Source organism: Methylomonas sp. MED-D, from assembly GCF_050276835.1.
In the GTDB taxonomy this organism is placed as follows: Bacteria; Pseudomonadota; Gammaproteobacteria; order Methylococcales; family Methylomonadaceae; genus Methylomonas; species Methylomonas koyamae_A.
Map to the genome: position 1 here is coordinate 2,063,600 of NZ_CP189965.1, position 115,343 is coordinate 2,178,942.

The 115,343-nt window shown below is 54.6% G+C and carries 99 protein-coding genes (2 of these 99 running past the window's edge); 58 read left to right on the plus strand and 41 right to left on the minus strand.

Annotation, left to right across the window (positions count from 1 at the left end; genetic code table 11):
* The 13 genes from rlmD to ACQE3E_RS09225 all read left to right on the plus strand — a co-directional run.
* On the plus strand, positions 1-1,022 hold the 3' portion of the coding sequence (rlmD, locus tag ACQE3E_RS09165) for a 23S rRNA (uracil(1939)-C(5))-methyltransferase RlmD (RefSeq protein WP_313728286.1). It extends 304 nt beyond the left edge of the window; 1,022 of the gene's 1,326 nt are visible here — the last part of the coding sequence; the start codon falls outside the window, past its left edge; the stop codon is at positions 1,020-1,022.
* Positions 1,019-1,507, plus strand: coding sequence for a L,D-transpeptidase (locus ACQE3E_RS09170; RefSeq protein ID WP_064027115.1), 489 nt, complete (start codon positions 1,019-1,021; stop codon positions 1,505-1,507). The genes rlmD and ACQE3E_RS09170 overlap by 4 nt, the downstream gene beginning before the upstream one ends.
* 10 nt (positions 1,508-1,517) lie before the next feature.
* The gene (gene truA / locus ACQE3E_RS09175; protein ID WP_313728285.1) at positions 1,518-2,321 is read left to right on the plus strand and encodes a tRNA pseudouridine(38-40) synthase TruA; all 804 of its coding nucleotides are present in this window, start codon (positions 1,518-1,520) and stop codon (positions 2,319-2,321) included.
* Positions 2,322-2,911: 590 nt separating this feature from the next.
* A complete protein-coding gene (locus ACQE3E_RS09180) occupies positions 2,912-3,580 on the plus strand; it encodes a hypothetical protein (RefSeq protein WP_313728284.1) in 669 nt (222 codons plus the stop codon).
* A gap of 40 nt (positions 3,581-3,620) precedes the next feature.
* Positions 3,621-4,352, plus strand: coding sequence for a hypothetical protein (locus ACQE3E_RS09185; protein WP_313728282.1), 732 nt, complete (start codon positions 3,621-3,623; stop codon positions 4,350-4,352).
* A 707-nt stretch (positions 4,353-5,059) separates the two neighbouring features.
* Entirely contained in the window at positions 5,060-6,532 is a 1,473-nt protein-coding gene (locus tag ACQE3E_RS09190; RefSeq protein WP_313728281.1) for an amino acid permease, read from the plus strand.
* Positions 6,533-6,635: 103 nt separating this feature from the next.
* Positions 6,636-8,300 (plus strand): energy-dependent translational throttle protein EttA, encoded by a 1,665-nt coding sequence (gene ettA, locus ACQE3E_RS09195; RefSeq protein ID WP_064027107.1) that lies wholly within the window; start codon positions 6,636-6,638, stop codon positions 8,298-8,300.
* A 193-nt stretch (positions 8,301-8,493) separates the two neighbouring features.
* Positions 8,494-8,736, plus strand: a complete 243-nt coding sequence (gene hfq / locus ACQE3E_RS09200) for an RNA chaperone Hfq (protein WP_064027105.1) — start codon at positions 8,494-8,496, stop codon at positions 8,734-8,736.
* A gap of 11 nt (positions 8,737-8,747) precedes the next feature.
* Positions 8,748-10,022, plus strand: a complete 1,275-nt coding sequence (gene hflX / locus ACQE3E_RS09205; RefSeq protein WP_313728280.1) for a ribosome rescue GTPase HflX — start codon at positions 8,748-8,750, stop codon at positions 10,020-10,022.
* Positions 10,023-10,214: 192 nt separating this feature from the next.
* The gene (hflK, locus tag ACQE3E_RS09210) at positions 10,215-11,429 is read left to right on the plus strand and encodes an FtsH protease activity modulator HflK (RefSeq protein ID WP_064027102.1); all 1,215 of its coding nucleotides are present in this window, start codon (positions 10,215-10,217) and stop codon (positions 11,427-11,429) included.
* A complete protein-coding gene (hflC, locus tag ACQE3E_RS09215) occupies positions 11,419-12,273 on the plus strand; it encodes a protease modulator HflC (RefSeq protein WP_071159690.1) in 855 nt (284 codons plus the stop codon). Before hflK ends, hflC begins: the two co-directional genes overlap by 11 nt.
* Positions 12,274-12,343: 70 nt before the next feature.
* On the plus strand, positions 12,344-13,537 hold the full coding sequence (locus ACQE3E_RS09220; RefSeq protein WP_313728279.1) for an ATP phosphoribosyltransferase regulatory subunit: 1,194 nt from the start codon (positions 12,344-12,346) through the stop codon (positions 13,535-13,537).
* Between the two features lie 14 nt (positions 13,538-13,551).
* Positions 13,552-14,847 carry an adenylosuccinate synthase gene (locus ACQE3E_RS09225; RefSeq protein ID WP_281022948.1) on the plus strand — a complete coding sequence of 432 codons (1,296 nt, stop codon included), beginning with the start codon at positions 13,552-13,554 and terminating at the stop codon, positions 14,845-14,847.
* 445 nt (positions 14,848-15,292) lie between these two features.
* Here the strand turns inward: ACQE3E_RS09225 and ACQE3E_RS09230 are convergent, their stop codons facing one another.
* From ACQE3E_RS09230 to ACQE3E_RS09240, 3 genes are read right to left on the minus strand one after another with little or no spacing between them, the layout of a single operon-like run.
* Positions 15,293-16,732 carry a TolC family protein gene (locus tag ACQE3E_RS09230; protein WP_427501540.1) on the minus strand — a complete coding sequence of 480 codons (1,440 nt, stop codon included), beginning with the start codon at positions 16,730-16,732 and terminating at the stop codon, positions 15,293-15,295.
* Entirely contained in the window at positions 16,719-19,895 is a 3,177-nt protein-coding gene (locus ACQE3E_RS09235; RefSeq protein WP_427501541.1) for an efflux RND transporter permease subunit, read from the minus strand. Before ACQE3E_RS09235 ends, ACQE3E_RS09230 begins: the two co-directional genes overlap by 14 nt.
* 21 nt (positions 19,896-19,916) lie before the next feature.
* A complete protein-coding gene (locus ACQE3E_RS09240) occupies positions 19,917-21,002 on the minus strand; it encodes an efflux RND transporter periplasmic adaptor subunit (protein WP_313728275.1) in 1,086 nt (361 codons plus the stop codon).
* 559 nt (positions 21,003-21,561) lie between these two features.
* On the opposite strand from ACQE3E_RS09240, the gene ACQE3E_RS09245 reads away from it, so the two are divergent.
* Positions 21,562-21,741, plus strand: coding sequence for a hypothetical protein (locus ACQE3E_RS09245; protein ID WP_281022960.1), 180 nt, complete (start codon positions 21,562-21,564; stop codon positions 21,739-21,741).
* Positions 21,742-22,022: 281 nt separating this feature from the next.
* Here ACQE3E_RS09245 and ACQE3E_RS09250 read toward each other — a convergent pair whose 3' ends face one another.
* Complete coding sequence (locus ACQE3E_RS09250; protein ID WP_313728273.1) at positions 22,023-22,388, minus strand: hypothetical protein; 366 nt, start codon at positions 22,386-22,388, stop codon at positions 22,023-22,025.
* A gap of 506 nt (positions 22,389-22,894) precedes the next feature.
* On the opposite strand from ACQE3E_RS09250, the gene ACQE3E_RS09255 reads away from it, so the two are divergent.
* Positions 22,895-24,322, plus strand: a complete 1,428-nt coding sequence (locus ACQE3E_RS09255; RefSeq protein ID WP_281022962.1) for a sigma-54-dependent transcriptional regulator — start codon at positions 22,895-22,897, stop codon at positions 24,320-24,322.
* A 16-nt stretch (positions 24,323-24,338) separates the two neighbouring features.
* On the opposite strand, the gene ACQE3E_RS09260 is transcribed toward ACQE3E_RS09255, so the two are convergent.
* The 7 genes from ACQE3E_RS09260 to ACQE3E_RS09290 all read right to left on the minus strand — a co-directional run bounded on the left by ACQE3E_RS09260 (position 24,339) and on the right by ACQE3E_RS09290 (position 32,297).
* Positions 24,339-24,818, minus strand: coding sequence for a cupin domain-containing protein (locus tag ACQE3E_RS09260; protein WP_313728272.1), 480 nt, complete (start codon positions 24,816-24,818; stop codon positions 24,339-24,341).
* A 179-nt stretch (positions 24,819-24,997) separates the two neighbouring features.
* Positions 24,998-26,875 (minus strand): potassium transporter Kup, encoded by a 1,878-nt coding sequence (locus ACQE3E_RS09265; protein WP_071159649.1) that lies wholly within the window; start codon positions 26,873-26,875, stop codon positions 24,998-25,000.
* 193 nt (positions 26,876-27,068) lie between these two features.
* Positions 27,069-27,776, minus strand: coding sequence for a response regulator (locus ACQE3E_RS09270; RefSeq protein ID WP_064031345.1), 708 nt, complete (start codon positions 27,774-27,776; stop codon positions 27,069-27,071).
* Entirely contained in the window at positions 27,773-29,272 is a 1,500-nt protein-coding gene (locus ACQE3E_RS09275) for a DUF4118 domain-containing protein (protein ID WP_313728271.1), read from the minus strand. Before ACQE3E_RS09275 ends, ACQE3E_RS09270 begins: the two co-directional genes overlap by 4 nt.
* Before the next feature lie 51 nt (positions 29,273-29,323).
* Positions 29,324-30,811 (minus strand): sodium:proton antiporter NhaD, encoded by a 1,488-nt coding sequence (nhaD, locus tag ACQE3E_RS09280; protein WP_409521088.1) that lies wholly within the window; start codon positions 30,809-30,811, stop codon positions 29,324-29,326.
* A gap of 223 nt (positions 30,812-31,034) precedes the next feature.
* Positions 31,035-31,715, minus strand: a complete 681-nt coding sequence (locus ACQE3E_RS09285; RefSeq protein WP_313728269.1) for a laminin B domain-containing protein — start codon at positions 31,713-31,715, stop codon at positions 31,035-31,037.
* A 51-nt stretch (positions 31,716-31,766) separates the two neighbouring features.
* Positions 31,767-32,297, minus strand: a complete 531-nt coding sequence (locus tag ACQE3E_RS09290; protein WP_313728268.1) for a hypothetical protein — start codon at positions 32,295-32,297, stop codon at positions 31,767-31,769.
* Positions 32,298-32,698: 401 nt separating this feature from the next.
* Between ACQE3E_RS09290 and cysT the strand changes: the two genes are divergently transcribed.
* The 8 genes from cysT to ACQE3E_RS09330 all read left to right on the plus strand — a co-directional run bounded on the left by cysT (position 32,699) and on the right by ACQE3E_RS09330 (position 38,758).
* Positions 32,699-33,526: a sulfate ABC transporter permease subunit CysT gene (gene cysT / locus ACQE3E_RS09295; RefSeq protein ID WP_168031409.1), complete on the plus strand. Its 828-nt coding sequence runs from the start codon at positions 32,699-32,701 to the stop codon at positions 33,524-33,526.
* 9 nt (positions 33,527-33,535) lie between these two features.
* On the plus strand, positions 33,536-34,399 hold the full coding sequence (cysW, locus tag ACQE3E_RS09300; protein ID WP_313728267.1) for a sulfate ABC transporter permease subunit CysW: 864 nt from the start codon (positions 33,536-33,538) through the stop codon (positions 34,397-34,399).
* 58 nt (positions 34,400-34,457) lie between these two features.
* Positions 34,458-35,501: a sulfate/molybdate ABC transporter ATP-binding protein gene (locus tag ACQE3E_RS09305; protein WP_313728265.1), complete on the plus strand. Its 1,044-nt coding sequence runs from the start codon at positions 34,458-34,460 to the stop codon at positions 35,499-35,501.
* A 53-nt stretch (positions 35,502-35,554) separates the two neighbouring features.
* On the plus strand, positions 35,555-36,460 hold the full coding sequence (locus tag ACQE3E_RS09310) for a LysR substrate-binding domain-containing protein (protein WP_313728263.1): 906 nt from the start codon (positions 35,555-35,557) through the stop codon (positions 36,458-36,460).
* Between the two features lie 166 nt (positions 36,461-36,626).
* Positions 36,627-37,052, plus strand: coding sequence for a YeeE/YedE family protein (locus ACQE3E_RS09315; RefSeq protein ID WP_064031354.1), 426 nt, complete (start codon positions 36,627-36,629; stop codon positions 37,050-37,052).
* Positions 37,049-37,471 (plus strand): DUF6691 family protein, encoded by a 423-nt coding sequence (locus ACQE3E_RS09320; protein ID WP_064031355.1) that lies wholly within the window; start codon positions 37,049-37,051, stop codon positions 37,469-37,471. Before ACQE3E_RS09315 ends, ACQE3E_RS09320 begins: the two co-directional genes overlap by 4 nt.
* 37 nt (positions 37,472-37,508) lie before the next feature.
* Positions 37,509-38,165, plus strand: a complete 657-nt coding sequence (locus ACQE3E_RS09325) for a thiopurine S-methyltransferase (RefSeq protein ID WP_313728262.1) — start codon at positions 37,509-37,511, stop codon at positions 38,163-38,165.
* Positions 38,166-38,362: 197 nt separating this feature from the next.
* A complete protein-coding gene (locus ACQE3E_RS09330) occupies positions 38,363-38,758 on the plus strand; it encodes a CBS domain-containing protein (protein ID WP_313728261.1) in 396 nt (131 codons plus the stop codon).
* Positions 38,759-38,802: 44 nt separating this feature from the next.
* Here ACQE3E_RS09330 and ACQE3E_RS09335 read toward each other — a convergent pair whose 3' ends face one another.
* The gene (locus ACQE3E_RS09335; protein ID WP_313728260.1) at positions 38,803-39,375 is read right to left on the minus strand and encodes a hypothetical protein; all 573 of its coding nucleotides are present in this window, start codon (positions 39,373-39,375) and stop codon (positions 38,803-38,805) included.
* 255 nt (positions 39,376-39,630) lie between these two features.
* On the opposite strand from ACQE3E_RS09335, the gene ACQE3E_RS09340 reads away from it, so the two are divergent.
* Both ACQE3E_RS09340 and ACQE3E_RS09345 read left to right on the plus strand, forming a co-directional pair.
* A complete protein-coding gene (locus tag ACQE3E_RS09340) occupies positions 39,631-41,016 on the plus strand; it encodes an L-lactate MFS transporter (RefSeq protein WP_313728259.1) in 1,386 nt (461 codons plus the stop codon).
* Positions 41,017-41,035: 19 nt separating this feature from the next.
* Positions 41,036-41,164 (plus strand): MFS transporter small subunit, encoded by a 129-nt coding sequence (locus ACQE3E_RS09345; protein ID WP_269454756.1) that lies wholly within the window; start codon positions 41,036-41,038, stop codon positions 41,162-41,164.
* Positions 41,165-41,277: 113 nt separating this feature from the next.
* Here the strand turns inward: ACQE3E_RS09345 and ACQE3E_RS09350 are convergent, their stop codons facing one another.
* Entirely contained in the window at positions 41,278-42,603 is a 1,326-nt protein-coding gene (locus ACQE3E_RS09350; protein ID WP_313728258.1) for a TolC family outer membrane protein, read from the minus strand.
* 135 nt (positions 42,604-42,738) lie between these two features.
* Here ACQE3E_RS09350 and galU point away from each other — a divergent pair, with 135 nt between their 5' ends.
* Positions 42,739-43,620, plus strand: a complete 882-nt coding sequence (galU, locus tag ACQE3E_RS09355) for a UTP--glucose-1-phosphate uridylyltransferase GalU (RefSeq protein ID WP_313728257.1) — start codon at positions 42,739-42,741, stop codon at positions 43,618-43,620.
* Positions 43,621-43,695: 75 nt separating this feature from the next.
* Here galU and ACQE3E_RS09360 read toward each other — a convergent pair whose 3' ends face one another.
* From ACQE3E_RS09360 to ACQE3E_RS09375, 4 genes are all read right to left on the minus strand, one after another.
* Entirely contained in the window at positions 43,696-44,097 is a 402-nt protein-coding gene (locus ACQE3E_RS09360) for a tetratricopeptide repeat protein (protein WP_168031420.1), read from the minus strand.
* Positions 44,098-44,386: 289 nt separating this feature from the next.
* Positions 44,387-45,625 carry a glycosyltransferase family 4 protein gene (locus tag ACQE3E_RS09365; RefSeq protein WP_313728256.1) on the minus strand — a complete coding sequence of 413 codons (1,239 nt, stop codon included), beginning with the start codon at positions 45,623-45,625 and terminating at the stop codon, positions 44,387-44,389.
* Between the two features lie 27 nt (positions 45,626-45,652).
* Positions 45,653-46,606: a glycosyltransferase family 2 protein gene (locus ACQE3E_RS09370; protein ID WP_313728255.1), complete on the minus strand. Its 954-nt coding sequence runs from the start codon at positions 46,604-46,606 to the stop codon at positions 45,653-45,655.
* Between the two features lie 14 nt (positions 46,607-46,620).
* On the minus strand, positions 46,621-47,880 hold the full coding sequence (locus ACQE3E_RS09375; protein ID WP_313728253.1) for a hypothetical protein: 1,260 nt from the start codon (positions 47,878-47,880) through the stop codon (positions 46,621-46,623).
* 217 nt (positions 47,881-48,097) lie between these two features.
* On the opposite strand from ACQE3E_RS09375, the gene xrtA reads away from it, so the two are divergent.
* The 3 genes from xrtA (at position 48,098) to corA (ending at position 52,577) form a co-directional block, all read left to right on the plus strand.
* Complete coding sequence (gene xrtA / locus ACQE3E_RS09380; protein ID WP_313728252.1) at positions 48,098-49,603, plus strand: exosortase A; 1,506 nt, start codon at positions 48,098-48,100, stop codon at positions 49,601-49,603.
* Between the two features lie 144 nt (positions 49,604-49,747).
* Complete coding sequence (locus ACQE3E_RS09385; RefSeq protein ID WP_313728251.1) at positions 49,748-51,145, plus strand: mannose-1-phosphate guanylyltransferase/mannose-6-phosphate isomerase; 1,398 nt, start codon at positions 49,748-49,750, stop codon at positions 51,143-51,145.
* 154 nt (positions 51,146-51,299) lie between these two features.
* On the plus strand, positions 51,300-52,577 hold the full coding sequence (gene corA, locus ACQE3E_RS09390) for a magnesium/cobalt transporter CorA (protein ID WP_064028556.1): 1,278 nt from the start codon (positions 51,300-51,302) through the stop codon (positions 52,575-52,577).
* A gap of 184 nt (positions 52,578-52,761) precedes the next feature.
* On the opposite strand, the gene ACQE3E_RS09395 is transcribed toward corA, so the two are convergent.
* The gene (locus ACQE3E_RS09395; RefSeq protein ID WP_313728250.1) at positions 52,762-54,006 is read right to left on the minus strand and encodes an HlyC/CorC family transporter; all 1,245 of its coding nucleotides are present in this window, start codon (positions 54,004-54,006) and stop codon (positions 52,762-52,764) included.
* A gap of 236 nt (positions 54,007-54,242) precedes the next feature.
* On the opposite strand from ACQE3E_RS09395, the gene ACQE3E_RS09400 reads away from it, so the two are divergent.
* The 4 genes from ACQE3E_RS09400 (at position 54,243) to ACQE3E_RS09415 (ending at position 59,055) form a co-directional block, all read left to right on the plus strand.
* Positions 54,243-55,661, plus strand: a complete 1,419-nt coding sequence (locus ACQE3E_RS09400; protein WP_064028539.1) for a sigma-54 dependent transcriptional regulator — start codon at positions 54,243-54,245, stop codon at positions 55,659-55,661.
* A gap of 116 nt (positions 55,662-55,777) precedes the next feature.
* Complete coding sequence (locus ACQE3E_RS09405) at positions 55,778-57,013, plus strand: dicarboxylate/amino acid:cation symporter (protein ID WP_427501542.1); 1,236 nt, start codon at positions 55,778-55,780, stop codon at positions 57,011-57,013.
* 108 nt (positions 57,014-57,121) lie between these two features.
* Positions 57,122-58,417: a sensor histidine kinase gene (locus ACQE3E_RS09410; protein WP_064028557.1), complete on the plus strand. Its 1,296-nt coding sequence runs from the start codon at positions 57,122-57,124 to the stop codon at positions 58,415-58,417.
* Entirely contained in the window at positions 58,414-59,055 is a 642-nt protein-coding gene (locus ACQE3E_RS09415; protein ID WP_064028542.1) for a response regulator transcription factor, read from the plus strand. Before ACQE3E_RS09410 ends, ACQE3E_RS09415 begins: the two co-directional genes overlap by 4 nt.
* 6 nt (positions 59,056-59,061) lie before the next feature.
* Here the strand turns inward: ACQE3E_RS09415 and ACQE3E_RS09420 are convergent, their stop codons facing one another.
* The 4 genes from ACQE3E_RS09420 to ACQE3E_RS09435 all read right to left on the minus strand — a co-directional run bounded on the left by ACQE3E_RS09420 (position 59,062) and on the right by ACQE3E_RS09435 (position 63,703).
* Positions 59,062-59,892: an HDOD domain-containing protein gene (locus ACQE3E_RS09420; protein ID WP_313728248.1), complete on the minus strand. Its 831-nt coding sequence runs from the start codon at positions 59,890-59,892 to the stop codon at positions 59,062-59,064.
* Positions 59,893-60,150: 258 nt separating this feature from the next.
* Complete coding sequence (locus ACQE3E_RS09425; RefSeq protein WP_064028545.1) at positions 60,151-61,902, minus strand: methyl-accepting chemotaxis protein; 1,752 nt, start codon at positions 61,900-61,902, stop codon at positions 60,151-60,153.
* Positions 61,903-62,465: 563 nt separating this feature from the next.
* Positions 62,466-63,296, minus strand: a complete 831-nt coding sequence (locus ACQE3E_RS09430) for an MOSC domain-containing protein (RefSeq protein WP_281022982.1) — start codon at positions 63,294-63,296, stop codon at positions 62,466-62,468.
* Between the two features lie 8 nt (positions 63,297-63,304).
* The gene (locus ACQE3E_RS09435; protein ID WP_071159609.1) at positions 63,305-63,703 is read right to left on the minus strand and encodes a PilZ domain-containing protein; all 399 of its coding nucleotides are present in this window, start codon (positions 63,701-63,703) and stop codon (positions 63,305-63,307) included.
* Between the two features lie 138 nt (positions 63,704-63,841).
* On the opposite strand from ACQE3E_RS09435, the gene ACQE3E_RS09440 reads away from it, so the two are divergent.
* Together ACQE3E_RS09440 and uvrB are read left to right on the plus strand one after the other, a co-directional pair.
* Positions 63,842-65,089 (plus strand): ABC transporter substrate-binding protein, encoded by a 1,248-nt coding sequence (locus ACQE3E_RS09440; RefSeq protein WP_427501543.1) that lies wholly within the window; start codon positions 63,842-63,844, stop codon positions 65,087-65,089.
* A gap of 17 nt (positions 65,090-65,106) precedes the next feature.
* Complete coding sequence (gene uvrB / locus ACQE3E_RS09445) at positions 65,107-67,200, plus strand: excinuclease ABC subunit UvrB (RefSeq protein ID WP_427501544.1); 2,094 nt, start codon at positions 65,107-65,109, stop codon at positions 67,198-67,200.
* A gap of 2 nt (positions 67,201-67,202) precedes the next feature.
* Here uvrB and ACQE3E_RS09450 read toward each other — a convergent pair whose 3' ends face one another.
* The 6 genes from ACQE3E_RS09450 to ACQE3E_RS09475 all read right to left on the minus strand — a co-directional run bounded on the left by ACQE3E_RS09450 (position 67,203) and on the right by ACQE3E_RS09475 (position 72,818).
* Positions 67,203-68,441: a right-handed parallel beta-helix repeat-containing protein gene (locus ACQE3E_RS09450; RefSeq protein ID WP_427501545.1), complete on the minus strand. Its 1,239-nt coding sequence runs from the start codon at positions 68,439-68,441 to the stop codon at positions 67,203-67,205.
* Between the two features lie 97 nt (positions 68,442-68,538).
* Positions 68,539-68,745: a dodecin gene (locus ACQE3E_RS09455; protein ID WP_064028551.1), complete on the minus strand. Its 207-nt coding sequence runs from the start codon at positions 68,743-68,745 to the stop codon at positions 68,539-68,541.
* On the minus strand, positions 68,738-69,373 hold the full coding sequence (gene thiE / locus ACQE3E_RS09460; protein WP_064028562.1) for a thiamine phosphate synthase: 636 nt from the start codon (positions 69,371-69,373) through the stop codon (positions 68,738-68,740). The genes ACQE3E_RS09455 and thiE overlap by 8 nt, the downstream gene beginning before the upstream one ends.
* The gene (thiD, locus tag ACQE3E_RS09465; RefSeq protein WP_427501546.1) at positions 69,370-70,149 is read right to left on the minus strand and encodes a bifunctional hydroxymethylpyrimidine kinase/phosphomethylpyrimidine kinase; all 780 of its coding nucleotides are present in this window, start codon (positions 70,147-70,149) and stop codon (positions 69,370-69,372) included. Before thiD ends, thiE begins: the two co-directional genes overlap by 4 nt.
* Positions 70,146-72,101 (minus strand): BRCT domain-containing protein, encoded by a 1,956-nt coding sequence (locus ACQE3E_RS09470; protein WP_427501547.1) that lies wholly within the window; start codon positions 72,099-72,101, stop codon positions 70,146-70,148. Before ACQE3E_RS09470 ends, thiD begins: the two co-directional genes overlap by 4 nt.
* Positions 72,102-72,329: 228 nt before the next feature.
* Positions 72,330-72,818: a transcriptional repressor gene (locus tag ACQE3E_RS09475; protein WP_064026639.1), complete on the minus strand. Its 489-nt coding sequence runs from the start codon at positions 72,816-72,818 to the stop codon at positions 72,330-72,332.
* A 194-nt stretch (positions 72,819-73,012) separates the two neighbouring features.
* Here ACQE3E_RS09475 and ACQE3E_RS09480 point away from each other — a divergent pair, with 194 nt between their 5' ends.
* Positions 73,013-74,221: a GGDEF domain-containing protein gene (locus tag ACQE3E_RS09480; protein ID WP_071159600.1), complete on the plus strand. Its 1,209-nt coding sequence runs from the start codon at positions 73,013-73,015 to the stop codon at positions 74,219-74,221.
* A gap of 33 nt (positions 74,222-74,254) precedes the next feature.
* On the opposite strand, the gene ppdK is transcribed toward ACQE3E_RS09480, so the two are convergent.
* A complete protein-coding gene (gene ppdK, locus ACQE3E_RS09485; RefSeq protein ID WP_427501548.1) occupies positions 74,255-76,996 on the minus strand; it encodes a pyruvate, phosphate dikinase in 2,742 nt (913 codons plus the stop codon).
* A 348-nt stretch (positions 76,997-77,344) separates the two neighbouring features.
* Here ppdK and ACQE3E_RS09490 point away from each other — a divergent pair, with 348 nt between their 5' ends.
* From ACQE3E_RS09490 to queA, 8 genes are all read left to right on the plus strand, one after another.
* Positions 77,345-78,679, plus strand: coding sequence for a citrate synthase (locus tag ACQE3E_RS09490; RefSeq protein WP_064026633.1), 1,335 nt, complete (start codon positions 77,345-77,347; stop codon positions 78,677-78,679).
* Positions 78,663-78,836, plus strand: coding sequence for a DUF1674 domain-containing protein (locus ACQE3E_RS09495; protein ID WP_168031451.1), 174 nt, complete (start codon positions 78,663-78,665; stop codon positions 78,834-78,836). Before ACQE3E_RS09490 ends, ACQE3E_RS09495 begins: the two co-directional genes overlap by 17 nt.
* A complete protein-coding gene (gene sdhC / locus ACQE3E_RS09500; RefSeq protein ID WP_368086610.1) occupies positions 78,821-79,237 on the plus strand; it encodes a succinate dehydrogenase, cytochrome b556 subunit in 417 nt (138 codons plus the stop codon). Before ACQE3E_RS09495 ends, sdhC begins: the two co-directional genes overlap by 16 nt.
* 15 nt (positions 79,238-79,252) lie before the next feature.
* Positions 79,253-79,630, plus strand: coding sequence for a succinate dehydrogenase, hydrophobic membrane anchor protein (sdhD, locus tag ACQE3E_RS09505; protein ID WP_427501549.1), 378 nt, complete (start codon positions 79,253-79,255; stop codon positions 79,628-79,630).
* 3 nt (positions 79,631-79,633) lie between these two features.
* Positions 79,634-81,418 carry a succinate dehydrogenase flavoprotein subunit gene (gene sdhA / locus ACQE3E_RS09510; RefSeq protein WP_427501550.1) on the plus strand — a complete coding sequence of 595 codons (1,785 nt, stop codon included), beginning with the start codon at positions 79,634-79,636 and terminating at the stop codon, positions 81,416-81,418.
* Positions 81,418-82,197, plus strand: coding sequence for a succinate dehydrogenase iron-sulfur subunit (locus ACQE3E_RS09515; protein ID WP_071159588.1), 780 nt, complete (start codon positions 81,418-81,420; stop codon positions 82,195-82,197). Before sdhA ends, ACQE3E_RS09515 begins: the two co-directional genes overlap by 1 nt.
* Positions 82,198-82,437, plus strand: coding sequence for a succinate dehydrogenase assembly factor 2 (locus tag ACQE3E_RS09520; protein WP_071159586.1), 240 nt, complete (start codon positions 82,198-82,200; stop codon positions 82,435-82,437). It begins immediately after the preceding gene.
* A gap of 135 nt (positions 82,438-82,572) precedes the next feature.
* On the plus strand, positions 82,573-83,592 hold the full coding sequence (gene queA / locus ACQE3E_RS09525; protein WP_427501551.1) for a tRNA preQ1(34) S-adenosylmethionine ribosyltransferase-isomerase QueA: 1,020 nt from the start codon (positions 82,573-82,575) through the stop codon (positions 83,590-83,592).
* Between the two features lie 6 nt (positions 83,593-83,598).
* On the opposite strand, the gene ACQE3E_RS09530 is transcribed toward queA, so the two are convergent.
* The 7 genes from ACQE3E_RS09530 to nadB all read right to left on the minus strand — a co-directional run bounded on the left by ACQE3E_RS09530 (position 83,599) and on the right by nadB (position 92,917).
* Complete coding sequence (locus tag ACQE3E_RS09530) at positions 83,599-84,069, minus strand: type IV pilin protein (RefSeq protein WP_427501552.1); 471 nt, start codon at positions 84,067-84,069, stop codon at positions 83,599-83,601.
* 64 nt (positions 84,070-84,133) lie between these two features.
* Positions 84,134-88,132: a pilus assembly protein gene (locus ACQE3E_RS09535; RefSeq protein ID WP_313728235.1), complete on the minus strand. Its 3,999-nt coding sequence runs from the start codon at positions 88,130-88,132 to the stop codon at positions 84,134-84,136.
* Between the two features lie 72 nt (positions 88,133-88,204).
* Positions 88,205-88,687 carry a pilus assembly PilX family protein gene (locus tag ACQE3E_RS09540; RefSeq protein ID WP_313728234.1) on the minus strand — a complete coding sequence of 161 codons (483 nt, stop codon included), beginning with the start codon at positions 88,685-88,687 and terminating at the stop codon, positions 88,205-88,207.
* 8 nt (positions 88,688-88,695) lie between these two features.
* Positions 88,696-89,757, minus strand: coding sequence for a PilW family protein (locus tag ACQE3E_RS09545; protein WP_313728232.1), 1,062 nt, complete (start codon positions 89,755-89,757; stop codon positions 88,696-88,698).
* Complete coding sequence (gene pilV / locus ACQE3E_RS09550; RefSeq protein ID WP_064026612.1) at positions 89,754-90,227, minus strand: type IV pilus modification protein PilV; 474 nt, start codon at positions 90,225-90,227, stop codon at positions 89,754-89,756. Before pilV ends, ACQE3E_RS09545 begins: the two co-directional genes overlap by 4 nt.
* Positions 90,224-90,820: a GspH/FimT family pseudopilin gene (locus ACQE3E_RS09555; protein WP_064026610.1), complete on the minus strand. Its 597-nt coding sequence runs from the start codon at positions 90,818-90,820 to the stop codon at positions 90,224-90,226. Before ACQE3E_RS09555 ends, pilV begins: the two co-directional genes overlap by 4 nt.
* Before the next feature lie 450 nt (positions 90,821-91,270).
* Positions 91,271-92,917 carry an L-aspartate oxidase gene (nadB, locus tag ACQE3E_RS09560; protein ID WP_313728231.1) on the minus strand — a complete coding sequence of 549 codons (1,647 nt, stop codon included), beginning with the start codon at positions 92,915-92,917 and terminating at the stop codon, positions 91,271-91,273.
* A 182-nt stretch (positions 92,918-93,099) separates the two neighbouring features.
* Between nadB and rpoE the strand changes: the two genes are divergently transcribed.
* The 9 genes from rpoE (at position 93,100) to ACQE3E_RS09605 (ending at position 101,273) form a co-directional block, all read left to right on the plus strand.
* Positions 93,100-93,690, plus strand: a complete 591-nt coding sequence (gene rpoE, locus ACQE3E_RS09565; protein ID WP_064026608.1) for an RNA polymerase sigma factor RpoE — start codon at positions 93,100-93,102, stop codon at positions 93,688-93,690.
* A gap of 10 nt (positions 93,691-93,700) precedes the next feature.
* Positions 93,701-94,204, plus strand: a complete 504-nt coding sequence (locus ACQE3E_RS09570) for a sigma-E factor negative regulatory protein (protein WP_313728230.1) — start codon at positions 93,701-93,703, stop codon at positions 94,202-94,204.
* A 4-nt stretch (positions 94,205-94,208) separates the two neighbouring features.
* On the plus strand, positions 94,209-95,159 hold the full coding sequence (locus ACQE3E_RS09575; protein ID WP_313728229.1) for a MucB/RseB C-terminal domain-containing protein: 951 nt from the start codon (positions 94,209-94,211) through the stop codon (positions 95,157-95,159).
* Between the two features lie 39 nt (positions 95,160-95,198).
* Complete coding sequence (locus ACQE3E_RS09580) at positions 95,199-96,605, plus strand: DegQ family serine endoprotease (RefSeq protein WP_064026605.1); 1,407 nt, start codon at positions 95,199-95,201, stop codon at positions 96,603-96,605.
* Between the two features lie 18 nt (positions 96,606-96,623).
* Positions 96,624-97,532, plus strand: a complete 909-nt coding sequence (cysK, locus tag ACQE3E_RS09585) for a cysteine synthase A (RefSeq protein WP_313728228.1) — start codon at positions 96,624-96,626, stop codon at positions 97,530-97,532.
* Positions 97,533-97,572: 40 nt separating this feature from the next.
* Positions 97,573-98,829 (plus strand): hypothetical protein, encoded by a 1,257-nt coding sequence (locus ACQE3E_RS09590; protein WP_427501553.1) that lies wholly within the window; start codon positions 97,573-97,575, stop codon positions 98,827-98,829.
* Positions 98,822-99,886, plus strand: a complete 1,065-nt coding sequence (locus tag ACQE3E_RS09595) for a hypothetical protein (protein ID WP_427501554.1) — start codon at positions 98,822-98,824, stop codon at positions 99,884-99,886. The genes ACQE3E_RS09590 and ACQE3E_RS09595 overlap by 8 nt, the downstream gene beginning before the upstream one ends.
* Positions 99,867-100,622: a hypothetical protein gene (locus ACQE3E_RS09600; RefSeq protein ID WP_064026598.1), complete on the plus strand. Its 756-nt coding sequence runs from the start codon at positions 99,867-99,869 to the stop codon at positions 100,620-100,622. Before ACQE3E_RS09595 ends, ACQE3E_RS09600 begins: the two co-directional genes overlap by 20 nt.
* Positions 100,623-100,739: 117 nt before the next feature.
* Positions 100,740-101,273 carry a hypothetical protein gene (locus tag ACQE3E_RS09605; RefSeq protein WP_313728225.1) on the plus strand — a complete coding sequence of 178 codons (534 nt, stop codon included), beginning with the start codon at positions 100,740-100,742 and terminating at the stop codon, positions 101,271-101,273.
* Between the two features lie 10 nt (positions 101,274-101,283).
* Here the strand turns inward: ACQE3E_RS09605 and ACQE3E_RS09610 are convergent, their stop codons facing one another.
* The 3 genes from ACQE3E_RS09610 to ACQE3E_RS09620 form a co-directional block, all read right to left on the minus strand.
* Entirely contained in the window at positions 101,284-103,365 is a 2,082-nt protein-coding gene (locus ACQE3E_RS09610) for a carbon starvation CstA family protein (protein ID WP_313729449.1), read from the minus strand.
* 297 nt (positions 103,366-103,662) lie between these two features.
* Positions 103,663-104,376, minus strand: coding sequence for an IS5 family transposase (locus tag ACQE3E_RS09615; RefSeq protein ID WP_427501645.1), 714 nt, complete (start codon positions 104,374-104,376; stop codon positions 103,663-103,665).
* Between the two features lie 140 nt (positions 104,377-104,516).
* Positions 104,517-105,605, minus strand: coding sequence for an IS5 family transposase (locus ACQE3E_RS09620; RefSeq protein WP_427501646.1), 1,089 nt, complete (start codon positions 105,603-105,605; stop codon positions 104,517-104,519).
* A 517-nt stretch (positions 105,606-106,122) separates the two neighbouring features.
* Here ACQE3E_RS09620 and ACQE3E_RS09625 point away from each other — a divergent pair.
* The 4 genes from ACQE3E_RS09625 to ACQE3E_RS09640 all read left to right on the plus strand — a co-directional run bounded on the left by ACQE3E_RS09625 (position 106,123) and on the right by ACQE3E_RS09640 (position 109,338).
* Positions 106,123-106,278 (plus strand): chemotaxis protein CheB, encoded by a 156-nt coding sequence (locus ACQE3E_RS09625; protein WP_427501555.1) that lies wholly within the window; start codon positions 106,123-106,125, stop codon positions 106,276-106,278.
* 49 nt (positions 106,279-106,327) lie between these two features.
* Positions 106,328-107,122 carry a chemotaxis protein CheB gene (locus tag ACQE3E_RS09630; RefSeq protein ID WP_427501647.1) on the plus strand — a complete coding sequence of 265 codons (795 nt, stop codon included), beginning with the start codon at positions 106,328-106,330 and terminating at the stop codon, positions 107,120-107,122.
* The gene (locus ACQE3E_RS09635; RefSeq protein ID WP_427501556.1) at positions 107,119-107,517 is read left to right on the plus strand and encodes a hypothetical protein; all 399 of its coding nucleotides are present in this window, start codon (positions 107,119-107,121) and stop codon (positions 107,515-107,517) included. The genes ACQE3E_RS09630 and ACQE3E_RS09635 overlap by 4 nt, the downstream gene beginning before the upstream one ends.
* Before the next feature lie 78 nt (positions 107,518-107,595).
* A complete protein-coding gene (locus ACQE3E_RS09640; protein ID WP_427501557.1) occupies positions 107,596-109,338 on the plus strand; it encodes a putative bifunctional diguanylate cyclase/phosphodiesterase in 1,743 nt (580 codons plus the stop codon).
* A 170-nt stretch (positions 109,339-109,508) separates the two neighbouring features.
* Here the strand turns inward: ACQE3E_RS09640 and ACQE3E_RS09645 are convergent, their stop codons facing one another.
* The gene (locus tag ACQE3E_RS09645) at positions 109,509-110,099 is read right to left on the minus strand and encodes a hypothetical protein (RefSeq protein WP_313728221.1); all 591 of its coding nucleotides are present in this window, start codon (positions 110,097-110,099) and stop codon (positions 109,509-109,511) included.
* An 835-nt stretch (positions 110,100-110,934) separates the two neighbouring features.
* Between ACQE3E_RS09645 and ACQE3E_RS09650 the strand changes: the two genes are divergently transcribed.
* Positions 110,935-111,246, plus strand: coding sequence for a hypothetical protein (locus ACQE3E_RS09650; protein WP_427501558.1), 312 nt, complete (start codon positions 110,935-110,937; stop codon positions 111,244-111,246).
* Positions 111,247-111,814: 568 nt separating this feature from the next.
* Here ACQE3E_RS09650 and ACQE3E_RS09655 read toward each other — a convergent pair.
* On the minus strand, positions 111,815-115,343 hold the 3' portion of the coding sequence (locus ACQE3E_RS09655; RefSeq protein ID WP_427501559.1) for a PAS domain-containing protein. The gene runs 155 nt beyond the window's last position; the window shows 3,529 of its 3,684 coding nt (coding positions 156-3,684); its start codon lies off the right edge, out of view; its stop codon occupies positions 111,815-111,817.

Here is a 115,343-nt window from a genome sequence, read left to right on the forward strand (position 1 = left end):
TGCTGCGCGAGCAGTTTCGCCGCATCGGTAAGGTCGAGATTCCGCAAATATGGGAAGCGCTGACCGGGCCGCATTGGGGCTACCGCACCAAGGCGCGTATGGGGGTGAAATGGGTCGCCAAAAAGGGCAGGGTGCTGGTCGGTTTTCGCGAGCGCCGCAATCCCTATCTGGCTGAAATCGATGCCTGCAAGGTGATGCACCCTATCGTCGGCGAAAAGCTGACCCTGCTCGGCGACATGATCGCCGGCCTGACCATCAAGGACAAGATTCCGCAAATCGAGGTCGCGATCGGCGACCACGAATGCGTGCTGGCGTTTCGGGTGTTGGAAGCGCCGACCGCCGAGGACAAGCAGCGGATGCGCGAATTTGCTCATCGTCACCAGATCAGCATTTGCCTGCAACCCAAGGGACCGGACAGCATCGTACCGCTGGATGGCGAGCCGGAGGTGATTCCAAGCTATGCCTTGCCGGAATACGGCGTCAAATTCAACTTTCGGCCGGCGATGTTCACCCAGGTCAATTACGACATCAATCGGCAAATGATCGCCCGCGCGTTGGCCGCGCTGGAATTGACCAAGGCCGACCGGGTATTGGATTTGTTTTGCGGGCTGGGCAATTTCACGCTACCGCTGGCGACCCGCGCCGGTTACGTGGTCGGCATCGAAGGCGACACGCCGCTGGTCAATCATGCCCGCGAAAATGCCCGCTTGAACCGGCTGGACAATGTCGAATTTCACGTCGCCGATTTGACCAAGGACGTTCGGGATCAGCCCTGGAGCCAGCAAAAATTCACCAAAGTGTTGCTCGATCCGTCGCGGGCCGGCGCATCCGAGGTGTTGCACAACTTCAAGCATTGGCGGCCGGAACGCATCGTCTACGTGTCCTGCAATCCATCGACATTGGCGCGCGATGCCGGTATTCTGGTCAACGAATTGGGTTACCAACTGGTCAAGGCGGGCGTGATGGATATGTTCCCGCAGACCGCCCACGTCGAGTCCATCGCATTATTCGTCAAACCATGAGTCCACATTGTTACATCGACGTATCGCTTGCCGACCAGCGTTTGCTGTTGATCGAAGACGATAGCGTGATGCGGGTGTTTGCGGTCTCCACCGCCAAGAATGGGCCCGGCGAGCTGAAAGGCAGCGAATGCACGCCGACCGGCTGGCACCGGATTCGCGCCAAAATCGGCGCCGAGGCCCCGGTCAACACCGTGTTCGTCGGCCGGCGACCGACCGGCGAAATCTTTACTCCGGAACTGGCACTGACCCAACCCGAACGCGACTGGATACTCAGCCGGATATTGTGGCTGGGCGGTTTGGAGCCGGGCAAGAATCGCTACGGCGAGGTCGATACCGCCTGGCGGTACATTTACATCCACGGCTGTCCGGACGAAGCGATGCAGGCGGTGCCGGCTTCGCACGGCTGCATCCGGATGCGCAATGCCGATATGATCGAATTGTTCGACATGGTGTCGCCCGGCTGCCGGGTGTTTATTCACGCCTGAGCGGCCGCGCGTGAGCCGCATCGTTCTCGGTGTCGAATACGACGGTAGCCGCTACGCCGGTTGGCAGATTCAGGCTGGTAAAGCCACCGTGCAAGGCGAGTTGGAACGGGCGCTGACCAACATTGCCGCGCAACCGGTGACGGTGTTGTGCGCCGGCCGCACCGACGCCGGCGTGCACGCCCTGGAGCAAGTCGTGCATTTCGATTGCCCGGTCGAGCGGGATTTGCGCGGCTGGGTGATGGGCGGCAACAGCCATCTGCCGGACGATATCCGCATCACCTGGGCCAAGCCGGCCGTCGATGATTTTCATGCCCGCTACAGCGCCATCGCCCGATTTTACCGCTACGTGATTCTGAACCGGGCGATGAAGTCGGCGTTGCTGCGCGACCAGGCGACCTGGTGTTATCAAACGCTCGACGCCGAGCGCATGCACCGCGCCGCCCAACATCTACTCGGCGAGCACGATTTTTCGTCTTTCCGCGCCCAGAGCTGCCAGTCGGTCAGTCCCTATCGGCTGATGTATTTCATCGACGTGGTTCGCGACGGCGATAAAGTGGTCATCGACCTGTGCGCCAATGCGTTCTTGCACCACATGGTCCGAAACATCGCCGGCGTGCTGATCGATATTGGCAGCGGCAAACAGCCCGAAGACTGGACTTCGCACCTGTTGGAAATCAAGGACCGCGCCCAAGCCGCGAGCACCTCGCCGCCGCACGGTCTGCACCTGGCTGGCGTGTTTTATCCAGAGCGCTACGGCGTTCCCACTCATCCTGTCTTCTTGAAGTTGCCTAAAGACGCCAAACGTTTTGATTGACGGCGCCAATTGTTACTCAGCTTTACTTAATGCTTCTGTAGATTAGGTTTTTTTGACGTTTTGAGTTTGCTTCGGCTTGGTCCGAACGGATTAGATTCTCTCTCGGAAGGTCGTCGTAAAACCCTATTTTTTCGACTGTCCTTCATAAACCGGCCGTATTTTCCGTGACCAACCGAAATCCGTGGCAGTTGGCGGGCAAATGCCAACTGTCGAATATTCGCACGTGTGTGTCGGCAATCCAGTAAAACCTGATCAAGAGGCAGCGGCATATCGGTGCCTGGATAAGCGTATTGCCCTAATTCTGCCTACGTTAGCCAGAGCCGTACCGCCGTCTTATCCCGCTTGAGTTCCTCGCTAACCCGACCCATAGCTGACGATGGCCTACATGACGCGTTTGGCAGTACTTGTCATGCCATCGCTGGCTGATACCTCGTGCTGCAAATCTGTGATAGACCTCAATAAAATCCTCATTTATTTGATTTCCATCAAAAAAACGGAATTGGCACGGAAAGCGCTGAATTCCAGAAAAGACAGATGGTGTGGCTTCAATCTGCTTTGTCAGTCAACTCAATCAACTTAGGGGAATTACATTGAACACGTCAAAATCCAAATTCGGCTATTTCACCGCCATTTTGTTGTTGTCCGCAGCTATGCACAATGCATCGGCGGCAACGCTAATCGATAACTTTACCGACTTTCAAGTTGCCGAAAACGGTACCGACGGGCCGCTGCCGATATTTGGTACCGATTTGGTTAACGCTTACAGAACCTTGACTGCGGAAGCAAACCCCACCGACGCCGATACCGAAGTTGCGGTGGAAAGCGGGATGCTGACGATCAGCAACAGCACCGATTCCAACGGTACCGCAAGCATTTTATATAGCTTCGATCCGATTAACTTGATGTCGGTCGCCGACGCGCTGCTATTGAATATCGGCTTTATCGATTTGAGCTTTGAAATTCAAGTGATCGCAAACGGTTTGTCTGTGTTCGATTTTCACAATTTTGGCGGTACCGGTCAGCACGCCATTGCTTTTTCAGACTTCACCAACCCTTCCAGTTTCGGCAACCTGAGCAGCTTGCAGTTGAATTTTCGCGGCGTTGAAGCTTGGGACGCACAGATCGATTTGATGGCGGCCAATCGCACCGGCACGCAAACCAACACGGTTCCCGAGCCGACCACATGGGCACTGTTGATTATCGGCATGTTTTATTTGCGTCAAATGTCGGTAAAACCTGCGCTGTCCAAATTGTTTTGAAGTTTTATTAACGAATTCGAACCTATCCGAGGAATCCAATATGAGTAACCATTTTCCATTGAAACTACTGAGCTCGATGCTGTTTTCAGGCTTGCTCTCGATTGCGGGTCATGCTGACGCCAGTAACCTGACTATCGATAATTTCAACCAACTACAAAATGTGACGGACCGCGGCAATGGAAGGCCGGGAGAAGTCTATGTGCCGGGTGCCACGAGCAACAGCGTCGCTGAAATTTCCGGCAGCGATTTGGCGCACGTATCCAGGACCTTTTCCGCGACGGCTACCGAAGGACGTTATGCGAATAAGGAAGAAATTCAATCCGGCGCCGGCGCTTTGAAAATCTCCAATTCCGCTGGTTCCGCCGGTGCCGCGTCGATTTTATGGACGTTTGATCCGACGAACTTCACGTTATACGGCAGTGCGATATTGTTAGAAGTTCTGACCATCGATCTGGACGTCAATATCGAAATGGTCGTTAACGGTATCGCCGTGGCGGGCAGCAAAACGGTTAGTCAAACCGAAGATTTCTGGTTCGATTTCAATCAGTTTTCCAATCCCAGCGTGTTTTCCAACGTCTCCAGTTTACGTTTGAATTTTACCGGCCCGCAGGCTTGGGATGGTCAATTTCGCTTGTTGACCGCTGGTACTCCGACTCAACCTGACATTATCGGTTCGGTACCGCTGCCGCCCAGCTTTGTAATGATGGGAACGGTATTGTTCGGCTTCCTAGGGGCCGGCAGACTGCGCAAGGCAACGGCTTCGTCGATCTAGCGAGGCCACGTAATTGCAAACGCCCCTCCTTGCTGAAGTCCGCTGGCGAGGAGAGGCGATAGCGAAGATGGACCAAGTAGGGGCGGGCAGGTTTTTGACGGAGGGGCCGCATTAGGGATCGAGTTTCCCAGCCACGCTCGGATCGTCGGACTTATCCTCAGCCTGACCAGTAGCTAGCAACCGGGATATGCGACTACCGAACTCTATTTACCTCTTCCGAACCCGGCTCAATTTTTCAATCGATTCTCCCTGCAAACCAAGGCAAAACCCGTTGCCGATTGAAGGTCCCCGCCGGTCAGCCCGTTTCGAAACCGCGATTCGCCGGAACTCTAATATTAACTCGCCGCTTCTTCGATAAAATCGCTGGCTTCGATCCCGGGTCAAGGGTTTTCTACCTCGGAACTAACCCAAGCGGATACCGGAGCCGAATGGACAAATTCGGTTTTTAGCAATCCGTATTAATCCTTCGTGGCTCTTCGCGCCGGAAGGGACGCCCCGCTCAGCATGGCTGCTTCCGGCAAGCTCTTGTGGCAAACTTCCTGTTGTGAACATCGTTAGTCTGAGTAATTGCTATCGATTGAGGCTGAAGAGGGCTCATTACGTTATCTCTTTTTCTCCGAAGCAAAAGCCCTGTAATGAACATGATTGGATTGATCGTCATCGTTTGCTGGTGCGGGACCTAGGCTTTTCCGGTAACGTAAAGGCCTATGTCAAAGAGTTTGCATGGGAGAGTTTTGTTGACCGGTCGCTTCAATTCCAAAAATACAGCTCTCGATTCGGCGATCGCGCAAAATTGGGCGAGTGGCAGACGAGATCGCGGGCAGGCCGAACTATTGCAACCCGGTCTGGGTGTGTTGCATTTGTTGGCTCTGGGTGTCGGTGCCATTGTCGGTACCGGGATTTTGACGTTAATCGGTGTCGGCGTCGCCAAGGCTGGGCCGGCGGTTATTGTCGCCTTCGGATTCGCAGGTCTGGTTTGCGCTTGCGCGGCGCTGGCTTACGCGGAAATGGCGACCGCAATTCCCAAGGCTGGTGGCGCTTATACTTACACGAGGGTTGTGATCGGTGAGACCGCCGGCTGGTTTGTGGGTTGGTGTCTGATTCTGGAATATTCGTTGGTGGTCAGCGCGGTTGCTGTGGGCTGGTCGGGTTACGCCGCGCCGATTTTGCAGGACTGGCTGGGGATTTCGACGACTTGGTTGGTCGCTCCGGCGCGGGGCGGAATCGTCAACTTGCCTGCCGTCGCAATCATTGGGGCGGTTGCGGGCTTGTTGACGCTGGGCACCAAGGAAAGCGCGACCTGCAACGCGTGGTTGGTAGTGTTAAAAATCGGCGCCTTGCTGATGTTTGTAGCGCTGGCCGCCCGTGGTTTCGATGCGAGCCATTTGCAGCCGTTCATGCCATACGGCTTCGCGAAAACGGTCGGCGCGGACGGTGTCGAACGCGGCGTTATGGTGGCGGCCGCGATTATTTTCTTCGCGTTTTACGGTTTCGATGCCATAGCGACCGCCGCAGAGGAAGCACGCCGTCCCGATCGTGATTTGGCGGTCGGCATCATCGGCTCGATGCTGATCTGCGTGGCGATCTATATCGCGGTGGCGTTGGCCGCGTTGGGCGCGCTGGACTATCGCCGGTTTGCCGACAGTGTTGAACCCTTGGCTCTGGTGCTGCGGGAGTTGGGTTCGCCGCTGGCCGCGAAATGCCTGGGATTTACGGCGGTGGCAGCGCTACCCACCGTGATTTTGGCCTTCTTCTACGGCCAAAGCCGAATTTTCTTTGCAATGGCTCGCGACGGATTGTTGCCGAACGGCTTGGCACGGGTATCTCGACGCGGTAATCCGGTGCGCACGACCTGGTTTACCGCCGCGCTGGTTGGCGGCGTAGCCGGTTTTTTCCCGCTAGCGGAGATTGCAGCATTGGCTAACGCTGGAACATTGCTGGCTTTCGCCACGGTCGCGCTGTGCATGCTGGTTGCCCGCCACCGGGCACCGGGTGCCGTTCGCAAATTCAGCGCGCCGTGGCCGTGGTTGACTGGGTCCGTAGCAATACTTGGATGCGGTTATTTGTTCGTCAGTTTGCCGACCAAAACGCAAATCGGTTTTTTCATCTGGAACGGATTTGGCTTGCTGATTTATCTGATTTTCCATTGCCCCCGTTTCTCGATGTTTGGGCGGCGTTGAGCGGCGAAATCGCAAGTGTGTCCGCTCGGCGCCGCTAAATAACGGCCTTGCATTTGGCTGGGTCACGGTATAATGCTTTTTTGTTTCCTTTCTTCCGAAAGCAATGGCGCAATACATATTTTCGATGAATCGGGTCGGCAAAATCGTGCCGCCGAAAAAGTACATCCTCAAGGACATCTCGTTATCGTTCTTTCCGGGCGCTAAAATCGGCGTGTTGGGTTTAAACGGTTCGGGTAAATCGACGCTGCTACGTATCATGGCCGGCGTCGATAAGGAAATCGAAGGCGAGGCGATTCCGCTGAAAGGCATCAACATCGGCTACTTGCCCCAAGAGCCGCAGCTCGATCCTAGCAAAACCGTGCGCGGCAACATTGAGGAAGCCGTGCAACACATAAAGGACGCTTTGGCCAAACTGGACGCGGTCTATGCCGCCTACGCCGATCCGGAAGCCGATTTCGACAAGTTGGCGGCCGAACAAGCGCATCTGGAAGACGTGATTAATGCTTGTGACGGTCACAATCTGGACCGGACCCTGGAAATTGCCGCCGATGCCTTGCGTTTGCCGGATTGGGAGGCTGACGTCAATAAATTGTCAGGCGGCGAGAAGCGTCGGGTGGCTTTATGCCGGCTGTTGCTGTCCAAACCCGACATGCTTTTGCTCGACGAGCCGACCAACCATTTGGATGCCGAGTCGGTTGCGTGGCTGGAGCGCTTCCTGCACGATTATACCGGCACCGTGGTAGCGGTAACTCACGACCGTTATTTCCTCGATAACGTTGCCGGCTGGATTTTGGAGCTGGATCGCGGCATGGGCATTCCTTGGGAAGGCAACTATTCGTCGTGGCTGGAACAAAAGGAAAAGCGCCTGGAGCTTGAGGATAAACAAGAGTCTTCCCGCCAGAAAGCGATGAAGGCCGAGCTGGAATGGGTGCGATCCAATCCCAAGGGTCGTCACGCCAAGAGCAAGGCGAGGTTGGCGCGTTTCGAGGAGTTGTCGTCGGTCGAGGTGCAAAAACGCAACGAGACTCAGGAAATCTATATTCCACCCGGACCGCGCCTGGGCGATGTAGTCATCGAAGCTGAAAATGTCGGTAAGGGTTTCGGCGATCGTTTGCTGATCAACGATTTGAGTTTCAAGTTACCGCCGGGCGGTATTGTCGGCATCATCGGTCCGAACGGGGCCGGTAAGACCACGTTGTTTAGAATGATGGCTGGTTTTGAAAAGCCCGATTCCGGTACGTTTACGATGGGACAGACCGTTCAGCTGTCGTACGTCGAACAGTTTCGCGATAACATGGACGATAACAAAACGGTTTGGCAGGAGATTTCCGACGGTCTGGACATGATCACCGTCGGCAAGTACGAAACGCCGTCTCGGGCGTATTGCGGGCGCTTTAATTTCAAGGGCGCCGATCAACAAAAACGCATCGGCGATCTGTCCGGCGGCGAACGCAACCGGGTGCATTTGGCGAAGTTGCTGAAAAGCGGCGGCAACGTGTTGCTGCTTGACGAGCCGACCAACGACTTGGACGTCGAAACCTTGCGGGCGCTTGAGGAAGCCTTGTTGGCTTTCCCCGGCTGCGCGGTGGTGATCTCGCACGACCGCTGGTTCCTGGACCGTGTCGCGACCCATATGCTGGCATTCGAGGGCGACAGCGAGGTGGTTTGGTTCGAGGGTAACTACGCCGACTACGAGGCCGACCGCCATCGTCGTCTGGGTATCGACGCCGATACGCCGCATAGGATCAAATACAAAAAAATCGGCTAAGCTGAACTTAAGCGTCCGTGCTTACTCTGACGGCGAGGGCGTGAGAGTTTACGTCCGAACAACTGGTTTTTTGATCCGGCTTGCGTTTAGGCCAGACCAGTTTAAATTTTATTCGCGCACCGCGTGTTGAAAATCACGGAGGTAGCGGGTAATGTATTAATCAGTACACCGAACAATAATAAGGAGAAATAGGATGTCGAAAGCACAAAACTTGCAGGATAATTTTTTGAATGCCCTGAGAAAAGAACACACTCCGGTGTCGATTTTCTTGGTTAATGGTATCAAGCTGCAAGGCCGTGTCGATTCTTTCGATCAATACGTGGTCATGCTTAAAAATACCGTGAATCAAATGGTTTATAAGCACGCCATATCCACCATCGTTCCCGGAAAAAACGTCAACATGCACCGCGAGCCGGAAGTTAGTGACGACAATTAAGGGGTGTTTTTTTGTTTGAACGTCCCGATGCAGGTGAACGAGCAATACTCGTTCACCTAAATTTGCAAGCCGGGCAAGAAGATCTCGACGAGTTAAAGGAACTGACCAAATCCGCCGGCGCCCTGCCGATACATGTGGTGACAGGCAGTCGGCACCGGCCCGACCCAAAGTATTTTGTCGGCATCGGCAAGTTGGATGAAATCAAGTCGGCGGTAACCGACGCTAGTGCCGATATCGTCATTTTCAATCATCCGCTGTCGCCTAGTCAGGAACGCAATCTGGAGAAAGCGCTGGAAGTGAGGGTCGTCGATAGAAACGGCCTGATTCTGGATATTTTCGCTCAGCGCGCTCAGACTTTCGAAGGCAAGTTGCAGGTCGAACTTGCCCAGCTTAAACATTTATCGACGCGCCTAATTCGCGGCTGGACTCACTTGGAGCGGCAAAAAGGCGGTATCGGTCTGCGCGGTCCCGGCGAAACCCAATTGGAGACCGATAGGCGTTTGCTGGGCGTTCGCATTAAGCAAATCCAGCAACGCTTGGAAAAAGTCGAGAAACAACGCCACCAGGGGCGCAGCAAACGCAAGAAGGCCGAGATTCCGGCGGTATCCTTGGTCGGCTATACCAATGCCGGTAAATCGACTTTGTTCAATACCCTGACCGGCGCCGGCATTTATGCGGCCGATCAATTGTTCGCGACCCTCGACCCAACCCTGCGGCAGTTGTCGTTGACCAACGGCAACGACATCATCCTGGCCGACACGGTCGGATTTATTCGTCACTTACCGCACGAACTGGTGGCGGCCTTCCGATCAACCTTGCAGGAAGCCAGCGAGGCGGATTTGTTGTTGCATGTGATAGACGCACATGCCGAAGATCGCGACGAGACAATTTTCCAGGTCAATCAAGTGTTGAACGATATCGAGGCGGGTAAAATTCCGCAGCTCAAGGTTTTCAACAAGATCGACCTGCTCGATAGCATCCAGCCGCACATCGATTACGGCGAAGACGGCAAGCCGACCGCAGTTTGGATCAGTGCGCGGACCGGACAAGGTAGCGAATTGTTGTTGCAGGCTTTGTGCGAATTGTTTGCCAGCAGCAAAGTAGTCCGAAAATGTTATCTGCCGGCCGCGCAAGCCGGTGTCAAAGCCAAGCTGTTCGGTTATGTCCGGATACTCGACGAGGTTTGCAACGAAGCCGGCGATTGCGAATTGACCTTGGAGATCGATCAGAAGCATTTGGGCTTGCTAAAGGGTATCGAAACCTCGAGCCCGTTGGAAATGGCCTAATGCGTAACCGCGAACCGGATAAATTTGGCGCGCCGGTCTGACTTAGTTGTCCCGGTCGGAGTGATTTACGATAGAATGCCGCGTTCTTTGGCCTGTCGATACTGGTTTTTTTGAGTGGGATCGATTGGGTGAAATTGGTTCGGTGGTGCGCGGTTTTTTAAGTTCTCAAATCCAATTTTTGGAGCATTTAGTATGTCTTGGAATGAGCCCGGCGGTGATAAAAAAGACCCCTGGAGTGGTCGCAACGACCAAAATAGTCCTCCCGATCTGGACGAGGTCGTGCGCAACTTGCAGGAAAAGCTGGGAGCTCTGTTTGGCGGCGGATCCAACGGGGGCGGTAACCGCACCTCGGGCTCATCAATGCGCGGTGCGGGTTGGGTTGCCGGCGGTGCATTGGTATTATGGAGCTTGAGCGGGTTTTATACGGTTGACGAAGGGACTCGCGGCGTCGTTACGCGGTTCGGCGCCTATGTCGGCACGTCGCAACCCGGTCTGAATTGGCACGTGCCGGCACCGATCGAGCAAGTACAAGTCATCAATGTCGAGCAACAACGCTTTATAGAAGTCGGTTATCGTTCGGGCGGCGGTCAGGCGATGGGCTCGGTACCCAAGGAAGCGATGATGCTGACCAAGGATGAAAACATCGTCGATGTCCGTCTGGCCGTGCAATATCAGGTCAAGGACGCCAAGGATTATGCCTTCAACGTATTGGACCCGGCTTCGACTCTGAAGCAAGTCACCGAAAGCGTGCAACGCGGTGTGATCGGCCGTAGCGACATGGATTTCGTATTGACCGAAGGCCGTAGCGAAATCGTTCAAGAGATCAAGAGCGAGATTCAATCGGTGATGGATGCCTACCGCACAGGCATTTTGATCACTAGTGTCAATTTGCAGGACGCTCAGCCGCCCGAGCAAGTGCAGGGTGCTTTCGAAGACGCCATTAAGGCGCGCGAAGACAAACAGCGTTTGATCAACGAAGCCGAAGCTTATGCCAACGACGTGGTACCCAAGGCCCGCGGCGCTGCGTCTCGTATCGTGCAGGAATCCGAGGGCTATAAGGAAAAAGTCATTGCCAAGGCCAATGGCGATGTCAGTCGCTTCTCGCAACTGCTGACCGAGTACAAAAAGGCGCCTGGGGTGACCAAGCAGCGGATGTATATCGAAACGATGGAACAAGTCCTGGGGCGCGCCAGTAACGTGTTGGTAGACGTCAAGGATGGCGGTAACGTCATGTACTTGCCGCTGGATAAACTGGGCGTCGGTCGCACGGAAGCGGCGCCGGATTCGGTTACGAATCATGAGCCGGTTGCCCCTCAGCCGACCTTGCCGACAGTCAAAGAATCGAAAACCGATGTGCGGATTAACAGCCGCGAACGCGATGTGAGAGGACGTTACGATGGGAAATAAGATTTTAGTCGCGGTCGGCGCGCTGATTGTTGTGTTGTCGCTGTCGGTGTTCACGGTCGCCGAAACCGAGCGCGTGATTAAATTCCAGCTTGGCGAGATCGTCGGCGCCGATTTTCAACCGGGTTTGCATTTCAAGCTGCCGTTCATCAATAACGTCAAGAAATTCGATGCGCGCATCCTGACCATGGATTCCACGCCGGAACGATTTTTGACCGCCGAAAAGAAAAACGTCATTGTCGATTCTTTCGTCAAATGGCGCATCGGCGATGTCAAAACCTTTTACACCACGGTGGCCGGCGATGTGAATCAAGCCAACATCCGGCTGGATCAAATCATCAAGGATTCGTTTCGTAGCGAGTTCAGCAAACGCGACATCAGGCAGTTGGTATCCAGCGATCGGAGCGCGATCCGCGAAGCGCTGATCACCAATGTTTCGCCCCATGCCGCCAAATTGGGCATCAATATTGTCGACGTGCAAGTGAAACGGATCGATCTGCCCAACGAAGTGAGTTCGTCGGTCTATCAACGGATGGAAGCCGAACGTGCCAGGGTCGCACGCGAATTCCGCTCGCAAGGCTCCGAGGCTGCCGAGCGTATCCGCGCCGACGCCGACAAGCAGCGCGAGATCATTTTGGCCAACGCCTACCGCGACTCCGAGATATTGCGCGGCGAAGGCGACGCCAGGGCCGCCGAAACCTTTGCCAAGGCTTACGGCGAAGACAGCGAGTTTTTCGCGTTTTACCGTAGCTTGATTGCCTACAAGGAAAGCTTGGGCAAACCGGGCAACGTAATGGTGTTGGAACCGAGTTCGGATTTCTTCAAATACTTCAAAACTCAAAAATAGTGGCCGCCGAGTTCGGCAAGACCATAACGCCCCGCTCTGCGGGGCGTTTGCTGTAACTGGAATAGACGACATGCAAAACAAAGACACCTGGCTGCTGCCCGAGGGCATCGGCGAAGTATTGCCGGAGCGGGCCGAGCATCTGGAGAGGCTGAGAGCCAAGTTGCTCGAGACCTTCGCCGCGTGGGGGTATCGCTTGGTGATCCCGCCGTTTGTGGATTTTCTCCGCTCCTTGCTCACCGGTTCGGCCCACGATCTGGAGTCGCAGACCTTTAAGCTGACGGATCCGCTTAGCGGCGAGACGCTCGGAGTAAGGGCCGATATGACGCCGCAGGTCGCCCGTATTGACGCTCACCATTTGCAACATCCGTGGCCGAACCGGCTGTGCTACGCCGGTACCGTATTGCATGCGGTAGGCGATCCGCTCGAAAAGAGCCGCAGCCCGATGCAAATTGGCGCGGAATTGTACGGCCACTCCGGACTCGAGAGCGACTACGAAGCCATACAGTTGATGTTGGAAATGTTGGCGATCAGCGGCATCCAAAACGTGCATCTGGATTTGGGCCACGTTTCGATATACCGCGGCTTGGTCGAATTGGCCGGCTTGAATGTGGCGCAAGAAGCCGAGTTGTTCGACGTATTGCAACGCAAGGCTGGCGCGGAGTTGGTCGAATTGGTCGAACGCTTTCCGGTCGGCGACGGATTTAAAACCATTTTTAACGCGCTGCCCAAACTGAACGGTGGTCAGGATGTGCTCGATCAAGCCGCGAAATTGCTGGCCGGTATCGACGCCAACGGCATTTTGGCCGCGGCACTGGCCGATTTGCGCGGGATTGCCGACCGGTTGCGCCGCGACTATCCGGCCTTGTCGCTCAGTTTCGATTTGGCCGAACTGCGCGGCTACCATTACCATACCGGCATCGTATTCGCCGCTTTCGTGCCGTCGTTGGGACGAGAAATTGCTCGCGGCGGACGCTACGACAACGTCGGTCAAGTGTTCGGCCGGGCGCGGGCGGCGACCGGTTTTAGCGCCGATTTGAAGGTACTGGCGACGTTTTACGACGTCAGCGCCGATGCGCCGGTGCGGACAGTCTTCGCGCCCTATTGCGAGGATGCCGATCTGCGCGAGACCGTTCGCGATTTGCGGGCGTCCGGCGTTCAGGTAATTCAGCAATTGCCGGGGCAGCAGGGCGGGGCCGAAGACATGGGTTGCAACGCGATTTTAGAAAAACAGGCTCAGTGCTGGGTCGTTAAATCATTGGCTTAAGGTTAGAAAAAGTTATGGGAAAAAATGTTGTTGTCATCGGTACGCAGTGGGGCGATGAAGGTAAGGGTAAACTGGTCGATCTGTTGACCGAGCAGGCCGCCGCCGTCGTTCGGTTTCAGGGCGGACATAACGCCGGCCACACCTTGGTGATCAACGGCGAAAAAACCGTGCTGCATCTGATTCCGTCGGGCGTGCTTCGCGAAGGAGTACAGTGTTTGATCGGCAATGGTGTCGTGCTCAGCATGGAAGCCTTGCTAAAGGAAATCGAAATTCTGGAAAAGTCCGGGATCCCGGTGAAGAACCGGCTGCAAATCAGCGAGGCCTGCGCATTGATTTTGCCTATCCATGTGGCAATCGACCAAGCTCGCGAAAAGGCCAGGGGCGATAAAGCCATCGGCACCACTGGTCGCGGTATCGGTCCGGCTTATGAAGATAAGGTGGCGCGGCGCGGTCTACGGGTCGGCGATCTGCGTAATAGCGATGAATTCGCCGCGCGTCTGAAGGAACTGGTGGATTTTCATAATTTCATGCTGGTTCAGTATTACGGTGCCGAGCCGGTTGATTACGCCACGTTGTTGGCGGACACCCTAAGTCTGGGTGAAGTGATCAAGCCGATGCTGACCGATGTCGGCGAGGCACTCTACGCCCACCAAGCCCAAGGCCACAACGTATTGTTCGAAGGCGCGCAAGGTGCATTGCTGGACATCGACCACGGCACCTATCCTTACGTCACATCCTCCAACACCACGGCCGGCGGCGCCGCCACCGGCAGCGGCGTCGGTCCGTTGGCGCTGGATTATGTGTTGGGGATCACCAAGGCCTACTCCACCCGAGTCGGCAACGGCCCGTTTCCGACTGAATTGCTGGATAGCTACGGCGAGCACCTGGGTGTCAAGGGCCACGAGTTCGGCGCGACCACCGGCCGCAAGCGCCGTTGCGGTTGGTTCGACGCGGTGTCGATGCGTAAATCCGCGCAATTGAACAGTCTGACCGGCATCTGTTTGACCAAATTGGACGTGCTGGACGGCCTGGACAAAATCGGCATCTGTACCGCGTACAAAATCGACGGCGTCGTCACCGACACCGCGCCGCTCGGTGCCGATCAATATGCGGCTTGCGAAGCGGTGGTCGAAGAAATGCCGGGTTGGAGCGGTAGTACCGCCGGCATTACCGAATACGGGCAACTGCCGGCCAACGCCAAAGCGTATATCGCGCGCATCGAAGAGCTGGTCGGCGTAAAAGTGACTATCCTTTCCACAGGTCCCGACCGCAACGAAACCATCGTACTGGAAAATCCGTTCGACGCTTGAAACGCCTTAGCTAGCCCTCGTCAGCACCAAGCAATTCAAGGGCTGTCGAGGGCAACGGCATCTATTATAGGCGGGTAACTTACAGGCGAGACGTTGCTTCGCGAACAGTTCCGATCAGCTGTCGTTTCCGCGTCGGCAATAGAATTTGACGACTTTTTTCAATTGCACACTGCCCCGCTTTGGATATTGGCCTTCAACGTCGGTTTATCACCTGCCGGATCGGCAGGGGTTTCTGCAGCCGATGGCTCACGGGCGGTAGGCGCGGAGTGCATTCCATGCTGATGCACAACCGAAAATCAATGGGTACGGAGGATTCGTCGCTGGGAGCTCGTCTGATCTGAGTGTCGGGCTGACGGCTCGTTTTGAACTCGCTCGCCGGCACTGAACCCGCTTGATACCGTTTCGATATTAAAGAACACCGAGTAAAGGCCAATATTCTGAAATTCTAATTTTGCCAGCCGCCACCCAAAGCCTTATACAAATCCACCATCGCGCTGATTTGTTTTTGTTTGGTTTCGATCAATTCTTTCTTGGCTTCCAGCGCGTCGCGCTGGGTCAATAAAACCTCCAAATAATCCGCTCTTGCCGAGATAAATAATTGGTTGGCGACTTCAATCGATTTGACCAACGAGTCCACTTGCTGGCGTTTTAGCTGGTAGTTTTTGTCCAGGTTGTCGATATTGGATATTTGATTGGCCACTTCGGCGTAAGCAGTAATGATGCTTTGTTCGTATTCGTAGGCCGCCTGCACTTGCTTGGCGTTGGCGTTTTTGTATTCGGCGGTGATCGCGTTTTTGTTGACCAGCGGGGCGACCAGTTCGCCGGCCACCATCGCCGCCAACGATTCCGGCGTATTGATTAGGTATTTCAACGCAAACGCCTGAAAGCCGATGCCGGCCTTGATGCCGAAGGATGGATAGAAATTGGCCCTGGCGACGTCGATGTTCAAGTCGGCGGCTTTTAATTCCAACTCGGCCTTGCGAATGTCGGGCCGGTTTTGCAATAACTCGGATGGCAGGCCGACACTCAAGGCTTTGGGTTTAATATCCATAAAGCCGCTCGACGCGCGGGCTATCGGTTGCGGCGTTCTTCCCAGCAGCGTATTGATCCGATTCTCGACCACGGTAATCTGCTGCTCGATCTCGTATTGGCGGGCCTGGTTTTTTGCGACTTCGGCTTCGTAACGCTTGACGGCCAGTGTCGTGGTTCTGGCGAAGGTTTGCAATTGTCTGACCACTTGCAAGCCGTTTTGCTGAATCGCGATGTTTTGCCGTAAGTTTTCCAGCTGGTTGTCCAAGGCTATCAATTCGTAATAGGCATGCGCCACCTCGGCGACCAAGTTGGTTACCAAGAAATTTCGGCCTTCGCCGGATGCCATGTAATCGTAGACTGCCACTTGGGTGGCGTTCCGGAGCTTTTTCCAGATGTCGATTTCCCAAGTCGAGAACAGGCCGAATTGGTAATCGCCGAGAAAGGCCGGAAACGGTTGGCCCTTGGCGATATTCAGACTGTCCTCGACGGCGCCGTTGCGGGTGTATTGCGCGGTCTTGTCGCCGCCCGCCGACGCGCCGAGTTTGACGAAGGGCATATATTCCCCTTTACGCGCTTGGATTTCGTTCTCGGCGATGCTGATCCGTTGCGCCATGATGTTGATTTCCTTGTTATTGGCAACGGCGGTATCGATCAAGCTGCGCAGCTGCGGATCGTCGAAGAACTCTTGCCATTTCACGCTCGCGGCACTGGTCCGGTCGTTTACGCCGGGTTTGAATTGCTCGGGTAACTGCGTATCCGCGGCTTTCTTGGTCATGTCCGGAATGCCGCAGGCTTGCAACACAGCCATCGCCAAAGCCGTTACTAGCAAAACATGGGTTTTATTCGTCAGCATCTTGGGTACCGTAATGATAGGTTTCGGTGAACGGATTGACGTCTTCGTCTTTGATCATGCGTTTGCCTTCGATCAGTTTGGCGAAGATGTAATACAAGCCTGGGATCAGCACCACGCCGAACACGGTGCCGAACAACATGCCGCCCAACGCCGAGGTACCGATAGTACGGTTGCCGACCGCGCCGGCGCCGGTGGCGAAGGCTAGCGGGACCAGGCCGGCGATGAAGGCAAACGAGGTCATCAGAATCGGCCGGAACCGGGCCTTAGCGCCTTCTATCGCCGCTTCGCGGACCGACAAGCCTTGTTCCTGGCGTTGCACCGCGTATTCGACGATCAATACCGCGTTCTTACCGAGCAAGCCGACCAACATCACCAAACCGACTTGGGAATACACGTCGTTGGCCAAGCCCATGGTTTTCAGCAGTAAGAACGAGCCGAAGATGCCGGCCGGCAACGAACAGATCACGACCAACGGCAACACAAAACTTTCGTATTGGGCCGCCAACACCAAATACACAAACACCAGGACCACGACGAAAATCACCAGCGCCTCGTTGCCGCGCGCCGCTTCGTCGAAGGACAAACCCTCCCAGGCTACATCGAAGCCTTGGGGCAAAGTCGCCTTGGCCACTTCCTTGATGGCTTTGATCGCGTCGCCAGAGGTATAGCCGGGCGCCGGTTCGGCGCGGATCGCCGCCGAGTTGTAGAGGTTGTAGCGGGTCAGTTCGTTCGGGCCTTGCTGTGGCTGCACGGTCATAAAGGCCGAGTAGGGCACCATTTCGCCGGCGTCGTTTTTGACGTAATAGTTCAAGACGTCGGTCGGGAAGCGGCGAAACTCCGGCAAGGCTTGCACATAGACTTTGAAAAAGTTGTTGAAGCGGATGAAGCCTTGTTCGTAGGTACTGCCGATCATGATGTCCAGGTTTTCCATGGCCTTATCGATATTCACGCCTTTTTGCATCGCCAATTTGTTGTCGATTTTCAACTCGTATTGCGGGTAGTTGGCGGCATAAAAGGTGAACAAGCCGGTCAATTCCGGGCGCTTGCGCAACGCGGCCATGAACTCCTGATTGAGTTTGTCGAATTGGAAGTAATCGGTGCCGGTGGTCTTATCCAACAAGCGGAAGGCCAAACCCGATGCCGCGCCGTAGCCCGGTACAGCGGGTGGTTGGAAGAACTCGATCACCGCGCCGAAGTCGTGGGTTTTTTCCTCTAGCTGGCGAATTACGTCCTCCACCGACACCTTGCGCTGGGTCCAATCCTTTAGATTGATGATGCAGGTGCCGGCGTTGGAACCGCGGCCCTCGGTCAAAACCTCGTAGCCGGCCAACGACGATACCGACTGCACGCCGTCGATTTTTTCGGCGACTTCTTCCAGTTGTCGTGCCACTTTGTTGGTGACTTCGATAGTCGAGCCGGGCGGAGTTTGAATGATCGCGTAGATCATGCCTTGGTCTTCGCCGGGTATGAAGCCGGCCGGCAAGGTTTTATCCACAGTGAAGATGCCGAAGGAGAATGCAGCCAACACCACCACAGTGACGATGCGGCGGGTAACCACGACGTCCAGCAACTTGACGTAGCGGCCGGTAACTTTTTCGAACAGATAGTTGAAGCCGTCGATGAACAGGGTAATCGGCGTCCGGCGCTTGGGTTGGCCGTGGGTGTTTTTCAAGATCATCGCGCACAACACCGGCGCCAAGGACAAGGCGACGACGGCGGAGATAATGATGGACGAAGCCATCGCAATCGAAAACTGCCGGTAAAACACGCCGACCGGGCCGTTCATAAAGGCGATAGGCACGAATACCGAGACCATCACCAAGGTGATGGCGACGATGGCTCCGCCGATTTCGCCCAAGACCTGCCGAGACGCGGCATAGGGGCTTAAGTGTTCGGCTTCCATTTTGGCGTGTACCGCCTCGACCACGACGATGGCATCGTCAACGACGACGCCAATCGCCAACACCAACGCGAATAGGGTGATCAAGTTGATCGACAAACCGAAGGCCGACATCACCGCAAACGAGCCGATCAGCGATACCGGCACCGCCAGAATCGGAATCAAGGTCGAGCGCCAGTCGCCGAGGAACAGGAATACCACCAAAGTCACTAACACGAAGGCTTCGCCCAAGGTGTGCAAGACCTTGTGAATCGAGGCTTCGACGAAGCGCGACACGTCGTAGTTGATCTCGTAATCCATGCCTTCCGGGAAGGACTTTTTCAGTTCCTCCAGTTTGGCCTTGACGTCTTCGATGACTTTGGTGGCATTGGTGCCGTAGTTTTGCTTCAACACAATCGACGCCGAGGGGAAGGAATCCTTGTCCGAATAAATGTTGTAAAACTCGCTGTCTAAATCGACTTTGGCGACGTCCTTCAAGCGCAAGATTTCGCCTTCCGAATTGGCGCGAATGATAATGTCCGCGTACTGTTCCGGCGTGTTGTACCAGCCTTGGTAAATCAACACGTATTCCTTGGATTGCGCCGCCATCCCGGTGCTCTGGCCGATCCGGCCGGGACGGCCGATGATGCTTTGCTTGGAGATCGCATCCATCACTTCTTCGGTCGAAACGCTATAGGCGCGCATCCGGTCCGGATTTAACCAAATGCGCATCGCGTATTGGCGGGCGCCCAAAATCTGCGCTTGGGCGATACCGTAGATGCGCTGGATTTCCGGTATCACGTTGACGTAGGCGTAGTTGAACAGGAATTTCTGGTCGGCATTCTTATCCTTGCTGTACAGGTTGACGTACATCAGCATGCTGGGCTGGACGAAGTTGACCACCACGCCTTCCAGCCGTACCAGATTCGGCAAACGGCTCATCACCTGATCGACCCGGGTTTTGACGTTGACCATCGCGATATTCGGGTCCACGCCTAACTCGAATAACACTTGAATCGTGGCTTCGCCGGCGCTAGTGGCGTCGGAGACGATGTATTTCATGCCTGGCACGCCGTTGATCGCCCGTTCGATGGTGATCAACGAGGATTTAACCAATACGTCGGCGCTGGAGCCGGGGAAGGATAGGGATATTGTCACTCGCGGCGGCGCGATATCCGGAAATTGCGAAACGGGCAGGGTGCGGATTGCCAAGAATCCCATGAACAGGAAACTAAGCGACAATACGATCGCCATGACCGGTCTTTTAATAAAGATACTGAACATAGTTAATCTCTGCTCAAAGGATTATTCGGTATAGAGTTTTAATTCAGAGCGAACCTTTTCAGGCGGCAATAAATCGATGTCCACTTTATCGCCCGCGTGGACTTTTCTTAAGCCTTCCAGTAGGATTTTATCGCCGTCTTTCAAGCCCTCTTTGATAATGAACAAATAGGGCAGTTCGGCCCCGATTTTTACGAGTCTTTGTTCTAGTTTTCCGTCGTCTTTCACAACATAGACATAGGTTTTATCGAGAATTTCGAAGGTGGCTTTTTGCGGAATCAATAGCGCATGCTTGTACGGTTTTTTCATCAGTATCGTGCCGGTTTCGCCATGACGGAGCAATTTATCGGGATTGGCGAATGTGGCGCGGAATTCGATATTGCCGGCAGTATTATCGAAATCCGCCTCAATAGTTTCTATGGTGCCATCCGTATTATAAACCCTACCGTTAGCCATTCTTAATTTAACTTTGGTGATTGCCTCATCGGCTTTTTGAGATTTGAAATCAAGATATTCGCTTTCAGGTACGTTGAAATACACCCACAATTTACTAATGTCCGATAGCGTGGTTAATAAGGCGCCTTCCTCCACCAAACTGCCAGTCCTGACATTCAAATGGTCCATGATGCCTTCAAACGGCGCATTGATACTGGTGAAGCCTAAATGAGTTTCGGCGAGTTTGACCTCGGCGTTAGCCTTATCCAGCTTGGCCTTGGCCAATGCTAGTTCGTTTGGCGACACAATTTTTTGATCCGCTAAACCCTTGGTGTTTAGGTATTCGATATTCATCGTATTCGCTTCGGCCTGAGACTTTAGTAATTCGGCTTGATAGATGTTAGGCATGATTTTGAACATCGGCTGACCTTGATGGACTAACTGGCCTTCGTCGACGAAAATATTCTGCAAATACCCCCGTTCCAGCGCACGCACTTCAATATGCCGAAACGCGTGAATCTGGCAGACATATTCCTTGGTTACCTCGGTGTCTTCCCATAAGGGTGTGGTGGCTTCCAGTTTGGGAGGCGCTTCGTGAGTTTCCGTTTCGGTTGTTTGGCAGCCGGATAATAGAATTATAATTAAGCTAAGATAAGCACGTGTTTTAATAATCATCGGTTTTCTCTATGCGAAGCTCCGCAATCGCTGTTGACTTCGGTTTTATGGTGAGTTGCATTAAATCCAATAGCGAATAGCTTGGTATTGGGTGTAACGATTGAGTTAATATTTTGGTTTCCAGTTTTCCCTAAATTGCGACCGCTTATGAATGATTCGGCGAACGTCGCGCAAAAATGCGCGAATTGCGTTAGTTACGGTAAAGCAAGCAAAGTGCCAGTTTTTTTTGGCTTAATATCAGTGGGTTATGCGGGCGAGGGGTGAGTTGGGGAATATTCCCCGGTGCAAATCCACAACGTGGGGAATATTCCCCACTTTAAAATTCGATATGAGCGGTGAGCCGAGAAGGTCGCTTTATTTCAGGCTCGTAATTCACGCGGCAGCGTTAACGTTTAGCCAAAACAGCGAGCTGGATTTCCTTTGTTTTCAACGAGTAGGCGCGACCACCGACGCTCTCCACTTCGGTGGAAGGAATTGCTGGCATGGATATCGCTGTAAGGGTTTGGAGCCCGACTGTTATCTGTCAAACGGCTCGTTTTCAAGTGAACTTGAGGAATGAATGATGAAAAATTACGTACACGAAATAGCCCAATGCACGGCAGCGATATTGATTTCCGCTATGCCGTTTTCGGTGAATGCCAGCGTCGATCCGTTACAGAGTATTAAACCGGCCGCCTTTGAAGTCAGTGTGGATGGCGACGCCAGCGAGCCGCCTTTGGTTGGAGAGCAAGACGAGTAATCGGTGCTTTAATCTCTCCGCATAAGCAATTCCCCGGCATCGCCGGGGAAGAGGTGTCGGCCAGGCCGCTAACGCGCGAGTCGATGTTGCATTTGCGAAGGCAACCAAAAGCTAACGTTTGCGCAACATCATTTTCTAGTCATGAACGGTCGGTGCGGCGTGAGCCAAGCTTAAGTCAGCTAAGACTGTTGCTCCCGACCGAAATTGTGTGCCGCTAGGCAATCCGCTCCAACAAGTCCCGCCTTACTTTTCAAACCTCGACCTTGCTCGCCCAGCTCCGGTTAATCCTTGTCTTTGGGATTGCCGCTAGACACCAATCCCACGAACAACAAGCCGAATAACAGCAATAGTGGCCACGAATACGGAACGATCAGGAAAACACCGAGAAGGGCAAATCCGAGGGAGGCGAAAAACAGCATCATCCCGACGCCAACTAGTGCCAATACGGCCAGTATCCCGAATAGCGCGAACACCGCCAACAGGGTGGGGATTGCCGCCAGGCGAAACAAGGGCGACGCCACGGGTTGGCCGTTGATGGTCAGGTTGAATCCGCCAACTTCTGGATGAAACGCATAGATCAAGCTGGCAAGTAATAGCCCAAGTAGCAGGGTTGCGAATAACAGATGGCGGTTGGGGGATCTGGGCATGCGATTTTCCTCGGGCTAAGATGTGGTTGACGACGTCGCCGTCGCCATAAAATAGGAGTTCGACGGGCTGGTTTCGTCGGTACGGTATTGATGGTTATTTTCCATGAAAACTTCGTGCCCGTTTTTGTTTCGGACCGATGGCGTTGCCTCGCGACTTATTCCGCGAGCGCGGAACACTGGCGATTCGCCCGGAGTCGTGGGTTTGGCGCGGTATTCGAGTCGGCCTAAGTATTGCCGACGGCAAAATCCGATACCGGCTATCATGCCACCCGTGGTTGCGTTGGTGATTTTCAACCAAATTAAACGGTGATTTTCCCCAAACCTCGATGGGCTAAGACCTTGGTGCGGCGACCGGACGGCTAACTGGACGTTCCGTTGAGCATAGGCGTCGATCTTGCATAAAAAGTTGATATCCGCATGCCGCCACGACTAAGAACCAACAGTCGCGTTTCGGCCGCCGCAATGGGTGACGGTTTCACTCGCCCACCACCGCCTTTCGCCAACTTATGAACGACAGTATCCTGATCATCGAAGACGAAGCCTTGTTAGGTAGCGAGCTGCAGCGCTATTACGCCCGTATGGGGTTCGAGACCCTGCTGGCGGCCGACTGCGCTCAGGCCAGGGAGATACTCAGCAATCCGGATTTGCGGCCGTCGCTAATCTTGTCCGACCTCAGTCTGCCGGACGGCAGCGGCTTGGACTTGTTGGAAGAAACCCGCGGTAACTTGTCGGATAGCGAATGGGTGTTTCTGACCGGTTACGGCGACGTGCCGGATTCGGTACGGGCCTTGCGTCTGGGCGCTTTCGATTTTTTGATCAAGCCCTGTCTGCAGGAGCAACTGGACATGGTGGTGCGCAGCGCGTTGCGTAGTGCCAAGGCCCAGCGGCGGATTCTGACCGACTCGGTCAACGCCGGCAAACGCTACGCGCCTGAAACTTTTCTCGGCAACAGCCCGGTCACCCGCCAGACCGGCGACATGCTGCGCCAGCTTAGCCAAGTGCCCTACAGTGCGCTGATTCTGACTGGCGAGACCGGCACCGGCAAGGGCTTGGCGGCCAGGATTCTGCATTACAACAGCGAGCGGGCCAAGGAGCCGCTGGTCGAACTCAACTGCGCGGCCTTGCCGAAGGATCTGCTCGAGTCGGAATTGTTCGGCCACGAAGCCGGCGCCTTCACCGGCGCCAAGGCCCGCCATCGCGGGCTGATCGAACAAGCGCATCGCGGCACTCTGTTTCTGGATGAAATCGGCGAAATGCCCTTGGATCTGCAGGCCAAATTACTGAAAGTGCTGGAGGATCGCAAGTTGCGCCGCCTGGGCGGAGAGAAGGAAATCGACGTGGACATCCGCGTTATCGCCGCTACCAACCGGAATTTACAGGATGAAGTCAAAAACGGCGGGTTTCGTTCCGACCTGTATTACCGGTTGAGTGTGTTCGAACTGCGCTTGCCCAGCTTGTGCGAGCGCATTGGCGACTTGGACGATTTGGTGCCGGCCTTGATCGCTGAATTCAATTTACTGGCCGGCAAGCGGGTCAGCCAAGTATCGCCGCGCGCCTGGCAATTGTTGAAGCGTTATCGATGGCCGGGCAACGTGCGGGAGCTGAGAAATGTGTTGGAGCGTAGCGTGATTTTATCGTCGTCCCAGCAGTTGCCGGAACAATGGTTGCCGAACGAGGATAACGGCGTCGCGGCGATTGCGCAGGAGTCGGTGCGTCCGGCTTGCGTTTCGAATGTCTCTGCCGCCGACGGCCTCGTCGCGCGCCTGGAACTGCAGTTTCCGACCGACGGCAGCATGGGCTTGGAGGATATGGAGAGCGAAATCGTCCGCAACATGCTGGACCTTTGCCACGGCAACGTCATGGAAGCCGCCCGTATCCTGAAAACCACCCGCGAAAAAATTCGCTACCGGATCGAGAAATACAAGCTCCGTTAAGTTGAGCGGCGGAGACTCAATACGGGCGGCCGTCCTTGTGTAAAAACTGCCATTGGCCGGCTGCGTCCAACCGCGCCTGCAGGTCGTCGTCGGGATATATAACCGTATCTCCGGGGGCGCGGTCGCCGATTTCCAGGTAAACCACGTCGGCATCGGTGCGGTTGAGTAAATGATGGGCGTCGCCGTCGCCGGCCGGGAAGCCGGCACACATGCCGGCGCATAGCCGGGTCTCGCCTTGATCGGTGACCAAGCTTGCTTCGCCCGACAAGATGTAAACGAATTCGTCCTGTTCGGCGTGGGAATGCCGCAAGGCCGAGCGGGCGCCGGGCGCCAAACGGGTCAGATTGACGCCGAAATTGACCAGGCCGAACGCATCGCCCAAGGCCCGTTTTTCCCGGCCGGCCATTAGCGATGCGAAGGGTTCCGGATAGAGCGAGCGACGGACTCGAGGCGGCACGTCCTCGGCGAAGATGGCGATAGGTTTTTGGCCGGTCATGGTTGTAAGGTCCTAGAATTAAATGGTTCGCGAAAGTATGGCCGGAAATTCGAAACCCACGGCGGCGAACCGAATAAGAACTTGGCGGCGGCGTCTTTCAGAATTTCGCTCGTCATGCGACGAGTCGCCGAAAAAATGGTCCGATCGCCTCGCCCGCGGCCGCCGTTGTCGCCGCGAGTTTATAACTCGATCCGTATCCCCAGTTCGATGACGCGATCGACCGGAATCTTGAAATATTCGATCGCGCTGGAGGCGTTATGGAATAAAAAGCGGAACAGCGGGCGTTGCCATTTGGGCATCGGGCAGCGGCGGCGGAACGAGAGTTTTTCGCTGGCGATGAAGAACGACGCATGTTTCTGATCAATGATCAAACCCTCGCGGGCGCAGAGTTGCAAGGCCCGGCGCACATCTTGTTCCTCTTGGAAACCGAAATACATTTTGACCCGGTAGAAACTGTTGTTTTCCCCGAATAGTCGGATTTTGATGCGTTGAGCCTCGTCTACGTAAGGAACGTCCTTGGTGACGATGGTCAGAACGATCATTTGCTCGTGCAAGATGTGGTTGTGTTCCAGATTGTGCAGCAGGACCAGCGGTACGCCGTGCAGGGTTTTTGCCAGATAGATCGCGGTGCCGGGTACGGTTTTCAGTTTGCGGGTTTGCAGTCGGTTTTCCAATTCCTCGAACATCACCCGTTTTTCGTCCATGTGCCGGGCCAGTAACTGTCGGCCTTGGATCCAGGTGACGATGATGACGAACAGCGCCGCGCCGACTGTCAGCGGCAACCAGCCGCCTTCCGGAATCTTGATGCTGTTGGCTAGAAAGAACAACACGTCGAAACTTAAAAACAGCGACAGGAAACCGATGCTGGTGGCTTCGTTCCAACGCCACAACTCTTTGATGACGATGAAGGCCAGTATCGTCGTGGTAATCATCGTGCCGGTCACCGCCAGGCCGTAGGCCGAGGCCAGCGCCGAGGAGGAGCGAAATTCCAGTACCAGCACGAATACCGCCGCCATCAGCAACCAGTTGACCGCCGGGATATAGATTTGACCCATCTCGTCGCCGGAGGTGTGCAAAATCCGCATTCGCGGCGTGTAGCCCAGTTGTATCGCTTGGCGGGTCAGCGAAAACGCGCCGGAAATCACGGCCTGCGAAGCGATGACAGTCGCCAGCGTCGATAGCAACAGCAGCGGGTACAGCGCCCAATTCGGTGCCATCAGATAAAACGGATTTTCCACGGCGGCGGGATTTTCCAGTAGTAGCGCGCCTTGTCCGAAGTAGTTCAGTAACAATGCCGGAAAGACGAAACCAAACCAGGCGAACCGAATCGGTTTTAAGCCGAAATGCCCCATATCGGCATACAAGGCTTCGGCGCCGGTGATGACCAGCACGACCGATCCCATTACGACGAAACCCCGCCAACCAAGCTCGCTGAGCAGCGCTACGCCGTGGTAGGGATTAATCGCACCGAGGATTTGCGGATGGCTGGCGATGTTGACGATACCCAAGGCGGCCAAGCTGACAAACCAGACGCACATGACCGGAGCGAATAGCCGGCCGACGTGTTCGGTACCCTTGGCTTGCACCAAAAACAGCGCCGTCAGCACCGCTAGGGTAATCGGCAGTACGTAATGCTCCAGTTTGGGCGCGACGATCTGCAGGCCCTCGACCGCGCTGAGCACCGAAATCGCCGGGGTAATGATGCTGTCGCCGTAAAACAACACCGCGCCGATCAAGCCGGTGGTGATGATGAAGCCGGCCTTGCGCGGATCCTGTTTAGCGGTCTTCAGCGCCAGTGCCAGCAGGGCCATGATGCCGCCTTCGCCGTCGTTGTCTGCGCGCATGATGAAAATCGCGTATTTGGTGGTGACCACTAGCGCCAGCGACCAAAAGATCAATGACAGCGCGCCATGCACATGCGCGGTATCGGTCGATAGACCGGCATGGAACACTTCCTTGACCGCGTACAGCGGGCTGGTGCCGATATCGCCGAAAACCACGCCGATGGCGCTGAGTGTCAAGGTTTTCAGTTGCGACGGGTTGGGGTTTGCTGACATGAAGTATCCGGGCAAAAGGCTGGGGCGGGCGGAAATTGGGGTGCGCCTGCTAAAGGCAAAACGCCGGCCACTATAATGAATCGCGCATAAAAATGACGTAAAAAATCGCAGACTGGGCTACTAGCTGGCTCCAATTCCGTCCTGTCGAATCGTCGGCGACACAGCTTGTCTACGCGGTCGGATTCCATCGAGCCTACTCCTGTTCGCCGGCCGCTTCTTCGCAAACCAGGCGATAGCCGACGCCGACTTCGGTCAGTAAATAGCGCGGTCGGGCCGGATTGACTTCCAGTTTACGGCGTAATTGCCCCATGTAGATTCTCAAATAATGCTGGTCATGGACATGCTCGCCGCCCCAGACTTCCTGCAACAATTGGCGATGGGTGACCACCAGATCGGCGTGGCGGATCAACAAGCTTAGCAAGCGGAATTCTATCGGCGTCACCCTAACCTCGCTGCCGCGCATACAGACCCGGCGCCGCGCCATATCCACTTGCAGTTCCCCCGTCTCGAAAAGCTCTTGAGTCGCCGAGCCGCGCGCGATCCTTCGCAGCAAGGCTTGCAGGCGGGCATGCAATTCGCCGCTACCGAACGGTTTGGTCAAATAATCATCGGCGCCGGCGTCCAACGCGGCGATTTTATTGTGTTCCTGGCTACGAGCCGACAGGATCAGGATGGGCTGGTCCGACAGTTGGCGCAAGCGGCGGGTTACGGCGATGCCGTCCATATCCGGCAGTCCCAGATCGAGTATCACCAGATCGGCTTGGCCGGCCAACGTCAGCCCGGTCTTGCCACAATCGGCCTCGGCGATGCGCCAGCCGCGATTTTGCAGACTGGTCTTCAGAAATCTACGAGTTTGGGCGTCGTCTTCAATCAACAGAATGCGTGGGGCCGACTCGTTCATACTAGTTCCTCGAGCGCGGTCGGGAGTGCTTGTTCGGGTTGCGGCAAATCGATGACGAACACCGCGCCCTTACCTGGCTGATTTTCGGCCCGAATCCGCCCGCCGTGGGCCTCGACGATGGTGCGGCACAGGGCCAGTCCAAGACCGACTCCAGTGTGCTGGGTTTCGTGGGCGCCCCGGAAAAATTTCTCGAAAATCTTGTTCTCCAGGCCGCCGGGAATGCCGGGGCCATAGTCCGCGACACACAAGCGGATGCCGCCTTCGGCGCGTTCGGCGGATAAATCGACCGGCGTACCGGGCGGCGTGTGTTTGATCGCATTTTCGATCAGGTTGACTAACACTTGCTCCATCAGTACGGCGTCGATTCGCATCAGCGGCAAGTCGTCGGGAATCCGGGTGCGTACCGGACGCCCTTGCAAACCGCTGTCGAGCCGATGCAGCGCACTGCCGACCAGTTCCTCGATCGCATTCCATTCCCGGTGCAGGACCCATTCGCCGCAATTCAGCCGGGCCATGTCCAACAACTTGCCGGTCAAATCCGACATGCGCCGGGCTTCGTCGAGTATCGTTTTCTGGCAGTCGTCGCGGTCGGCGACGCTCAGACGGTCGCGATGGTCGATCAGCGCGCCGACCGCGCCGACAATACGCGTCAGCGGGGTACGCAAGTCGTGAGAGATCGAACTGAGCAAGGCATTGCGCAGGCCTTCGGCTTCGGCTTGCAAGCGGGCTTCCCGCGCTTGGCCGGCGAATTGCAGGCGTTCCAGATTCAGCGCGATCAGATTGCAAAACGTCTCAAGAAAGGTGTCCGCTTCGCGACTATCCGAATCGGCCCGCTTCAGTATTAGGACGCCTTGCCGCGATTCCGAGCCGCATAACGGAAAATAGCGGGCCGCGGCGGTGGTGACCGTCCGATTGTCCCGAAAGGCCAGCGTCGCGGCCGCCGGGTCGAGTTCGTCCGCGAGGCGACGTGGGAGTTGGTCCAGATCGGCGGCCGCCACCAGCCTGCAAACCGTGCCGAAGACTTGGAGGATATGGCGCTCGGCGAGTTCGGTCACCCGTTCGCCGTTCTCGACGCCGGCCAAATCCCGGCTGAGTCGATACAAGGCGTCGCTGCGGGCTTCCCGTTGCCGGGCCAGTTCGGTCTGCTTTCGGGCTTGATTCTGCAATTTACTGGTGAGGTTGGCGACCACGACCATGACCGCCAAGCCGACCGCGTTTTCCAGATCGGAAATCGCGAACGAAAAAATCGGCCGTGCGAAATAAAATGCAAACATTGGCGCGCTGATCAGCGATGCGAGCAAAGAGGCGTTGCGGCCATAGCGACTGGCGACCAGAAACACGCCCAGCAGATAGGTCATCAGAATGCTGGCCTCGCCGAGCAGATGACGTAGCGGCCAGGCCAACGCGGTACACAGCAAGGGCGCGGCGACGCCCCAAGCGTAGCCGGTCAGGCGTTGGCGGGATTGATGTGGGGCGGCGAGCGGGTTGCGATTCATCGATAGCTTGCGGTACCTGCCGGGTTGGGTTTAAGCCTACGGAGTTCGGCCCTAAAAGGTAGCGGCGTTGATCCAGAAATGTACGCCGATGCTGGCGAAGTAAGCCAGTAAAATCACCGGACACCATTTCATGTGACTGGCGAAGGTGTATTGGCCTTTGGCTTGGCCCAACAAGCCGATGCCCGGCGCCGAGCCTATCGCCAACAAACTGCCGCCGACGCCCAGCGTCAAGGTCAGCAGCAACCATTGGCCTTGCGGGATATCCGGATGCATCGTCAGTACCGCGAACATCAAGGTGCCGTTATCGACGAAGGCCGAGCAAAGTCCGATCATGACATTGGCCAGCGTCGGGCTGAATTGCCCATACAGTACCTGCGACACGGCATCCAAGTAGCCGATAAATCCCAAGCCGCCGATGCCCATCATCGCACCGTAAAAAAACAACAGGGTATCCCATTCCAGGCGGCCGACTTTGTCGAATATATCCAGACGGCGGGCTTCGAATGCGGATTGTTGCAGATCGCCGCCGCCGAAGAACAGCGAGAAATCCGATGGGATCGGTTTGGCGGGGTTGTCCGACTTTTGCAGGTAGAAGTAAAAGAATTGCAGCAGAGACAGTCCGGCCATCATGCCCGCCGCGGCCGGCAATTTCAGACTCATATCGAAACCCACCGCCAATGCGATCGTCACGCTGAACAAAAACAGAATCCGTTTGGCGCCGCGCGGCATCATCAATAACTCGGATGCCACGGCCGGCTTGGCGGTGGGTACCGCGAAGTGCATCGCCAGCGCCGGCACTAAGAAGTTGACCAGACAAGGCAGGAACAGTTTGAAGAATTCGGTGAAACCCAGCATGCCGTGCTGCCAGACGAATAGCGTCGAAATTCCGCCCAACGGACTGAAAGAGCCGCCGGCATTGGTTGCGATCACCACATTCAGACAGGCTAGGCTGACGAAGCGCGGGTTGTCCTTGCCGACCGCGACGACCACCGCGCCCATCAGCAATCCGGCGGTCAGACCGTTGACGACGCAAGACACCAAGAACACCAGCCCGCCGGTGATCCAGAACAACTGCCGGTAGCTCAGTTGCTTGTCAACCAGCCAAATTTTCAGGGCCTTGAATAGCCCCATATCCTCCATCGCATTCAGGTAGGTCATCGATACCATGATGAACAGCAGCAGTTCGATGTAGCTTTGCAAATTGCTCTTGAAGGCGGCAACCGCGACCGGTGCTTGGCCGAGTTGCCGGTAGGCCAGCACGATCAGAAACCAAATGAGTGTCGCGGCCAGCAACATCGGCTTGGATTTGCGCAATTGGGTGGTTTCTTCGAACATCGCGGCGATGTAGGCGGCGAGCATCAATACCAAGCTGGCGTAGCCGGCCCAATGTCCGGTCAAATTGATCGGTATCGGCGCCGTCACCGACTCGGCATGACCAGGAACTGGCCAAAACAGCAAGGCCAACGGCAGGGACGTCGCTAGTCCAGTTCCGCCAAGCGCCAATCGGATTGGGGGGAGTTGAATCCGACATTGTGACATGCTGTTTTCGCGGCCTCTCGCAAGTGTGTGGGGCGCCGGCGCGGGCGGCGCGGCGTGGATGCGAGGATTCTAGCGGCAGGGGCGTAAAAATGGCGTAAAGGCGGTGGTTCGGCTAACGATGCGGCGAACGTCGATTCCGACAGTGGTTATCCGAATTGGGAGCCTAAACCGGCCGCGCTTGATGTTGCAAGTTGCGGCCGGAAATGGCGTCTGCCCTGTTGTCTCAAGCGGCCGCGCGGCGACGGGCTGAGAGGATGTTTAGCCCCAACAGGCCGAAGCCGAATAAGGCCGCCGCTCCCGGCAACGGAACGGCGCCCAGGCGCACGTTATCGAGGCCGGCGGTTTCGACGATCCCGTCGGTGTATTCGGCGTGGATGTACAAGCCACTCAAATTGGACAACACGGTGCTGAAGTCGCCGATCGTGGCGAATGCGCCGTCGGTAGTCGCTACTCGCCATTCGGAGGACGGTGCGAAATTGACGCTAACCCGCGTCCAGCCGCTGTTCGGGACAATCGCGGGATCGCGGCGCCATAGCAGGCGTTGGCCTCCGCCGACCAGCATCAGGTCGGTGGTTTGCCAGTTGACCGCGCCGTCCCGGTAGGTTAAATCGTAGGAAAGTGCTTGAGCGGCGGTCTGGTTGCCCAGAAACGCCGCCGGCGCCGAAAACGTAAAATCGCCGTTGTCGGGATCGGTCGCGGCAATGTAATTGCCGGGATGGCCGCCTCCCAGGATGTGGTTGACGGCGTAACGGCCTTTCTCGGTGTAGTCGTTTCGACTGAAGTCGGTAAAGCTGACGACTTCCCAGCCTTCGCTATCGGTTTCGAAATTGCTGACGACGGTCGCGTGAGCCGCCGCGCCGTAAAACGCGGCGGCAATTATTGATACGAGTTTGGATCGAGTCATGGCATGCTCCTTGTGGGGTGGATAAGAACGTTAACCGGCAACAACGCCGGCTTAGTTGCGGTAGTGGTGTATCTCCGGCGGCCGGCCCGGAATCAGCAGACCTTGGTCGATTGCGATCGGCTTTTGGTCGCGCGGCGTTCGATAAATCCAGTAAGTAAAGTACAGCGAGCCGGGTGTGGCGACCGCGCGTTTCTCTAACTCGCGAAACGGGCCGATGTTGATCGCCCCCAATTGCGGAACCAGGTTGATGTCGGTGGGACCGCCCAAGGTGTGCGGGATCGCGTGGCCGCGATGGTAGAGCGGACCGGCGCTGAGTGGATGGCCAGCCATCCGCGAGCGATCCCTGGGCTCGCCGTGGCGGCCCCGGCTGATGCCGAAGGCCGCCAATAGGCGCTCGGCGGCGATATCGAACAAATAGTTAAAGCCGTCGACTTCGGTTTCGACAATGTCGTATGCGGTACCGACTCGCCCGTAATCGTCCAGCCAGACCTTGATCAAGTACGGAATCACTTTATCGTCGAAGACCCCTGGTCCACCGCTTGCCGCGGCCAGGAATTTCGTCAAGTCGGGATAGTTTGCCATTGGTGCTCCTGAAAAGCCCCGTTCGGAGGGTGCCGGGGACGGTTTGCCTAGCCGGGATTCTGATTCGACCACAGCCGGCGCGCAAGTGGAATTTTACCGGAACCGACTAGATTGGTTTGCCTCGGGGATGGCAGTTCGCAATACCTAATGGCTTTTGATGCTCATCGCTTGACGGGTACTTGATCGCCCGCGACAACGACACTCAGAGGGTACAAGCAGTTTTGCGATTCGAACTCGACTTAGAGTTCGAGAGTTTCGGCAATCCAGCCAGGTTTCGCGACGAGTTATTATCTAAAATACAGATTTAGTTTTCTATTTATATCATTTCATCTGTTATTCGCAATTCTTTACCATTGGCTCCGACTATATCGTTTTACGCAATAACGGAGCGGAGAGGCGCGATGACGCAAAGCAAGATCATACCGGGCTTTAGGCCGGCGCTAACCTACACGCTGATTTACTTGGCGCTGGTGGTTTTGATTCCGCTGAGTACGCTGGTATTCAAGAGTTTGCAATTGGGATGGCAGGAATACCTGGACATCATCACGCATAAACGCGTGTTGGCTTCGTTTCAAGTCAGCTTCGGCACCGCGTTGTTGGCGGCCTTGGTGGCCGGCGGTTTTGGCGGCGTGATCGCTTGGGTGTTGGTGCGTTATCCGTTTCCGGGTAAGCGCTTGCTGGATGCGTTGATCGATCTGCCGTTTGCGTTGCCGACTGCCGTGGCTGGCGTGGTGCTGGCGACGATTTATCAACCCAGCGGCTGGTTGGGCAAGTGGTTGAACGCCAATCTGGGCCTGCAGGTCGCTTACAAGCCGCTGGGTATCGTGGTGGCGCTGATCTTCATCGGCATTCCGTTCGTGGTTCGTACCGTCGAGCCGGTGTTGCAGGAATTCGATACCAATATGGAAGAAGCGGCGGCTAGCTTGGGGGCGTCGCGGCTGCAGGTGTTCGGCAAGGTGATATTTCCGAACATGTTTCCGGCGCTGCTAACCGGCGTGTCGCTAGCGTTCGCGCGCGGCATCGGCGAGTACGGCTCAGTGATTTTCATTGCCGGCAATCTGCCTTACGTCTCGGAAATCGTGCCGCTGCTGATCGTCACCAAACTCGAACAATTTCAATACGGCGCGGCGACCGCGATCGCGCTGACGATGCTGGTGGTGTCGTTCTTATTATTGCTTTTAGTGAATTTATTGCAGCTCTGGGTGCGGCGGCGCTCCGGGCAGATTTAGGAGTTAACCATGCATGCCACTGTACATGTCGTCGGCGACGGTGCCGGTCAAGCCCAGCGGAAAGCCTTACAAGATCCAAGCTGGCTGCGTTGGAGCTTGGTCGCGGTTGCGGTCGGATTCATCGCGTTGTTTCTGTGCGCCCCGTTGATTCTGGTACTGCTGCAGGCGTTCGCGAAAGGCTGGGACGCGTATTGGCAAGCCTTGGGTCAACCGGATGCGGTCGCGGCGTTGAAATTGACCTTGCTGGTCGCGGCAATCACGGTGCCGCTGAACACAATATTCGGCGTCGCGGCGGCCTGGACCATCACCCGTTTCGAGTTTCCCGGCAAAAGCTTGCTGACCACGCTGATCGATCTGCCGTTTTCGGTATCGCCGGTGATTTCCGGTCTGATCTTCGTATTGCTATTCGGCGCGCAAGGTTGGTTAGGCGATTGGTTGTCGGCACAACAGATCAAAATCATTTTCGCGGTACCCGGCATCGTGCTGGCGACGATATTTATTACCTTTCCGTTTGTGGCTCGCGAATTGATTCCGCTGATGCAGGAAATGGGCAGCGAGGAAGAGGAGGCCGCGTTGTCGTTGGGCGCGACCGGCTGGCAAACGTTCTTCAAAGTGACCCTGCCCAATATCAAATGGGCCTTGTTATACGGCGTATTGCTGTGCAACGCCAGGGCGATGGGCGAATTCGGCGCGGTATCGGTGGTGTCCGGCCATATTCGCGGCGTGACCAACACGCTGCCGTTGCACGTCGAGGTCAGCTACAACGATTACGACGCGGTCGGCGCCTTTGCCAGCGCGTCAATCCTGGCCGGCCTGGCGATTATCACGCTGGTATTGAAGAGTTTCCTGGAATGGAAGCAAGCCCGAGCCTAAAGCACTCTCGGCCAAGCTTAAGCCAGTTCCCGAGCACCTTATTGATTGGAGTTCCAACATGAGCATTCTATTAGCCGACATTAGTAAAACCTTCGGCGCATTTCACGCGCTGCACAACATCGACCTGGAGATTCCGGAAGGCGAGTTGGTTGCGCTGTTAGGGCCTTCCGGCTGCGGCAAGACCACTTTGCTGCGGATTATTGCCGGCCTGGAGTCGCCCGACAGCGGTCGAGTCTTGTTGAGCGGCGAGGACAAAACCGACCAACATGTTAGCCGGCGCGGCATCGGCTTCGTGTTTCAACACTATGCCTTGTTCCGGCACATGACGGTGTTCGACAACGTGGCGTTCGGTTTGCGGGTCAAGCCGCGCAAGCAACGTTCCAGCGAAACCGACATCGCCAAGAAGGTCCACGCGCTGCTGGAGCTGGTACAACTGGATTGGCTGGGCGAGCGCTTTCCGGATCAATTATCCGGCGGTCAGCGCCAACGGATCGCGTTAGCCAGGGCCTTGGCGGTCGAACCCAACGTGTTGTTGCTGGACGAACCCTTCGGTGCGCTGGATGCCAGCGTCCGTAAGGATTTGCGGCAATGGCTGCGCAATCTGCACCAGGAACTGCACGTCACCAGTATTTTCGTGACTCACGATCAGGAAGAAGCGATGGAAGTCGCCAGTCGGGTGGTGGTGTTGAACCAGGGCCGGATCGAGCAAAGCGGCGCGCCGGCCGAGATTTACGACCACCCGGCCAATGCCTTCGTGTCGCGCTTCATCGGCCAGACCAACGTAATCCATTTGACGGAGCAAGATCAACACTGGTTGGCGCGGGCGGGGATCAGTTTGGACGAGCCGGACGGCTTGATCGCCCATATTCGCCCGCAGCATATCGACGTCGCCAAGGCCGGGGCCGCGTCGCCGTCGCAAATCACGTTGAAGGATTGGCAGCACCTGGGCTCGACGATACGAGTGGAATTGCTGAATCCGCAAGACAACGGTTCCGGGGCCAGGTTGTTTGCCGAGATGCCTAACGAGCTGTTCACGCAACTTCAGTTGAACAAGGGCGATCGGGTCGATCTGCAAATACGGCAGGCACATTGGTTCAATTAACACGGTAGCCGAACTCAGCCGCTTCGTGGCGATTCGGCAAGGTAGGGAACTCTATGAATTTGAATCAACTGGAATTGCTGCGGGCGTTGCGGGAAACCAATTTCAACCAATCCAAGGCCGCCGAAAAGCTGCACGTGGTGCAGTCGGCCGCCAGCCGGCAATTGCAATTGCTGGAAGAGGAATTGGGCTCGCCGATCTACGAACGCCAGGGCAAAAAGCTGCTGCGGCTGACACCGTTCGGCGAACGTATCATGGAGCAGGTGGAACGCATCACCCAGGCCAAGAAAAACATTCAGGTGATGGCCGACGACTTTCGCGATAATCGCAACGGCGCGTTACATATCGCCACCACCCACACCCAGGCCAAATATCTGCTGCCGGGGCCGGTGCAACGTTTTCGCGGCAAATATCCCGGCATCACGATTTACATGGTGCAATCGGCGCCCGAGCAACTGATTGAGCAGTTGTTCCAGCACAAGGCCGACATCGTCATTTGCACCGAAAAACTGGTGGAAGACGAAAAACTGGTGGTGCAGCCTTGTTACGACTGGCAGCATATTGCGGTGGTGCCGCGGCATCATCCGCTGGCGCAGGGGGATATCACCTTGGGACGTCTGGCGGCGTTTCCGATATTGACCTATACCCACGGTTTTACCGGCCGTTCCAATATCGAAAAGGCTTTCAAAACCACCGGCAAGCCGCTGGACATTACGTTGGCGGCCGCCGACTCCGATGTGATTAAAACCTATGTTCGGCTCGGTTTGGGTGTCGGCATCATCGCCGATATTTCCTATCAGCCCGAGGAAGACAGCGATCTGGTGGCGCTGAATCTGGCTCACTTGATTCCGCGTTCGGTCACTAAACTCGCTTATCTGAAGCAGCTCTATCTGCCGGCCTATCTACGCTACTTCATCAGCGAATTGCTGGAGGGCCGGCCAGCCGGGCGATTTCCGGGCTGATTGGGTTAAAGTTGAGTGCAATTTCGGTTAACTACCTGGCGCACGACGCGGTTTGACGGGCAACGATACCTTGTCGCCAACCTCGGCGAACAAAGGAGGGGTTGCGCGAAGTCGCGGGGCCCACGTGTTTCTGATTTAATACACGGGTTTTTTCCGGATTTAATACATGAACCTTTCGACGATTTTATCTTCACTAGCCGGCGGCGCGCTGATCGGGCTGTCGGCGGCGTTGCTGCTATACACCCACAAACATACCGCCGGAATTTCCGGAATTGCCGCTGGATTATGGCAACGCGATGCCGGCTGGCGCGCTTGGTTTCTGGGCGGTTTGTTGATCAGCGCGCCGCTGTATCGCTTGGGCGGCGGCGAGATTGCGATGACGCTCGATCATTCTCCGGCGTGGCTGGCGGTGGCCGGCTTGTTGGTCGGTTACGGTACCCGTCTGGGCAGCGGCTGCACCAGCGGCCACGGGGTATGCGGTATCGCCCGCTTGGCACCGCGTTCGCTGGCGGCGACCGCCACTTTCATGCTTTGCGCGGGCGCGACCGTTTACGTGGTTAGACATATCCTCGCGGCAGGACAATCGTTATGAAAGATAGGGTGTACTTATTTGGATACGGTTTGTTGTTCGGTTTTGGCTTGATCGTCGCGCAAATGACCAATCCGGCCAAAGTGTTGGCGTTTCTGGACGTCGCGGGCGCTTGGGATCCGAGCTTGGCGTTGGTCATGATCGGCGCTTTGGCGACCTTGGGGGGCGCGCGCTACTGGATGCATCGCGATAACAGCGTTGCCGATCACGAGTTGGAACTATCGGTCGGGACTCGGGAGTCGAATCAAATAGATCGCAAATTATTGATCGGCTCAGCCATTTTCGGTATCGGTTGGGGATTGTCCGGGTTTTGTCCAGGACCGGCCCTGGTCGGATTGACCGCTGGGGACGCCGGAAACTATGCTTTCGTCTCGGCGATGTTCGCCGGATTTTGGTTGTTCAAACGCTTAAACCGATCCTAGCCGTCGTTGCTGGTTCGGTCGATATACAGGAGCTTTCATGCAGGCGGAATTTTGGTTGGAACGTTGGGCGCAAAATCAAATCGGTTTTCACAATCCCGATTACCACCCTGGCTTGGCGGCCTATTGGGACGATTTGCAAGTGCCCGAAGCCAGTACGGTGTTTGTTCCATTGTGCGGAAAGAGTTTGGATTTGTTATGGCTGCGCCGACAAGGCTACCGGGTCGTGGCGGTGGAATTGAGCCGAGTCGCGGTGGAGGCGTTTTTTGCCGAAAACGATTTATCGGTTTCAGTTAGCCGGCAGGACGAGCTAGCCGTGTTCGCGGCCGACGGATTGACCATCTATTGCGGCGATTTTTTCGCGCTGACCGCCGCCGAACTCGCCAATGTAGCCGGCGTTTACGACAGAGCCGCCTTGGTCGCCCTGCCGCCAGCGATGCGATCAGCGTATGCCGCAAAAATGCGCGAACTCCTGCCGGCGGGCTGCCGGACGCTGCTGGTGACCTTCGACTACGATCAGGCTGAAATGGCCGGGCCGCCTTTCGCGGTGCCGGCTGGGGAAGTCGCTACGCTATACGGGAGTTGGTGCGATGTGACTGAAAAGGCGGTGGCGGACATATTGGACGATGAACCTCGATTTCGCGAGCGAGGCGTAAGCCGAATCCAGGAATCGATTTATGCGCTGACCGTGCGTTGAGCCGGAATAAGGAGCCAGTTCAGCCGGAGTCTTTGGGCTGGCTTGCTGCGAGATCGGTTCGGGGATTGCCAGCGGACCCGGCCGGGTTTAGTTTCCGGAATAACTGATTTTACCGCTCTGGAGCAGGGCGCACTATACTAAGACTGTCGCTGGCTTCAGGCCCGCGGCTCATAATAATTCTTACAGCGAGGTGCGCCATGTTAGCCAAAATTGCCGCTGCCGATTACATGTCGGCTAACGTTATCACCGTTTCCGCACACACCGAGACCTCCATAGCCATCAAAAAATTGCTGGACCATAAGATTACCAGCATGCCGGTCGTCGATGACCATGGCAAATTGCTGGGGATATTTTCAGAGCGCGACGGGATGCGCGTCGCGGTAGGCTCGGCCTATAACCAGAGCATGGAAGGCCGCGTCGAGGAATTCATGAATCTAAGCCCGGTCACGGTTAAGGCCAGCGACAGCTTGGTGGACATCGCCACCAAATTTCAGGATTCGCCGATGCGCAGTTTTCCGGTGTTCGAGAACGACTCGTTGGTCGGCATGATTAGCCGGGTGGATGTCCTTAGAGCCTTGCTGACGATTCGTTAACCCGATTCAGGCTTCCGGCCGCCGAACACTTCGGTCGTCGGGGGCTAAGCCTTTTCCACGCTTTCCAGGCAGACGACCATCGTGTGACGGACGATGTAAAACGTCATGGACATCGGGTACAGCGCGTAATGGCGGGTAACCAACAAACCGACGATGACAAAGCCGATCACCGATCCGAAATTGAAGCGGGTGATTTTTTCCAGGTAACGCAAATGTTCGATCGAGTCCAAATCAAAGCGTTCGGCACGGTTAATCAACGATAGCGTTACGAGGGTGGTCAGGGTCGCGAAATACACTGGAAAGAAGAAAAACATCGGCGCGTCGTCATTGAATTGCGGCTTCCAATAGGCGTACCAAACCAATAAGCCGGCACTCGCGAAGCCGTCGTGCCACACAATGGTCGGCAATTTTTTCAAGTAGCCGGCCAGTAGCGCGACACCCATCAAGGTCAGACCGATCGCCAGCGCGACCGGAGTTTCCAATAAAGCCAAGTAAGGATTGCCGTTCTGCACCAAGAAGGCCAGGCCAACGCAGCAAAAAATAAAGCCTATCATCGCAATGAACTCGTCCGGTGGCCCGGCGTTTTCTAGCCCGACCTGAAAAAATTTATGATCCACGCATTTCCGCGCGTGGCGGAAACTCAAAATATTCGTTGATCGGTTGAACAATTCCAGTTGATTATTCAACGGGTCATGGGTTAGTTAGCAAAGACCGGCCGATTGCGCCAACCGACCATTTAACGCTGATAGAATAAACCCTTTGACGATGGCGGCGCGAGCGAATTACCTTTTGTATCATCGCCTCGAGCTTTTTGGCGGGCAACTCAGGTGTTGCGGCCAATGAGGTAGGCCGTCGGATTTATCGGAGTGTTCATGAGTTTTTTTGCGAAACAAACCATCGTTGCCCAACCGGGATTCAACCGTTGGCTGGTGCCGCCCGCCGCGCTTTCGGTACATTTGTGTATTGGCCAGGCCTACGCGTTCAGCGTGTTTAACGAGCCTTTGAGCCGTGCGGTCGGTATCGGCGCCGCGACACCGGAGGACTGGAAGCTGACGACGCTAGGTTGGATTTTCAGCTTGGCAATTGTGTTCTTAGGGTTGTCTGCGGCGGTGGGTGGCAAATGGTTGGAGAAAGTCGGGCCGCGTTTAACCATGTTCGTCGCCGCGTGCTGTTTCGGTGGCGGTTTCTGGGTTGCGGCCTTGGGTGTCCAATTGCACGAAATTGGCTTGCTGTATCTTGGCTACGGTGTGCTGGGGGGGATCGGTTTGGGCTTGGGTTACGTTTCACCGGTGTCGACCCTGATCAAATGGTTTCCGGATCGACGCGGCATGGCGACCGGCATGGCAATCATGGGTTTCGGTGGCGGGGCCATGATAGGCGCGCCGTTGGCGGTTTGGTTGATGACGCATTTCAAGTCGGCGACTTCGGTGGGCGTGGCCGAGACGTTCATGACCATGGGGAGTGTGTATTTTCTGTCGATGACTATCGGCGCGTTGGCGATCCGAATTCCGCCGCCGGATTGGCGGCCGCCGGGTTGGACACCCCCGACGGTACGCCACAAAATGATTACCGACAAACACGTACATATCGACCAAGCGCTGAAAACACCGCAGTTCTATTTGTTGTGGCTGGTGCTGTGTCTGAACGTGACCGCCGGCATCGGCGTGCTTGGGCAAGCTTCGGTGATGATACAAGAGATGTTCAAGGGCCGGGTGGATGCGGCGGCAGCGGCCGGCTTCGTTGGTTTGCTCAGCTTGTTTAACATGGTCGGACGGTTTTTTTGGTCGTCGGCATCCGATTACCTCGGGCGCAAGCAGACCTATTTCGTGTTCTTTGCGATCGGCGCCTTGCTGTACGCGACGGTACCGACGTCGGGCGGCGCCGGCAATCTGCCGCTGTTCGTGGTGCTCTATGCCCTGATCATGAGCATGTATGGCGGCGGGTTCGCGACCATCCCCGCGTATCTGGCAGATATTTTCGGCACAATGTACGTCGGCGGCATACATGGCCGGTTGTTGACCGCTTGGTCCACCGCCGGTGTATTAGGGCCGGTGTTGGTAAATTATCTGCGCGAGTATCAAATCGGCCAAGGAGTGGCCAAAGGCGATGCTTATAACGTGACGATGTACATCATGGCGGGAATCTTGGTGTTGGGTTTTATCGCCAATCTGGCTATACGCCCGGTCCATGAAAAACATCATATGAAACACGACGAATTCGACGAGCTGGATGGGGTGTATCCGGCCGACGATCATTGAGCAACCTGGAGCAGGCGTCATGATAGAGAACAAACAACGCGGTATATCCCGCCTATTGATCGCAATCGTATTTTGGCTGTATGTGTTGATTCCATTGAGTTGGGGAGTGTGGTCAACCTTACAAAAAGCGCTGGCTTTGTTCGCTTAGAGCCCGCAAGCTATTGCCTGGATTAGCGGCGATCAATGGGGGTTCGCCTGTGCGTGAGGTTGGTTGGCTCAAACGATTGCGTTTTCATGTCGGGCGATCGACTCCGTGATCGGCTAATTTTTGCCGATTTGGCCGCCTAGGTATTGATTGATCTGCTCGAGGTCCTGTTCGGCTAAGCTGCCGGCGGCTTCCTTTAGGCGAATGCCGTTGATCAAATAATCGTAACGGCTACGGGCGAAGTCGCTTTTGGCCTTGTAAAGATTGCGTTGCTCGGTCAGTACGTCGACCATTGTCCGGGTGCCGACTTCGAAACCGGCTTCGGCGGCTTCCACGGCGACTTCCGCGGATTTACTGGTGGCTTCCAGTGCTTTGACCCGGCTGATGCTGGAGACCACGCCGCGAAAAGCATCCTTGACGTTGCGGTTGACGCTGCGTTTGACTTTGACCAGGTCCTCTTTCGCGGATTCGTATTCGTGCGCGGCTTGGCGGGTGCGAGAAACCGTGCCGCCGCCTTCGAATAGGGGGAGGTTGAGTTGCAGGCCGAAGCTTTCGGTGTTACCCAAGGTGCCGTATAGACTGCCGCTGCTATCCTGTTCGGAGTACTGAGCGACAATGTCTATTGTCGGTAAATGTTTGGATTGCTGCAGATCGACGTTTTTCCGAATGTATTCGGCTTGGTTTATCTGGGCGACGATAGAAAAGTTGCTGTTCTCGGCGGCATTGGCCCAACTAGCCATGTCTTCCGGTGTCGGGGGGCTGAGCGGTAATTGCGGGGCGAGCGTTGCCAAATCGGCGGCGTTTTCGCCGATGATTTCGCGTAATGCTTCCTTGGTGTTGTCCAGCTGATTTTGCGCCTCGATCTCGCTGGCCGACGCCCTGTCGTAACCGGCTTGAGCTTCATAAACGTCGGTGATGGCGATGATGCCAACCTCGAAACGCTGTTTGGCTTGCTCCAGTTGTTTTTCAATGGCTTTTTTCTCGGCAGTGCTATATTCGAGATTGTCTTGGGCGGCTAGTATGTTGAAATAGGCTTCCGCCGTGCGGCGCATCAGAGCTTGCTGTTTGGCCTGAAATTGTGCCTCCGCCTGGGCGATACGGTTATCGGCTTGGTCGAGTTGTATCCAGTGGTCCCAGTGGAACACGGGTTGGCGCAAATTGAAAGTCAGTCTGCTGTCCAGATAGTGCTGTAGCGGCGTATTCGGTAAAAAGCTTTCGATTTCCAGGCGCGTGCGATTGCTGCCGGCGGTGAACGAGACATTCGGCAGCATTTGGGCGATACTTTGAGACTTTAGTTCCGCTGTCGTTAGCTTGTTGATATCCGAACTTCTGAATTCCGGGTCGTTTTGTAGCGCCAAGCGATAGGTTTCGAGCAAATCCTGCCCGTAGGCCGAATTTGTCGCCACGAAAGCCATCAACAGGGTACTCAACGGTTTTATCATTGCCATATCTCACGGAAAGGGTAAAAATACTCGGGTATTATCGCTTAAAAGAACACTAAATGTTTAAGTTTGCCATAAGGTTAGGCAAACAATATAGAAACGTCAAAAACAATTCTTTAATTCATCAGAGTCTATATGAGCCAAAAAATCAGCAAAGCCGTCTTTCCGGTCGCCGGATTGGGAACTCGTTCGTTGCCCGCGACTAAGGCGGTTGCCAAGGAAATGCTGCCTATCGTCGATAAACCGTTGATTCAATACGGCGTCGAAGAAGCGATTGCAGCCGGTATCGATACGATGGTGTTTGTGATCGGTCGCAATAAGGAATCCATCGCCAACCATTTCGATAAATCCTACGAATTGGAAAAAGAATTGGAAAAGAGCGGTAAAACCGAATTGCTGAACATGTTGCGCGGATTGCTGCCGTCGCATGTATCTTGCGTTTTCGTTCGTCAAGCCGAGGCTTTAGGTCTGGGACACGCTGTGCATTGCGCCAAACCGGTGGTCGGCAACGAACCGTTCGCGGTGATCTTGCCGGACGATCTGATCGAAGACGGTGAGCGTGGTTGTATGAAACAGATGGTCGAGTTGTTCGAGCGCGAGCAGAGCAGCGTACTCGGTGTCGAGCGGGTCGATCCGAAGGAAACTCATAAATACGGCATCGTCGAGCATAGCGAAACCGCGCCGCGCGTTGGTCGTTTGAGTTCCATCGTCGAGAAACCGAAACCTGAAGTGGCGCCGTCGAATATCGCGGTCGTCGGGCGGTATATTTTGACGCCAGCCATCTTCGACAAAATTGAAAATACCGGTCGCGGAGCCGGTGGCGAAATCCAATTGACCGACGCCATTGCATCGCTAATGAAGGACGAGCACGTATTGTCTTACGAGTTCGAAGGAAACCGTTACGACTGCGGGTCTAAGTTCGGTTTTCTATTGGCGAATGTCGAATACGGTTTGCTGCATAAGGAAATCAATCGCGAATTTTCCGAGTATTTGCGCGACCGCGTCTCAAAGATCTAGTCTTGACTTAACAATGGTCGGCGCCGCCTTGGTGCCGACCAGTGATAATTAATTTGGCGCAAAAACCACGCAACCCTATTTATTATTTTTTTTCAACTTGCTCATACGCCGCAACAGCATTTTGGAATCTGGTTTTTGTTCTAACCCATTCCGTAATATTTCGACCGCCTCGTCAGTCCGTCCCGATCTTGCCGCCAAGTCACTGAGGGCCGCATAGGCTAGGGCAAGTTTCGGGTTCAGCTTGATTGCACTTTGGTACTCTTGGATCGCTTCTTTGATCTGACCACTCTCTTCGTAAACTTGTCCTTTCTCGTAATGAATCCTCGGGCGCCAAGCAAAGTTTTTAGATGAGTGCTCTTCCACGTACATAAAGCCACCGATAGAGTTCTTATAAAGTTGCCTCTTCTCCATGGGGTCGCGCTCTACGCGTGCCAACATTGCCGAAAACAAGCCTTCACAATAGTGATGTATGTGCATTATGTCCGGGCCTATGCGCTTCGCCCAGAGTTGGTACTCTGCGGTGTCTTTTCCTTTTAGTCTCACCCAGCAAAACCTGGGTAATCTGGCGAAGTCGTAATCTGTCGTTGGCCAAGCGCTTTGCGCTTGCGGGCAGATTCCGAATAGCGCAATTATCAACAATAAGCTTCTTAACAGCATGATCGATTGACCTCACATTGTTGTAATACCCCATTAGACAGTTTTTGGAGCATTTTTTGAAATTGATTGTTTAGAGGAATACAAATCGCCAACCTGATTATCTTGGAGCTCAGCGTTGCTTCCTGGGTGCCAACAAGCGACGATAAACCGTTTCGACCTGAGCAACATGGCTGCGTATCGAAAATCGCTGCAATGCGGATGTACGAGCTTGCTCGCCTAAACGGATGCCCAGTTGGCGGTCTGAGTAAACTCGATAAATCTGCTCGGCCAAACTCTCGGCATCGCCGGGCCTAAACAACAAGCCGGTTTTTTCGTGCTCTATCATTTCAGCGGCGCCGCCATGCGCCGGACCGATCAATGGTCGCCCCATCGCCAAAGCTTCTATAACCACGGTGCCTAGGGGTTCTGGACTAGTGGACGCCGAGACGATGACGTCCAAACCGTTATAAACCGTTTCCATTTTATTGATATGGCCGGTAAACGACACTGTTGCGTTCAAGCCTTCGTCCGCGACTCTGCTCACCAGATCAGCCTCGTAACCTTTACAGTCGTCCGGCGTGCCGCCGACGATGAGCATTTTCAAATTTGGGATTCGACTTTGCAAGCGTTTTGCCGCATCCAAAAACAGGTGTTGTCCTTTCCATGGGATCAGCAAGCCGATCAAGCCCACGACAAATTGGTCGCTTTGAATGCCGTATTGACGGCGGAAGACAGCACCATCGGCATGCGTATCCAGCTGATCCAGCGCAATGCCGTCGTATATCACGCTGATTTTTTCGGCCGGTATCTTAAGTTTATCGCGCATACTAGCGGCTACCCAATGTGATACCGACACAAAATGGTCCGGCAGCGAATATGCCCAACGCATCGATCTTGAGCCTTGCTGATCGCCGCGCACGTGGCAAATCGCCGGAACGTTTAACACTTTGGCCACCAGTAACGCGGCGCGGTTGCAGAGCGGTTCGTTATTGGCGTGTATCAAATCGGCCTTGAAACGCCAGGCTTGCCAAAGCAAAGCCAGAAAGAACGGCAAAAAATTGGCTATGTCGTCGGCTCTCGCGAGTAGTTGGTTGCATAACACTCGCAATACCGGCTGGTTTTGGATCGCTTCGATATCGGAGATTCTTTGCCGCCAACCGACGATGTCGAACCGGCGGTCCGGAATATGTCGCCATAGGGTTTCGTCGGCTATTTCCCGATATGACGGCCCGTCTCTACCCGTGACTACCATCGCCGAGAATTCAGTTGTGTCTAGGTTTCTAACCAAATGGCGGAGGCAAATGATGGCCCCGCCGTAGCCGATACCGTTTTCGACAAAGACGATGCGTTTAGGAACTGGTGCGGACATTGGAATAGGGGCGATGGGTTAAATGAATTAATGGCCGATCAACCGCTGCTTAACGGCACGTACCGCCGCTATGGCACCCGGCGTTAGCTGGCTGGCGATCAGATAAAGTAAGGCCGGAGCATTTGCTTTGCGCGTTAAACTACTCCGGAAGGCGGAGCGAGCGTCAGTTCGAGCGCCGTTATTGAAGTACCAATACCCCAATGTCCAAAACGCCCGAGAGACTAAATCATCCGGGGATACGCCTTGAGCGCGCAGCTCCGGGCCAATTTGCCGTGCCAACGAGTCCATCACCCGAGTCAGATCAACCAGCATGCGTTCGCTGGCTTGAGTGGCGTTATTGCCATGCTGGCGGCGCAGCATTAAAGTGTCCGGCAGGCAACTGATCGGATGTTTTGCGGCGATTTTGGCCCAAAGCTCCAGGTCTTCGCCGAAGCGTATCGTCGGGTTAAACAGGCCGGCTTCGTAAAGCGCGGCTTTACTGACCAATACGGTACCGGTCGGAATAAAGTTTTTCGCGACCAAGGCCGCCAACGCGTTAGGCACTGGAGCGCCGGCCAATTGCGAAAATTTTTCGGAAAGCCCGTGTTTGTCCAGCACCGAAGCAGTGAGTAATCGATTGTCGGTGTCGATTTCCGCCATGTCGCCGGCGATTAGGCGTAGCGCTGGATGGGTCTGTAGCGCTTGTAATTGTTTGCCGATTTTATCGGGTGTCCACTGATCGTCCGCGTCTAAAAACGCGATCCAATCGCCGTTGGCCAGTGAAATGCCTTGGTTGCGCGCGGCGGAGGGGCCTTGGTTGTCTTGACGGTGATAGACAATATCGCTGCCTAGATCGGCGATAACCGTTTCGGTATTGTCAACCGAGCCGTCGTCCACCACTATGATTTCGTCGACCTGATGGCTCTGGTTGCGTACACTGGCGATGGCGGCTCGAAGAAATGCGGCGTTATTATAAGCGGGAATGACCGCGCTAATTTTCATCGAATTAAACGGTGTCAACTGTCGCGGGTGCTGGTTGCGCACACGAACCAAGCCGGGAAGATTAAACCGCTTAGATAGGCGATCCACGCCAGCTTCGGGTGTCGGTAATACAATCGGTACAGAAAGGCACCAACCTTACGATATTGACTTGCTTGACTCAAACCTTGCCAAGTTTCCCCGTTAAACCGATTGGTGATTTCATTTCGGTTGCCGTTTAGCCATTCCGCCAATTCCGGCGAAGCCAGAAACCGGACGTGGGGTAGCGTCGTGCAAATTCGACTTAACAGCCGCTGCAATCCGGCGATCGAGTCTCGGCACTGTGTATCGCTACGGGTGAAATTGTATTTGTGCGTGGAAATGGTCAGCGGCAAGGCCTGGCGACGTGCGGCTAAGGCTTCGGCGTAGGCGCTGTCGGGCGTATGTTTGCCGTCGGTGGGTTCGAACATGACGTTTCGAACCAAATAGACTTGGTCGTATCGGTTGCGCTCGCCGCAGCGGATCAGGGTAGGGTCGGCAAAATATTTGCCGTTTCCATCGCGCCCGAGGCAACGATAACCGGCGGTTTGGATCGCCGTAATTCGCTGCTCGCGCCAACACGCTTCGATGGCGTCGCCCCAAAGATAACACGGTGCAACCGTGGTCAGCGTCGGTTGCCCGAACATTTCGATAAACAAACGGCCGGCTGTTTCGACGATGTCGCGCGCTTTATTTTCGGCTATCGGTGTCGTCGGCAACTGGCTGCCGTCGACATAGTGGCCTTGCAGCGGTGAATCCAGCGATTCCCAATCCCACCAGTCGGCATGGGCTCGAGCGTCGTTTAGGCGCGAGTCGCCATCGCCTAGCAGTTTGGCGAAAGCTTCACCATTAAGATGTTCAAGGCCGTGTAGTTGCGGAACGAATGTGCCTTGCGTCATGCCCGATCGCATCGCTTCAAAAATTTCCGGAAAGTCGGTATCCAGGCGTTTTCGGAAGTATCGGTTGTCGGCATCGTCTTGGATTTTGGCGACGTCGGGCACGGCTAACACCACGTCGGCGGTTAACACCGCACAACGCCCCCGAGAATCGCGCGTCGTGGCCAAGGAGCCCAGCAGATTTCTGAGTCTTTCAGCCTGATAATCTCCGCCAGGCCCCCAGTCGTCGCTTTCAATCAATACCGGCGTTTCGGCGAAGTAAGGTTCTCGCCAAGTGGCGATGAACAATGGCTTTTTCCAGAACCAAAGCACGGTCAACGCGGTTAACCATAGGCATAAAAAAAACAAAATCACGATTAACATTGTTCGATAATACTCAGTTGAACGGATCTGGCGGGGTGGCGGATATACATCGTAGCAGAGAATCCGCTGGGATAAGCAAGCGACAGTTCGACACCGTGAATTTTATCGCGACGCGGTATCGAATCGACAATCGCATGTCACATGCCTATTCTAAAATGTATCCAGGCCCGGTCGCGGGGCTTGCTGAGCTGTCATAAAACCAAAGTTGAGGAAGCGAATGTTGATTTTCGGGGCTTTGCCCATTCAGTGGCGGTATCCGGTCGCGGGTGTCGTTTTGGTTACCGTGGTCTGTGTCGGCGCTTTTTTTTCGACTTGGGCATCCATTGTCGAGATTTGGTCGCGATCCGAGACATTTACTCACGGTTTTTTGGTGGCGCCGATCAGCCTTTGGTTGATCTGGTCCAGACGCCACTGTTACCGAAATCTGCAACCCGAGAGTGCCTGGCTGGGTTTGCTAGTGACGGCTATAGGCGGGTTCGTTTGGTTGGTGGCGAAATTGGTCCACGTGCTGGTTTTGGAGCAATGGGCTGTCGTAACGATTCTGATCGGCGGTTATTGGGGGCTATTGGGTGGATCGGTTATTAAAAAAATGCTGTTTCCCATCCTGTTTCTTTACTTGATGGTGCCTTTCGGGGAAGCGTTCATCCCGTGGATGATGGAATATACGGCGTCATTTGTGGTGTGGATGATACGCCTCACAGGCATGAGCGTTTACCGTGACGGCATGTTTTTTATGCTGACTTCCGGGAGCTGGTCGGTAGTGGAGGGATGTAGTGGCTTACGCTACTTAATCGCTTCGTTGACCTTGGGTCTTGTCTACGCGTATTTGAATTTCCGTAACTTACGAAAACGAACCCTATTCATTATCGCATCGTTTTTAACGCCGATTCTGGCGAACGGTTTGCGTGCTTACATGATCGTGATGATTGGTCATTTTAGTGGCATGAAATTGGCTGTGGGTGTCGATCATATTATTTACGGTTGGTTGTTTTTCGGGCTGGTCATGCTATTGCTGTTTTATGCCGGTTCGTTTTGGGCCGATCAAGAAACAATCGTCGATACATCGTCCGAGCAAAGTATGCCTGAACCGATGACGAGGTATCAGGGGTTGTTGCCGATGATAGCCGTCGTCGTGATAGGTCTTATTGCTTGGCCTATCGTCTTTCGGAGTTTGGCCGCTCGGCAGGCGGTAGCGGCTGCCATACCTGACCAAATAGTCACGCTCCGAGGAAGTGGGGGGGCTGTTCAATCGCCGCCCGATTGGGGATGGCGGCCAACTTTCAATGGCGTCATGGCGGAGGTAAAAAACGCGGTTGACGATCCATCTGGAACAGTGGCGATGTATTTTGCGAATTTCGGTGACGAATCGCAGGGCGGAGAATTGGTGAACTCCCAAAATTTTCTGGTGCCGCAAAAGCATAAAGTTTGGCGTATGGCTTCCGAAAGAGCGGTACAGGTAGATTGGCCTGATGGAACGTCGGGCGAAGTCGTCGAGTCGCTGTTGAAAAGCGAGGCCCGAAACTTGCTTGTGTATCGATGGTATCGTGTCGGCAACTTCAATACCGCGAGCGATTATCGAGCGAAATGGTGGCAATTGCTAAAACGATTAACTGGCGATGCCGATCCGGAAATGTTGATCGTATTGTATACCGAAGTGATCGGTGACGATCTGGTCGAAGGCCGGGCGAGATTGCAACGAGTTTTGGCGGTTTGTTGTCAATGAACCGAGGATGCTCTCTAGCGGTGAATTACCCGCTTCACGCGAAAATGCGTCCGCTTGCGATGCCCATCCTCAGGTTGACGCCCGATGCAAGCATGATGCTAGACTACCCCATTGTTTTTTATTTCGATGCAAGGAAACCAAACTATGACACCGGTAATACTCTCAGGCGGTTCTGGAACGCGACTGTGGCCACTTTCGCGCGGTCAATATCCCAAGCAATTCTTACCGTTGGTCTCGGGTTATACGATGATTCAGGAAACGGTATTGCGGCTGGATGGTTTAGCTGGATTAAAAGCGCCGATCGCCGTATGTAACGAGGATCATCGTTTCATGATGGCCGAGCAATTGCGCGAAATCGGCGTCAGGCCAGCCGCGATTATTCTGGAGCCGGTCGGCAAAAATACCGCGCCGGCCGTGGCAATGGCCGCGTTGAGTGCCGCCGAGGACGACGTGTTGTTGGTACTGCCCGCCGACCACGTCGTTGCCGACCGAGCTGCATTCCACCATGCGGTGCTGGAGGCTCGTGCATTGGCGGAACAGGATTTGCTGGTGACCTTCGGAATCGTCGCGACCGAACCCGAAACGGGGTACGGCTATATCAAGCGCGGTTCGCTACGCTATGGCCCCGCTTACAAAGTCGATGCCTTTGTCGAGAAGCCCGATGCGCAAACCGCGCAACGGTATCTGGACAGTGGTGAGTTCTTCTGGAACAGCGGTATGTTTGCGTTTAAAGCCGGTGTTTTTCTGCGCGAGCTGGAGCGCTTCAATCCGGAAATGTTGGCGGTTTGCCGCGCTTCGTTGCAAGCCGCCAAACCCGACTTGGATTTTGTACGTTTGGACAAACAGACATTCTCGACCTGTCCGTCGGATTCTATCGATTATGCAGTCATGGAAAAAACCGATAAGGCGGCGGTGATACCGTTGGATGCCGGCTGGAATGACGTTGGCTCTTGGTCCGCGCTGTGGGACGTGACCGATAAGGACGGTTCCGGCAATGCGATCAAAGGCGACGTGTTGACCGTCGATACCCGTAATTCCTTTGTGCATTCCAGCAACAAGTTGGTTGCGGTGATTGGCGTTGACGACCTGATTGTCGTAGAAACCGACGACGCGGTCATGATCGCGGCAAAGGATCGAGTGCAAGATGTGAAGGAAGTCGTTGAACAATTGAAGACATTGAAGCGTAGCGAAGCCAACGTTCATCGTAAAGTCTATCGTCCCTGGGGACACTATGACTTGGTCGATTGCGGCGATCGGCATCAGACCAAGCGCATTGTCGTCAAACCAGGCGCGAAACTGTCGGTACAAAAGCACCATCATCGCGCCGAACATTGGGTGGTTGTTAAAGGAACAGCCTGGGTCGACAAGAATGGCGAAAAAATTCTAGTGTCGGAAAACGAATCCATTTACATCCCATTGGGTGTGATTCATAGTCTGGAGAACCCTGGCGTCATCCCGCTAGAAATGGTCGAAGTCCAGTCTGGCAGTTATTTGGGCGAGGATGACATTGTGCGCTACGAAGACCAGTACGGACGCATTTGACCGCGCGGGACGCACGCCGTTGCGTCCTTGTTATTCCGCAACGACTCGGGAGGCTTAGGCCTCCCGTTTTTTGAAAAATCCGCTCGATAAGTATGCTTCGAGTACATTCGACGATCATGCCACCCTGTAGACCTTATTCCCCTTGGAGTTGTCCTTGTCGCTACAAACCGTCAACGATTTGTTGAGAAAGCATAAGCTGGTCGAAGGTATGTTGAGCAATCAAACCATGCCTAGACGCAAGCTCGTTACCGCTTTGGTGCAGAAACAGCACATGGTGGAACTGCGTAGCGTGCTCGACAAATTGTCCGCGGTTGAAATCGGGCATATTTTGCAGTCCATAGATTTGGACGACGCCCGCTTGGTATGGGAACAAGTGGAAGACGCTCGTCAGGACGACGTACTCTGGGAGTTGTCGGATGCGTTGCGGGAAGCCTTGGTCGGCGATCGGGAGCCGCACTGCGGCGTCGGCCAAATGAGCGCCTTTGAATTGGTCGACGGACGTTTGTCGAAAGTCGCGATTACCTGTCGTCACGACTTGTTGGCGATTCAGCCGATCTGGGTCGATCTGTTGGCGCCGAGTAAGGCTCAACGCGCATTGATCGGCCAGCACTACGGCTTGGACCTTCCGGATCCGCTGGACTTGACCGACTTGGAGGCCAGCGCGCGCTTTTATGTCGAGGACCAACACGAGATTCACATTCACTCGGATTTTTTGTTGGATCGGGAGGGTAAATCGCGTAGCGTGCCGGTTGCCTTTATTTTGCGCGGTGAGATGTTGTTTTCGGTACGCAGCGAGGAGTTGCCGGTTTTTCGTTTGCAACGTTTACGTGCCAGAACCCAACCCGGCTTCGTATCGGACTGTAAGGATATGCTGCTGGATTTATACGGGGCGGAAGCGGAATATTCGGCCGATGCCTTGGAAAACGTCTATGCGCAGCTGGAAAATGTCAGCAAGCAGGTATTGAGTCAAAATATCAGCGATGAGGAGGCTGCGGCTATACTGGCAGACATTGCCGAGGAAGAGGATTTGAACGGCCGGATTCGTCGTAATATGCTCGATACGCAGCGCGCGGTGTCGTTCCTGATTCGCCGCAAATTGTTGAACACTACGCAACTGGATGACGCCCAGCAAATCTTGCGTGATATCGAATCGTTAAACAGTCATACCGCGTTTTTGTTCGATAAGATCAATTTTTTGATGGATGCGACGGTTGGTTTTATCAACATTAACCAAAACAAGGTCATCAAAATTTTCTCGGTTGCGTCTGTCGCGATGTTGCCGCCAACGCTGATCGCCAGCATATACGGTATGAATTTCGATAACATGCCGGAGTTGAAATGGGCGTTGGGGTATCCGTTCGCGCTGGTATTGATGACGATTTCGGTGGTAGCGCCTTTTGTTTTTTTTAAACGGAAGGGTTGGTTGAGATAATGTCGTCTCCAAACCGGGAGGCATTATGCTGCTGCGACAATATGCCACATTTTCAATCAGTATTGACTCGATTAATCTAACGCTAACTTTTTTGTTCGGTTAACAGTTAAAGTTGCGTTATATTTCTTCCTAATGCTTTGAGGCGGTAACTTTAGAGTTAGCGCCTTTTTTTTTGCATTTCGCGTCAAACCAGCGAATGGCATTTTACGAGTTTGATCGTATTATCGTCTCGCTTGAGAATTTCCATGACATGTCCGTAGAGCTTGATGCTGGTTCCTGGCTCGGGAATGGTTTCCATGTATTCGATGATTAAGCCGTTTAAGGTTCTGGGGCCTTCGGTGGGTAATTGCCAATTGGTGAGCCGGTTGAGCTCGCGAACTGTCGTACCCGCATCGATCAAAAAGCTGCCGTCTTTTTGAACTTTGATGTCGGCTTCTTCGGCGATCAACTCTCCGAGGATTTCTTGCAGCAAATCGTCTAGCGTGACCAATCCCAATACGTCGCCGTATTCGTCGACAACTAGGCCGATCCGCAGTTTCTCGGATTTAAATATCTGCATTTGCTTCGAAATGGGCGTGCCGGCCGGTATGAAAAAAGGTTTGGCGAGGCTATTGACGATTTTTTGTTTATCGAAATCTGGTTGGCTAACTTGTGCCAACACGGTACGCAGATGCAAAAAGCCGATCACCCGGTCGATATGTTTTTTGTAGACCGGCATCCGGGTGTGAGGGCTTTTTTGCAGCTGGGCAATGATGTCCTCGAGTGGCTCCTCAATATCGATACCGACCACGTCATTGCGGTGCGTCATAATGTCGGCGACGCTGGCCGATTCCAGATCCAAGATACTGAGTAGCATGTTTTGATAGCGGGTCGGCATCGAATGATTAGCATCGGAGACGATGTTTTTTAACTCTTCCTTATCTCGCGTCACCAAGTCGGCTTTGCTACTGTTGACGCCGAATATTCGTAGCAACAGCCTGGATAGTAAATTTAGAGTCCAAACCGCTGGATATAGTAGTTTCACTAGAGGGATGAAAAACCAAGCGGAGAAAAATGCCAGTTTTTCAGGTCTGAAAGTCGCCAGGGTTTTGGGAATACTGACCGAAAAAATCAGTATCAAGCCGGTTAGCACCGCCACTGCCGGTAAAATCAATGGTTCCCCCCCCAAACGCAGCGCGATGACGGTGGTCAGTGAAGCAGTGAGCACAATTCCCAGGTGATAACCAAGGGCAATTAGCCCGTTCAGGCGCTCCGGTCGCTTTAACAGTGCCTGAGCCTTGACCGCGCCCTTGTGCTTTTTTTTCGCTAGATGTTGCAGGCGGTAACGGTTTAGCGTCATCAGCGCGGTTTCCGAACCGGAGAAAAACGCGGAAATCAACAACAGTGCGGCCAGTATACCGAAGAGTATACTAAGGGAAATATCGTTCAAGGCAACGGTGCTCTTGGCAGTGGAACATCGGCTTAGTTTGTCTACTGGAGAGTTTTTGTCAAGCCTAAACGTCCTCCCAACGGAGTGGAATGACGTATGCTTCATTCAAACCACTTCAACAATTTATTGCAATAAATTGAAAAGCTAGCATTTTGACAATGTAGGGTTTCGGTGCTTAACTTAAAGCCCATTCCTACCCTAAATCGTACCGTCAGGCTATTCCAGAGAAACGAAGCATGGCTTTGCCAGAAATTTTACTCATTGACGACAACCCTGTTCGGGTCCAGCAAGTGGAAACCGTACTCAAGTTCTTGGAATATCGGGTATACACCCTTACAGTGAAGGAGTTCGAAACCGCATCGGACCGATGCCGAGAGGCGGACGTGGTGTTTGTTGGTGGCTCCAACGATAAATTGGCGATTCTGCTTAAGTCGGTCGCTGATGCCGCGAGTGGAGCGCCAATTGTGGTGTTGGTCGAGGCAGGAGGCCAGCAGCAGGCGTTAGCGACCCCTGTTCATCAATTGGTCACCAAGATTCTGGAATGGCCCACGGTCTATCCCGAGTTGATTCAACTGCTCGATAGTTTTCAGCCTGCCGAGTCGCCGAAAAAGTCGCGTTCCGATAAGGGCTTGGCCGGCGTTAGCCGGGCGATCGCCCGGACGCGCGAACTGATCGATCAAGTGGCCAAATCCGATGCCACCGTACTGATTTTGGGCGAATCGGGCACCGGTAAGGAGGTGGTTGCTCAAGCCTTGCATCGCGGCTCTTCCCGTCGGGATAAACCCTTTGTACCGGTCAATTGCGGTGCTATCCCCGGCGAGTTGCTCGAAAGCGAGCTGTTCGGTCATGAGAAAGGTGCGTTTACCGGTGCATTGACCGCTCGGCAAGGCCGATTCGAACTGGCCGAGGGCGGAACCTTGTTTCTCGATGAGATAGGCGATATGCCGATGCCCATGCAGGTCAAGCTATTGAGAGTATTGCAGGAACGCACTTTCGAGCGCGTCGGCAGTAATAAAACGATACATTGCGACGTCCGCATCGTAGCGGCAACTCACCGTCAACTGGAGCAGGAGATTGCCGAAAAACGGTTTAGAGAGGATTTGTTTTATCGCTTGAACGTATTCCCTATCGAAGTTCCGGCCTTGCGCGAACGCACCGAGGACATTCCTTATCTGGTAAGCGATCTAATTAGCCGTATGGAAGCGCAGAATCGCGGTTCCGTCAGATTGAGTCCTCGCGCGGTCGCGGTCTTATCTCAACACCATTGGCCGGGCAACGTCAGGGAATTGTCGAATTTGATCGAACGGCTGGCCATCATTAAGCCCGATGCGTTGGTCGATACCGGCGATTTGCCGGAAAAGTTTCAAGCTTACGAAATACCCGATCATCTTCCGGCGACTTTGCCGGACCAGGAAATTCACGTATACCGCCCAGCCGAGCATCAGGGTTTGGGTGCGGCAGTACCTGGTGGCGTCGGGGCGATACACTTGCCCGAACAAGGTATCGATCTAAAAGAATATCTGACTGAACTGGAGAACGAATTGATCCGCCAGGCGCTGGAAGAGTGTAACGGCGTCGTAGCTCACGCCGCCAAATTGCTGAATATGCGTCGAACGACATTGGTCGAGAAATTGCGTAAAGTGGATACGGCATAAGCGCCGATGACATCTTCAGCTCGCTGTTGTCCAGTGCAGTCTCGATATTATTGCGGTTTCATACGCGTTTTGCGTGCCGCAGCCCCGGTCGCGCCGCGATTGGGTCGGTGGCAATCATGCCTCGGTCGCTAAACCAACAGATTTTTGTCGCGGCGCTGTTAGGGCTCGCGATTGGCTTGGGTTTCGGCGCAACCGGGCCGGATGCGCCCGGCGTGAAAGTCGGTTTGTATCTGGCTGGATTAGTCGGCAATGTATTTGTCGATTTGTTGAAAATGGTATTGGTCCCGTTGGTGTTCGCTTCGATCGCGGTCGGTGTCGCAAATCTCCGTCAGCATAGCCAGTTGCAACGGGTGTGGGTCGCAACATTATGTTTTTTTGTGTTCTCGATGGCGTTGGCGATCGCGCTGGGCTTGGCGGCCGCGCATCTGTTTCAGCCGGGTGCCGGTCAGTCGGGGACTTGGTTTCGCGACGCCACCGCCGGATTCGCCGCCAAGCAAATGACGCCGCTCGAATTCGCCGCCAGTTTCCTGCACGGCTTGTTCATGAATCCGTTCGCCGCGTTGGCGCAAGCCAATATCTTAGCGATCGTGGTATTTGCGTTATTACTCGGAATCGCATTGGTGGTCGGCGGAGAGCGCTACCGGAACATATTATTGCTGCTTCGTGAAACACTGGAGTTAATGCTGCGCTTGGTCGGATGGATCATGCGTCTGGCGCCACTGGGCATCATGGCCTTGTTGATTCAGTTGGTCGCCACGCAAAATGCCGCCGTATTAGCAACCTTGGCCAAGTTTGTCGCGGTTGTGATCGGGACTACGCTGCTGCACGGCTTTGTGGTGTTGCCGCTGGTTTTGTATGGGGCGACCGGCATGGCGCCGTTGACCTTTTTTAACGGCGCGCGCGAAGCGTTGCTAACGGCGTTTGCTACTAGTTCCAGCTCGGCAACGATGCCGGTGACGCTACGCTGCGTCGAGCAGCACTTGCATGTGGATGCCGAAATCGCGGGATTCGTCGTGCCGTTGGGGGCGACCATGAATATGGACGGTACCGCGCTCTACGAAGCGGCGGCAGCCTTGTTCGTCGCCAATCTGGCCGGTATCGAGCTCGATTTGACGCAGCAATTGATCGTGTGTTTCACGACGATGCTGGCGGCCATGGGAGCGCCGGGCATACCCAGCGCGGGAATGGTGACGATGGTGATGGTATTGCAATCGGTGGGCTTGCCGGCGGAAGCGATAGCCATCTTGTTGCCGGTGGACAGGTTGCTCGATACGGTGCGCACCATGGTCAACGTCGAAGGCGATATGATCGGAAGCTTGGTTGTGCAGAGGTGGGTCGGCCGCCCCGGCTAATTCTCCACACAAGCTGTCAGTGCGAGTCTTAATCAATCGAGAATTTTTCCTATGGTCGATCGGGAGCGGGCCGAAGATAATAGCCGATTAATTCCGATGACCGCCTCGATGAGTTTAAGAAATCAGATCATTTCACGGATACTGCTGTCCTCGCTTTGCATCTTGCTGATCGGCGGCGCGATTGCGATTTGGCAGGCGCGGCAGGCCGTTAAGAAAGAGGTTGACGCCTCGATCAATATGGCGGTGCAGTTAATATCGCTGGGTTTGGATGCGCCGGTCGAAGATCTGTCGCGGTTCAGCGCATTACAACAAACCAGGCATCTGAGCATTCAGTTGCTAAAGCCGGACGGCCAATTGGTACATTTTTCCGGAGCGGGCCAACCGAGTCATCCCGAAGACATGCCGCCCGCATGGTTCGTGACCTGGGTGCGAAGCGATTATCCGAAGGTCGAACATCAGCTGCACACCAGGGACGGCAAACCGATGACCTTGGTCATTCAAGCCCAGCCGTTGGACGAGATTACCGAGGTGTGGGAGGAGAGTGTCGGTTTTTTCGCATCCCTGTCGCTACTGACTTTGCTGAGTTTTTTAGCGGTCAATTTGGTGTTGAGTAAATCGCTGAAAGCGATTGCCTCGATTGTGGAAGCCTTGCGTATCATCGAAACCGGCCAATATCGCTACCAATTGCCGCAATTTTCGACGATGGAGTTCGACAGTATCGCCAATGCCATCAATCATATGACCGTCGAATTGGAAAAGAGTCGTCAGGAAAATCGAGCATTGACGCAACACTCGTTAGCCATACAGGAAGAAGAGCGTCAACGGCTGTCGCAAGAATTACACGACGAACTTGGGCAGTCGTTAACCGCGATCAAGGTCATGGCGGTGACGGCGGCTCACCAGCGCGCGGATACGGCCAAGATTACCTCGGCCATCAGCGATATTTGCGATCACTTGATGACCGTCGTCCGTTCGATGATGCAGCAACTCCATCCCTTGGTTCTGACTGAGCTGGGTTTGAAAGCCACGTTGGAGGACTTGGTAAATCATTGGTCGGAGCGTAACCCCGATTTGAACCTAACCATCGATTGCGGCGATGAGGTCGACAGTTTGGACAAGGCGGTCACCATTCAGATTTTCCGGGTGATACAAGAGTGCCTGACCAATGTCGTGCGGCATGCTCAGGCTGGACGGGTTGCGATCGTTTTGCGTAAACTCAATCGGCCAGCCTTGTTGCAATTGCGCGTCGAAGACGACGGTCGAGGCTGCGATTTGACGACCGTCAATCGGGGGTTTGGATTGCGCGGCATCAAGGAGCGGATCAAGTCGCTTGACGGCGAGCTGGATATCCGGTCCGCACCCGATAGCGGGATGACCATACAAGCTAGGATACCTTTGGCATGAAACGCGCTGTCGGTATTTTGTTGGTGGACGATCACGCGGTAGTCAGAGCCGGATTTCGGATGTTGTTGTCGGCCAGTCCCGGCATTGAGGTGATCGGCGAAGCCGAACGGGGTGAACAAGCGATACAGTTATACCAAGAGGTAAAGCCGGACGTGTTGGTCATGGATTTGTCGATGCCGGGCATTGGCGGTCTGGAAACGATTCGTCGCATCGTACAGCGTGACGCCGACGCGAAAATACTGGTATTCAGCGTCCACCAAGAGCAAGTCTACGTCAGTCGGGCCTTGGATGCCGGGGCCTTGGGGTATATCACCAAGAACAGCGCCCCTGGCATTTTAGCGGAAGCGATAGCCGCGGTCCTGCAAGGCGTCACTTACGTGGAGCGCGGCTTGATGAAGTCCTCCGGCGAGCACTTGTCCGGCAATCATCAGACGATTATTGCCGATTTTTCGCCTAGGGAATTTGACGTCTTCAGTCTGCTCGCGCAAGGTCTGACGGTCCATAAAATTGCCGACCAACTCTGCTTGGGCCATAAAACGGTCGCCAATTACGCCACGCAGATCAAAAAGAAACTACAAGTCGCGACGACGACCGAACTGGCGCACATTGCCGTCAATTTGGGGCTGATGCAGCGTTAATTTTACTCAATCGATCAATTCGTCCAAATCGCTGCCCAATTCCAGCATCTCGTGCAAGCGCGATTGAACGAAATCCGCCGATAAACCCAAACCTTCGGCGACCGTTAGTGGAAAGGCTTTAATAATCTGGTCGGAGGATTGATTGGCTTCGAGAGCATTTGCGGTAAAACGACCTAAAAAGACCGCGCATGCCAAGCGATTTGGCGTTCCTGATGCCAACGGATCGGCCGATTGTTCGACGGCCTGGGTTAAGTCGTCGGGAAATTTCCAGCGGCGGCAGAGTTCCGCGGACGCAGTCGGCGTCACGAACCCCAGCCGGCGCAGCTCGATATCGGAACGCGAATTGCCGGCTTTGACGTGTTGATCGATCTCGTTAGCCTCGCTGGGTAGTCCTAAATGGATCAGCACGTTACCAAGGTCGGCTATCAAACCGGCCGTGTAGGCAATATCGGTTTGCAAGCCAGCTTGCGTGGCAAGCCAGCCGGCATGCGTAGCCGTTCGAAAGCTTGTTCGCCAAAATAGCTTGAGATCGAAATTGGCCAGCTTCGGAAACGAACCGACAAATCCGGAGGCAATGACCAAAGTTTTTAGTTGATTGGTGCCAAGCATCGTGACCGCTTCTTCTATCGAACCTACTTTTCGGGATAGGCCGAAGTGGGCGGAATTGACCAGCCGCAATACCTTTAACGTAATGACTTGTTCTTTTTCCACATCCTTGACGATTTGCGGCATGTGGAAATTAGGATCGTTGAGTTGTTTGACAATAGTTCGGACGACTTCGGGAATTTGCGGAAGTTGATGGATTTGATCGAATAGTTGGTTAATTGACGCTGGCATGGTTGCTCTCTTGTCCCTAAAAAACCGCAAGCCCGGATGGCGTGGAGCGAGTCCGACGCTACCGGGATGTGGAGTGCGCGACGATCATCCGCGGCATTCGGCCATGGATGATTTTAAGTTCAACAAAAACGAATTTCTGTTTTTACGACGGAGCAAAGACACCGCTTACGATGTTTGGGCTCCGTGGTAAAAAGTATAGACGTCATTTGGCGACGCGATACTCGGCGCAGCCTAGGCTCCGTCGGCTGATTCACAAGTTTAGGTTCTAAAGCTACCAACGGTCGTGCGAAGTTGATTGGCGAGTTCCAGCAATTCCCGGCAAGCGTCGGCGGTATTTTTCGCGCCAATCGAGGTTTCTTCGGACACGTGGCTGATGTTGCTGATATTCCGATTGATTTCCTCGGCCACCGCGGTTTGTTCTTCGGCGGCGCTGGCAATCTGGTTGTTCATGTCATTGATCGTATCGATGCGCTGGCTGATCGAGGTGATCGATTCGCCGGCCGATGCCGCTTGATCCACGCTCGAAGCGGCACGTTTGCGGCCGTTCTCCATTACCGAGACGGCTTGTTTGGCGCGCCCTTGTAAACGTTCGATGGTTTGCTGAATTTCCAAGGTCGAATTTTGAGTCCGGCTGGCCAGCGTTCGGACTTCATCGGCGACGACCGCGAAACCGCGGCCTTGTTCGCCGGCCCGAGCCGCTTCGATGGCGGCGTTTAAAGCCAGCAAATTGGTTTGCTCGGCAATTCCTTGGATCACGCCAAGCACCTCGCCGATACTGTTGCTGTCGTTTTCCAATTCGTGAATCACATTCGCGGCATTTTCAACTTCGCTGGCCAAGCTGTTAATACCGTTGACCGCGTCCTTGACGATGTTCTTGCCGGTCGAGGCTTCTTTATCGGCAATTTCGGCGGCCTCGGACGCTCGGACCGCGTTTTTAGCGACATCCTGAACCGTCGAGGTCATCTGCTTCATCGCGTTGGCGACCAGCGTGGTCTCGTGCAATTGTCTTTCGACGCCGCTTTGTGTCGTATTGGTGATGGTCGCCAATTTGTGCGAGGCGCTGGCCAGTTTTTCGCTAGTCGCGCTGATTTCATCGACGGTTTTGGCAATTTTACGGACAAAGGAATTAAAGCTATGAGCGACCCAGGCGAACTCCGATTTACCGGAGGCATCCAGTCTAGCCCGCAAGTCGCCGTCGCCGCTGCATATGTCCTGCAGCTTGAGCGCCAACGCGGTTAGCGGACCGATGATGATTCTGCTCATCATAAAGTAGCCGGTGAAGCCGATGATAAATAGCGTGGCAATTAAAAACCCGATGGCGTAATAGGTATCGGATTTTAATTGGGCCAATGCCACCGAGAACGGCGTAATGATTTCGAAGGCTCCGTGCAAATCGCCGGCATGCCGATTCTCCATCGTATAGCCGAGCAAGTCTTGGCCTTTGTCGTTACGCCAAAGCGACTGCGAGTTTTGCGGATCCCCGTGGCACAGTTCGCATTGTTTGGCCAATTTAACTGGCCGCAGATAGCGGATTTCCTGCTTGTCTTCATCGATGTAACTGTATTCGCTGGCGCTCGGATTATTCCGAAAATAATCCAATGCGGTGCGTTCGATTTCGTCGGCGGCGTTACGCGGGTTACGCGGATTGTTAGCGGGCGCCTTGAAACGGAAGCCGTATTCCTTGGCCTTGGTTTCTATGACATCCCAGGCGTTCGCGGTTGGCACGGTCGCTAGCACCAACTCTCTGGATTTCGCCAAGCCGAATTTATCGATGAGTTGATTGAGCTGTTCGGGAGAATAGACGCCGGTCTCCCATTTCTTGACGACATTGTCGCGAATCGACTCCGACAAAACCAATAACTGACGTGACGACTCGATCTCCCGATCGATCATCTTTTGCTTGCCGACATTGGCGTAGACAATCAGTATTAGGATGCCGACACCAGTGAGTACCGACATCGTAATCGCTACTACTTTCACACCTACGGAATGCCAGTTCATCATCAACATTCGAATCTCCAGAAATGCTTTGTATAGTTATTATTCGCTCTTGCGGCCGCGCGCCGTAAGGATAGGCGCCGTGAGTATAGCCTACAATTTAACGTCAACTAGCTGGAAAACTTTATTAGTTGTGCGGAAAATTCCAACGCCCTCTTTTCGCTACGCAGGATGTAATGCCTAAAAGTTTAGCGAAGTATCGAATACTCCATTCACTCTTACGGATCCGAGGCCATCACGGCCGCCTATTTCAACCCGATTTTGTGGGTTTCGCGTAATGAGAGTGCCGCACGTGCCAACGATCAATATATCGAATTTGCGAACCAGTCCGCGTTGTGAATTGGCCTATCGCTAGGCGACTTCGGCAACTTTTCCAAGCGCAATGGCTATCAATTCAATAAGGTCCTGAGTTTGCGCTAGCACATCCGCAATTGGCGCTTTCGACCGGAGTTTATTCTATGTCGATCAACCCGTTACGCGAATAGGGATGTGATGTCGCTGACAGTGTTCGGATTTGGTCGTGACGTCTTAGCGTACGGTGCGATCACCAAGCGATCGAACGGCGCTGGAATGTTTTAACGGTCTTTACCTAACGGAGGTTGCGCCGAACCGGTCTCGTGAATGACAACGGGCTGACCGACGCTAAGCAAGCCCGTCCGGTCGTGCAAGGCATTTTGACCGAAATAGACTTTGTTGTTCCATTTGCGTAGTCGATTTAACGTCGTTAAAGGCTCCTTACCGGGACGTGCGGTTTCCGGATCGATCGTCGGAATCGCGCAGCGCGAGCAGGGTTTGGGCAGGCGGAACACGATATCGTTGATGGAGATCCGGCGCCAAGTATCCTCGGCATAACTGTCGCATTCAGCGACCACCAGATTTGGCCTAAACCGGTTCATATCCAAGGGTAATTGCATTGCCATGTTCAATGCATTCAGCGAGTTTTCCGAGACCAGTAAAAATGGGAAGCCGTCGGAAAAACCGGTCTGATCGGTATCGAAGGCATAGTCTGGATCGACTTTGCGGACGTCGACGTCGGCCTGCCGGACCAAACGGCAATCGCGGTCCAGAAATCGACTCAACCACTCATCCGCCGCGGGGCCGCAGCCTATCCCCAGGCAACGATCGTCCCAAACCGTGACTTCGATCGCTTCGCCGGCGACTTCGAGTAACGGTAGGCGCAATTCCGCTTGACCGGGCGCCGACAGGATTAGCGCATCGCTCTCGATACGGGTTTTGATCAACGCCATTTTCGGCAGTCGCCGTTGGCTGAGAAATTGCCGGTCGGTATCGACCAACATCCATTTACGGTCGTATTGTAAGCCGCGCTGGTCGACCGGCCAGACGTTTACCTGAAAACCGGCCAGCGATTTGACAGGGTAAACGTGTATTTGACTAAGAACGGGCATAGATGCAATTAGCTGAAGTGCAAATCGGTTTGGGTGTGCAGCAGGTGTTCGGCCAGCTCGGCGTGGCGGCCGTCGAATTTTAGGCCGTAACGCTGCTTTTTATGATCGCAGTGTACCACTGTGGCGACGACGTCAAAGCGTTGGCCGTCCGGGAACATCAGGTACAGGCTAACCTTGCTTTTGCGGTTCAGTTTGTCGTTGCTGATGACTGCCGCGCCGCGGCTGCTGATGTCGTAGAGTACCACATGAAACAAGCGCGGAAATAACAGGCTATGCACCTTGATCGCCGCCCGCAGGTCGGTTCGCCGGTAACGTACAGCCATGCGCTGGTTCGGCTGATCGGCGTCCAGGTTGATCTCCCGGTCCCAATCGTCGTGATCGTGCAATGGGAAGTCTGACTCGGACATGGCACAGGCGCTGGTTTAGAAGGTGGCTAAGTATTGACGGGAAGCCTTGGAAATTCAATAGCGCCCGCTGGATTATTGCTGACGCCGCGGCACGAATTTTCGTTAAAATTCGGTTTTTACGAAAACAATTGGAAGGACATGAAGCCATTCTATCGCTGGAGTCGTTGGGGATTGATTGCCGCCTTGCTCACAGTACCGGCCATCGTGACCGCGAAGTCGGTCTCCAAAGCAACGAAAGCGCCGCCGGCCAAACAGGAATCCAAGCCAACACCAGCCGCCGCGCCGGCCAAGCAAATCGTCAAGATCGTCTATTTCAGTCAGGAGGTCGAGGCGCCGCCGGCCTTGTCCAATCTCGACCCCTTCATCCAAAACAAGGGCCTGGTCGGCGCCGAGTTGGCTGTAGCCGATAACAATACCACCGGTCAATTCACCGGCCAGCAATACGACCTGCAAAAAGTGATCGTGCCGGTGGGTGGCGACGCTTTGCAGGCCTTCAGCCATCTAGCCGGCGATAGCAGCCTGGTGGTGCTGAATCTGCCCGCCGAGACCCAGCTTAAATTGGCGGATTCGCCGGCCGCGCAAGGCAAGTTGCTGTTCGACGCCAGCAGCAGCGACGACGAACTGCGAGCCGGCCAGTGTCGGCGCAATTTGTTGCACCTTTTGCCGAGCCGGGCGATGCGCGCCGACGCGCTGGCCCAATACATGCTAAAAAAACGCTGGCAAAAATGGTTTTTGGTGACTGGCCGCGAGTCGGCCGACCAAGCCTTCGCGGCGGCGATCAAACGCGCGGCCAAACGTTTCGGCCTGAAACTGGTGGCTGAAAAGGCATGGAGCAACGATTTCGATGCGCGCCGTACCGCGCAATCGGACGTGCCGGTGTTCACCCAGATTGAAGATTACGACGTGTTGGTAGTGGCCGATGAACAGGGCCTGTTCGGCGAATATTTGGATTACCGCACCTGGCTGCCGCGTCCGGTGATCGGTACCCAGGGTTTAGTAGCCACGTCCTGGCATCGGACGCACGAACAATGGGGCGCGGTACAGTTGCAGAACCGCTTCAAGGACAATACCGGCCGCTGGATGGAAGAGGCCGACTACGGTGCCTATCTGGCGGTGCGGGCGATTGGCGAGGCGGCGGTGCGCAGCAAATCCAATCAGGTAGCGCCGATCCGCGACTATATGCTGTCCGACAAATTTGCGTTGCAGGGCTACAAAGGCATGCCGCTATCGTTCCGAACTTGGGACGGCCAATTGCGTCAGCCGATATTGCTGGCGGCGCCGCGCGCGCTGGTGTCGGTCGCGCCGATCGAAGGTTTTTTGCATCCCAAGACCGAACTGGATACGCTGGGTTACGATCAGCCCGAAACCGGCTGTCATTTTCAATAGCATGCGGGAGTAAGGCAATGACCAGTAAACGGCGCATGGAATACAGTCAGGTGGCGATCAGCGGCGGACCGGAAGGTCTGGATCAGGTCGCCGAACTGGCCGGCGGCCATAAGCCGTTCAAAATCCGCAGCAACTACCAGCCGGCCGGCGATCAGCCGACCGCGATCACCCAACTGGTCGAGGGCCTGAACGACGGCGAACTGCATCAGACCCTGTTGGGCGTAACCGGCTCCGGCAAGACCTTCACGATAGCCAACGTGATCCAACGCACCCAACGGCCGGCGATGATCCTGGCGCCGAACAAGACCTTGGCCGCCCAGTTGTACGGCGAGATGAAGGAGTTTTTTCCGGAGAACAGCGTCGAGTACTTCGTATCCTATTACGACTATTACCAGCCGGAAGCCTATATTCCGTCGTCGGATACCTTCATCGACAAGGACGCCTCGCTGAACGATCATATCGAGCAAATGCGCTTGTCGGCCACCAAGGCGCTTTTGGAGCGCCGCGATACCGTGGTCGTCGCCACGGTGTCGGCGATCTACGGTTTGGGCGAGCCGGAGTCCTATTTCAAAATGGTACTGCATTTGGTGCGCGGCGACATGGTCAAACAGCGCGACGTGCTGCGCCGGCTCACCGAAATGCAATACACCCGCAACGACACCGAACTGCGTCGCGGTACCTACCGGGTGCGCGGCGAAGTGATCGACGTGTTTCCGGCCGAGTCCGAGGAACACGCGTTGCGCATCGAATTGTTCGATGACGAGGTGGAGCGGATGTCGATGTTCGATCCGCTGACCGGCGAAGTCGTGCAACGGGTGACGCGCTATACGATTTACCCGAAAAACCACTACGTGACGCCGCGCGACCAATTGCTCAGCGCGGTCGAGAAAATCAAGATAGAGCTGGCCGAACGCCTGGAGCAATTGCGCGACAACCATAAACTGGTCGAAGCGCAACGTCTGGAGCAACGTACCCTGTTCGACATCGAGATGATACTGGAAGTGGGCTATTGCTCCGGTATCGAGAACTACTCTCGCCATCTGTCGGATCGCAATTCCGGCGAATCGCCACCGACCATGTTCGACTATTTACCGAACGATGCCTTGGTCATCATCGACGAAAGCCACGTCACGGTGCCGCAGATCGGCGCGATGTACAAAGGCGACCGCTCGCGCAAGGAAACCCTGGTCGAATACGGCTTTCGGCTGCCGTCGGCGCTGGACAACCGGCCGCTGATGTTCGACGAGTTCGAGCGTATCTGCGGCCAGCGCATCTACGTGTCGGCCACGCCGGGCGGTTACGAGAAAGAGCATTCCGGCGCGGTGGTCGAGCAGGTGGTCAGGCCGACCGGTCTGGTCGATCCTCAGGTCGAAGTCAGACCGGCCACGACTCAAGTCGACGATCTGTTGTCCGAGATCAATCTACGCATTGCCGTTCGGGAGCGAGTGTTGGTCACCACGCTGACCAAGCGCATGTCCGAGGATTTGACCGACTACCTGCTGGAACACGGCATCAAGGTACGTTATCTGCATTCGGACATCGAGACTGTCGAGCGGGTGGAAATTATCCGCGACTTGCGCTTGGGCGTGTTCGACGTGCTGGTCGGCATCAATCTGTTGCGCGAAGGTCTGGATATTCCGGAAGTGTCGCTGGTGGCGATTCTGGATGCCGACAAGGAAGGCTTTTTAAGGTCGCTGACTTCGCTGGTTCAGACCATAGGCCGCGCCGCCCGCAACGCCAACGGCAAGGTGATACTGTACGGCGACAAAATCACTCGCTCGATGCAGCAAGCCATCGACGAAACCGAGCGCCGCCGCGACAAACAGACGGCGTTCAATGCCGAACACGGCATCCAGCCGCGCACCGTGTTCAAATCGGTGACCGACATTCTGGAACTCTCGATCCCCGGCGCCGGCGGTTCGATCAGCCATGCCCGCGCCAAGGCCGCCGAACCGGCCGGCGAGTATAAATCGCTGACGCCCAAGCAGGCCGCCAAGACCTTAAAGCAACTGGAAGAAAAAATGTTCCAGCACGCCAAAAACCTGGAGTTCGAGGAAGCCGCGCGCATCCGCGATCAACTGCGCTTGCTGCAGGCGGAGATGACGATTTGATTTTAGCGTGATGGTACTGGAGAGCTTTGTTCGCGCGCGTGAGGATGTGTATGGCCACGGGGCGACAGCTGATCGGAAGGTGCAAACTCGTAAGCGCCCACATCCAGGGCGCCCGAGCCGAGCCGTTTTTCGATACGCGCGGGGTGCCGGTATTGATAGGCGGGCGATAACAGAAAGCCGTTGGCGGCGACGCCGGGATCGATGCCTTGATCGATAGCGCTCGCTCCGGCCGATAGCCGGTAATCGAACGCGCCTCGGTTTCGAAAACGTTCGCTGTTCGCCACGATATTATGCTGTCGGTCGCTCGATTCCAAGCCGATCAAACTTGCACCGACCAGTAAATTGTTGATCAAAATAGGGCGGACGATGCTGTGGTTGTTCAGAAACGTACCGTCCGGTTTATCGTTGACCAGCGTGTTGTTGATCAAAATCAGCGTTTGATGGGGCAAGGTCTGATTGTGTTCGGCGGCAAACGACAACATGGCGCGGTTCTCCGACGCGGCGCTTTGCCGGAATTGGTTGCCGATCAAGTAGGCCTCGCCACCGTCCGGGAAATCCACCAGATAGCTCGAGGCGCGGGTTTCATCGCCTATTCGGTTATAAAGTAGGTAGTTTTCGCGGGCTCGCGACTTAACGTTATGGCCAGTATTGGCGTCATGCACATAACAGTGATTAAGGGTAAAACGCTTGATGCCGCCAATATAGATATTGTGACCGAGTTTGCCGAGCAAGCGATAATCGACCGTATTGTCGTTGAATTCGGAGCCTTCGATAGTAATTTCGCTGCTGGGGTTGGCGCCGGTCAGGATGCCCATTTGATTGTCGTGAAAATGACTATCGCGTATCGTTAAGTTGGTGCCTTCGAAACGAATGCCGGCACCGTTCAAGGCCTTGGCTCTGGCGCCGGAAAATTCGATGCTCTCTATCGTGACGTCGTCACCCTTGATAACCCAGGTGGCCTTGCCTTCGGCGTTGTTGCCCATCGCCTCGAGATGCGCGCGGCCGCCGACTCCCCGCAGAATCAAGCGGTGCTGCGGCCAAGTCGCGACATCGTTAGGATACAGACCCGCGTCGATTTCGACGATGTCGTCATTCCCGGCCACTATCGCAGCCTGACTGGGTAGTTTCAGTTCTTGGGATGGTCCGACTTGCCAAGTGGCGCAATCGCCCGAACCCGCATACAGCAGCAATACCAGTCCCCAGCGACAATAAGCGAGAGCTTTGGCGTCAATTCCGATCATCAATAACCAGCAGCACCAAGTGAGTGGCGTTCAATTGGAATGAAACGGCGCATCGGAATCCGATCGGCAAGCAGGCAACGGCATTGTAAATGCGAGGTTAGGGTAGGGTATATCCGACTTTGATGGTGACCTGCCAGTGCGCCACCTTGCCGTTGTCGATGTGGCCGCGGGTTTCGACGACTTCAAACCAGCGTAAGGTCTTGATGGTTTCGCCGGCTTTGGCGACGGCGTTTTCGATGGCGGCTTCGATACTGACGGCTGACGAACCGGTCAATTCAATTTTTTGATAAACATGGTCAGGCATGGCGTTCTCCGTTGGCTTGAAACAATGCTTGAAAACGACGGGCGGCGGGCAAAGGCTCGGCGTCGAACAGGCCGCCGATCACCGCGAGCAAGTCTGCGCCGGCCGCCAACAACTGTCCAGCATTATCCGGTAGGATGCCGCCGATCGCGACGATGGGCACATTCAGCGTCTGTTTGGCTAGCGACAGCGTGGCAATGTCGGCCGGCGCCGCCAACGGCTTGGAGCCGGACGCGAAAAAGCGGCCGAAGGCGACGTAATCGGCGCCGGCTCTTTCCGCGCGCGTCGCGCGGTCCACGTCGTTGTAGCAGGACACGCCGATGATCGCGTGGCTGCCGAGTGCGGTTCTGGCGGCGGCGATGTCGCCGTCGTCGCGGCCCAGATGCACGCCGTCGGCACCGATTTCGGCCGCCAGCTCGACGCTGTCGTTGATTAGCAGCGGAACTTGATAGGCATGGCAGACGACGAGCAGTTCGCGCGCCAGCCGGGCGGCGTCCAGCGGCTGCTTCTCGCGGTATTGCACGACGGCCGCGCCGCCTTGCAGGGCCGCTTCGACTTCGGCCAGGACTTGGGCGATGGCTTTGCCTTCGGTCTGGGTGATCGCGTACAGGCCGCGCGGGGGAAACTTCAGGAATCCAGCCAAAACCAGCGCTCCGGGTTGTGTTGCCCTTGGCCGGGGCGGTAAGCGGCTTGCAGGCTTTGCCAAGTGAATTCCTGGGCCTCGTTGACGGCGCTGAACAGGTCCAAGCCTTGTGCCAATAACGCGGCTACGGCGCTCGCCAACGTGCAGCCGGAGCCGTGGTAGTGATACGGCAGGCGCTCCCAGTTGAAGGTTTCGTCCAGGTCGTCCGGGCCGAACAGTCGGTTGCGGACCAATGCGGAATCCTCGTGGGTACCGGTGATCAAGACGTGTTCGGCGCCGCATTGTCGCAGTCCGGCGCCGCAGGCGGCCAAATCGTCAAGACCGGTCAAGCGGCGGGCTTCGATGCTGTTGGGCGTTGTCAGCGTCGATAACGGCAGCAACTGTTCGACGATGGCGGCGATCAGTTCCGTGCCGGCCAAATCGGTGCCGCCGCCGGCGGCCAGCACCGGATCGAGTACGACCGGCACTTTGCCGGCTTGGCGGATCACGTCGGCGACCGCGACGGCGATTTCGGCCGAACCGAGCAGGCCGATCTTGATCGCGGCGACCTGGAAATCTTCCAGCAGGGTTTGCGCCTGATTGACGACGTCTTGGGGTCGTTGCGGCAAGACTTTTTTGACGTTGCGGCTGTCCTGTTCGGTCAACGCGGTGATGATGCTGGCGGCGTGGCAGCGGTGGCTGACGATGGTTTCGATGTCGGCTTGTACGCCGGCGCCGCCGCTGGGGTCGTGGCCGGAAAAGCACAACACGATGGGGCGGGTCATTCCACGTCTCCGTTTAATAGTTGCAGAAATTCCGCTTCGTCGATGACGGTCACGCCCTTGTCGCGGGCGGCGGCGGTTTTGTTGGCGCCGACGTTATCGCCGGCCACCAGGTAGTCGGTCTTGGCGGACACAGAGCTGCCGACCTTGGCGCCCTTGGCCTTGGCTTGCTTGGCGAGGTCGTCGCGGCTGCCGCTGTGCAGGGTGCCGGTGAAGACGAGGGTCTTGCCGGATAGCGGATGCGCCGACGAATCGGCTTTGCGTTGGCTGGCTTGGAGGTTGAAGCCAAGCCCGGTCAGCTTTTCGTACAAGTCCTTGATGTTGGCGAAGCCTTCGCTGATCACCGCCGCGGTTTTTTCGGCGAAACCCTCGATGGCGATGATGTCGGCTTCGGATAGCCCGAAAATCTGGTCGAGCTGGTAGTGAGCCAACAGCCGTTCGCAATTGCCCAAACCCATTCGAAACACGCCGAAGGCCGCCAGAAAACGCCAGTCCTCGACCGCTTCGCTACGGCTGCGCGACAGTTGCTCGACCAGATTTTGCGATTGTTTGGGGCCGAAGCCCATGCTTTCGAATTGTTCGGCGCTCAGCGCGTAGATTTCGTCAACGCGGCGGATGCCGTACTCGTAAAGCTTTTTGATCGTCGCGGCGCCGAAGCCGTCGTTGTTTTTCAGCACCCGGAAAAAATGTTCCATGCTGTTGCTGATTTGGGCCGGGCAAGCCAAATTGTTGGGGCAGATCAGATAATCGTTATCCCAAATCAGCTCGTGACCGCAACTGGGGCAGTGTGCCGGCACTTCGGGTTCGGCGGGTTCCAGGACTTCTTCAATTTTGGGGATGACTTCGCCGGAGCGGGCCAAGCGAATCAAAGCGCCGGGACCTATACCTTTATCGACCACCATTTTGTAGTGGTGGGCGGTGGCGCGGGAGAGCAGGGCGCCGCTCAGGCGGGTTGGTTCCAGCTCTGCAACCGGCGTGATACGCCCGGAACGCGAGGTTTGCGGCGTTACGCTCACGACTTTGACGTTGGCTGTCGCCAAGTTTTCCTTGTAGGCGATCTGCCAGCGGTGATGATGGCGGGTCGCGCCGAGGTATTGCTTGAGTGGCTCGTCGGTGATTTCCAGAATCACGCCGTCGACGTCGTAATCGACTTTATGCCAGATGTCCTGAACGATAGCTTCGAAATCGGCGATCAGTTCGCTCCACGGACCGGACCAATGAGGCAGCAAGGCAAACGGAAAAAACACCGCCGCGTGGTCGGCGATGGCTTTAAAAGCATGTTCCTCAAGTTCTTTTTCCTTGATGACGCTGGCTTGAAAGTTCCGGGGGTTATCGAAGTGTTGAGCCAGATTCTCGTCGAAATAGCGGCGGCCGACGACGATTTCGCCGGCACCCAGGCCGCGCGCGCCTTGCCCGGCAACTTGCAAGCCGCGCTCGAACACCCGGGTGATGTCCTGACCCTTGCGGCCGTCACCCCGTGTATACAGCAATTGTCCGTCGTCGTAGGCGGCGTAGCCGTCCAATTTGGGCGTCACCTTGAAGGTCAGCGCGCGAAAGTCCTCGCCGATATCGGCGGCGGCTTTCTCTATCCGTGCCGCCCAGCGTTCGATGTCTTCGCGGCTGTAAGCCTTGTCGGTGGACAGCATCACCACCGGCAAATCGACGGTCTTGCCGGCGAATACCGGTTCAGGCTCGACTTCGTGAAGCAGGGGATGCTCGGGTTGGCGTCGCTTTAACTCGTTTAGATACACGAAATCGTAGTCGGCGTCGCTGACGATGGGGGCGCCCGCGCGGTAGAGGGCGTTGGCGACCTCAAGCGCGGCGATTAAATCTTCGTCGCCGGCGGCATTGATCAATGCTTGGTTGGCGAGTAGCTCAGTAACGCGGGCCAATTGGTCGGCGCTAAAGTTTAAGTTGGCTTGATCGAGAATTTGGCGGTGACTATCGGAAAACATGGTACCGGTCGGATTGGAGTCAAGCCGGGATTATAAAAGATAAGCGCTCGATGCAGGATCGGCGCATAAAAAAAGGGCGGGAGTTTTGAGGCTCCCGCCCAGGCATCTATCTTTCAAGAGGATCATGTCAACGGTAGGAAAGCGTGTGACATGGGTTGTATCGTATCGATTTTCCGAAGATTGACGTTGATCTGGGTCAATGTTTGCTGGGTTTTACCAAAACGTGACTCATTGCGGGCGACAACTGCGACATAGTCCATGAATCTCGATAGTCTTGCGTTGGGGAGAAAACCCGGCGGTTTGCAATTCCTCGCTCAACGACTGGATCACGCTCGGCGCGCCGCGTTCTTCGACGGTGTGACACGCGGTGCAGATCAATAGCAACTGATCGTGCTGGGTGCCGGAACGGTGGCAGCCAACGAATGCGTTAAGGCTTTCCACCCGATGGATCAATCCTTGTTCCAACAGAAAATCCAAAGCTCGGTAGACGGTAGACGGCTTGGCGGCGTCGTTGACCGGTCGAAGTTGGTCGAGCAGGTCGTACGCTTTGACGGCTTTGTGGCTGTTCCAGATCAGTTCCAGGACTTTGTGGCGTATGGGCGTCAGTTGCACGCCGCGTGACAAGCAAAGTTGTTCGGCTACACTGATGGCATTGCGAATGCACAGATTGTGGTCGTGCTCAGGTTCCGGCGCATGATCTGGATCGAAGTCGGTCATCGGTAAAGGGTGAAAGGTTTCATTCATTTGCTACGAGGATTCCGTTATAGTGCCAGCATCATTCGCCTAATTCAATTCGGCCGAATCGCGGCAGCTTTTGCTGGCATTCGCCATGTCTCCATAGTATGGTTGTTTGGCAGGCACCCGAAGAACTTTCACGATTACACAGGTAGTAATTTCGAGGCAATCAATTAATGAGAAGGATCACGTTCCTGGTTTATGCAGTCTTGTGGATGATGCTGATCAGCCTCAGCTACTACCAGCAGCTTAAGGATACGAAGCGTTATGCCGAGGACATCGCTATCCGCCAGGCGGCCATGTTTTTCGATCACATTGTGTTGATTCGGCAATGGAACAGTTCTCATGGCGGGGTGTACGCCGTTGACGACGGCCAAATTCGGGTGGACAGTACCGCCTCGCCGTTCGTGGAAACCAAGGACGGCCGCCGTCTGGCCTGGATAGGCCCCACCCAAATGGCCCGTGAATTGGCGGATGCCGCCAAGAGCAAGACCGTGATTCGTTTTCATGTCGCCAGCATCCGGCCCTCGTCGGCGGATAACAAGGCCGACGATTGGGAATTGCGCGCATTGCTGGCCTTTAGAAACGGCGAGACCAGCGTCAGGGGAATCGCGGTACTGGATAATCAGCCTTACTATCGGTATATCGCGCCGCTGCCGGCGGCTGAAAATTGTTTGACTTGCGCAGGCCTGGACGATGATGGCGGCGGCGCGATCAGCGTCAGTATCCCGGTAGCGAGTATCGATGCGTTTATCAGCGAGCGTCTACGCCAATTAGGCGTCACGCATGGGATTATCGCCAGCGTTGGCGTTATCGTGCTGCTATTGTCCTACCTCGCGCAAGTTCGACTCAGTAAGCGGCTGGACAAAGCGAAAAGCCGTTTGCAATTGGCCTATTTGGATTCGTTAACACTATTGCCCAACCGCCGATATTACGATGCCTTCGTCAAGCGGGAATGGAAACGGGCGATGCGGCATCAATATCCGATTTCGATGATCATGATCGATATCGATTACTTCAAAGCCTACAACGACAGCCTTGGGCATCCCGAAGGCGATCAATGTTTACGCCAAGTCGCGCGGACCTTGAAGCGTTTTTTTCGCCGGCCCGGCGATTTGATCGCCCGTTACGGTGGCGAGGAGTTTTGCGTTGTGGCCGCCTGCGACGCCAATCAAATTCTGGCGTTGGCGGAGATTTTGAGAAAGGCCATCGAGAATATGCGTTTACCGCACCCCAATTCCAAGATATCGGAGTTCGTGACGATTAGCTTGGGTGTTTCGACGATAGTACCTCGCGAACATCAGGAGTTCGAGCAGTTGTTGCACGCCGCCGATCAGGCCTTGTACAACGCCAAGGCCTCGGGACGTAATCGGGTCGGACGCTAACGGATCGGCGGGCACGAGCCGATCGAGCGCTTGTTAACCGGCAGCCTCTTCCAACAATTTGGCGTGGGCGGCTGCTAAGCGAGCGATCGGTATCCGCGGTGCCGAGCAAGAGACGTAGTTCAAGCCGATGTTATGGCAAAAGCGGATCGAACGCGGATGTCCGCCATGTTCGCCGCAGATGCCGATCTTCAAATCCGGCCGTTGTTTGCGGCCCAATTCCACGGCCATTTTCATCAATCGGCCGACCCCTTCCACATCCAACGTTTCGAACGGATTGTCTTGCAGTAACCCGGATTCTTCGTACAAGGGCAGAAATTTGTTCTCGGCGTCTTCCCGCGAAAACGAGAATGTGGCTTGGGTCAGGTCGTTGGTGCCGAACGAAAAGAAAGCCGCCGTCGTGGCCAGTCTGTCGGCTCGGGTGCAGGCCCGGACCGTTTCGATCATCGTGCCGAATTTGAAGTTGAGCTTGAGTTTGTATTGACTTTCCACCTCCGCTTGAATTTCGTCGACATACTGTCTGACCTTGATCAGTTCCTGAGCGGTAATGACCTGCGGGACCATGATTTCCGGCTCCACCGGAGTCTTTTGTTTGACGCAACGCGCGGCGGCTTCCAGAATGGAGCGAATTTGCATCCGATAAATTTCCGGATAACTCATGCCCAACCTAACGCCACGGTGGCCGAGCATGGGGTTAACTTCGTAAAGCTCCAGTACTTTGTTCAGCATCATCTGCTTTTTGGCCAACGCGTCAATCACCACTTCTTCGTTGAGGCGGTTGAACGGTGCGGGTAATTCATGCGGTTTGGCCAAGGTTTCCAGCGTGACGCGTTGGCCCTTGATAATCGTCAGGTAATGTTTCAAGGCGTCAATTTCGTCCAGCAGTTGATGCTCGTTGGGCAGAAATTCGTGCATCGGCGGATCGAGTAGGCGAACCGTGACCGGGTGCGGCGACATGGCTTCGAACAGTTGCTGGAAGTCGTCGCGCTGAATGGGAAACAACTTAGCGAGTGCCGCCTCCCTTTCCTCGGTGTTTTGGGCCAGAATCATATCGACGACCAGCGGCAGGCGATCGGCGGCGTTGAACATGCGTTCGGTACGGCATAGACCGATGCCCTTGGCGCCGTAACTGGCGGCCAGACGCGCGGTTTCCGGGGTGTCTACGTTGGCATGTACCCGTAATTTGGCAATGCTATCGGCCCAGCTTAATAAGGTTTTCAATTCCTCGGAGAATGAAGGCGGAATGGTCGGGATTCGACCGAGATAGATGTTGCCGTTGCTCCCGTCTATCGTGATCAAGTCGCCTTCCTTGATTAAGATGTCTCCGACCATCGCGATGCGAGAACGGACATCGACCTTGATGTCCTCGGCGCCGGCCACGCAAGCCTTGCCCATGCCTCTGGCGACCACCGCCGCGTGCGAGGTTTTGCCGCCGCGACTGGTGAGGACCCCTTGAGCGGCGAAAAAGCCATGAATGTCTTCCGGCTTGGTTTCCTCTCTAACCAGAATCAGTTCTTCGCCGGTCTTGCCCAGCCGCACAGCCGTGTCGGCATCGAACACGCATTTGCCGCAGGCGGCACCTGGCGAGGCAGGCAGACCTTGGGCGATCGGCTGATTGTGGTGGTTTCGCGCTAGTTGCGGCAGCAGCAGTTGTTCCAAAAGTTCGGGATTGATGCGAAGCAGGGCGCGTTCCTTGTCGATCAAGCCTTCCTTGACCATGTCGATCGAACTTTTCACCATCGCCGCCGCGTTCATTTTGCCGTTGCGGGTTTGCAAGCAATACAGTACGCCGCGCTCTATCGTGTATTCGTAATCCTGGACTTCATGATAGTGGGCTTCCAGCTTGTTGCGCAGTTCTACCAGCTGCCGATATTGTTCCGGCATTTCCTGCGCCATTTCCTGCACCGGCTTGGGCGTGCGGATACCGGCAACCACGTCTTCGCCCTGTGCGTTGACCAGATATTCGCCGTACATTTCATTGGCGCCGGTACCTGGATTTCGCGTAAAACCGACGCCGGTCGCGCAGTCGTCGCCCATGTTGCCGAAGACCATGGTTACAATGTTGACCGCGGTTCCGTTGGCGACGTCTGGCGTGATGTGAAATTCCCTACGATAGTCGACGGCGCGCTTGCCGAGCCACGAATTGAAGACCGCTTTAATCGCAATTTCCAGTTGTTCGTAAACGTCTTCCGGAAACGGTTTGCCGGTCTCCTCGTGGACAACTTTCAGAAAACGGTTGCTGATTTCCTGCAGTTGTTCGCTATTCAGCGCGACATCGGCCTTGATACCGGCCGCGCGCTTGACTTCGTTGAAATGCGAGTCGAATTTTTCGTCCTCAATCCCCAGCGCAACTTTACCGAACAATTGAATGAAGCGGCGGTAGGCGTCGTAAGCGAAGCGCGGATCGTCGGTCATTTCGATCAAGCCGGTCAACGTTTGCTTGTTCAAACCAAGGTTCAGGATAGTGTCCATCATACCCGGCATCGAAATCGCCGAGCCGGAGCGTACCGAAACCAGCAGGGGTTCGCTGGCGCCGCCGAAGGTTTTGCCGGTTGCCCGTTCGATGTCGGCGATTTGTTGGTGGACTTCGTCCAACAAACCGGCCGGCAATAACTTGTTTTCAAGGTAGAGCAGGCAGGTTTGGGTGGTAATGACGAATCCTGGCGGCACGTTGAGGCCTAATTGGGTCATTTCGCAAAGGTTGGCGCCTTTACCGCCCAGCAGTGCTTTGTTTTTACCGTCGCCTGAATTGAATGAATAACTATATTGCGGATTCATGGTGTCCTGTTCGGAAGGCAAGAGGTTGGGATTTTTGCTAAACGGCCGCGGTTGACACGGCCGTGGCTGTGCTTGGCTAGCGTTAGGATAGCGGTTTTTACCGGGTTTTGTAGGCTTTTACAAGCGACTGGATCCGGCTCGAGACATAATCGCCAATCCAATCGAATTTCATTCTTCGATTTCGAATCGGGAGCCGGCGCGTCTGTCCTGACAATCGTCGAATGTGCGAGCTTGTCGCCGGCTACATTCATTATCCTTGCTCATGTCGCAAAGGTTTGGACGATTCGCTTGCCTGTGTGATAATCCGAACCAATCCGTCAACTTTCGCGATCGAAAACTGAGGAAACCATGGCAAACGACACTTTGCTGGTCAGACATACCGGCACCGGAAGGGAAGTGGAGTATCCATTGTTGCGGGGGACGATGGGTGCGGATTCGGTCGATATTCGCGCATTGCCGCGAGACTTGGGCTGTTTTACCTACGATCCCGGGTTTATCGCGACGTCCAGTTGCAAGAGCAAAATCACCTATATCGACGGCGAAAACGGTATTTTGTTATATCGCGGCTATCCGATAGAGCAGTTGGCCGAACACTGCGAATTCACCGAAGTCGCTTATCTACTGATGAACGGTGAATTACCGAATCAGACCGAGCTTCGCGATTTTAACGAAGAGATCAGCGATAGAGCCATAATCCACGAGTCTCTCCGCAAATTTTTCGACGGTTTTCATTATGACGCGCATCCGATGTCGATGTTGGTCGGCGTGGTGGGATCGTTGTCGGCGTTTTACCACAGCGAGTTGAATATCAAGGATTCGACGCACCGCAAGGTTTGCGCGGCTAGATTAATCGGCAAAATGCCGACAATTGCCGCGGCGTCCTATCGCCACTCGGTGGGGCGTCCCTTTGTTTATCCTCGTATCGACCTGAGCTACTGCGAGAACTTTTTGAACATGATGTTTTCGCGTTCTTCGCAAAACTACATCGACCAAGACCATTACATCGACCCGTATTTGGTCAAGGCCCTGAATTTACTATTTATCTTGCATGCCGACCACGAGCAGAACGCCAGTACCTCGACGGTACGACTGGCCGGCAGCACCGGCGCCAATCCTTATGCGTGCATCGCGGCCGGTATCGCGGCGCTCTGGGGACCGGCTCACGGTGGCGCGAACGAAGCGGTACTCACTATGTTGGCACAAATCGGCAGCGCTGATAACGTTCCAAAATTCATCGCCAAGGCCAAGGATCATGACGATCCCTTCCGTTTAATGGGGTTCGGGCATCGGGTCTATAAGAATTTCGACCCGCGCGCGACGATTATTCGCAAGACCTGTCACGACGTACTGGCGCGTACCCAAAAATCCGATCCGCTGTTCGATTTGGCCTTGGCCCTAGAAGAGCAGGCATTGAACGACGATTATTTTATCGAGAAAAAGCTTTATCCCAATGTGGATTTCTATTCGGGCATTATTTATAAAGCCTTGAACATCCCGGTCGATATGTTTACCGTGATGTTTGCAATTGCTAGGACGGCCGGCTGGGTTGCCCATTGGCTGGAGATGATGGAAGAGCCGGCGCCACCGATTGGTCGACCACGACAGCTCTATATAGGCCCCGCCCGTCGCGATTTCCTGCCTAAAGGCCAACGATCAGGTGATACCCATGTCTGCAACGGATAAGCCGGAGTCCCCGCGACGTAATTCGACTGAGCGGGTCATCGAAATACTTACGCCGCCCGAGAAACAAGGCGAACGACGGGAAATCGGCGGTCCTAAAGGCCCGGAGCCGACTCGCTATGGCGATTGGGAACGCAAGGGCCGTTGCGTGGATTTTTAACCGATACGCCAAGCTTAACGAGGTCAATCATGGCAGTTCATAACCGGCCCTTGTCGCCGCATTTGCAAGTTTACCGTTTGCCTATTACAGGTTTGATTTCGATCACGCATCGAATTACTGGCGTGTTGTTGTCGGGTGCGTTGCTGTTCGCGGTCATAGCCTTATTTGCGATTGCGGCCGGACCTGAACAATACTCCAGTTTTCAAGCGTGCTTGGCTTGGCCGCCATCGCGGTTGGCTTATTGGGGCATTATTTTCGCGCTATATTTTCACCTGTGCCACGGAATTCGGCATTTGATATGGGATGTCGGAAAAACCTTTGAGAAAGCAGCTTTGACGCGTTATGCGGTTATCGAACTAGGTGTCGCTGTCTTGCTGTTTTTAATCACTTTTATTTCTTAATTTGACGAGTACCGCATGGATCAGTCTCTAAGGAACGGTGTCGCCGGCTCGGCGGCAAAAGGGCATCCGGTTCGCCACTGGTTGCATCAACGCCTGACCGCGCTGTTGCTGATACCTTTGACGGTTTGGTTATTGCTCTGGTTCGACAAGTTACCGCACGCATCGCACGCCGAAACCAAAGCTTGGTTGTTACAACCGCTCAATGGGTTGGCAGTGTCGCTCTGGGTGCTTCTGACGGTATACCATGCCGCGCTGGGCATACAGGTGGTGTTGGAAGATTACGTGTCGAATCCGAAGTTGCGCCGAACCGCGATCGGCGCTGTCCATGCGGTATTCGGGATTTTGGGATTGTTGGCTTTGGCTGCGATGGCCATGATTTGGACGGGAAACTGATTAATGGCTGCGGCTTACGAAATTATCGAGCATCAACACGACGTGGTCGTGGTGGGCGCCGGCGGAGCCGGTTTGCGGGCGACATTCGGCATGGTCGAAAAAGGCTTGAAGACGGCATGCATCACGAAAGTGTTTCCGACGCGCAGCCATACCGTGGCCGCGCAGGGCGGTATTAGTGCCGCGCTCGGCAATATGGGCGAGGATGATTGGCGCTTCCACATGTACGATACCGTGAAGGGCTCGGATTGGTTAGGCGATCAAGATGCGATCGAGTACATGTGCCGGGAAGCGATACCGGCGGTCATCGAATTGGAACGTTACGGCGTACCGTTTTCCCGGACCGCCGACGGCAAGATTTACCAACGGGCGTTCGGCGGCATGTCGGTCAATTATGGCAAGGGCCAAGCGCAACGCACTTGCGCGGCCGCCGATGTCACCGGCCACGCGATCTTGCATACCTTGTATCAGCAAGCATTGAAGCACAAGGCGGAATTCTTCGTCGAATACATTGCGCTGGATTTGATTATGGAAGACGGCGAATGTCGCGGCGTATTGGCCTGGTGTCTGGATGACGGTACGATTCATCTGTTTCGCGGTCATCAAACAGTACTGGCCACCGGCGGTTACGGTCGGGCTTACTTTTCGTGTACCTCCGCGCACACGGTGACTGGCGACGGCAACGGCATGGTGCTAAGAGCGGGATTGCCGCTACAGGATATGGAGTTCGTTCAGTTTCACCCGACCGGCATATACGGCGCCGGTTGCTTGATTACAGAAGGCGCGCGCGGCGAGGGCGGTTATTTGACCAACTCGGAAGGCGAACGCTTCATGCCGCGTTACGCGCCGCATGCACACGATTTGGCCTCGCGCGATGTGGTCAGCCGGGCGATCACCGTAGAAATCAATGCCGGTCGCGGGATAGGACCGAAAAAAGACCACGTTCATCTTCATCTGGAGCACCTCGATCCGGCCGTCGTCCACGAGCGATTGCCCGGCATCGCCGAGCTTTCCCGGATATTTGCCGGAGTGGATGTGACCAAGCAGCCGATTCCGGTGTTACCGACGGTACATTACAACATGGGCGGCATTCCGACCAATTATCGAGCCGAAGTCGTGACATTGAAGGATGGCGACCCGGATTACGTTGTTCCCGGTTTGATGGCTATCGGCGAGACCGCTTGCGTATCGGTGCATGGCGCCAATCGCCTGGGCTCCAACTCGCTGCTGGATTTGGTGGTATTCGGCCGGGCGGCGGCCATCCGTTGCACCGAACTGATCAAACCGGGAATGCCGCTGAAGCCGCTGGCGAAAGGGGCTTGCGAGACGGCCCTGGCCCGATTCGATCGAATTCGCCATGGTAATGGTAGCCGGACGACAGCGGAAATCCGCATGGACATGCAAACCACGATGCAATCCAAGGCGGCGGTGTTTCGCACCCAGTCCACGCTCGATGAGGGCATCGCGGCAATGGCGGATATTTCCGAGTCATTCTCGGACGTCAAGCTTGCCGATCGTTCATTGATCTGGAATACCGATCTGGTCGAAACCCTGGAGCTCGACAATTTATTAGGACAAGCTCAGGTGACGATGAACGCCGCGGGGAACCGCCACGAAAGTCGCGGCGGTCATGCGCGGGAAGACTATCCGCTACGGGACGATGAAAACTGGTTGAAACACACGTTGACTTGGCGAGAGAAAAATCGGGTCAAAATCGACTATCGGCCGGTGCATCTGTACACGCTAACCGACGAAGTCGAAGTCGTCGCGCCGAAAGAGAGGGTCTATTAATGGTCGAGTTTGCGCTGCCGAAAAATTCCCAGCCGATGCCTGGCAAACACTTTTCCGCGCCGGGCGCGACGCATGTCCGGGTGTTCGAAATTTATCGCTGGGACCCGGACAGCGGGGATAATCCGCGTATCGATCGTTATGAAATCGACATGGACCATTGCGGACCGATGGTGCTGGATGCCATCTTGAAAATCAAGAACGAAATCGATTCGACACTGGCATTTCGCCGCTCTTGTCGGGAAGGGGTCTGCGGTTCTTGCGCGATGAATATCAACGGCCGAAATACGCTAGCCTGTACCAAGGCGATTGCGGAATATTCGGGCACGATCAAGATTTTTCCTCTGCCGCACATGGCCGTGGTCAAGGATTTAGTGGCCGATATGACCCATTTCTTTGAGCAATATGCGTCGATCAATCCGTGGTTGACGAACAGCGCGGAAGCGCCGGTCGATCACGAACGACTGCAAAGCCGAGACGAACGGGCTAAGCTCGACGGCCTTTACGAGTGTGTATTGTGCGCGTGTTGTTCGACCAGTTGCCCGAGCTATTGGTGGAACAGCGATCGCTACCTCGGGCCCGCGATACTGCTTCAAGCCTATCGTTGGCTGGCGGACAGCCGCGATGACAGTGACGCCGAGCGCTTGGCGCAACTCGACGACGCGTTTAAGGTGTACCGGTGCCACACCATCATGAATTGCACGGATACCTGCCCGAAAGGCTTGAATCCCGCGCAAGCGATTGCCGAAATTAAAAAGCTGTTGGTAGTGCGCGAACGTTAGATGGGCGAAATCGATAAACTGCGTTGGCGGTGTCGGCGCGGTACGCTGGAACTGGATTTGCTGCTGACTCGCTACTTGGATATTGCTTATTCTTCGGCACCTTCGGAGCGACGCCAGGCCTTTTGGCGGCTTTTAGCCTGTGAAGATAGTTTGTTGCTGCGTCTATTCACTAGCGACACGCAGGCGGAAGATCCTGAACTAAGGGCCATTATTGCCGAAATCCGCGCCCTGCCCAACTAGCTTCGCGGTACTTGGCGACCAGGTCGCCGTTCGATGCCGGTCGAGAGACCGGATGCCCGTGTAAAATCCCACATTTGATCTTTTCCGAGTTCGATCGCTCCTACGCGAGCCTTCGGCGTTCATTGATTATTGCGAATGAAAAAAAGCGACTTTTTCTACCACTTGCCCGACGATTTAATCGCCCAGCAACCTTTACCGGAGCGCTGTGCCAGCCGGATGTTGTGCCTGAATAGGTTAACTGGGGAGTTGGGCGATGCTCGATTCCTGAATATCGTTGACCGGCTGACACCGGACGATTTGTTGGTGTTCAACGATACCAAGGTCATACCAGCTCGCTTGTTTGCTGAAAAAGAAACCGGCGGCCGCGTCGAGATCTTGATCGAGCGCATCGAAAACGAACGGCAGGTATTGGCGCACGTCAAAGCGAGTAAATCGCCAAAATCCGGCGCACTGTTGTTGCTGAAAAACGAGGTTTTCTTCAGAGTAGTGGATCGCGAGGGTGACTTGTTTCGCTTGCGATTGGAAGCCGAAAATACCGTTCTGCAGGTGTTGGCCGACATCGGCCATATGCCGTTACCGCTGTATATTCATAGGGCCGACGACGCAAGCGATTTGGATCGGTACCAAACGGTGTTTGCCTGCCGCGCCGGTGCCGTCGCGGCGCCCACCGCCGGTCTGCATTTCGACGAAGCAGTTTTGCTCAGGTTAGCCGAAAAGGGAGTTCAACGCACCTTTGTTACGTTACATGTCGGCAGCGGTACCTTCCGGCCGGTGCGGGTGGAGAATCTCAGCGAACATACGATGCATAAAGAGTTTTTCGAGGTCACCAAGGAATGCGTGGCGGCGGTACGGTACACTCGCGCGCGCGGTGGGCGGGTCGTCGCAATCGGTACAACGGCCGTACGCGCCTTGGAGTCCGCGAGCATCAGCGGTGAACTACAAGCGGGAGTCGGCGAGACCGATTTGTTCATTACGCCGGGTTACCGTTTCAAATCGGTCGATGCCATGTTAACCAACTTTCATTTACCGGAATCGACCTTACTGATGCTGGTCTCCGCCTTCGCCGGATACGAAAACGTAATGGCGGCTTATCGCCATGCGATCACGCAACGTTATCGTTTCTTTAGTTACGGCGATGCGATGTGGCTTGCCTGAGTCCTATCAGCGATTCCAACAAGTTGCCGCATCCAGTGTGGCGCCAGATACGGTTTTCTGGTTCAGATTATCAAGAATCAACGTCCCGCATTTATCGCCGGCTTGCGTGCCTGTCGGTGCCGCTTGTATCGTGTAAGTAGTGGCGGTAGCGGCCGAGAGTGTCAGAAGATAATACGCAGTGCCTGTCGCCGGACTTTGCGAAGCGAACACGGTAGGCGACGGCGAGCCCGTATCGTTAACCGCGCTACTGCCGCAGGCATCGCCGCCGCCGCTGCCGCCGGCGTCGCAGTAACTATTATTGGTCGTGAAGTGTTTTTCCAGCGCACTGGCCAAGCCCAATAGGGCACCCTTGGCATCGGCTCGATGCGACTTCATGACGCTATCCTGGTAGGCGGGGATGGCGATAGCCGCCAAAATGCCGACGATAGCGACGGCAATCATCAGTTCGATCAGGGTGAAGGCTTGTTGTCTGTTCATAAGTAGTTCGCTGGGTGAATGGTCCGATGAAAACGGCGGCTTGCCGTTTTCATCGGCAGTCGAGTTATTGAATTTGCAACCAATATTCTCGGTTTACGGTACCGGTGCCGGTGGTTGGGACCGCGCAACGGTTCCTGACGGTCATGATGTCGCCGGTGGTGCCGGACAGTTCCTTGAACGCCTTGCAATCGGTGGTGCCTGAGCCAGACTCGAGCCAAATCGGAACCTTGGCGATGCCCACCGTGGACTTGACTCCCGTCACGGTATAGTAATTGCCGTTGATCAGGATTTTGTCGCTGTTATTGAAAGTACTGTCGCTATTGATGTCAAACGATGAGTTCGTTGGCGCTCCTCCGGTTAGAAAATCGAGTTCCATTAGCCACGTGTCGCCTCCCGCGTCGCAGGGGTCTGATTTCGGTTGAGTGGTAGCAAAAACCGCTCTGTCGTACTTGATAATCGGCGTGGAGTTGCCACGTTCGCCAGCGGGAAAATCCAGGTGCCAACCACGCTTGCTACTCCAGTCCACGCTATTCGAGGTCGAAACTCTGACGTTAACGCCATAGGCCGTGGTAGTGTCCGTAATGCTCTGTTCCTGCAACTGGGCACGAGTCACCGTGCCCGTCGTGGCACTCGGTTTGTCCCAGATGCCATAGGCTGACTGAACTTGAGTATTCGCCGTGTCGGTGGTGGTCAAATAGCTGCCGGTATTGAATATCACTAATACGCCGCCATCCTGGTGGCCGGCGACCACCGGTGCGGAGGTGATAGGCTGTACTTGGCTGGACGGGTTTATAGCGGTAAACAGCGGTAACTGACTGTTGCTCAATCCCCACGCAGTCGAACTAGTGCTGCTCAAGTCGAATTTCCATAAGTTACCTTGTAAATCGCCAGCGTACACCGCGTCGACGATTTTGTCGTTATCGGAATCGTAAAGATAGGGTGTCGATAAACCATTGCTGGTCGCGGTGTTGGTCGCGATCTTTTTGATTAGGCTACCGTCGCTCAAATTGACGATATAGAGGTAGGCCTTGCCATTACTACTGTTATAGCCGTTTCCAAAAATCGCCGCCCATACGCCGTTATGCAACAAGCCGATTTGCGGCTGACTGAAGGTGTAACCGAGATCTGTCGCGACCGTCGCGTCTAAATCAATATTGCTGGTATTGGGAAATTCCCACATGACCTTGGTCTGATCGAAACTGGTCGGACTGGTAACGTCCAGCGCATAAATGGTTTTACCGCCCTTGCCCAATCCACCGACCAGCACGGTTTTCCATGCGCTGCTCAGATAGGCGTCTCCGGCCTTGGGCGCGCCGTCAACGTAATATTTGTGGACGTAATCCGGATCGGTGAGTTGGTATAAATTTGCGTATACGCCGGCCGGTATGTAGGCGAATAATTCCTTTCCGGAATCGGTTTGGCCTGTATCGGCTTGAAACGCATGCAACATGCCGTCGTTCGCTCCGACGTAGACGACCGGCGTGCGGCTGGCGTTAGTACTGACGTAGCTGGCGTAATTGGATTGCCCGGCAGTCGTGCTCGGTAAAGCGGTATAGCCGAAATCGGTATTTTTGACGTACATCGGATCGGAATTGACGATGTCGCCCAACAACGAGTTTTTTCGCTCGCGGAAGTCGCTGATCGTGGTTGAGCCTCTAAGCCAGTTAAGCCGGTCGGTGCAGCGGCTGTCGTCGCTGTCGAGCGCCGATTTTTGGCTGGCGCTTAGCGTGTCGCAACTGGTGAATTCCACGCCGGCGGTACCGGTATAGGTGTAAATGTCGCGTGCGCCGGCCTCGGGAATCAGGTCGCCGGCGTCCCAAATTTCACTACCGGGCACACCCGTTGTTACATCGATATTCTTGGTCAGAAAATGTCCGGACCAATCGGACGGATTGAACTGGGCCTGATAAAGTTGCGTCGATGTTTCCAGCGCCGTCGAGTTTGCGGCAAGCGCGGCGGCGGTCATACTTTCGTCGGCCACTTCTTCGAGGATGCTATTGAACGCGGTCACGATATCCGAGGAACTCTCGGTTCCGAAAAACTTGCCGCGACTGGCTATAGCCGCATGCCATAGATCGTAAACCTTGGCCGGTGTGGTGCCGACAAAGCCGCTACAGCTCTCGCCATTCTTGGTATAGGGCCAACAATAACGAGATGAGGTGCTGGTAGATGTGGTGCTCGTTGGGCAGGAAGTCCCCGCAACCAAATTATCATAGTCCCCCGCATAGGTACTTCCGCCCCAAATAGGGTAGGGCGACACCAAACTGCCGCTTAAACCTAGGCCGACGGTATAGGTATTTAAGTGCTGCCAAGTAGCGGGGTCATTTTTCGGGTTCAACCATTCGGCGGTAGCCTTAGCGGAAGCGTCGGTTAAACTGGACGGATCCGAGACAATTGGCGAGATTTTGTTGTCTATCCCGCTTTGCAAGTCGTTAGCCCAATAATAAAAGGCAATATCCGCCAAATTGGTGTTTTGACCATCACGGTAGGGTGCTAAAGGTGTCCAACTATAGTTGCTTGACCCATCCGGACCTTTGGGGACACTAGTGGCAGTACTATTGACGTCGGCTATTCCTGAATAGTCTGACGAAGTATCGCCGCACCAGTAGCCGTCGGTCATCATCACATGCGCGCTTCTCCGGCAGGCGTAGTGATTGCCGTCGGTAATTTGCGGATCCTCGGCGTAGGGGTGATGGATATCAACCGTACCCTGGAAATATTTGCCGGCATTGTTTGCCGATTTCAGCAAATAAGTGCCGCCGGAAGCTGGAAATCGCGACAGCCAATAATATAAATCTTGCCGGTGGGTGAGCTCTTCAGTGTCGTAAACCGTGGTCGTGGCGGTTTCGGTCCAGGTAACTACCACACTAGTAATCGTTTGGTCTGATGAAAACGATTGAGATATTGTGATTCGGTAAGATGTGTAGGAATCGTTGTAGGAAGTATCCTTCACGGTATAGTTTTTGCAATACGTCGAATTGCTGCAACTGACAGTAATTTGACTAGAGTTTGCGTTCAAAGGCGAACCCGTTCCGGTTAGCGGGGGGAACGTATTGTCTTGCGCGGAAGGCAGAGTCCGATTGCAGCTAGACAGCTCCAGACGATCATCGCCATCCCGCTGATTAAACTTGACTGTGCAAGTGTATGAATAATCGACCGACGTTTCAGTCTGGCTTAGCACAGTATTTGTGTTTATTGTTCGGGTGACTGCATTTAGGCGCCTGATGCGATTGTCGATATCCTGACCGGGCGAGCCCCAGCCGTCGCAGTTGGTTCCGAAACTATTACAAGAATTGATTGCCTGCCAAGCGACGCGGATATTCCCGCTCATACCCGCGAAACCGGACATGGCACCCGATACCGTCGCTAAGTTTCGGGTTCGGTAATACGAGTACCAATTGGCGAAATTTTGTTTGGCAACGGTGGCTTCGTTAACGCCACTAGTGCTGGCGTCGTCGGTAATAGCCGTAACGTCGACATAGGTATAGCAGTCTTCGTCGGTTAGACCGCCATCCGTACCGGAAGTGACGCAGTTAGTATTGGTGGGAACGAATTTGTAGTAAAACGCCGCGCCTCCGGAAGATGGCGTCGAAACAAAACTCTGACTGCTCGAACTGGGATCATACTCCAGCGTAGGCCGGTAATTGGTGGATAGGTTGACCGTGCCTTTGCTGGTATCGAATCCGTTAATCGGCGCGGCGGTAAAGCTGACGTTTGGATAGCAGGTGCTGGGGTTTGACGAATCTAATTTGCAGTTGCCGCCGTTGTATTTCGGCGGGGGTAGGTATGTATTGGCCGGGTTGTAATACAGCGCGTTGAATGAAGAAGACTTGTAGCGTTTATTGCCGCCGGTTCCAGAAATACCGTCGGGAACGTAAGCCCAAGCCATACTGCCGGAATCGTCCAACGTTAAAACGATATTCGGCGGCATCGTGGCGGTGACGAATAACGGCAAGTCGGAAATGTCCAGGTCTACCGCTAAGGCATTGGCGCTCGCAACCAATAAGGCAACGCTCAAGACCGTTGGAGCGGATTCGAATTTGATTCGGTTCAAAGTATTCATGGCTGGCTCCTGTTCAGTGGCGCGGCGATGTCGGTTTTAGCGCGGAGCAAACCGCGTTGAATTCATACCCGTTTACGGCGGTGGGGTGTAGCTCAGGCCTGCTTGTAAAAGTACCACCGCATTGGTGTCGCCGCCAACGCCGCGCGCGGTCACTCGGTATTGTTCAACGGTGCCGATGTCCGGCAGCTTTTCAATAATATACGTGGCGCTCGCGCCGCTGACGGTAGCGGTCTTATAACTGGCCCAGTTATCGACGTCGCCCCAGTAACTCACATCGTTGGTATGAGTGGGGTTGTTGGCCAAGCCGGCCGGTACCGTGCCAGTCCAGGGTCCGACCCGCCAGGTCGTCAGGGTATTTTCCGCTTGCTTAAGTGCCGCCTCCGCTGCTTGGAATGCTAGGTCGCGATTGCGAGTATTGCCGGCCATGCGTTCTTCCAGACTGCTGGTTTGCATGGCACTACTACCTAACAACATCAACATGATTAAAAAAATCAGCGCGGTAAACAAAACCGCACCGGCTTGTCGTTTGTTGATATTCGGAAAGTCGACGTTCATGGCGATTCCTACAAACGGTTTCTGATCGCTATCGTAGTGGTGAACACCTTACGCAGCTTGGTATCGCTAGAGGTGTACGAACTGCCGTTGAAGGTATAGGTTTGTTGGCCGGATACACCCAGCTCCTCCGACCGGGAGACCATCAACAGGCTAATTCGGATACCCAGGACCTTGGACCAATCGGTGACCGCATTGGCCGCGACGTAACCGTCGATATTCTGATCAGCGGTTGCCGAGGTATCCACACCATAGCTGATCTGCATGTCTTCGACGCCTTCCACCAACTCTTGCGCGGTTCCAGAGTAAGACTCGCGGTACAAGGACGGCTCTCCGGCCGGATTGCTGCCGATATAGTAGGTGTTGGCGCTGAACTCGAACACGCTGGAGTTTGCCGGATAAGTGATCACCGAACCCGTGGACGAACAATTGGCCGGTACTGTTCCGAGTTCGGCGGTGCAGTTGCCTGGACTACTGCCACCATCCGCGTGGGTGATGGTTTTCGAAGATTGATTGACTGCGCTGGCTTGAAAAATCGAGGTATTGCTGGCATTGCTGATAATCACGAGTTGCCCGGCGCTGATCGAATGCGCGTTGGTGAGTGTAATCACGGGCGGACTGGCCGCCGTATTGTGACTGGCGACGATGTATTCGTTGAACTTGTCCGCGCGTATCACCGAAAACGAATCGCCGGCGATGCGCGCGCTGGCGGTCATATCGGAGGGCAGACTAGCTTCGTAGCCTGCTAACGGTTGGGTCAGAAGCTTATGGTTCCACCAAGTTGTCGCAGTGTTCGTGACATCGTTACACTGCGAAGCCGTGCATGAGGCGTAACCAGAAAATCCGGTCATGCGGATATCGCGATCGATCAGTTCGAATGCAAAGCGGGCGTTTTCCTGCATCCTGGAGAGAACTTCCTGAGTCCGAAAACTTTGCCGGCTAGCCAAAAATATCGCGCCAATCGCCGCCAGGATGATCAAACCTATAGTCAGTGAAACCATCAACTCAATCAATGTCGTACCGCGTTGATGTTCTGAAAAAGAGATCGGTATTCGGCTTGAATGCGGGTTCATATCAAACTATTGGTGCTAAAGCTGGTGACGACACCATCGCCGTCGTCGTCCCATTGAATGGTAATCGTGGCAGTGCCGCTGCTGCCAACCGACAGGCTGGCATCGCCTGCTGGGAGCGCTTGGCCGACCAAGGTTTTCCAATCACCCAGATCGGTGCGTAAGGTTGAGCTGCAGTTGGTGAGTTGATTCGGCGAATTGGGTGGAGCGGCACCGAATGCCACGTTACAGTTGCCGCTTATCGCAATCGTACGGCTGAGGCGTAAACGCTCCAGCACGTCATTTGCCAGAAACGTGGCTTGACTGCGCAAAAAAGCGGTGTGATTGTTTTTCAAGGTGGTCGTCAGCATCGCCGCGTAACCCAGTAACCCGATCGCGACTACCAGCATTGTAATCAACACCTCGATCAGGCTGCTGCCGGTGGTTGTCCTGGCGCGACGTATAATCCGTAGAGAAGCGCGATGAGTGGTCATGGACTGCTACAGCTATCCAAGTCGTCAGGGATATTGTTGTTGTCCAAGTCTTCACCTAGGCGAACTCGACCGACCATCGTGACAACGACCAACCGTGCAGTACCGGCTTCAGCGGTGTCGTTCCCGTCGGCGTTGTCGCAAATGGCAAACGAGCCGTTTTTCGATTCTCCGGACGCTTTAAAATAGATATAGTCGGCAACAGTGCCATTTCCACGCAGTGTAAAGCCGGTCGGTAAGGCATCGTAAACTCTTAACAGGCAATCTTCATCAGCCTCGCAAAGCGGGGCGGTATTATCGTCGTTAAAAACATTGGCGTTGGAGCCCGAGCGATCCACATCGACAAAGGTTTGCCAACCACTCTCCCAATTGGTGCCAGTCTTCCTGACGACGACATATTGGCCCCGTTTGATTGCTTCGCTGCGCGCATAATTCAACGCGGCGACAAATTGGTTGGTTGCGCCGGTAAGACGACTATTCCTTACCGCACTGATAAAGCTAGGTATCGCGATTGCACTCAATATACCGGCGATCGTCAGCGTGATCATGAGCTCGATCAACGTGAATCCTCGGTTGTTAGGGTGTGAATAGCGCATTTCGGAAATGGCTCCATGATATCGAGGCGACTCGTTCGGGGAATGGCAGATGGATTGAACTCGGTTGAAGATAGCACAGAATTAAACTTAGTTTTGCGAGTCTCACCGCATAGGAGTTGACTGCGGTGCCGACACCAGCGAGTGCTAGATTTGACTGGGATTCAGTTTAGTTCGGTTTAGATATTCATTTTTTTGTGGTGACTAGAGAGTAGTCTCCAGCGAAATGCCAGCTCCATGATCACGAGCGAGTTCAGTGGAGGCCAACAAAAACCGACGCTCTCACCGACTAAGAAAGTCACTCGCTTCACCAGGCTGTTTTTCGCACTGCGGCGAGAAGACAGCGGGCAACTAAAAAGTCTCTTCTGGGTTATCAATACCGCGACTTAGCAGACTAATATTTGTATACTCCAGCCTGGAAGATGTTGGGATTCTTCAAGTAAAATCAATCGCCTAATCGATTATTCCGGTCCAATTGCTTGGCGTCAGCACCGTGTTTTCTGGCGGACGGCTATTATCCAAATTCGGATAATCCTTGGTGTAATGCAGGCCGCGGCTTTCCTTCCGCTGTTGCGCGCAACGGATGATCAATTCGGCAACGGTGACCAAACTGCGCAGTTCCAATAGGTCGCTGGTCACGCGGAATTGACCGTAGTACTCGGCAATTTCTTCTTTCAGCAACACCAACCGGTTCATGGCGCGTTCGAGACGTTTATTGGTGCGAACGATGCCCACATAGTCCCACATAAAGCGCCTGAGCTCGTCCCAGTTATGGGCGATCACGACTTCCTCGTCGGAATCGCCGACTTGCGATTCGTCCCAATCCGGCAGGGCGGGCGGCATCGGAATAGCATCGAAGCAATGGCGAATATCCTGGTTGGCTTGCTCTGCGAAAACCAAGCACTCGAGCAGGGAGTTACTAGCCATCCGGTTAGCACCGTGCAAGCCGGTGCAAGCGACTTCGCCGACTGCGTATAGGCCTGGAATGTCGGTGCGGGCATTGGCATCCGTCAATATACCACCACAGGTGTAATGAGCGGCGGGGACTACCGGTATCGGTTGCTGACTGATGTCGATGTCCAGCTCCAGGCATTGGGTATAAATTGTTGGGAAATGTTTTTGGATGAATTCCCGCGATTTATGACTGATGTCCAGATAAATGCAATCGATACCGTGTTTCTTGATTTCGTTATCAATGGCGCGGGCGACGATGTCGCGCGGGGCCAGTTCCAAGCGGGCGTCGTAACGTTGCATGAAACGCTCGCCATTCGGCAGAATTAAATGACCGCCTTCGCCGCGCACCGCTTCGCTGATTAGGAACGAACGTGCGCTGGGGTGATAGAGACAAGTCGGGTGAAATTGCATGAATTCCATGTTGGCGACCCGGCAGCCGGCCCGCCATGCCAGCGCGATGCCGTCGCCTGTGGAGATATGCGGATTGGTGGAATAGAGGTAGACTTTGTTTGCGCCGCCGGTGGCAAGTACCACCACTCTCGCGGCGATAGACAAAATATGGCCGGTTTGGCTGTTCAAAACATAGGCACCGCAGACCCGTCGCTCGGTTAGTCCCAATTTGTCGGTGGTGATCAGTTCGACAACATTATGATTTTCCAACAACGTCACGTTGGGATGCGCCTTGGCGCGGTCGATCAACGACAACGAGACGGCTTTGCCGGTAGCATCGTCACTGTGTACGATGCGACGGTGCGAATGGCCGCCTTCGCGGTTCAAATGCAATTGCTTTTCGCCGTTAGCGGTGTTTTCCTCGGTGAAGCTGACCCCTTGGCGGCATAGCCATTCAATGCTTTCGCGACCTTGGGAAACCGTCAATCGGACGATATCTTGATCGCAAAGATCGGCTCCGGCGATCAAGGTATCCTCGATATGAGACTCTATGGAATCATGCTGATCGTCAAACACCGCCGAAATGCCGCCTTGAGCGTAATAAGTGCTACATTCGGTCAGTGCGAATTTGGCAAGAACCGCCACTTTATAAGTATCGGCAAGGCGGAGGGCCAAGCTTAAACCGGCGCCACCGCTGCCGGCGATCAGAATGTCGTAATAGGGATGGCGGGAATTTCCTGGGCGTTGGTCTGTCAAGGCGGTCTATGTAAGCAAAAATGACGAGAGCGCGGCGGCGGAATCGGTGAAAATCCGGGCATTCCGGCGAGGCGGCGCATGAGCCGGAAAATCATATCTTGTTTTAAGGGTGCGGTAATTTTTTTTGTATTGCCAGAACTAATGATGTTTAATTCTGTCCACTTTTATATCAAAACAGAGCAGTGAACGAGCAAGTAAGGCAGACCGAGGATTTGGACCAAGATCTAGTGCAACGCGTGCAGCAAGGCGATAAATCCGCCTTCGATCTCTTGGTGATCAAATACCAACATAAAATCGTCCATCTGGTGAACCGTTACGTCAAAGATCCCAGCGAGGCGCAGGACGTAGCTCAGGATACCTTCATTAAGGCATATCGGGCGTTGGGCGATTTTCGCGGCGAAAGCGCTTTTTACACTTGGCTGTACCGGATCGCCATCAATACCGCGAAAAACTACCTGCTGTCCCGTTCCAGACGCCATTTTGACTATGAAGTCGATGTTCAAGATGCCGAGCAGGTTGAAAATGCTCCGCAATTGAAGGATATCGAAACGCCGGAAAGCGTCTTAGCCAACGAACAAATTGTTCGAGTAATACGCTCGGCGATCGAAAATTTGCCCGAGGAAATGCGGATCGCGATCACGCTACGCGAGTTCGAAGGCATGAGCTACGAGGAAATCGCCATCGCGATGGATTGCCCGATCGGTACGGTGCGATCCAGGATTTTCCGGGCGCGGGAAGCGATAGAACAAAAACTTAACCCATTGCTCGACTAAAGGTATTTCGATGCAAGACCAACTTAACGAAAAAATTTCTCAATTGGTGGACGACGATCTGGCCAACGGCGAAGCGTTGCGACTCCTGCAGCGCCTACGCCACGACGACGAACTCGGCGCGAAATTGCGACATTACCAGATCATCGGAGAGGCATTTCGTAGCGACGAATGTATCGTGCTGCGTAAAGATTTCGCCGACCGCATACACAGCGAAATTCGAGCCGAGCCCATTTATCTCTTACCTCGCAAAAAACCGGTCCTTAACTGGCGGAAAGCCTCGCTGGCGATAGCGGCTTCGGCCGTATTGGCGGTTGTTTGGATGGCCAGTTACATGAACTCAAACCAGCCTGCCAAAATTGGCGGCGTAGAAATGATCGCGCAACGCCAAATCCCCGCCGGCGAGATGCACGCCCGCTTCAAGGAATATCTGCAAGCTCACGATAACTCTTTGTATGTGAACAGCGAGCCGCGTCAGCAGCCCTATACCCGCGTTGTAGGCTACCAACAGGAATGATGGCGTGAAAGTAATAGCGGTGTTTCTGTTTTGGGTGGTTTGCCAAACCGTCCGAGCCGACGATGTGGCCGGCGGTGCCCTGAAATGGCTGGAAAATATGAGTCTCGCGATGAAGACCCTCAGTTTTCAAGGTACGATCATCTTCATGAAGAACGGCCAACTCGACACGATGAAGTACCATCATCTGGTTGAGAACGGCGTCGAGCAAGAACGTTTGACTTCCCTGAATTCGCCGATGCGGGAAGTCGTCCGAAAGTCCAACGAAGTGACCTGCATTTTTAAGGAAACCCAACAAAAAATCGTCAATCATCACCCGTTGGATAGTTCCTTTATTATCAACATGCCGCGGAATACCGCGGGCCTGGAAAAAAATTATCAACTAGGTTTGGAGGGGCAGGAAGCGGTTGCCATGCTCCCAACCCAAATCGTCACGATTCAACCCAAGGACGATCTGCGCTACATCCGTAAGATCTGGATCGACACCCAGTTCTATCTGCCGTTAAAAGTGGAAGTGTACAACCTGGACGGCACCACGCTGGAACAAGTGGTGTTTACCGATCTCAGCAGGGACGGTGTCGGCACGGCGACCCCCGCTGCGGTCACCGGCGACGACAGTCGGTTCCACACCAAACATATCCATACCAGTCAGGCCGAGCCGCTGGAGCAAGCGCCTTTCGAACTCAAACAATGGCCACCCGGCTTCGAACCGGTGTTTTTCATCCGCAATTCAATCGAAAAGTCCGGCAAAGCGGTGGATCATTTGTTGATTAGCGACGGTTTCGCAACGGTTTCGGTTTATCGAGAAGCTAAGGAAGCGCAAGGCATCGAAGGTTTGCATACGCTCGGTTCCGTGAATTCGGTCAGTCGAATCCTTGGAGAACAACAAATCACCGTTCTCGGCGAAGTGCCCGCCAAAACCGTCGAAATGATCGCCGCCGGTATTGTGTTGCGGTAAACGCGCGAATTCGTTTTTCTTTGTAAATTTGGAGCTTACATGCTGAATAGGCTGTTTTTCGGAGTCTTGATCTACTATGCGTCGGCCTTTGCCGCCGCCCATGCGCAATTGCCGGACTTTACCGAGATGGTAAAAACCAACGGCGACGCTGTCGTCAACATCAGCACCACGCAAAAATCCACCGACCCGCAAGCCGACGGCGACCAACAGCCAATTCCGCAGGATGTGCCGCCTGAAATGGAAGAATTATTCCGGCGCTTCTTTCAGGGACCGGGACGCGGTTACACCCCCCGCGAAACCAATTCGCTGGGTTCCGGCTTCATCATATCCCGCGACGGTTATTTGCTGACGAATCACCACGTGGTTAATAACGCGTCGGAAATCGTCGTTAAGCTCAAGGATCGCCGCGAATTGATCGCGAAATTGATCGGCTCCGACGAAAGCACGGACGTCGCATTGCTGAAAGTCGATGCCAAGGACTTGCCTGTCGTCGAAATCGGTGCCCCGGAGCAATTACAGGTTGGCGAATGGGTCTTGGCGATCGGTACGCCGTTCGGCTTCGATCAATCGGTCACCGCGGGCATTGTCAGCGCCAAAGGGCGTAGTCTGCCAGACGGCAACTATGTGCCGTTCATTCAAACCGACGTGGCAATCAACCCGGGCAACTCCGGTGGACCGTTGTTTAATATGCAGGGTAAGGTGGTCGGCATAAATTCGCAGATTTATAGCCGATCCGGCGGCTACATGGGATTGTCGTTCGCGATTCCGATCGATGTCGCGATGAACGTGGTCGAGCAAATCAAAAGCAAGGGTAAAGTCTCGCGCGGCTGGTTGGGCGTCCAGATTCAAGACGTCAACCGCCAGTTGGCCGAATCCTTCGGCATGGATAGGCCGCACGGCGCGTTGGTCGCCAAGGTCGTGCCGGGCGGACCGGCGGAAAAAGCCGGCCTGCAAATCGGCGACATCATCGTCGAATTCAACGGCCACGTCATCGAAACCTCCGGCGAATTGCCGCCCCGCGTCGGCGTGACCCCTATTGACGAAAAGGCCAAGGTCAAGATCATTCGTCACGGCGAACAACAGGATATCAGCGTCAAAATAGGTTTATTGCCGGCGCAAAACACCGCTGCGTTATCGAACGCGCCGACCGCCGCCGAAACGCAGATCAACCGCTTGGGCATTGTGGTGGCCGACTTGACCAGCGAACAGCGTCAACAAGCTCAGGTCGAAAAAAACGGTGTGTTGGTACAAAAGGTCAATAAAGGTATCGCGTTGGATGCCGGTATTCAGCCGGGCGACATTATTCTGCGAATCCAAAACACCGTCATCCGCGATTCGGCGGATTTCAACAGCGTGATCACCAAACTGCCGGCCGAGAAATCGATCGCGGTCCTTGTCCAACGTAACGGTAACCCGGTATTCTTAGCGTTTAAGATAGACAAGTGATCTGATTGAGGTGACTCAATGGCTACGGCAAGCAATGTGACGCAATTGATTGGCAACACGCCGCTGTTGAAGCTGCAAAAAGTGGTTGCCGAGCACTCCTCGACGGTTTACGTAAAGCTGGAGTCTCGTAACCCCGGCGGCTCGGTTAAGGACCGGATCGGCATGGCGATGATCCAGGCGGCCGAGCGATCGGGGCACTTGAAGACCGGCGGCACGATTGTCGAGCCCACCTCGGGTAATACCGGTATCGCGCTGGCCATGGTCGGCGCGGCGCGCGGCTATCGCTGCATTTTGACGATGCCGGAGACCATGTCGGTCGAACGTCGGCAGTTGCTGGCCTTGTACGGCGCCGAGATTGTCCTGACGCCGGGCAGTGAAGGCATGAAGGGCGCAATCGCTAAAGCCTGGGAAATCGTTGAACAAACGCCTGGCGCGTTTATGCCGCAGCAATTCGAAAATCCCGCCAACCCGGAAGTGCATCGACAAACCACCGCTCAGGAAATCTGGTCGGCGACCGACGGATTGGTTGATGCTTTCGTCTGTGGTGTCGGTACCGGCGGTACCATCTCCGGCGTTGCCGACGTCATCAAGAACCGGAATCCCAAGTTTTTGGCGATTGCGGTCGAGCCGGCCGAATCGCCGGTCATTTCCGGCGGCAGTCATGGTCCGCATAAAATTCAAGGCATCGGCGCCGGTTTCGTACCGAAGAACTTGGATGTCGATTTACTGGACGGCATTGAGCTGATCAGCACCGAGCAGGCGATGGCCATGCGCAAACGTCTAATCGGCGAAGAGGGCATCATGGTCGGCATCTCTTCCGGCGCCAGTATTTGCGCGGCACTACGGGTGGCCGAGCGCTTGGGGCCGAACAAATCCGTCGTCACTATCGCCCACGATACCGGCGAACGCTATCTGAGCATGGGCTGAACCGGTTCGCCGGCCGCCGTTAATCCGTTTCCCGAGACCTATGGCGGACATCAAACTTAAATCGCGCTCCGGCGGTCTGGGCTATCTGATCAACCGCATCCAGACGCTGTTCGTCAGCATGTTGCGGATCTGGACGATACCCATCGTGTTGATGTTGAGCCTTTCGTCCGGATTCACCACTTACTACGGCCTGTCCCATTTTATTACGCCGTGGATCGCGTTGGTCATTACCATCGCGATTCAATCCATCATCGTCATCTGCTCGTTGGAAATCGCCGGTATCCATTGGAAAGCCAACCGGATGCGATTTTTCAGCGTCGTCGCGTCGTTGACGATAGCCTTGGCGGCGTCGGTGACGTTCTCTTATTTCAAGTTTTACGAGATTTCCGAAGCAGAAACCCTGCACATCAATCGTTTGCATCAGTTGCGCGAGCAAACCAAAACATACCTGGATGCGGTATTGCAGCTCAAGGCCCGCGTACTACAACAGCAAAAACAGGCGCTGGACCAAGCGTCGCTGGACGTGTCGCAAGCTTATTTCGGCACGCACAATCAAATTGCCCCCGGCTATAAAAACCAAGTGGGTGAAGGTCCGTTTTGGCGGCATTACAACCAGCTCTACCAGGAGAAGAAACAGCGCTTCCAGCAACAGGAACAAGCATTTGCGGCGCTGGACGCACCTCTGCGAGAATTGCAAGTCCATTTGAACGAATTGGACGTGACACGCGACGTCGAAACTACCTACGGATTGTTCCTGAAAAGCTATCAGGACCTGCAAGCTGGAATCAACCAGATTGTTGGCGGCATGGGCGAGGCCTTGCCGGACGCGCCGCTGGTGATGACTTACAAGCAGTTCACCGAGGAAGTCAAACCGTCGTTCGCGATGTGGCGCGGCTTCTCGTGGTTTGCCTTCGTCTGCGCGGCAATGGTGGATTTCTTCACGGTGTTGCTGTCCTACCGCCTGGAATTTACCGCGCCGGGACCGTTAACCGAGCAGGAGGAAGAACTGGTCTTCGAATGTTTGCGCCAGTTCAGCGAATTTCGGATCAACGCAAACGACGAATTGGAAATGGTCATCGAAAAATCCGATCTGGAAAAGGCTCGGCGTTATTCGGATTGGTCGCGGATGTTCGTCGTCGGTTTATTGCTCAGTCGGGGTTTTCTGCGCAAGGTCGACGAGCGCACCGTCGAATTCGCCCCCAATCTCTATCCGCTGATCGCCGAAAAAATGTCCGCCAAGATCGCCGCGATCAAGCAAAAAGCCGCGCAAGCCGGCGCCGGGGCGGGCGATGGCTAACGAGCAGTCTGAACTCGACGCATGGTTGACCGGCGCCGATTTGGCCGACGGCGATCCCGCCGATGCGATGCCCTGGGTGGCCGATTTCGATCCCGATCGGCAAATGGTGTTGCGTCGCTTGGGGCCTTACCAAAAATATTACCCACGCCCCAAGCGCTTCATCAAACGTTTTTATCACCGTTTGTACCCGTTAGCGATTGCCTACTGGCCGCAGCGCAAACAGATCAAACTGTTCGACGAATTTTGCACGCTGGATTTACGTTTGGAGTTGCGCTTTCAGGCGACTTTCGACTACGCGATGAAGAATCTGGACCGTTTGGAGCATCTGAACGAGCATATCAAACAACGTTATGCCGACATCGTCGAAGACGTCGTACAACGTGAACTAACCAATCTGGCCGACGGCGCCTGGATACAAAACGGCCTGAACGCTGTCGAAGCGCGGATGGCGTTGGCCTTAGCCGAGACTTTCGTGCAACAAAGCCTACAAGCGCAGGCGATGTGCCGAATCGACGTCGAGTTTAGCGAATTCGAATCGGTGAAATTGGGTCGGGACAGCGTCTATCTGAACGTGCTGCGCAAGACCTACGAGTTCAACCGCGACCGAACCTTGGAACTGGCCCGTCAGCAACGCTTGCTGGAGCAAGAGGAAATCGTCGAACGCCGCCGCCAGTTGGAGCATCTGGCGCAAACGGCCGAATTGGACTTGCAAGCCCAGGCCATCGAAGCCGACAAACAATGCCGCTTGTTGGCGGCCCAACAGGATCAATTGGCGGAACAACTGGCGCTGGAAAAACGCTTGCAAGCCGAACGCCTGCGTCACGAAATGGAATTGCAGGAAATGCGCCAGGAAGCCGAATTGCGCAGCCAGGAAAAACAAGCGGCGCGCCGGCGATTGGCCGAAAGCCTACATCTGGCCGACCAATTGGCGCATCAGGCCGCGCAGCACGAAAAACAGGTCGCCGCCGACATTCAGCGGCGGCTGAGGGAGCAACATTTACGGCAAACCAGCCTACTTAACGACGAGGGACTGAATCATGACAACCAGACCGAATAAGCTCATTTTTACCCGCTTTCTAGCCCTGATATTGTTGGCTCTGACCGGCGCCTGTGCGACGACCCCGCAGCCGTTGCGGTTTCGTACCGAGATCGATGCCTTGACCGCCGCCGACGTACAGTCCGTCGCCGGCAAGCGTTACGTCATCCTGCCCGGCAATACCGACGGCAACCCGCAAGACTTACAATTCATCGAGTTCGCCGGGTATATAGAAAAAATCTTGAACAATCGCGGTTACCTCAAGGCCGATAAGCCGCAAAACAGCGATTTGGTGATGTTTTTAAGCTACGGCGTCGGATCGCCGGAGTCGCGGCAATTGGCATATGACGTGCCGATGTGGAACGACTTCTATCCTTACGGTCCCTACGGCATGGGCATGTACCGTTATTACCGGGGTTACTATCCCGGTTGGGGCGTCGGCGGTTATAGTCAGCGCGTGGAATCCTATACTACCTTCCGGCGCTATTTGTTGTTGGAAGCTTGCGAGACCGCCACGTATCTGCAAAGCGGGCAACGCAAACAAATCTGGCGCGCCAATGTGCAAAGTAGCGGTCTCAGCAACGACTTGCGGTTGGTTTTCCCTTATTTGGCGGCGGCAATGCAACCTTATCTCGGCACCAACACCGGCCATATGGTCACGGTCGACATCGACGAATCCGATCCCTTAGTCGGCAGTTTATTGGGGCCGTTTCGCGGCACCGGGATTACACCGCAACCCAACAGCGTCGGTCGTTAGCTCTTCGACCGGCTCCGGCTTGACTTCCCGATAGGCTAGCGCCAGACTTGTCAACCCCGGTGTAGGTAACATCGGGGTAATTCAGGGACTATCAAAAACGACAATCGGGAGCCTACGATGAAGGTACTAACAGCCGTTTGGCTATTCATAGCCGCGTTGACCGCCGCAAACCCGGCCTGGGCCAAATACGAACTGGCGCCGGGCGACACCGTCCTAACCAATTGCCGCGACATCTACACCAAGGGCGTTATCAAGGCCAAGGTCGATGACGGCTACACCGTGCATTTTCCAAAGAACGCCGGCCCTATCCAATGTCCGCCGTTTCGGTGGCACGCCGAATTCGTATTGCCTTTCCAATCGGTGCCGGAATATCGGCTGAAGTTTTTGGGCGGCTTCAAAAAAGACATCGTGTTTCGGACCGGCGAAGCGGTGACGCTACGCTTCGAAGCCGATAAGCGTATCGTCAAGAGTCGGGCCGTCGTCGATATCGATGCCCAGATCACCGACATCAGCGCCAACGGCGCCATTGCCGTCAAATTGCTCAGTCAGGACCCCGAGGCGGCCGCCACCTTCTGGCAACAAGTCGGCAGCAATTATGTCGATGTGCGCCATAAAGCTCTGGAAGCCGAGCGCGACAAGCGCGCCCGCTGATCGACCGGTTTCAATCCCTGACCCAGTTCTCCACCAGCCGGCTGGGAATATGTGCCGACTCGCTGGAACGGGGGTAATCCTTGCCGGCAATCACGCAGTACACCACCCGCAAGGTATCGCCCAATAGCAGCCAGGTGATTAGCATGAACAAGCCGGTCAAGCCGGCGTTCAGGTAATCGTTGAAAATCAGATGCGGCGCCTTGCCGGCCATGTCCGCGCTGAGCGTCCCGGCCTGCAGTTTGGCCGACAGGTCTTCGGCGTGGCTTAAAAAACCGATTCGTAAATCCGCCGAAAACAGTTTCTCCCAGGCCGCGCTGCTGGTAACCACGATCAGCCAGGACAAGGGCAGGGCGGTGACCCAAACGTATTTCAATTTGTTCGACTTCACCAAAATCGTGGTGCCGACGCACAGCGCGATCGCCGCCAGCATTTGATTGGCGATGCCGAACAAGGGCCACAAGCTATTGATGCCGCCCAGCGGATCGATGGTGCCCATGTACAGGAAATAACCCCAGGCCGCGACCACTGCGCCGCTGGTCAAAATAATGCTGGCGTAATGATTGGTCTGGCCGGCGCCGATGCCGAAGTTGCCCAGCATGTCCTGCAACATAAAGCGGGCCACTCGGGTGCCGGCGTCCAACGTGGTCAGAATGAACAAGGCTTCGAACATGATCGCGAAGTGGTACCAGGCCGCCAGCATGTTTGCGCCGAAAACTTGCGCAAACAAATTGGCCATGCCGACCGCCAACGACGGCGCACCGCCGGTCCGGGCAAACAGCGTCGATTCGCCCATGGTTTGCGCCAATCGCTGCATTTGCTCGACACCGACCGGAAAGCCCCAACTGCTGATTTTGGCGACCGCATCGGCCGCATTCGCGCCGACGATGCCCGCCGGGCTGTTGATCGCGAAATACACGCCGGGTTCAAGCACGCTGGCCGCGATCATCGCCATGATGGCGACAAAGGATTCCATCATCATCGCCCCGTAGCCGATAAAGCGGGCATCGGTTTCGTTAGCCAGCAGCTTGGGCGTGGTACCGGACGCGATCAACGAATGAAAACCGGAAATTGCGCCGCAGGCAATCGTAATAAACACAAACGGAAATAACTTACCGCCGAAAATCGGCCCGCTGCCGTCCACGAACTGGGTCAAGGCCGGCATCTTCAAATCCGGGCGCAACACGACGATAGCCACCGCCAGCGCCGCGATCGTGCCCAGTTTCATGAAGGTGGACAAATAATCGCGCGGCGCCAATAACAGCCAGACCGGCAACACCGCCGCCGCGAAGCCGTACAAGATCACCATCACCGCCAATTGCGGCGCATCGTAATCGAACCAAGCGCGCAAGGTCGGATTCTCGTCTATCCAGCCGCCGCCGACTACCGCGAAGATCAACAACGACACGCCGATCAAGGTCGCCTCGGCGACCCGGCCGGGCCGCAGATTATGCAAATACAGCCCCATCAATACCGCGATCGGAATCGTCGCCGCCACCGTGGATGTCGCCCACGGACTGTGCTTCATCGCGTTGACCACCACCAGGCCCAGCACCGCGATCAAGATCACCATGATCATCATCACGCCTATCATCGCCGCGCCGCCGCCGATGGCGCCGAGTTCATCCTTCGCCATTTGCCCCAGCGAGCGCCCGTCGCGGCGCACCGAGAAAAACAAGGTCACGAAGTCCTGCACGCAACCGCCCAACACCGCGCCGATCAAAATCCACAGCGTGCCGGGCAAATAGCCGAATTGCGCCGCCAGGGTCGGGCCGATCAACGGGCCGGGGCCGGCAATTGCCGCGAAATGATGGCCGAACACCACCCATTTGTGGGTCGGCATAAAGTCGCGGCCGTCGTCGAAACGTTCGGCCGGTGTGGCCCGGCCGGCATCCAGCATCAACACCTTGGCGGCGATGAACGCGCTGTAAAAACGGTAGCCCAAGGCGTAAACGCAGATCGCGGCGACGATGATCCACAAGCTATTAATGGTTTCGCCGCGTTGTAGCGCAATGCCGGCCACGGCAACGGCGCCGATCGCGGCGATGACTATCCACAGTAAATTAACGGGTAAGCGTGAGCTTGAGCTCGGCATGACCAAATCCTTGATGGTGCAAATGAAAAATGTGAGGGCAATCATGGTATCACGACGGCGGAATCGCCTGAAACCGTGAAGCTTTCCGGATGGGCATCGTGCGGGGAGGGTGGCGCAATAATGGAGGGAACCGCGGTGCGGTCTCGATCGGCTCTCACCGCGAAACTGGAAACGACCTTGCTGGCCGATTATGATAGAGTCCAGTCCAGGTGCTTATGTCGAATGGTTGTGCGTAAACGACATGCCTTGGTTGATTCGGCAGACTCGTGACTCGATCGATTAGGGGCTGTTGCCGTTTTACATGGGTAACCAAATAAAAGCGCAGGCCAAAGCGACGAGGCTTTCAAAATTGCGTTTCAATTTGTCATATCGCGTCGCGATGGCTCTGAAATGTTTCAGTCGCGCAAAGACATTTTCAACGAGGTGGCGATATTTGTAGAGGCACCAATCCATTCCGTCATTCCCGATGGTTGAATTCTGTTTTCTAGGAATGATGGGCACACTCCCTTTCTCTCGAATTTGAGTCCGTAAGGGTTCACTGTCATAACCTTTGTCAGCAACCGTGTAGTTAGCCAAAGGCAGTTTAGCCACTAATTTCGGTGCTTCTTTGCAGTCATGGACTTCACCACCGGTAACCGAGAAATGAATAGGAAGCCCGCAGGCATCAACGGCCATATGGATTTTCGTAGTGTTACCCGCGACTGATTTCCCAATCGCGGCATCCTGTTCATGGGCCGCGCCACTACTATGCTGATGCGCTTTCACGATACTGCCGTCAATAAAGGTCCATTCCAAATCCGGTTCCACAATCAGTCCCCGAAAGATGCCCATCAGTTTTTCTTGACGCGACCAAGCATTGAATCGTTTGTAAACGGCATTCCACTTGCCAAACGTTGCAGGCAGGTCTCTCCAGGGACAACCGACTCGCATGCGATAAAAAATCCCTTCTACCGTTTGCCGGAGCGATGGCTTGTCATAAATCCCTAACAGGCTGTTGAAATTTGCCGATATACCTTCGGTTTCGACGCCATTTTCCGAAGCACCGGGTGGTCTGGAAGCCTGATTGGGCCTCAAAAACCGGTTTTAGCCGGTTATATTCACCCCGAAGGGGGTCAATTCCGCCTTTGGGCGGATTTCAGGCGTACTAGCGCCTAGGCGGTCGTGTAACGCCAGCCGAAAATGGCGCCCATCCGCGTTAGGTTATAGGCCGCAAACGTAAAAATCGCTTGCGCGGCGACTTTCTTCAAACCCCGGAATTTGGTCTGCCGTAGTGGGCCAACGGTCTTGGCCCAACCGAAGACCTCTTCGATCCGCTTACGGATTTTGAGGCTTTTGCGGTAGCCGTTGTGTCGGGTGGTGCGGCCGTCGATGGCCGAGCCTTTGTCCTTGCTGGCGACATGCGGGGTCACCTTGCGCTGGCGTAGATTGGCGACAAAGTCTTGGGTGTCATAGTTTTTATCGGCACCCAAGGTCGCGCCCGGCTTGTGGATCGTACGCTTGACCATGGTTTGAGCCGCTTCGCGTTCCGCTGTTCCCTTGGCCTGAGTGACTTCGACATCGACCACCAGGCCGTTACGGTTTTCCATCAAAGCATGACCAAGAAATGCCAACTGCGATTTGTCGCCCTCGCTCTTTTTGTACAGCCGCGCATCGGGATCGGTACGTGATACGTGAGTCTCGTTACTGCGCTGCTCGCCCTTGAAGTTGACCGTGGGATTACGGCCGCCGTCTTCCGGCGGAGGGGTCGAGCCGTCTTTTTTGACGAAACTCTTGTGCGAGGCCCAGGCCTGAATCAGCGTACCGTCCACGGAAAAATGTTCGTCGGACAGCAACTTTTGCCAGTCCGCCAAGACCAACACCCGTTCGAAAAACAAACGACTGATGCGCTCGTTCAGCAAGCGGTCGCGGTTGGCGCTGAAGGTGGAGTGGTCCCACACGGCGTCATCCATGGTCAAGCCGACGAACCAGCGGTAAAGCAGATTGAAGTCGATATGCTCCACCAACTGCCGCTCCGAGCGGATGGAAAACAAGACTTGCAGCAGGCTGGCGCGTAACAGGCGCTCCGGCGGAATGGAATCCCGGCCGCGACGGGCGTAGAGCGCATCGAACTCGTCATCCAATGTGGCCAGCAACAGATCGACCACTTTGCGCAGCTTGCGGAGCGGATGTTTTTTTGGAATCCGTTCTTCCAGGGTTCGGTAACTGAACAGTTCTTCTTGGGTAATGTCGGCGCCGCGCATGGATTCGATGGAATATGTGGAAAACAAAAGCATTTTACCATGAATAACAACGTGTTACGAATATATCCAGCACCTAACTCAACGAATCAATGCGGCTTGCGGGGGAGATAAAATCAACAGCCTGCTAGGCTTAACATGATGGCTTTGAGTTTATTCCAGTATTCATCCGTAAATAGCTGTCGGGGCATCGGTTGCTTGTCTTTTGATTGAAAAATCAATCTAATGAGGCAGAGCCGCTCAATTTCAAGGCTATTGTTTCAAAATGGCAACAGCCCCTATTTGCTCATGGATAGACTGGGAACGACCCAAAAGCGACATTTGGCGTTGGCTAAGCTGAGAGTCTGGTTTTGCTTAAAATAAAATCAATACATGGCTATGTTTTTCTTAAGGTGATAGTATCCTGAACTATAGAATTCATAGCGAATATAAACGGTGAAAATTTGCCAGCCAGCCAATTTAGGTTGGGCAGACGGTTGTTATTTGTAAAGTAGCAGAAACACCTCGGCCCCCACCGCTAATGGAAGCTGACCGTATACCACCGATTATTGGCATCGGCGCATCAGCAGGGGGACTGGAAGCGCTCGAACAATTCTTTCGTCATGTTCCATCAGTCTGTGGCGCAGGATTCGTGGTTATCCAGCATCTTGATCCGACTCGCAAAGGCATCGCCTGAATTGTTGCAGCGGGTCACATCGATGAAGGTCGAGCAGGCTGAAGAAGGCATGAAGGTCAAAGCCGATTACGTCTATGTCATTCCCTCTAATAAAGACTTATCTATTCTCCAGGGCAAATTGCATTTGCTCGAGCCCACCGCTCGACGCGGATTGCGATTGCCGATTGATTATTTTTTTCATGCTCTCGCAGATGACCAACACGAACGCGCCATCGGTGTGATTCTGTCGGGCATGGGCTCCGACGGTACTGAAGGTTTGCGCGCCATCAAAGAAAATGCCGGGTTGGCATTGGTGCAATCCCCGGATTCCGCCAAATTTGATGCAATGCCACACAGCGCTATCGATGCGGGTTTGGCGGATATTGTCGTCACTCCGGACGCGCTTTGGGATCATATAGTCACCTATCTCCGACAAGGGCTCCGCGGTGAGTACGTGGCGTCCGAACCCGTCTTAGCGCTGAAATCACAAAGCAGCCTCGAACAAATCATCGCTTTACTGCGCTCACGCACGGGCAACGATTTTTCCTTATACAAGAAAAACACCCTCTATCGCCGTATTGAACGGCGCATGGGGTTACACCAGATCAGCACGATTGCTCAGTACGTTCAGTATCTGCACAAAAATGTGCAAGAGCAGGATCTGCTGTTCAAGGAATTACTGATTGGTGTGACCAATTTTTTTAGGGATGCTCCCGTATGGGAGCAGCTTAAAAATCATGTCATTCCGGCTCTGCTCGCTGAATACCGTACTCAGGATAATGTCATTGACGGCGTGGTCATCACCTTTATCGACATATCTGAAACTAAAAGGCTGGAAGCTCAACTCAGAGGAGATGGGGTATGAAAAAACAACCAGACCTTACTCGAAATCCAGATGAGCTGAGGCGTCAGGCCGAACAGCGGCTGACGACCAAACCCGAAATCGTCCCGGCATCGCCTAGTGACGAAAAACGGCTGGTGCATGAACTGCAGGTGCATCAGATTGAGCTGGAGATGCTGTATGAAAACCTGCGGTATGCGCAGGACGAACTGGAAAAATCCTGGGCCAGTTATTTCGATTTATACGATTTGGCCCCCGTGGGTTATCTGACTATCAGTGATCGCGATGTCATCCTGAATGCCAATCTGACCGCGACATCTCTGCTCGGCGTTACTCGCAAAGCTTTGCTCAAAAAGCTCTTGACTCAATTTATACTGGATACGGACCAGGATGTTTACTACTTACATCGTCAACAGTAGACGGAGACCGGCAACCCCCAGATATTTGAACTGCGTCTTATTAAACAGGATGGCGCGGCCTATTGGTCGCGGCTGGAAATGAACCGCTCGGTCGGCACTGACAAAAATCAACTGTTTCGTGTCGTAATGATCGATATCAGCCAACAAAAAGCCAACGACGATTATCTACGTCAGGCTGCGGCGATGTTCGAATCAGCTCGAGAAGGGGTCATGGTGACGGATGCGGGTTCCCGGATACTGGTCGTCAATCGGGCTTTCAGTGAGCTAACCGGTTATTCGGCTACTGAAGTGATAGGACAAACGCCGCAATTCCTCAAGTCGGGTCGGCAGGCTACGGTGTTTTATCGGCTCATGTGGGCTGAAATCGATAAAACCGGCTACTGGCAAGGCGAAATCTGGAATCGGCGCAAGAACGGCGAGATTTATCCGCAAATGCTTAGCATCAGTGCGGTACGCAATGAACATCAGCAGGTGACGCATTATGTCGGCGTGTTTTCCGACATCACTCAACTCAAGGACGCGGTTAATCGCCTGGATTATCTGGCGCATCATGATCCATTGACGGACCTGCCCAACCGTTTATTGTTATTCGCACGTCTGGAGCACTGCATCGAGTTGTCAAATCGTGAACGTAAATCGGCCGCGTTGTTAATGCTGGATCTGGATCGATTCAAGGACGTCAACGACAGCTTTGGTCATCTGGCCGGTGACGAACTGCTGCAAAAGGTCGCTGAACGTTTAACCAGCCGCTTGCGGGGTGTGGATACGGTAACCCGGCTGGGTGGCGATGAATTTGCATTGTTGTTGGAGGATTTGTCGCATCCGCAGGATGCAGCGCTGGTGGCCACCGAGATTATAGAAGCTCTCAGCGATCCCTGGCGCTTGTCCAACGGTGTGGAAGTTCGTATTGGAGTCAGCGTTGGCATCAGCTTGTTTCCCGAGCATGGCGAAACGTCCGAAGAATTGCTGCAGCATGCCGATGCCGCCCTTTATCGCGCCAAAAATGAAGGCCGGGGTAACTTTAGATACTTTTCTGAGGATCTGACTGAGGCGGCTAAACGCCGCATCAACCTGGAATCGTTATTGCGACGCGCGATCACCAAAGCAGAATTACGGGTGCATTATCAACCTCAGGTAGACCTGCGTACCGGTGCCATCATCGGTGCAGAAGCCTTGTTACGCTGGCAAAATAGCGACGAAGGCATGATACCGCCCAGTCAGTTTATTTCGGTGGCGGAAGAAACGGGGCTGATTGGCGAGATTGGTGAATGGGTACTATTGGAGGTTTGCCGACAAGGCAAGCACTGGCTCGAAGCCGGCATTCCGCCGCTCACTTTGGCTGTGAATTTGTCGCCCTATCAATTTCGGCATGGTGATATCGTCGCTAGTGTGGTCGCCATACTCAACGAAACGGGGTTTCCGGCAGAGCGTCTGGAATTGGAACTAACGGAAAGTACACTGATGGCTAGGGAATCCGAAACCGTGGATATACTCCGGCAATTAAGGTTTTTAGGCGTACGTCTGGCCATTGACGACTTCGGTACTGGTTATTCTTCCCTGGCCTATCTTAAACGCTTCCCGCTGGACACCCTGAAAATTGATAAGTCGTTTATTGATGACATTCCACAACTGGAAGACGACAATGAAATCGCTGCAGCCATTATTGGAATGGCTCACACGTTACGATTAAAAGTCTTGGCTGAAGGCGTAGAAACCGAAGAGCAGCTTAACTTTCTGAAAGAGCACGGCTGCGATTTTTATCAAGGCTATTACAAAAGCCCGGCGGTTCCTGCTGAAACATTTGTTGGCCTTTTGCAATAGTTTACATAACGTCGCTGTGAGTTGTAAGCATCAATGTTGAACTTAATCTAAGGCGTAAGTGGAGGTTCAATGGCCTGGGTTTTGGCTATAAAAACAAGGCGAGCCCTAGGCTCGCCTTGATTAAATTGCTAATTTATTAGCAGTAATGTATTTTGATTCAGCAATGCTTTTTAGTGGTGGTCACCTCCACGCTGCCCGGCTTTTACAGAGGACTGAATTGAGTCCACCGAAAACTGTAATAATTGTCCATTTTGACTGCCATCTTTTTGAATCCAACCATAAGTTAATGTTGGGCCTGCGTCAAATTTAGACAAATCAAATGACAATGGTAACTTAGTATTCTTTAAAGCGCCTTTGCTGCCGGATTTGCTCGAAAGATTAATTCCTGCCGAACCCTCTGAATAAAGCTCGTTATCTAACAATATTGAATTTCCGGCGATGTTTGCCATGTCCTCGACATTACCACCTTGATTGTTGAAAACTGTAATGGTAATTCCTTTGGACATCACAAAATGGTCGCCAACGCTTACGGACATTACAAACGGTGCCGGAATACTATAAGAAGCGTAATTAGGCAATGACAAGTCTTGGGGTTGGCTCTCGTAAGATAAAACACCAGTAACCGTATCTCCTATTGTAGCGAGACTGCCACCATAAACGACTGTCCCGGTAAATTTAAGTGTTGCCAATTCAGCTCGTGCAAAACCGGATACGAAAATTAATGCAGATGCCAAAACTGACAATGTTTTAGTTGGAAGCATAAATACCTTCTAATGAGGGTTGAAAAATTGAGAAGTATGAAAACTAAAATGTGACTAATAATCACCAAAAGCGCAATTTTCTGAACTGCATGAAAGAGGCGTTTTTACGTGTGCTCAAATAAAGCAACGCGATAATAAGAAGGATAGCCGTAACTTATTGTGCGCCCACTCACATTGACCACTAATCATTCCGCATCAGTTTGGATTTGTGACTCAAGCCCATAGGCTGTGCGTATCTATCGGATCGGCGCTTGAAACTCCATTGCCGCGAGTGCCGGAAATACGCTGTTGGTGGCTGGCGTTGTTGGGAAGGGATGGGAAGCTAGTAGTGGGTTAAAACGCCAATGGTCTTTCAATTGCTATTGTTAGTTTGATGATGGAACGGTCGTTCTTTCGATTATGCTAGTGCTGCATCAAGGCCGGGCAAGGTCTGTCGGACGCGCTGTATGCCGACTATAGTCACGCAATCGCCCGCTTTTGATCGTTACCTGAGCAGCCATTGCGGCATCTTCGACTGTCTGGCCGTGCCGCCTGCGGTGATCGTCCTATCGGAAATAGCAATATTAACGCTGCCCCGTTCGCGCTACGTTTATTTCAGTTTTGTCTTCCGGCACGATTTCGATGTCTGCGACCCGTTACTGCTAGCTTGTCGGTTCTACGCGCGACGGCGGCTGTTCTTGTCCATAGTCTTATGGGTCAAAAAAATTAGGTTTAAATGCATGTAAGCGTTAAAACAGCTAGCAAAAAAAATCATTCATTTCCCTGAAAATTGTCTGCGCTTTAGCACTCGAACTGAGCTGGCATTCGGTGTGTTTGGCAATCCGTTTAAGGAGATTTGGATGACTTAAAATTTAATTCCAATCAGTTTTACGACAGCGCGCTCGCTGAAATCGATGCGGCGCTGGGTGTTTTGGAAAACCACTTCTCCAGTTTTCTTAGCCTATCGCTCGACGAGCGGCGCAATCTGGCCAAGATGGGCAATAAGACCGACGCCTTTTGCCGGCAGACTCTGATCGTCTCCAGTCAAAATCGGCAAGCCTTGCCGCCGAGCCTGGATATGGGGGAAGCCGTGGCCGACTTGACCCGCGCCCGGTTTACCGTGCGTAGCGGTCGGTTCGCGAGTTTGGCGGGCCGTGTTGCTCGCTAATAGGCGATTGCCACCGGATGCCCGGACCCAATCGAAAGGCATTTCGCCTTGCGCGCAAGGCAAAAAGCCATTCGCGTAAGTCTCCGAGTCCCAATCGCAAGGCTACTCGCCTTGCACGCAACTCTAAAAGCCTTGCGCGCAAGGCAAAAAGCCATTCGCATAAGTCTCCGAATCCCAATCGCAAGGCTACTCGCCTTGCACGCAACTCTAAAAGCCTTGCGCGTAAGGCAAAAAGCCATTCGCATAAGTCTCCGAATCCCAATCGCAAGGCTACTCGCCTTGCACGCAACTCTAAAAGCCTTGCGCGCAAGGCAAAAATCTATTCGCGCAAGCCTCCGAGTCCCAATCGCAAGGCTCCGTGCCTAGCTCGCAATTCTAAAAGCCTTGCGCGCAAGGCAAAAAGCTATTCGCGCAAGGCAAAAAGCTATTCGCGCAAGTCTCGGAATCCCAATCGCAAGGCTAAAAGTCTTTCGAGCAAGCGAACTAGAATCGCCGGCAGGGTATAAAACGATTAATCCAGTCCGAAATTGGGGTGTGTCCCAAATTTTGTGTAAACGGAGGTATAGCTTCACGGCAGTTGGAGTGTGGTTGCCTGCAATGCGTTGAGAATGCTTGGGTAGTCGAAATTTTCCGCCAACTTCGACAGGTTTTTGTAGAGGACTAAATCGTAAGGGAGAACTTGCTCGATCACCGTGTTGATATGTTCTTGTTCCAGGCTTTTTAACGCCTGGATGAGTTCGTTGCGTAATTCTTGGGGCAATACGGATAGTCTTTCAGTCGTCAATTGCAGGGTATCCGGTTCGGTCGGCTGCGAGTCGGTATAAATATATTGCACGCCTAATTGTCTGGTCAGACATTCGTAGATTTCGTTAAAGCGGTAGGGTTTGCGCACGAAGTCGTCCATCCCCGCATCCTGCATTTCTTGCTGCTGTTCCTTGAAGGCCGAGGCGGTGACGGCGACGATCTTTACCGTTTGACCATCTTGCAATTGACGCAGGCGTTTGGTGGCTTCTATGCCGTCCATGATCGGCATGCGCCTATCCATCCAGATCAAGTCGGGGCGCCATTCTTGGAACACGTCCAAACATTGCCGGCCGTTCTCCACTATTTTCACGACGAAGCCTAAGTCTGTCATCAGGCGGCTGAGCAGCAACTGATTCTCCCGTTGATCCTCGACAATCATGATTCGATACCGAGGCGTTCCTGGTATCGGACTCACCACTTCGCCGGGTGTTCGAATTTCCGGTCCGTGAATATCGGCAGGGCTTGCCAGTTCCAGCGGCAAATCCACCCGGAACAGCGATCCCTTACCCGGCGTACTCTCGACGGCGATGCTACCGCCCATCATCCGCACAAACTGGCGGGTGATGGTCAGGCCCAAGCCGGTGCCGCGTTGTCCGCCTCCTTCCGTCAGCTGTACGAAAGGCTCGAATAGGCGCTGATGATCTTCAGGCGCGATGCCGGGTCCGGTGTCCTCGACTTCGATCAATATGTGCTGGCGGGCGTTGTTCTTGACGCCCAAACGCAGCGTCACGCCGCCCTGCTCGGTGAATTTCACGGCGTTATTGATCAAATTAATGATGATTTGACGAATGCGGGCTTCATCGGCCTTGATATAGCGCGGGAACTCGGATGACTGATCCAGGGTCAGCGACAAGCCTTTTTCCCGAGCGCGGAGTTGCATCATTTCAGTGACTTCCCGCACTAGCCCGCCTAAATCGAAGGCGGTGGTTTCCAGTTGCAGCCGTCCGGCTTCGATCTTGGCGACTTCCAGTACGTCGTTGATCAGGGTCAAGAGATGTTCGCCGCTGCGGTTGACGATATCGAGGTTTTCGCGCTGGTGTTCGGTTAGATGCGGATCGCGGCGCATGATATTGGAGAATCCGAGTATGGCATTCATCGGTGTGCGTAGTTCATGGCTCATATTGGCCAGGAATATGCTTTTGGCCTTGTTAGCGGCTTCGGCGGCATCTCGTGCTAACAACAGTTCCGAGGTCCGTTGCCGAACGGTATCCTCCAACCGGTCCTTGTAGCTCAACAACTCGGCCTCTGCCTGTTTGCGCTCGGTAATATCCAATGAGGTACCGATAAAGCGCACCGGTCGCCCATCCTCGTCGAAATAAGGCTCGCCGCGTTCATGGATGTGTTTCACGCGGCCATCCGGGAATAGCAGTCTGTGCTCGACCTGATACAAGCTTTTATCGATGATCGCCTGGTTATAGGCTAATGTCACCTTGTCTCGGTCTTCGGGGTGCACCGTCGCTAAGAATGCGGCAAACGTCGCTTCAAATTGCGTCTTGTCGATCTCCCAAATACGGAATATTTCGTCGCTCCAAATCAACACATCGTTGATCATATCCACATCCCAGCTACCAATGTGGCCAATACGTTGCGCCTCTTCCAGCGCCGACTGACTACGTTGCATCGCTTCCTGGATCCGCTTGCGCTCGGTAATGTCCATGTTGGTGCCAATCATGCGCAGAGGCTTGCCTTCGCTATTCTGTATCGTCTGCGAGTCCGCCTTGATATAGCGGCAGGAGCCATCCGGATGAATGATGCGGAATTCAGGCGAGTACTCGCGCTCGCCCCGCAGGGCGGCCTGAATTTCTCCGTCTATATACGCCTTGTCCTCCGGATGAATGGTCCGTATCCAAGCGTCGTAATCGCCACTGAAGCCGCCTCGTTGAATACCGTAGAGTTGGTACATCGAGTCATCCCACACCAACTCGTTCTTGACGATATCCCAGTCCCATATGCCGATCTTGGCGACGCGTGTGGCCAGTTGCAAGCGCTCCGACGAAAGACTCAAAGCTTCGTCGGCCAGCTTACGCTCGGTGATGTCTATCGCCACGCCATCCCACACCGTTAGATCATTGACCAATCTGGGTCGGGAATTTATCTGAAACCAACGGTTTGTTCCATTAGCATGCAAAAACGGCAGTTCTATTGAGAAATCGCTTAATCTCCTGGCGCTGTCTGCTTCCGCTTCCTCAAGCAAAACCTTATATTGCGGGTCTAATTGAGTTAATAGCAATGCGGAATGCTTCAGAACTTGTTCCGCTTTTAGTCCATGCGCCTTTTCAACGCCGGCGCTGATAAATTTAAATTCATGCTCGCCATCCGTGGAGATTGTATATTGAAAAATATAGCCATTGGGTAAGTTGTTACCAATGGAACGCAGTTGCTCTTCGTTGGATTTAACGATTTGCAAAAGGTGAAAAGTCGAAACTTTCTCATTTTTTAACTTAATGTTCAGTATTTTTATTCTAACAGTCGTTACCAGCAATGCCAGTACAATGACGCCGAATACAATAATTTGCCAAGAATATTGCTTCAAAAAATCCAGTAGGGTGATTCGATCGATGCGATCGTACGGAGGGGCGTGTATTGCATGTAAAAGTTCGTACACCGGGGAATAATTGGCAGGCAGATCAAAGCCGCCAATAGTTAGCTTATCGATTAACTCCCGGTTGTTGTTCATGGAGAGCAGCGTGCTCACCAAGTCGCGTTTTAACTGTGGGTCGATATTGCTGACGGACACTAGCGGCCACTCCGGGTACAATATCGTCGAATGTCGATAAGGGTAGCCAGGAGAATTCATGGCATGAATGATTTTAACGCGATTGAGATCGACTTTATTCTCCTCGGCCATATGCTCCAAAATACCGGAGCGGATAAACCCAACCTCCGCTCTGCCGGCGAGCACTTCTTCAACGACTTTATCCTGCGGCATGCCGGTAAAAACGATATCTTTCGGATTAGGTAAATCTAAGCCCTCCGCCTTAAACAGGTATAGCTGCGCCTGGTAACCCCCCAGCGAATCTTCAAAAACGGCTGCTATTTTGCGGTTTTTAATGTCGGCTAAAGAGTTAATATCCGTATGATCCTGAGTCGTGAATATGATGCCGCCAAAACTACTTAAACTGTAACTAGCTTCGCGATTAATTAAAGTTGCCAGCGGCTGAGTTAAGTTAAATTTATGCGAAAGCAATACATAATGCGAAGGGTTGGTCAACACAAACTCAAAACGGTTTTCTTCTATCGCCCGTACAAGTCCCGGATAATCGAGTACTTTTACCTCAAAATGATAACGTGGA

Coding starts and splice junctions, on each gene's coding strand:
- ACQE3E_RS09170 (WP_064027115.1), top strand. CDS start 1,019: ATGAGTCCACATTGTTACATCGACGTATCGCTTGCCGACCAGCGTTTG.
- ACQE3E_RS09185 (WP_313728282.1), top strand. CDS start 3,621: ATGAGTAACCATTTTCCATTGAAACTACTGAGCTCGATGCTGTTTTCA.
- ACQE3E_RS09190 (WP_313728281.1), top strand. CDS start 5,060: ATGTCAAAGAGTTTGCATGGGAGAGTTTTGTTGACCGGTCGCTTCAAT.
- ettA (WP_064027107.1), top strand. CDS start 6,636: ATGGCGCAATACATATTTTCGATGAATCGGGTCGGCAAAATCGTGCCG.
- hfq (WP_064027105.1), top strand. CDS start 8,494: ATGTCGAAAGCACAAAACTTGCAGGATAATTTTTTGAATGCCCTGAGA.
- hflK (WP_064027102.1), top strand. CDS start 10,215: ATGTCTTGGAATGAGCCCGGCGGTGATAAAAAAGACCCCTGGAGTGGT.
- hflC (WP_071159690.1), top strand. CDS start 11,419: ATGGGAAATAAGATTTTAGTCGCGGTCGGCGCGCTGATTGTTGTGTTG.
- ACQE3E_RS09220 (WP_313728279.1), top strand. CDS start 12,344: ATGCAAAACAAAGACACCTGGCTGCTGCCCGAGGGCATCGGCGAAGTA.
- ACQE3E_RS09225 (WP_281022948.1), top strand. CDS start 13,552: ATGGGAAAAAATGTTGTTGTCATCGGTACGCAGTGGGGCGATGAAGGT.
- ACQE3E_RS09230 (WP_427501540.1), bottom strand. CDS start 16,732: ATGCTGACGAATAAAACCCATGTTTTGCTAGTAACGGCTTTGGCGATG.
- ACQE3E_RS09235 (WP_427501541.1), bottom strand. CDS start 19,895: ATGTTCAGTATCTTTATTAAAAGACCGGTCATGGCGATCGTATTGTCG.
- ACQE3E_RS09240 (WP_313728275.1), bottom strand. CDS start 21,002: ATGATTATTAAAACACGTGCTTATCTTAGCTTAATTATAATTCTATTA.
- ACQE3E_RS09245 (WP_281022960.1), top strand. CDS start 21,562: ATGATGAAAAATTACGTACACGAAATAGCCCAATGCACGGCAGCGATA.
- ACQE3E_RS09250 (WP_313728273.1), bottom strand. CDS start 22,388: ATGCCCAGATCCCCCAACCGCCATCTGTTATTCGCAACCCTGCTACTT.
- ACQE3E_RS09255 (WP_281022962.1), top strand. CDS start 22,895: ATGAACGACAGTATCCTGATCATCGAAGACGAAGCCTTGTTAGGTAGC.
- ACQE3E_RS09260 (WP_313728272.1), bottom strand. CDS start 24,818: ATGACCGGCCAAAAACCTATCGCCATCTTCGCCGAGGACGTGCCGCCT.
- ACQE3E_RS09265 (WP_071159649.1), bottom strand. CDS start 26,875: ATGTCAGCAAACCCCAACCCGTCGCAACTGAAAACCTTGACACTCAGC.
- ACQE3E_RS09270 (WP_064031345.1), bottom strand. CDS start 27,776: ATGAACGAGTCGGCCCCACGCATTCTGTTGATTGAAGACGACGCCCAA.
- ACQE3E_RS09275 (WP_313728271.1), bottom strand. CDS start 29,272: ATGAATCGCAACCCGCTCGCCGCCCCACATCAATCCCGCCAACGCCTG.
- nhaD (WP_409521088.1), bottom strand. CDS start 30,811: ATGTCACAATGTCGGATTCAACTCCCCCCAATCCGATTGGCGCTTGGC.
- ACQE3E_RS09285 (WP_313728269.1), bottom strand. CDS start 31,715: ATGACTCGATCCAAACTCGTATCAATAATTGCCGCCGCGTTTTACGGC.
- ACQE3E_RS09290 (WP_313728268.1), bottom strand. CDS start 32,297: ATGGCAAACTATCCCGACTTGACGAAATTCCTGGCCGCGGCAAGCGGT.
- cysT (WP_168031409.1), top strand. CDS start 32,699: ATGACGCAAAGCAAGATCATACCGGGCTTTAGGCCGGCGCTAACCTAC.
- cysW (WP_313728267.1), top strand. CDS start 33,536: ATGCATGCCACTGTACATGTCGTCGGCGACGGTGCCGGTCAAGCCCAG.
- ACQE3E_RS09305 (WP_313728265.1), top strand. CDS start 34,458: ATGAGCATTCTATTAGCCGACATTAGTAAAACCTTCGGCGCATTTCAC.
- ACQE3E_RS09310 (WP_313728263.1), top strand. CDS start 35,555: ATGAATTTGAATCAACTGGAATTGCTGCGGGCGTTGCGGGAAACCAAT.
- ACQE3E_RS09315 (WP_064031354.1), top strand. CDS start 36,627: ATGAACCTTTCGACGATTTTATCTTCACTAGCCGGCGGCGCGCTGATC.
- ACQE3E_RS09320 (WP_064031355.1), top strand. CDS start 37,049: ATGAAAGATAGGGTGTACTTATTTGGATACGGTTTGTTGTTCGGTTTT.
- ACQE3E_RS09325 (WP_313728262.1), top strand. CDS start 37,509: ATGCAGGCGGAATTTTGGTTGGAACGTTGGGCGCAAAATCAAATCGGT.
- ACQE3E_RS09330 (WP_313728261.1), top strand. CDS start 38,363: ATGTTAGCCAAAATTGCCGCTGCCGATTACATGTCGGCTAACGTTATC.
- ACQE3E_RS09340 (WP_313728259.1), top strand. CDS start 39,631: ATGAGTTTTTTTGCGAAACAAACCATCGTTGCCCAACCGGGATTCAAC.
- ACQE3E_RS09345 (WP_269454756.1), top strand. CDS start 41,036: ATGATAGAGAACAAACAACGCGGTATATCCCGCCTATTGATCGCAATC.
- ACQE3E_RS09350 (WP_313728258.1), bottom strand. CDS start 42,603: ATGATAAAACCGTTGAGTACCCTGTTGATGGCTTTCGTGGCGACAAAT.
- galU (WP_313728257.1), top strand. CDS start 42,739: ATGAGCCAAAAAATCAGCAAAGCCGTCTTTCCGGTCGCCGGATTGGGA.
- ACQE3E_RS09360 (WP_168031420.1), bottom strand. CDS start 44,097: ATGCACATACATCACTATTGTGAAGGCTTGTTTTCGGCAATGTTGGCA.
- ACQE3E_RS09365 (WP_313728256.1), bottom strand. CDS start 45,625: ATGTCCGCACCAGTTCCTAAACGCATCGTCTTTGTCGAAAACGGTATC.
- ACQE3E_RS09370 (WP_313728255.1), bottom strand. CDS start 46,606: ATGAAAATTAGCGCGGTCATTCCCGCTTATAATAACGCCGCATTTCTT.
- ACQE3E_RS09375 (WP_313728253.1), bottom strand. CDS start 47,880: ATGTTAATCGTGATTTTGTTTTTTTTATGCCTATGGTTAACCGCGTTG.
- xrtA (WP_313728252.1), top strand. CDS start 48,098: ATGTTGATTTTCGGGGCTTTGCCCATTCAGTGGCGGTATCCGGTCGCG.
- ACQE3E_RS09385 (WP_313728251.1), top strand. CDS start 49,748: ATGACACCGGTAATACTCTCAGGCGGTTCTGGAACGCGACTGTGGCCA.
- ACQE3E_RS09400 (WP_064028539.1), top strand. CDS start 54,243: ATGGCTTTGCCAGAAATTTTACTCATTGACGACAACCCTGTTCGGGTC.
- ACQE3E_RS09405 (WP_427501542.1), top strand. CDS start 55,778: ATGCCTCGGTCGCTAAACCAACAGATTTTTGTCGCGGCGCTGTTAGGG.
- ACQE3E_RS09410 (WP_064028557.1), top strand. CDS start 57,122: ATGAGTTTAAGAAATCAGATCATTTCACGGATACTGCTGTCCTCGCTT.
- ACQE3E_RS09415 (WP_064028542.1), top strand. CDS start 58,414: ATGAAACGCGCTGTCGGTATTTTGTTGGTGGACGATCACGCGGTAGTC.
- ACQE3E_RS09420 (WP_313728248.1), bottom strand. CDS start 59,892: ATGCCAGCGTCAATTAACCAACTATTCGATCAAATCCATCAACTTCCG.
- ACQE3E_RS09425 (WP_064028545.1), bottom strand. CDS start 61,902: ATGTTGATGATGAACTGGCATTCCGTAGGTGTGAAAGTAGTAGCGATT.
- ACQE3E_RS09430 (WP_281022982.1), bottom strand. CDS start 63,296: ATGCCCGTTCTTAGTCAAATACACGTTTACCCTGTCAAATCGCTGGCC.
- ACQE3E_RS09435 (WP_071159609.1), bottom strand. CDS start 63,703: ATGTCCGAGTCAGACTTCCCATTGCACGATCACGACGATTGGGACCGG.
- ACQE3E_RS09440 (WP_427501543.1), top strand. CDS start 63,842: ATGAAGCCATTCTATCGCTGGAGTCGTTGGGGATTGATTGCCGCCTTG.
- uvrB (WP_427501544.1), top strand. CDS start 65,107: ATGACCAGTAAACGGCGCATGGAATACAGTCAGGTGGCGATCAGCGGC.
- ACQE3E_RS09450 (WP_427501545.1), bottom strand. CDS start 68,441: ATGATCGGAATTGACGCCAAAGCTCTCGCTTATTGTCGCTGGGGACTG.
- ACQE3E_RS09455 (WP_064028551.1), bottom strand. CDS start 68,745: ATGCCTGACCATGTTTATCAAAAAATTGAATTGACCGGTTCGTCAGCC.
- thiD (WP_427501546.1), bottom strand. CDS start 70,149: ATGACCCGCCCCATCGTGTTGTGCTTTTCCGGCCACGACCCCAGCGGC.
- ACQE3E_RS09470 (WP_427501547.1), bottom strand. CDS start 72,101: ATGTTTTCCGATAGTCACCGCCAAATTCTCGATCAAGCCAACTTAAAC.
- ACQE3E_RS09475 (WP_064026639.1), bottom strand. CDS start 72,818: ATGACCGACTTCGATCCAGATCATGCGCCGGAACCTGAGCACGACCAC.
- ACQE3E_RS09480 (WP_071159600.1), top strand. CDS start 73,013: ATGAGAAGGATCACGTTCCTGGTTTATGCAGTCTTGTGGATGATGCTG.
- ppdK (WP_427501548.1), bottom strand. CDS start 76,996: ATGAATCCGCAATATAGTTATTCATTCAATTCAGGCGACGGTAAAAAC.
- ACQE3E_RS09490 (WP_064026633.1), top strand. CDS start 77,345: ATGGCAAACGACACTTTGCTGGTCAGACATACCGGCACCGGAAGGGAA.
- ACQE3E_RS09495 (WP_168031451.1), top strand. CDS start 78,663: ATGTCTGCAACGGATAAGCCGGAGTCCCCGCGACGTAATTCGACTGAG.
- sdhD (WP_427501549.1), top strand. CDS start 79,253: ATGGATCAGTCTCTAAGGAACGGTGTCGCCGGCTCGGCGGCAAAAGGG.
- sdhA (WP_427501550.1), top strand. CDS start 79,634: ATGGCTGCGGCTTACGAAATTATCGAGCATCAACACGACGTGGTCGTG.
- ACQE3E_RS09515 (WP_071159588.1), top strand. CDS start 81,418: ATGGTCGAGTTTGCGCTGCCGAAAAATTCCCAGCCGATGCCTGGCAAA.
- ACQE3E_RS09520 (WP_071159586.1), top strand. CDS start 82,198: ATGGGCGAAATCGATAAACTGCGTTGGCGGTGTCGGCGCGGTACGCTG.
- queA (WP_427501551.1), top strand. CDS start 82,573: ATGAAAAAAAGCGACTTTTTCTACCACTTGCCCGACGATTTAATCGCC.
- ACQE3E_RS09530 (WP_427501552.1), bottom strand. CDS start 84,069: ATGAACAGACAACAAGCCTTCACCCTGATCGAACTGATGATTGCCGTC.
- ACQE3E_RS09535 (WP_313728235.1), bottom strand. CDS start 88,132: ATGAATACTTTGAACCGAATCAAATTCGAATCCGCTCCAACGGTCTTG.
- ACQE3E_RS09540 (WP_313728234.1), bottom strand. CDS start 88,687: ATGAACGTCGACTTTCCGAATATCAACAAACGACAAGCCGGTGCGGTT.
- ACQE3E_RS09545 (WP_313728232.1), bottom strand. CDS start 89,757: ATGAACCCGCATTCAAGCCGAATACCGATCTCTTTTTCAGAACATCAA.
- pilV (WP_064026612.1), bottom strand. CDS start 90,227: ATGACCACTCATCGCGCTTCTCTACGGATTATACGTCGCGCCAGGACA.
- ACQE3E_RS09555 (WP_064026610.1), bottom strand. CDS start 90,820: ATGCGCTATTCACACCCTAACAACCGAGGATTCACGTTGATCGAGCTC.
- ACQE3E_RS09570 (WP_313728230.1), top strand. CDS start 93,701: ATGCAAGACCAACTTAACGAAAAAATTTCTCAATTGGTGGACGACGAT.
- ACQE3E_RS09580 (WP_064026605.1), top strand. CDS start 95,199: ATGCTGAATAGGCTGTTTTTCGGAGTCTTGATCTACTATGCGTCGGCC.
- cysK (WP_313728228.1), top strand. CDS start 96,624: ATGGCTACGGCAAGCAATGTGACGCAATTGATTGGCAACACGCCGCTG.
- ACQE3E_RS09590 (WP_427501553.1), top strand. CDS start 97,573: ATGGCGGACATCAAACTTAAATCGCGCTCCGGCGGTCTGGGCTATCTG.
- ACQE3E_RS09595 (WP_427501554.1), top strand. CDS start 98,822: ATGGCTAACGAGCAGTCTGAACTCGACGCATGGTTGACCGGCGCCGAT.
- ACQE3E_RS09600 (WP_064026598.1), top strand. CDS start 99,867: ATGACAACCAGACCGAATAAGCTCATTTTTACCCGCTTTCTAGCCCTG.
- ACQE3E_RS09605 (WP_313728225.1), top strand. CDS start 100,740: ATGAAGGTACTAACAGCCGTTTGGCTATTCATAGCCGCGTTGACCGCC.
- ACQE3E_RS09610 (WP_313729449.1), bottom strand. CDS start 103,365: ATGCCGAGCTCAAGCTCACGCTTACCCGTTAATTTACTGTGGATAGTC.
- ACQE3E_RS09620 (WP_427501646.1), bottom strand. CDS start 105,605: ATGCGCGGCGCCGACATTACCCAAGAAGAACTGTTCAGTTACCGAACC.
- ACQE3E_RS09625 (WP_427501555.1), top strand. CDS start 106,123: ATGGAAGCTGACCGTATACCACCGATTATTGGCATCGGCGCATCAGCA.
- ACQE3E_RS09630 (WP_427501647.1), top strand. CDS start 106,328: ATGAAGGTCAAAGCCGATTACGTCTATGTCATTCCCTCTAATAAAGAC.
- ACQE3E_RS09635 (WP_427501556.1), top strand. CDS start 107,119: ATGAAAAAACAACCAGACCTTACTCGAAATCCAGATGAGCTGAGGCGT.
- ACQE3E_RS09640 (WP_427501557.1), top strand. CDS start 107,596: ATGAACCGCTCGGTCGGCACTGACAAAAATCAACTGTTTCGTGTCGTA.
- ACQE3E_RS09645 (WP_313728221.1), bottom strand. CDS start 110,099: ATGCTTCCAACTAAAACATTGTCAGTTTTGGCATCTGCATTAATTTTC.